This window comes from Streptomyces sp. NPDC047081, from assembly GCF_040643775.1.
Classification (GTDB): domain Bacteria; phylum Actinomycetota; class Actinomycetes; order Streptomycetales; family Streptomycetaceae; genus Streptomyces.
The window spans coordinates 54,890-168,903 of record NZ_JBEYUY010000010.1 but is presented as its reverse complement, the minus strand read 5'-3'; the positions used below and the strand labels follow the sequence as shown (position 1 = coordinate 168,903).

Below are 114,014 nucleotides of genomic sequence, written 5' to 3'. Positions count from 1 at the left end.
CACCCCGTCCAGATAGCGCCCGGTGAGCAGCCCCTGCGCCAGCGCCGTGAAGCCGATGACCCCGAAACCCTCCTCCTGGGCGGCGTCCAGCAGGCCCTCCGTCTCGATCCAGCGGTTGACCATGCTGTACGACGGCTGGTGGATCAGCAGCGGGGTCCCCAGGTCGCGCAGGATCGCGGCGGCCTGCCGTGAGCGCTCGGCGTCGTACGAGGAGATCCCCACGTAGAGGGCCTTGCCCTGGCGCACCGCCGTGTCCAGCGCGCTCATCGTCTCCTCCAGCGGAGTGCTCGCGTCGAGCCGGTGGGAGTAGAAGATGTCCACGTAGTCCAGGCCCATGCGCTTCAGGGACTGGTCGAGGGAGGCGAGCACGTACTTGCGGGAGCCGCCGCCCTGGCCGTAGGGGCCGGGCCACATGTCCCAGCCGGCCTTGGTGGAGATCACCAGCTCGTCGCGGTACGGCGCGAGGTCCCGCCGCATCAGCCGGCCGAAGTTGATCTCGGCGGAGCCGTACGGCGGGCCGTAGTTGTTCGCCAGGTCGTGGTGGGTGATCCCGAGGTCGAAGGCGCGCAGGGCGATCTCGCGCTGCGTCTCGAAGGGCCGGTCGTCCCCGAAGTTGTGCCAGTAGCCGAGGGACAGAAGGGGGAGGTCGAGGCCCGAACGGCCGGTCCGCCGGTAGCGCATGGTGCCGTCGTAGCGGCCGGGATCAGCGAGGTGGCTCATGGTTTCACTGTGGCCGCGCACGATTCTGAAGTCCAACAACTCCTTCTCATCAAATTCAGCGTTTCCGCTTCTGAATTAGGGTGCGGGGTGTGCCCACCTTGCTGATCGTGCATCACACACCTTCGCCGAACTGCCAGGCCATGCTGGAGGCCGTGGTCTCCGGCGCGACCGACCCGGAGATCCAGGGTGTCGAGGTCGTACGGCGCCCCGCGCTCGCCGCCACCGCCTCCGACGTCCTGGCCGCCGACGCGTGCCTGCTCGGCACCCCGGCCAACATCGGCTACATGTCCGGCGCCCTCAAGCACTTCTTCGACCAGATCTACTACCCGTGCCTGGACGCGACCCAGGGCAGGCCCTTCGGCTACTACGTGCACGGCGGCAGCGACGTCACCGGCGCGGTGCGCGGCATCGAGGCGATCACCACCGGCCTCGGCTGGCGGCTCGCGGCGAAGCCGGTGACGGTCACGGGCGAGCCGTCCAGGGCGGATGCCGAGGCCTGCTGGGAACTGGGGGCCACGCTCGCCGCCGGGCTGCTCGACTGACCCTCACCCGGGTCCATCGAACTCCCTTGTCCCAGGGGCCACTTGAGCCTCCGAAGCCCCTCTGCGCGACAGTGGCTCTTGGGGAACTGGTGCGCTAATTTGAGGTGCAGCTCACAGGTGATGGGCACCCGTGGGGAGCGCGGGAGGTTCTCGTTGACCCCGGCACAACTGCGGGCCTTCTCTGCGACCGTGCGCCTCGGTTCGGTGAAGGCGGCCGCGGCCGATCTCTCCGTGACGGAGGCGGCCGTGTCGATCCACATCGCCCATCTGCGCAGGGAACTCGGCGACAAGCTGTTCACGCGGACCGCGCACGGGCTGGCCTTCACCCCGGGCGGGCTGCGGCTCGCGAGCCGGGCGACCGAGATGCTGGGACTGCAGGACCGCACCATTCTGGAGGTACGGGGCGCCGGTTCCGGCCGGCGGCTGCTGCGCGTCGCCGCGTCGAGCCTGTTCGCCGAGCACGCGGCACCCGGCCTCATCGAGCTGTTCGCCGGGCGCGCGGACGACCTGGACGTCGAGCTCAGCGTGCACGACACACAGAACTTCGCCTCGCTGCTCGTCAACCGCGCGGTCGACGTGGCCATCGGACCCCGGCCCGCGACGCTCGAGGAATCCATGACCTGCACCCACTTCCTCAACTACCAGGTGATCGCCGCCGTCGGCCCCGACCACCCCCTCGCGGCCGGCGGTGCGGGCCCCGCCGAACTGCGCGAACAGACCTGGCTCCTCGGCCCCTCCGCGGCCGGACGCACCGGCCTCGTACCCGCGGTGCTGCGCCGGCTGAGCGTCCCCGAGCACAACCAGCGCATCTTCCAGAGCCACGCCGCCGCCCTGGAGGAGGCCAAGCGCGGCAAGGGCATCGCGCTGGCCGTGGCGTTCGCCGTGGCGAAGGACCTCGCCGACGGGGACCTGTGCCGGCTCCAGGGCCCGAACCTCCCCGCCCGCGGCTCGTGGAGCCTGCTCGCCCTCGCCGACCGCGAGGCACCCGCGGCCGCCGCCGAACTGCGCCGCTTCGTCACCACACCCCGCGCGACCCAGGCCATGCTCCGTGGCACGGGAGTGACCGCGGGCCGCTTCCGGCCTGCCATCCACGTGACCCTGTGGAGCTAGAGCAGGGCCGCTGGGGAGACGCAGGTCACATTGGTGCGTGTCACAACTCGTCGTGCCGTCCCGTCAGAGAGGTGTAGCCAACGACGACGACACTGGAGCACATCATGGAAGCGCGTCTGAACCTCTTCGAGAACGCGGTCGCCACCAAGGTCTTCCGGCACATCAACTCGGCGGGCAAGGCCGTCTCCGACTCGACACTGCCGCACGCCACGCAGGAGCTGGTGAAGCTCCGCGCCAGCCAGATCAACGGCTGTGGGATGTGCACCGACATGCACACCAAGGACGCCCTGGCCGCGGGCGAGGACGTGCAGCGCCTCCTGCTGGTCTCGGCCTGGCGGGAGGCCACGGTCTTCACCGAGGCCGAGCGCGCCGCGCTGGCGCTGACCGAGGAGGGCACCCGGATCGCGGACGCGGCGGGCGGGGTCCCGGACGACGTCTGGGAGAACGCCGCCAAGCACTACGACGAGGAGCAGCTCGCCGCCCTCGTGACCACCATCGCCCTGATCAACATGTACAACCGGTTCAACGTCATCGTCCAGCAGCCCGCCGGCGACTACCAGCCGGGCATGTTCGGATGACGCGGGGCACCTGACGACGGCGACGGCCCGGGGCGGCCCCGGGCCGTTCCGCCGCGCCGGGCGAGCCGAGCGACCTCGCCCGGCACCCGCAGCAGCGCTCCGAAGCTGTCCGCGGGCAGCAGCAGATCGACGTACGGCAGCGCGGCGGCCATCGTCGTCGTGCGGGGCGCAAAACCGGGCGTCCCGGCCCGCGGGTTGAGCCAGATCACCGTGTGCGCCCGGCGTCGCAGCCGGGCCATCGCGGCTGCGAGCCGCTCCGGCGGATCCCCGTCCCAGCCGTCCGAACCGATCAGCACGACCGCGCCCCGCAGGGTTCCGCCGTGGTGCGAGGCGAGCAGCGCCGACAGGCAGTGCGCGATACGCGTACCGCCGAACCGGTCGGTGACCCGCTCCGTCGCCTCTTCCAGCGCCGTCCGCGCGTCCCGGTGCGCGAGAGCCGTGGTGAGCCGGGTCGGCGAAGTCGCGAAGGCGAAGACCTCGGCGTGCGTGGCGAGCGCGAGCGCCCGCATCAGATGCAGATACGCGACCGCCTGCGCCTGCATCGACCGGCTCACGTCGCACAGCACCACCACCCGGCGCGGGCGGTCCACGGGCCCCGAGCGGACCAGTTGGACCGGATCCCAGCCCGTGCGCCGGGCCCGGGCCGCCGTCTCCCGGAGCGTCACCCGGCGCCCGCCCCGCCCCACCGCATACCGGCGCGAGCGCCGCGCGGGCCACTCCCGCAGTGCCCGCTCCAGCCACCTGCCCAGCAACTCCGCCTCCCGGGCGTCGAGTTGCTCGAACGGCGTGTCCAGCGCCCCGGCGAGATCACTCGGCAGCCGCTCCGGCACGGACAGGGCGAGGTCGTCGTGCCGGTCGGCCGTCGCGACCACGGGCGGCAGAGTCACCCAGGGCAGACCGCCCCCGTCGCGGGACTCGCTGTCGTACGGCGGCGCGGGCGCGCCGGAACCGCCCCCGCGCACAGCCGAACGTCCGCTGTCCCGCCGCGCGTTGGGATCGACGGACAACAGCGCCTCGCCGAACACGGCCTCGAAGACCTCGTCGAACCGCGCCAGGTCCCGGTGACGCCGTACGAGCGTGACGCGCGCCGCCCAGTACAGCGCCGTGCGCGACGAGGGCGGCATCGCGACCAGCGCCCGTACGAAGTCCTCCGTGGCGGTGAACCCCACGGCCACGCCCCGCTCCCTGAGCCGGACGGCGAACGCGACGGCGAAGGCGGCCCGGTCGACGGCCGGGAGCAGCGGCCCGGCCCGGCTCACAGCGTCAGCAGCAGGACTACGGCGGCCACCACCACGACGACCACGACCAGCGCCGGGACCAGCCGCCGGTACACGGACCCGCCGGCCAGCCGCACCAGGTCCAGCGGCTCGCCAGCCGGCGCCTCCTCGGGCTCCGCGACAGGCGCCTCCTCCTCGGCCGGGGCCGTGTCGGGACCCAGCAGCCGGGTCTCCACGTTCTCGACGAACTGCGTGAACAGCTTCTCCGAGATCTCCTTGATCATGCCGCTGCCGAACTGGGCCAGCTTCCCGCTGATGTTGAGATCGGTGCTCACCGTCACGACCGTGCCCACGCCCTCGGGGCGCAGCCGCGCGTGGATGGTCGCCGAGGCGTTCCCGCCGCCGCGCGTGTCCTTCCCGGCCGCGTTGATGACGGCGATGTGGGCGGCCTCGTCCTTCTTCACGAACCGTGCCGTCCCGGCGAACTGGCTGACCACCGGGCCCACTTTGACCTTCACCCGGCCCTTGTAGACCTCGTCCTCCACGCCGGTGAGCTCGGCCCCGGGCATGCAGGGGGCGAGCGCCTCCAGATCGGTGAGCGCCTGCCAGGCGCGCTCCACGGGTACGTCGACACCGAACTCCTGGTCGATCTTCATGGTCTCCTCGCCTGTCCGGGAAAGCCGAGCTCTTCGAGGGCGTCGGTGATGGTGGTCCGGTCGTCGGGGCTCTTGGCGACCGCGCTGAGCGTGCCGAGGACGTCGGCGCGGGCCAGCCGGGCCACCCGCAGCGCGGCCAGCGCCGAGACCCAGTCGATCGCCTCCGCCATTCCGGGCGCCTTGTCCAGGTCCAACTCCCGTACCCGGCCGATGAATTCGGTCGCGGAGGCGATGAGCGGCTCGTTCGCGGCCGGTACCGAACGGCGCAGGATGCGCGCCGCGTGCTCGGGGGAGGGGAAGTCGATCCAGTGATAGAGGCAGCGGCGGCGCAGGGCGTCGTGGAGTTCGCGGCTGCGGTTCGAGGTGAGCACGACGACCGGTGGCCGCACGGCGGCGAACGTGCCCAACTCGGGCACGGTGATGGACCGTTCGCCCAGGAACTCGAAGAGCAGCGCCTCGAACTCGTCGTCGGCCCGGTCGATCTCGTCGATCAGCAGCACGGGCGGCAGCGGGCCCGGGTGGCGCACCGCCCGCAGCAGCGGCCGGTCGTGCAGGAACTCCTCGGTGAACACATCGGCGTCGGCGAGCTGCCCGCCCCGCGCCTCCGCCAGCCGGATCGCGAGCAGCTGACGCTGGTAGTTCCACTCGTACAGGGCCTCGCCGGGCGCGAGTCCCTCGTAGCACTGCAGGCGGATCAGCGGGGTGTCCAGCACCTGGGCGAGCGCCTTGGCCAGGCTCGTCTTGCCGACGCCCGGCTCGCCCTCCACCAGGAGCGGCCGGTCGAGGACAGTGGCGAGAAAGAGGGCGGTCGCGGTCCCCTCGTCCACCAAGTGGCCGACGAGGTCGAGGCGTTGGCGTACGTCGTCGGCGTCCGTGAACAGCTCGCTCACGCGCTAGACCGCCGACTCCGCCGCCCGGCGGTCCCGGCAGCCGGTGCCGCAGAACCACAACTCGCCCTCGGCGGTGACCAGATGAGGGGTGTCGGGCAGCACGGTCACGGTCATGCCGCACACCGGGTCGACGGCCTGTGCCGGCCGCTCGGACGACGGCACCGGCCTCGCGCGTACGGCCTCCACCACCTCCGCCAGGATCGACAGCGCGATCTCGGGTGCCGTCCGGGCGCCGATGTCGAGGCCCGCCGGCGTGTGGACGCGGGCGCGTTCCCCCTCGTCCAGGCCGAGTTCGTCGAGGAGGGCGGAGCCGCGGCGGCGGCTGGCGACCAGGGCGATGTGCGGGACACCCGCGTCGAGCGCGGCGCGCAGGGCCTCGGCGTCGCCGTGTCCCTGCCCGGCCACGACCACCGCCGCCGTGTGTTCGTCGGGCCGGGAGCGGGTGGTGGCGTAGCCGAGCACCTCGGCGAGGGCGAGGAAAGCCGCGGCGATGGGCGTGTCGCCGACGACCTCGACCAGGGGTGGCGGCAGGACGGGTTCCAGGAAGATCTCCAACGCGCCGCCGGACAGACAGGGGTTGACCACGACCTGCGCGCCCGGCGTCTCCGGGAACCCCTCCTCGCCCGCCGGTAGCACCCGCAGCAGCAGCGGCGCGCCACCGCTGAGGGCGCCCAGCGCCGCCGTACGCACCGAGCCCTCCGCGCACTGCCCGCCGACGAAGCCGTCGATCGTGCCGTCGCCGTGCACGATCGCCTCGTCGCCCGGGTGCGCCGAGGCCGGTGCCTGCGCGCGCACCACCCGTGCGTGCACGAACGGCACGCGCCGCTCGGCGAGTTCGAGCGCCCGCGCGCTCACCGTGCCCGACATCGCGACCACCTTCAGATCGGCGGGGTGGGCCGGCCCTGCATGGCCTCCCACACCCGTGACGGAGTGAGCGGCATGTCGGCGTGCCGGACGCCGAAGGGCTTCAGGGCATCCACGACGGCGTTGACGATCGCGGGCGGCGAGCCGACCGTCGCGGACTCACCGACACCCTTGGCGCCGATGGGATGGTGCGGGGACGGCGTGACCGTGAACCCCGTCTCCCAGTCGGGGACTTCCAGGGCGGTGGGGATGAGGTAGTCCATCAGCGAGCCGCTGAGGCAGTTGCCGTCCTCGTCGAAGGCGATCATCTCCATCAGCGCCATGCCGACGCCGTCGGTGAGCCCGCCGTGTACCTGCCCCTCGATGATCATCGGGTTGATACGGGTGCCGCAGTCGTCGACCGCGACGAAGCGGCGGACGGTCACCTTCGCGGTGCCCGGGTCGATGTCGACCACGCAGACGTAGGCGCCGTGCGGATAGGTGAGGTTCTCCGGGTTGTAGCAGATCTGCGCCTCCAGACCGCCCTCCATGCCGTCGGGCAGGTCGCCCGCGCCGTGTGCGCGCATCGCGATGTCCTGGATGGTGACCGCGGCCTTGGGGTCGCCCGCGACCCGGAAGGAGCCCTTCTCCCACTCCAGGTCGGCGACCGACACCTCCAGCATCGAGGAGGCGATCAGCCGGGCCTTGTCGCGCACCTTGCGGGCGACCAGCGCCGCCGCCGCGCCCGAGACGGGCGTCGACCGGCTGCCGTAGGTGCCCAGCCCGAAGGGCGTCTGGTCGGTGTCGCCGTGCACCACGTCGATGTCCTGCGGCGGGATGCCGAGTTCCTCGGCCACGATCTGCGCGAACGTCGTCTCGTGCCCCTGCCCCTGCGTCTGGACCGACAGGCGTACGACCGCCTTGCCGGTCGGATGCACGCGCAGTTCGCAGCCGTCGGCCATGCCGAGCCCGAGGATGTCCATGTCCTTGCGGGGGCCCGCGCCGACCGCCTCCGTGAAGAACGACACCCCGATGCCCATGAGTTCACCGCGGGCCCGCTTCTCGGCCTGTTCGGCGCGGAGTCCGTCGTAGCCGGCGATCTCCTTGGCGAGTTCCATGGTGGGCGCGTAGTTCCCGGAGTCGTACACCCAGCCGGTCTTCGTCCTGTACGGGAACTGCTCGGGCCGGATGAAGTTCTTCGTGCGCAGCTCGACCGGGTCCATGCCGAGCTCGTACGCGAGACAGTCCACGATCCGCTCGACCAGGTAGACCGCCTCGGTGATGCGGAACGAGCAGGCGTACGCGACCCCGCCCGGCGCCTTGTTGGTGTAGACGGCCGTCATCTTGCAGTGGGCGGCCTCGATGTCGTAACTGCCGGTGAACACCCCGAAGAAGCCCGCCGGGTACTTCACCGGCGCCGCCGTGCCGTTGAACGCGCCGTGGTCGGCCAGGACATGGGTGCGGATGCCGAGGATCCTGCCCTCGCGGGTGGCCGCGATCTCGCCGCGCATGATGTAGTCGCGGGCGAAGCCGGTGCTGATCAGGTTCTCCGCGCGGTCCTCCATCCACTTCACCGGCTTGCCCGTGAGCAGCGAGCCGACGATCGCGCACACGTAACCCGGGTAGATCGGCACCTTGTTGCCGAAGCCGCCGCCGATGTCGGGGGAGACGACCCGGATCTTGTGCTCGGGCAGGCCCGCGACGATCGCGTACAGGGTGCGGTGGGCGTGCGGGGCCTGGGTGGTGGACCACAGGGTGAGCCTGCCGTCGACGGCGTCGTAGTCGGCGACCGCGCCGCAGGTCTCCATGGGCGCCGGGTGCACCCGCGGGTAGACGATGTCCTCCCGGACCACCACGTCGGCCCGGTCGAAGACGGCCTCGGTCTCGGCCGCGTCCCCGGTCTCCCAGTCGAAGCAGTGGTTGTCCTCCTTGCCCTCCAGGTCGTCCCGGATGACGGGCGCGTCGGGGGCGAGCGCGGTGCGTACGTCGATCACCGGGTCGAGCGGCTCGTACTCGACGTCGATCAACTCCAGGGCGTCGCGCGCCGAGTAGCGGTCCTCGGCGACGACGAAGGCGACCTCCTGGCCCTGGAAGCGGACCTTGTCGGTGGCCAGCACGGCCTGCACGTCGTTGGAGAGGGTCGGCATCCAGGCCAGGCCCTTCTCGGCGAGCATCGCGCCGGTCACCACCAGACGGACCTTCGGATGCGCCTCGGCCAGGCTGGTGTCGACGGACAGCAGTCGCGCGTGGGCGAGCGGCGAGCGCAGGATCGCCAGGTGGAGCATGCCGGGCAGCTGGAGGTCGTCGACATAGCGGCCCTTGCCGCGGACGAAGCGCGGGTCCTCCTTGCGGAGCATCCGGCCGTGGCCGCAGGGCTTCTGGTCGTTGTCGACGAAGGCGGTGAGGTGGCCGTTGGGGGCGGTGGTGGTCATGACGCGCTCGCCTCCGCGGCCGTGGTGCGGGTTCCGGCCTCTTCCGCAGCCGCCCAGCGGACCGAGCGGACGATGGTGGCGTAGCCGGTGCAGCGGCAGATCTGGCCGGAGATCGCCTCGCGGATCTCCTGGTCGGACGGGTCCGGATTGCGGTCGAGCAGAGCCCGCGCGGTCATCATCATGCCGGGCGTGCAGAAGCCGCACTGCAGGCCGTGACACTCCACGAACCCCCGCTGGACCGCGTCGAGTTGGCCGTCCTGCTCCAGGCCCTCGACCGTGCGGACCTCGTGGCCGCCCGCCATCGCGGCCAGCACCGTGCAGGACTTGACGGGTTCGCCGTCCAGCCACACCACGCACGTACCGCAGTTGCTCGTGTCGCACCCCCAGTGGGTGCCCGTCAGCCGGAGGTGGTCGCGCAGGAAGTGGACGAGGAGCAGCCTGCCCTCGATCTCCCCGGTGACCTCTTCGCCGTTGACGGTCATGGTGACCTGCACGCTCACGCCTCCTGTCCGCCGGCCCGGGCGACCGCCCGGCGCAGCACCCGCACCGTCAGCTCGCGCGCCAGATGGCGCTTGTACTCCGCGCTGCCCCGCCGGTCGGTCACCGGCGAACAGGCCTCCGCCGCCAGGTCCCCGGCCTGTGCGTACAGCTCTTCGCCGGGCGGCCGCCCGCGCAGCACGTCGGCGATGCCCGGGATCCCGGCGGTGTTGGGGCCGACCGCGGCGAGGCCGACCCGCGCGTCCGTGACGAGCCCGCCGTCGAGCCAGACCGCGGCGCCCGCCGAGACCACGGCCCAGTCGCCGGCCCGCCGCTCGACCTTCTCGTAGGCGCTGGAGCCGCCCGGACGGATCGGGAAGCGGACCTCCGTGAGGATCTCCGCGTCACCGACGGCCGTCTCGTACGGGCCCTGGTGGAACTCCTCCATCGGTACGACCCGTTCGTCGCCGACACCCCGGATCACGCAGGAGGCGCCCAGCGTCGTACAGACGGCGGACAGGTCCTCCGACGGGTCCGCCTGGCAGAGCGAGCCGCCGAGCGTGCCCCGGTTGCGGACGACGGGGTCGGCGATGACCCGTTCCGCGTCCCGGAAGATCGGGAAGGCGGCGGCGAGTTCGTCGGACTCCAGCAGCTCGCGGTGCCGGGTCATGGCACCGATGCGGATCAGCCCGGGCTCGACGCGGATGTAACCCAGCTCGGCGTGCAGCTCGTTGATGTCGACGAGGTACTCGAAGTTGGCCAGCCTCAGCTTCATCATCGGGATCAGACTGTGCCCGCCGGCCACCAGCCGCGCCGTGTCACCGAGCCGGTCGAGCAGCGCGACCGCCTCGTCCACACTGTGCACCCGCTGGTACTCGAACGGAGCGGGAACCTGCATCGCCACAACCCCCTGTCCCGCCCGGTTGCCCACCGGGCGCCGCGTCCGGGCCCATTGGGCGCTCGGAGCCCAGGGGTGTCAACGGGTGGTTAAACGTTCACTTAGGTCGCCGTGCGGTCGGCGGGGGCGTATCGGCCCCCAACCCCTGTGCGCTGCATTTGAGACAGCCTTTCCGTGGAACAGGTACGGACTATTGCCGGGCGTGCTGCTTTTCGCAGGCTGTGTGATGTCCGTGGCGCGCAGTCGCGTGTACGAATGAGCCAGCCCGGTAAATTCATCCGTCCGTCCGGTTGATAGTTCAACCGGTGCGCTGCAATACTCCGGCATCCGGTGCCGCCTCACCCTCCGGCCGGCCCGCAGGAATCCGGAAAGCAGCGATTCCAGATTCACGAACCCCCCACAATGTCCGCATGGCGATCGACTCCGGCACGCTCCCTACGCGTGTTCGATCTGTTTTTTGGACTGACCGGACGATTCACCCCCGCGGCATCAGGATGCAAAGAAGGTGCGCCCGCGTGAATGTCGAGCAGGCAAGGCAGCGCGAGATATCCGAAAACCCCGAATTCCGGCTGCTGCGTCGCGCCCAGCGCAGAACAGGAGTGCGGATGACGGCCCTCTCCGTCGGTGGGTTCCTGGTGTACGTCCTGCTGTCGAGTTTCACGCCCGCTCTCATGAACACGTCGCTGGCCGGCCACCTCACCCTCGGACTCGCGCTCGGGCTCGGCCAGTTCGTGGTGATGGCCCTGGTCGCGCGACGGCACCTCGTGCACATGCGCACCCATGTCGATCCCATCGCCCGGGGCTTCCGCACCCAGGCGCACAAGCAGCAGCCCGACCCCGGGGACCAGGACACCTGGCGGGCCGCCCCGTTCCGGAGCGGGGGGCAGCGCACATGGCGATGACCGCCGCCGTCGTCACCGACCGGTTCAGTCTGCAGCTGACGTTCCTGCTCTTCACCGCCGTGGTCGTGGTGACCCTGTTCAGCGCGTTGCTGATCGCCCCGCAGCGCGACGAGATCAGCGAGTTCTACCTCGGCAACCGCACCATGACACCCCTGCGCAACGGGCTCGCGATGTGCGGCGACTACCTGTCCGCCGCCACCCTGCTCGGCAGCACCGGCCTGGTCGCCCTCACCGGCTACGACGGCCTCCTCTACCTCGGCGGCACCGCGGTCGCCTGGATGATGGTCCTGCTGCTGATCGCCGAACCCCTGCGCAACGCGGGCAAGTTCACCCTCGGCGACACCATCGCCCTGCGCATGCCGCGCCGCCAGCGCCCGGTCCGGCTCGCCCTGGCCCTGTGCACCCTCGCCGTCACGACCCTCTACCTCGTCGCCCAACTGGTCGGCAGCGTCGCCCTGTTGACTCAGTTCACCGGCGAACCCAGCGCCGCTACCCGCACCCTGTGCGTGGTCGTGATCGGCTCCATCGTCATCGTGTACGCCGCGCTCGGCGGCATGCCCGGAGCCACGTTCATCCAGATCGTCAAGGCCGTCATGCTCATCGCCGGGGTGGGTGTGACCGCGGTGATGGTGCTGCACCACTACCACTGGAACGTCAACGCCCTGCTGACCGCGGCCGCCGACAACAGCGGCATCGGGACCCGTTTCCTGGAACCCGGGCTGCGTTACGGCGGCAGCACCACCAGCAAACTGGACTTCTTCAGCCTGGAACTCGCCATCGTGCTCGGCCTCGCCGCGCTCCCGCACGTCATGATGCGGCTGCTCGCCCCGCGCTCCCGGCACGTCCTGCGCACCTCGCTCATCTGGGCGATGGGCCTGGTCGGTCTCGTCTGCCTGGCCGCCGGGATCCTCGGCCTCGGCGCCACGGCCGTCGTGGGCCGGGACACCATCTCCCGCATGGACCACAAGGGCGACGCCGCCGTGCTGCTCCTCGCGCACGCCCTCGGCGGCGGCATCCTCACCGCCCTGCTGTCCTGCCTGGCCTTCGTCACGCTGCTCGCGGTGGCCGCCGGACTCACCCTCGCCGCGGCCTCCTCCCTCGCGCACGACCTCTACGGCGAGGTCATCCGCAAGGGCAGGGCCAAGGAGACCGAGGAACTCCTCGTCGCCCGGCTCGCCGCCGCCGTCATGGGCGTCCTCGGCATCCTCCTCGCCCTCGTGTCCTGGGGCGCCAACACCGCGACGCTCGCCTTCCTCGCCTTCGCGATCGCCGCGTCCGCGATTCTGCCGACCCTCGTCTACACCCTGTTCTGGCGCCGCTTCACCGCGAACGGCGCGCTGCTCAGCCTGTGCGGAGGCCTGGTCTGCTCGGTCCTCCTGGTCGTCTTCTCACCCGTCGTCTCCTCCACCCCCGCCTCGCTCTACCCGGACTCCGACTTCGCCTGGTTCCCCCTGCAGAACCCCGGCATCGTCTCCATCCCGGCGGGCTTCCTCCTCGGCTGGCTGGGCACGGTCCTGAGCCGACCGGAACCACCGGAGGAGTACGCCGAGTTCGAGGTGCGGGCGCTGGTGGGGGTCGAGTAGGCGGGGCAGGCCTGCGACCGCCGACCATCGGCCGCGTCACCGCGCCGGGAGGGGCCCGACGTTGTGGGGCGAGCGCCGGGCCTAGTGAGGCGGGGCGGCCCTGCGAGGCGAGCATGAAGCCGGGCGAGGAGCGCGGAGGACGGGCGTCGCGAGGCGGGGCGCCCCGCCGGACGCCCTGCGGCGACTGCAAGCCCGCCCGTCGTGAGGCGAGCGCCCGGCCGGACGCCACGCGGTGACCGCAAGCCCGCGCATCGTGAGGCAGACGCCCGGCCGGATGCCACCGCGGTGACCGCAAGCCCGCGCGTCTTGAGGCGAGCGCAAGGCCCGAAGCCGTCAGGCGATCGCAAGTCCACGTGGCGGCGGTGCGCGGCATGGGCGTACCGGAGGTATCGCCGTGAAGGGTCCGCAAAGCCCCGTCCCCATACCCGATCCGCCGTGTTCGTCCGCTCGACGCCCGCTCTTCGCGCTCGGGGCCCAGGCTCGGGTGCCATGGCATCGACACCCGACGGACGGACACCCACCGGCGGACTCGTATCGGCATCGGCGGGGCAGTCGTCGGCGGCGGCCAAGGTCGTGCAGTTCGTCCCCCTGGGTGCGGTCGCCGTGCTGCTTCTGGACGCGGTCACCGACTTCTTCCCCGACGACCCGATCACGGGCGTCCTCACTCCGACGCGGCTGGTGCTGCTGCTCGGCCTGACCGCCATGGCCGTACCGGCGCCGGGCCGTCCACGCGCCCGGCTGCGGGACTTCCGTACCCGCCTCGACATACCCGTCGGCCTGCTGCTCGCCGCATCGGTTCTGGCCACCTACGGCGGCGGCCACCCCACCGCCCCGCTGCGCGGCCTGCTCACCGTGATCGCCTGCTACTACCTCGTCGTCGGCCTGCGCCGCACCCAGTCAGAGTCCTGGCGGGCCGTCGGCCTCCTCGCCCTGGCCGGGGTGGCCGCCGCCGGCACCAGCGCCTTCTCCCAGTTCACCAACGACACCCCGACCGGCTTCTGCCGCACCGGTTTGCTCACCGACATCGCCTGCGACGCGGGCGGCGACGACGTGCTCATCCGGGCCACCGGCACCTTCGCCAACCCCAACCTGCTGGCCGCCTTCCTCGTACTGCTCCTGCCGTTCACGCTGCTCGCCGCCGTCGCGGTCGACGAGCGCACGGCCCGTACGGCGATCGTCGTCCTGGGCGTCATCGGGTACGGGGCCATGCTCACCACCTTCTCGCGGGCCGGGTACGTCGCCGCGGCCGCCGGCCTCCTCGTGCTCGGCGCCGCCTACTGGTTCGTGCCCCGCATCGCCGACCGGACCGGGCGCCGTCTGGTCGCCGGGGTCGGCCTGGGCGGTCTGCTCGCCGCGGCCGCCGCGATCTGGCTCGCCTCCCGCGCCGGGAACTCCCTCGGCGTACGCGGCCAGGCCTGGCGCGCCGCCCTCGACATCGCCCCGCACAACCCCCTCGGCGTGGGTCTCGGCCGGTCGGGCGCCGTCATCACCGCCACCGCACCGGGCGACCGGGTCTTCGTCCACGCCCACAACCTCTGGCTCAACTGGCTCGTGGAGACCGGCCCGCTCGGTCTGCTCGCCATCGGCGCGGTGACCGTGATCGCCTGGACCTCCGCTGCCCGCGCCGCCCGCGCCAAGTCCGTCGTCGGCACGGTCGGCCTCGCGGCCCTGACCGGCTTCTTCCTGATGAGCATGCTCGACCACCCGGCCAACCTCGACCGCATCGACGTCCTGTTCTGGTGCGTGGTGGCGGTGGTCATGGCGGAGGCGCCCAGGAGTTGGCGACGGGGTGCCGAACTCCCTGCCGGCACCGTCCCCGCCCCGCAGAAGCGGCGCAGGCACGCCCCCGCCGCACCCGAGCCGGCCGGCCTGACCAACCGCTTCACCCTGCCGCCGAACCTGCCCGACAGGCCCTAGCCGCAAGGGCACCGAGCGGACCATGAACACATGTCCCCTAAGCTCCTCGCCATGAACGACGGGGAGACCGGCAGACGGGTCGTCGACGACCGCTTCGAGCTGGAGTCCAGGCTGGGCGGCGGCGGTATGGGCACGGTGTGGCGGGCCCGCGACCTGCTGCTGCACCGCAGTGTGGCGGTCAAGGAGGTCCGGCCCGCCGACCCGGACCTCGCCGAGTACGACCCGGAGAGCGCGCGGATGCTGCGCGAACGGGTGCTGCGCGAGGCCCGCGCCCTCGCCAGGGTGCAGCACCCCAACGTCGTGACGATCCATCACATCGTCGACGGCGGCGCGGGCACCTACCCGTGGATCGTCATGGAGCTGGTCGAGGGCGGCTCCCTCGCCGACCGGCTGGCCCGCGGCCCCATGAAACCCGCCGAGGCCGCCCGCGTAGGACGGGGCGTCCTCGACGCCCTGCGCGCGGCCCACGCCATGGGCGTCCAGCACCGCGACGTGAAACCCGCCAACGTCCTGCTGCGCCCCGACGGCCGCCCCGTGCTCACCGACTTCGGCATCGCCGCCATCCGCGAGTCCACCGCCCTGACCGCCACCGGTTCCATCATCGGCACGCCCGACTACATGGCCCCGGAACGCGTCACGGGCGGCGAGGGCGGCCCCGCGGCCGACCTGTGGTCGCTCGCGATGATGCTGTACGTCGCCGTCGAGGGCCACCATCCGCTCCAGCGCGGCACGACGCTGGCCACGCTGGCCGCCGTACTCCACGAGGACGTACCGCCGCCGAAGCAGGCCGGGCCGCTGACGCCCGTACTGGAACGAGTCCTGGTGCGCGACCCCGCGGCGCGGCCGGACGCACGGACCGTCGACGCGCTGCTGGCCGCGGCGGCGGAGGCGGTGGAGGACTCCGGTACGACGTCCTACCCCTTGGCGCCCCCGCGACCGCAGCCGCCGGCGCCACCCGCTCCCGACACGGTGGTGCCGCGGCCGGGGCGGCGGCGCGGGGCGGTGCTCGCGTCGGTGGTCGTGGGCGCCGTAATCGCAGGCGGGGCGACCTGGCTGGCGGTGTCGGGCGACGACGGGAACAAGGATTCGGGGGCTCCGGGGCCCAGCAGCCGGACCACGCAGGAGACCGGCTCCGCATCGGCGGATGCATCGACGGATGCGTCGACGACCGAGCCCTCGGGGTCACCGGTGCCCAGCGCGTCCTCGAAGCTCGCCACCGGCATGCTCACACCCAAGGGCATCCGGTCCGCGCTGAAGGCCATCGAGGACAAGACGGGCCGTAGCACCTTCGGCGATCTGAAGGTGTACCCCGGGTACGTGTCGGTCGACGCGATGGTCCCCGGCAGCAAGACGCGCTACGACAGTTACACCTACCGCACCTGGCAGGGCGTGGAGAAGGGGCCGCTGGGCGGCACCCTGATGGGCGGCAACGAGCCGGTGAGCCTCAAGGACTTCGACTGGGACAAAATACCCGCGCTGCTCGCCTTCGCCGAGAAGAAGCTGAAGGTCGAGAAGCCCGCGGACCCGTACTTGTGGCTGCAGCCGCCCAACACCACCTTCGACACACCCGTCGCCATCCGGATCTACCTCACCAACAACTACGGCGAGACCGGCTATCTGGACGCCACCCCCAAGGGCAGGGTGACCAAGGTCGTGCCGGCCGGCGCGTGACACGTTCCGCCGGATGCAGCAGCACCGGAGGCTGTGGCTCCGGGTGAGGGAAAGGCTGGGCCTGCACCTCAGCCCAGCCTCCCGGGAGACCCCATGCCCCACCGCTCCGCCCCCGCCCGTTCCCGCCTGGTCGCCGCCTGTCTCGCCGCGGTCTGCACCGCCGCCCTCGGCCCGGCCGCCACCAGCGCGGCCGCCACCCACGACGACGATCTCCAGCGCCAGGCCCAGCAGTTGGTGGACACTCCCGGCGGACCGCCCGGCGTCATCGCCGTGCTGAGACGGGACGGGGAGACCCGTGTCGTCCGTGCGGGCGTCGCGGACCTCACCACCGGCCGGCGCCCGCACATCGACGACCACATGCGCATCGCCAGCACGGCGAAGGCCTTCAGCGGGGCCGTCGCGCTGAGCCTGGTGGACCGGCACGCCCTGCGCCTCGACGACACCCTCGGCGAACGGCTGCCGCGGCTGCCCAAGGCCTGGCACGACGTCTCGCTCGGCCAACTCCTCGACCACACCAGCGGCCTGCCGGACTTCTCCGAGGCCACCGCGTTCCGCGCGGCCCTCGCGGCCGACCCGCGGCACCACTTCGACTCCCGCCGCCTGCTCGACTACGTGGCCGACCAGCCGCTGAGATTCACCCCGGGCAGCCGCTACCAGTACTCCAACTCGGACAACATCGCCGTCGCCCTCATGGCGGAGGCGGCCACCGGCACCCCGTACGAGAAACTGCTGCGCACGCTCGTCTACCGGCCCTTGGGCCTGCACGACACGAGCCTTCCCCAGGGCTACCGGATGCCCGAGCCCTATCTGCACGGCTACGACGTGACCCCGCCCGCGCCCCCGGCGGACGTCAGCGAGGTCTTCGGGGTCTCCGGGGCCTGGGCGTCCGGCGGGATCATCTCCACGCCCGCCGACATGACCCGCTTCATCCGCGGCTACGCGGGCGGCGCGCTCTACGGCAAGGACGTGGTGCACGCGCAGCGGAACTGGATCGACGGCGCCTCCCAGCCCCAGGGCCCCGGGCGCAACTCCGCCGGACTGGCCATCTTCCGCTACGACACCCGGTGCGGGGTCGTCCTGGGGCACACCGGCAACTTCCCCGGCTACACCCAGCTGATCGCCGCCACCCCCGACGGCCGCAGGTCGCTCACCTTCTCCGTCACCACCCAGATCAACGAGGGCCTCAAACCGAAGCTGTTGAAGAAGATGCGTGCCGTCGAGGAGAACTTCGTCTGCGCGCTCCTGCGGAAGCGGTGACCGCACGCGAGTGTGCGTGAGGAGCGCACACTCGCGAACCGGCCCGGCCACGGGGGAGGATGGGCGCGGCAAACGCTTTTGGTCAACCGATGTGGAGGAGCGGGCACATGCAGCACGAGCGAGCGGGTCAGCCTGCCGGACCCGAGGATCTCGTCGACGTCGCCCGGCTGGTCACCGCGTACTACGCGCTGCACCCGGACCCGTCCGACCCGGGCCAGCGGGTGGCCTTCGGTACGTCAGGACACCGCGGGTCGTCCCTGGCGACCGCGTTCAACGAGGACCACATCGCCGCGACCAGCCAGGCGATCTGCGAGTACCGCACCGAACAGGGCACCGACGGCCCGCTCTTCCTCGGCGCCGACACCCACGCCCTGTCCGAGCCGGCCCAGGTCACCGCCCTGGAGGTGTTCGCCGCCAACGGGGTCACCGTGCTCATCGACAGCGCGGACGGCTACACGCCCACCCCCGCGGTCTCGCACGCCATCCTCACCCACAACCGCGGCCGCACCTCCGGCCTCGCCGACGGCGTCGTCGTCACCCCGTCGCACAACCCGCCCGCCGACGGCGGCTTCAAGTACAACCCGCCCAGCGGCGGCCCGGCCGGCTCCGACGCCACCTCCTGGATCCAGGACCGCGCCAACGCCATCATCACGGGCGGCATGAAGGACGTACGGCGCGTCCCGTACGTCCGCGCGCTCGCCGCGGAGACCACCCGCCGGCACGACTTCCTCGGCGCGTACGTCGCCGACCTGCCGAACGTCCTCGACCTGGACGCGATCCGCACCGCGGGCGTCCGGATCGGCGCCGACCCGCTGGGCGGGGCCTCGGTCGCCTACTGGGGCCGGATCGCCGAACAGCACCGGCTCGACCTGACCGTCGTCAACCCCCTCGCCGACCCCACCTGGCGGTTCATGACCCTGGACTGGGACGGCAAGATCCGCATGGACTGCTCCTCGCCGTTCGCGATGGCCTCGCTCATCGAGCGGCGCGACCGCTTCCAGATCTCCACCGGCAACGACGCCGACGCCGACCGGCACGGCATCGTCACCCCGGACGCGGGGCTCATGAACCCCAACCACTACCTCGCGGCCGCCATCGCCTACCTTTACGCCCACCGCAAGGAGTGGCCCGCCGACGCGGGCATCGGCAAGACCCTCGTCTCGTCCGGGATGATCGACCGGGTCGCCGCGGACCTCGGGCGCCGGCTGGTCGAGGTGCCCGTCGGGTTCAAGTGGTTCGTGGACGGGCTGGTCGACGGGTCGATCGGCTTCGGCGGCGAGGAGTCGGCCGGCGCGTCCTTCCTGCGCCGGGACGGGTCGGTGTGGACCACCGACAAGGACGGCATCATCCTGGCGCTGCTCGCCTCCGAGATCACCGCGGTCACCGGGAAGACCCCGTCCGAGCACTACGCCGCCCTCACCGACCGCTTCGGCTCGCCCGCGTACGCGCGCATCGACGCTCCCGCCACTCGCGAGGAGAAGGCCCTGCTCGCCAAGCTCTCGCCCGCCCAGGTCACCGCCGACACCCTGGCCGGGGAGCCGGTCACGGGCGTGCTCACCGAGGCCCCTGGCAACGGCGCGGCCATCGGCGGCATCAAGGTGAGCACCGAGAACGCCTGGTTCGCGGCGCGGCCCTCCGGCACGGAGGACGTGTACAAGATCTACGCCGAGTCGTTCCGGGGCGCCGACCACCTGCGTCAGGTGCAGGAGGAGGCCAAGGACGTGGTCATGGCGGCCCTCGGCGGCTGAACCGGCGGGGCGGGCGTGTGGCCCCGGAGGGCGGCCCCAGGACCTGCGGACTCGGGGACAGCGGCGTGATGTCGCTATCATCCCTTTAAACGCATAATCTGGGGTTTTGCCCTGAAGGGGCCACGGCCCACGGCCCCGCCGGAGTGATCAATGTCCCTGATGCGCCCAACGGAGGACGGCGACGAGCTGCTCGCCCGCCTCGGGTCGCTGACCGCCCAGGCGCGCGAGCTGGCGGAGCTGCAGCGCTCGCGCGTCGAGCTCGCCGTCGCCCTGCAGCGCGGCATGCTGCCCAGGGACCTGCCCGCCGCCCCCGGCCTCCACCTGGCCGTCCGGTACGCGCCCGCCTACCACGGCCTCAACGTGGGCGGCGACTGGTACGACGCCTTCACGATGCCCGACGGCCGGATCGGACTGTCGATCGGCGACGTCCAGGGCCACAACATCGAGGCGGCCGCCTTCATGGGCCAGGTCCGGGTCACCCTCCGCGCGCTCGCCTCTGTCACGAGCGAACCCGGCGAGCTGCTCTCCCGCACCAACGACCTGCTGCTCTCCCTGGGCACCGACCTCTTCGCCACCTGCACCTTCATGCGGCTCGACCCGGCCACCGGGGTCCTGGAGAGCGCCCGCGCCGGGCACACCCCGCACATCTGGGCCACGCAGGACGGCCGGTCCGGCATCGCCGAGGACGAGGGCGGACCGCCGCTCGGCATCCAGCAGGGCATGGAGTACGCGGTGACCCGCCACCGGCTCACCACGGGCGGCGTCTTCGTCCTGCTCACGGACGGCGTCGTCGAGGGCCCGTCCCTGAGCGTCGACGAGGGCCTCGACCAGGTGGTACGCCTCGCCGGGATCGCGGCGGTCGCGGGCATGGAGGCGAGCTCGCTGGCGGCGGCCGTGATGAAGGTCGCGGAACGCGTCGGCCACGAGGACGACGCGGCGGTACTGGTGGTGGGTCACGACGGGCCGGCGGCTCGGCGATAGGGCGCGAGGACGGCCAAGGCGGACGCACGCTTCCCCGGGGGTTCGTCGGCCCTCGTCCAGCCCTTCCAGCCGGCCTCTCCCGTAAGCCACCCTCGGCCGCCCCGTCCCGCTCGCCTCGCCGACCGGCCCCCCTCGGTGTCTGATGGCAACTGTGGTGACCACCCAGGATCTGCGCAGGCCGGGCCTCTTCGCCCTGAGGACTCTGGCCGTCGCCGCCTGCTACTTCGCGGCCGGGCGGCTGGGGCTGCTGCGGCAGCTCGTGGTCGAGGGGGCCGTGGTCACACCCATCTGGCCGCCCACCGGCGTCGCGCTGACCTGTCTGCTGCTGTTCGGGCTCAGCTCCTGGCCCGGCATCGCGATCGGCTCCCTGCTCGTCGTCATGTCGATCACCACCCCGCAGCTCGCCGTGCTCGGCACCCTGCTGGGCAACACCCTCGCCCCGCTCGCCGCCTACTTCCTGCTCCGCAAGGTCGGCTTCCGCACCGACCTCGCGCGCCTGCGGGACGGTCTCGGCCTGGTCTTCCTCGGCGCCCTCGCCGCCATGCTGATCAGCGCCACCGCGGGCGCGGGCCTGCTCGTGCTCACCGGCAAGCTCGCCATGAGCGGCTTCTGGCTGGTCTGGTCGGCCTGGTGGGCGGGTGACGCGATGGGCGTCCTGATCGTCACGCCGGTCCTGCTGGCGCTGTCCGCGACGCGCCGGCCGCCGTATCCGCACCGCTGGAAGGAGGCGATCGGCCTGACCGTGGTGGCGTGCGGGCTGATACCCCTGGCCGCGCAAAGCTCCGTCAGCCTGCTGTTCCTCGTCTACCCGCTGCTCATCTGGGCGGCCCTGCGCTTCCAGCTCACCGGCAGCATGCTGTGCGCCCTGTTCGCCTCGGTCATGGCCACCATCGCGGCCACGGACCGCGTCGGCCCCTTCGCGCACCTCACCGGCGTCGAAGTGATGATCAAGCTCCAGGCCTTCAACGGCGCGATGGCCCTGACCGCCCTTCTGCTGTCCGCCGTGATCACGGAACAGCTCAACACCCGGCGCTCGGTGGAACAGGCCTGCCAGGAACTGGTCGAGGTCCTGGAACACCTCACCGCGGGGGAGTACCCGCAGGGCCGGCCGCCCCTGGACGCGGACGACCGCGGCTGACGTTCAGTCCCACAGCGGATAGGTCACCGTCGGCGGGTAGGTGTCCGGGCGAGTGCCGGTGAAGACGAGCGTCATGCGGGTGTAGTGGCGTACCTGCGGGCGCTTCTTCCAGGACCGCGGACGGTCCAGACGCACCTTGACGGCGTACGAGTGGAAGGTGCCCGCCGCGCAGTACGGCTTGCAGTCGTTGACGACGTTCACGCCTTGCGCGGTCGCCGAGTCCGCACCCCACTGCGACCACTTGAGCGAGGTCAGACGGCTGTTGCCGTCGCCGCAGGCGAGCATGAACGCCGACGGGCGCACTTCGGGGTGCCAGAAGCAGTCGACGAGCACCGGCGCCGGGGCTTGTTCCGCCACGGTCCGCGACGACTCCGGCCTCGCCGACGAGGGGGCGCCCGCGGCCGCCGCGAGCGACGCGGCCAGGCAGAGCGTTGCTGCTGTCGTGAGTGCGTGTGCGCGCATGTCCGCTCCCCGGCTGCGGTTTCTCTGCGATCGTCCCTGTACCGACGCTACGACCGGGCGGAGGCGAGCACCACTCGGGCGGAGCAATGCACGCCACCCCGCGGGCCGGTTCAGCCGCGGCTGCTCGTGGGCACCTGCGACGCGGGGGCGTCGGCGCGGCGCAGCTCGGCGAGGAGTTCGTTGCGCCCGTCCAGCAGCTCGGTGAGGATCCGGCGGGCGGCACGCAGGAGCTCGGCGACGTCACCGCCGGCCAGCGCGTAGCTGACGGTCGAGCCCTCCCGGATGGACACCACGATGCCGGCCCGGCGCAGGACCGCCAGCTGCTGCGAGAGGCTGGACGGCTCGATCTCGATGTCGGCGAGGAGGTCCCGTACCGGGACGGGCCCGTGCTGGAGCAGTTCCAGGACCCGGATGCGCACGGGGTGCCCGAGCATGCGGAAGAAGTCCGCCTTGGCCTGGTAGAGGGGGACTTGCATGAGTGCTCTCTCCCTGCCGTTCGGGTGTGGTGCCACGGTGCGGCGGCGCCCGGAGGTGCCGCCGCACGTGCCCTTCGTGAACCGATCCTGGTCGTCCGGGGCCGCGCCCAGGCACGTATTGGGATCATGCTGATGTGGTGACTTGAAGAAGTCTTCACATCGTGGGCGTACGAAGCCCCGGACCTCCGGGCGGCCTAGACCTCGAGCTTCTCCTCGACCCGCTTGAGCTGGTGGCGGGCCATCGCGAGGTTCGAGCGGTCCTTGTCCAGTACGAGGTAGAGGAACAGCCCGTTCCCGTTGCGGCCGGTCACCAGGCGGATCAGGTGGTACTGGTTGGCCAGCGTGATCAGGATGTCCTCGATCCGGCTCTTGAGCCCCAGCGTCTCCATCGTGCGCACCTTGGCCCGCACGACGTCCGTGTTGCCGGCCGAGGCGATCGTCAGATCGAGGTCCTTGCCCCCGCCCAGTGTGCCCAGGGCCATGCCGCTGGTGTAGTCGACGACCGCGGCCCCCAACGATCCCTCGACCCCCGTCATCATCTCCTTCAGCGACACTTCCACACTCGCCATGTGCGCCTCCCCTTGGTAGTCGGCTGTGGCGGACCGGCGGCCGCCGGCCTGTCCGATGCACGGGACCGTAGGCGGGCGGCCGGAGCGGCGGGAGCGTCTCTCTGGGACTGACACATGCTGGACGAAGACCGACGTTCGACGTTCGCTTGAGAGTCCGGAACTGGCCTGACGGGACCGGAAGTTGGCGTCGGTTTCCAGCCGTTGTGTTGTTGCATCCATGACAAGCAGGTGGATCGAGTGACAGTCTGCTGTCCGCGGACTTCACCGTGCATTCACAACTTGCACGATTCCTCCGCCTTTCTCGTTCCCTCTCTTCCCCCACCTCCACGGCCTTCGACCGGGGCCGTTCGCTGCAGAAGGAGAACGACTTGTCGCGGCAACACCCTTCCTCGCACCGCTCCAGATACACCCTTGCCCTCGCCCTCACGGCCATAAGTACCCTGCTGGCGACCGGAGTTCAGACCGGCACCGCCGGTGCGGCACCCGCCGCGCGCGGCCACGGAAAGATCCTCGCCACGCCGAGGTCGGGCGCGGCCCAGGTCCCGCTCACCCCGGCGCGCCGCGCAGCCCTCGTCGAGAACGCCACCGAGAAGGCCGCCGCCACCGCCCGGACCCTCGGTCTGGGCGCCAAGGAGAAGCTGGTCGTCAAGGACGTCGTACAGGACGCCGACGGTACGACCCACACCCGTTACGAGCGGACGTACGCCGGGATGCCGGTCCTCGGCGGCGACCTGGTCGTGCACACCGGGAAGGGCCGGACCACGAGCAGCAGGGCGACCGGCGCCACGCTCACCGTCCCGACCACCAGGCCGAAGGTCACCGCCGTCAGCGCGAAGAGCCGTGCGCTCACCGCCGCCAGGAAGGCCGGCGCGAAAGCCGCGGAGATCGACGGCGCGCCGCGCCGGGTCGTCTGGGCCGCCTCCGGGAAACCCGCCCTGGCGTGGGAGTCGGTGGTCGGTGGCTTCCAGGACGACGGGACACCCAGCGAACTGCACGTGATCACCGACGCCCGCACGGGGAAGGAACTCTTCCGCTACCAAGGCGTCGAAACCGGCACCGGCACCGGGCAGTTCAACGGAACCGTGCCGCTCGGCACCACGCTGTCCGGCTCGACCTACCAGCTCGTCGACGGCGACCGTGCGGGTCACCGTACCTACGACCTCAACCAGGGAACCTCCGGCACCGGCACCCTGTTCACCGATGACAACGATATCTGGGGCGACGGAACCCCGGCCGACCGCCAGACCGCGGGCGTGGACGTCGCGTTCGGCGCGGCGGCGACCTGGGACTACTACAAGGACGTCTTCGGCCGCAACGGCATCCGCAACGACGGGGTCGCCGCCTACAGCCGGGCCCACTACGGCAACAACTACGTCAACGCCTTCTGGTCCGACACCTGCTTCTGCATGACCTACGGCGACGGCTCCGGCAACACCCACCCGCTCACCGCTCTCGACGTCGCCGCGCACGAGATGAGCCACGGCGTCACCAGCGCCACCGCCGGCCTGACCTACTCCGGCGAGTCGGGCGGCCTCAACGAGGCGACCTCGGACATCTTCGCCGCCGCGGTCGAGTTCCACGCCGACCTGCCCGCCGACGTCCCCGACTACCTGGTCGGCGAGAAGATCGACATCAACGGCGACGGCACCCCGCTGCGCTACATGGACAAGCCGTCCAGGGACGGCACCTCCCGCGACTACTGGGACTCCTCGCTCGGCAACATCGACGTCCACTACTCCTCCGGCCCGGCGAACCACTTCTTCTACCTCCTGTCGGAGGGCAGCGGCGCGAAGACCGTCAACGGGGTCGCCTACGACAGCCCCACCCACGACGGCCTCCCGGTCACCGGCATCGGCATCGAGAACGCCCAGCGGATCTGGTACCGGGCCCTGACCACGTACATGACCTCCACCACGAACTACGCCGGCGCGCGCACCGCCACCCTCCAGGCGGCGGCCGACCTGTTCGGCGCCTACAGCCCCACCTACCTGGCCGTCTCCGACGCCTGGGCCGGCATCAACGTGGGCGAGCGCGTCGCGCCGGGCGTCAACATCGCGGCAACGGCCAATCAGACCAGCGGAGTCGGCGACCAGGTCTCCCTCCAGGTCGACGCCTACACGACCAACTCCGGCTCCGCGCTCACCTATTCGGCGACCGGCCTGCCGGACGGCCTGACCATCAGTCCCACGGGCCTCATCAGCGGCACACCGACCATCGCCGGCACGCAGGACGTGACGGTGACGGTCACCGACGACACCGGCTCGACCGCGAGCCGGTCCTTCACCTGGCGGGTGGCGAACCTGTACGCCAACGCCACCCGGGTCGACATCCCCGACAACGGAGCCGCGGTCGAGTCCCCGGTCACGGTCGCCGACCGCACCGGCAACGCCTCCGCCACCACCGAGGTCTATGTCAAGATCGTCCACACCTACCGCGGAGACCTCACCGTCGACCTCGTCGGCCCCAACGGCAAGGTCTACTCCCTGCTCAACCGAAGCGGCGGCTCGGCCGACAACGTCGACCAGACCTTCATCGTCGACGCCTCCGACCAGCCCGCCTCCGGCACCTGGAAACTCCGCGTCCAGGACCGGGCGGCGATCGACGTCGGCTACATCGAGAAGTGGTACCTGATTCCCTGACCCCCGCCCCCTGACGACGACCGCCGCCCGGCCACCTCGCGTGCGCCGGGCGGCGGTGCGTCAGGGTTGCCCGGCCGGGACGGCGGTGAGGATGACCGCATGGACGGAGGAGTCGCCGCGATCGCGGCGGGCGCGGTCGGTGTGCTGGGCGCGGGACTGGGCGGGCTGGCCGCCATCTTCGGCGCGAAGATCGGAGCGGACCGGAACGCGGCGGCCCTCCTGCACCAGATCCGCCATCAGTCGCATGCCGAGCGGGAGCAGTGGGTGCGCGGCCAACGCAGCACGGCGTACGCCGAGTTCCTCACCGCCTGGCACGAATACACCCTGGCCCGGGGGCGGTTCCACAGCGAACTCCCGCCGAGGTACGAGAACTGGAGGCGGGTGCAGGACCTCGGTGGACGCCTGTTCACCACCGTCTTCCGCATCCGGATCGTCGGCCCGCCGAGCGTGGCGGTCGTCGCCGAGGAGGCCCTCGCGGCCGTGACCGCCATGGACCTGCCGGAGGGCGCACGCGTCGAGTTCGACGAGGTCAACGCCCGCTACCGGGAGACCGACGACCCCGCCCTCCAGGAACGGATGGTGCGGATCGCCGAGCGGATCCTCTACCAGGGCTCGTGGGACGGGGCCACGGACGTGGAATCGGCGCGGCAGCGCTTCCTCGATGCCGCGACCGAGGAGCTCGGCGAGCTGACGATCACTCCGGAGGGGTGAGGGTGAACGTCGTCAGGACCGCCGCGTGGTCCGACGGCCAGTCGTTGCCGGCGACGTCGGGCCACGGGCGCGGGACGCCGGTGACGACCGTGCGGGCGTCGGTCACGTCGAGGCCGTGGCCGTTGTGGAGGACGTAGTCGATGCGGTCCTGGGGCTCCGGGCGGCTGTGATCGTCCTCGTGCACCGGGTGGATCGGGGACCACGTGTGGCCGGGGGCGCGCACCGGGTCGGGATGGGCCTCGCGGTAGGAATCGCGCAGGCCGGCCGCCTCGGCGGCCCTGGTCACCGGCCAGTCCACGTCGGGCCAGTCCAGGTGCGAGGGGCAGTTGAAGTCCCCGGTGAGGACCACGGGACGTCCGGCGCCGCCCGACTCGGCGATCCACCGCAGCGCCTCCCGCATCTGCTCCAGCCGTACGCCCTCGTGAGCGATCAGCTCGGCGGGCGGCAGGCCGTCGAAGGCGGCCTCGTACGGCCCGTACGGCGTGTAGTGGAGGTGGGCCGTCCACACGTCCACCTCGCGGAGGCCGTCGACAGTGATGCGCGCGCCCGCCGCCCCGTAGAAGCCGACACCGGGGTCGCCGAGGCCGGCCGTGATCGGGTGGCGGCTGATGATGCCGAGGTTCTCGCCGGCCTCGTGGTGGTACCAGCCCAGTGCCTCGGCGAGTTCCCGGGCCGCCGTGCCGGCCGTCTCCTGCAGGCCCACCACGTCGGCCTCGGTGTCCAGGATCACCTTGAGCTGCTTGGCGCGGTGGTCGTCGACCTTCGTACCGCCGTACCAGAGGTTCCAGCTCAGCACCCGCAGCCGGGGCCGGACCAGGTCCCGCAGCCGGGCCGGTGTCACCTCCTCCAGGCTGGGCACCACCGTCCGCCCGGGGGCCGGGGCGATGGGCGCGAGCGAGGGCACCGCCAGGACGGCGCACCCGGCGGCCTCGGCGGATGTGACGCCCGTGGGGGTGTCCTCCACGGCCACGCAGCGGGCCGGGTCGACACCGAGGGCCCGGCAGGCGGCGAGGTAGGGGTCCGGGTCGGGCTTGGTGGCCGGGGTGTCGTCCGCGGTGACCGACACCCGGAAGCGGTCCGCGCCGAGCACGGCCAGCACGCTGTCGGCGACCGCCCGGGGAGAGGCGGTGACCAGGGCGGTCGGTACGCCGTCGCGGGCGAGGGCGTCGAGGAGGGCGAGCGCGCCGGGGCGCGGCACGATGCCGGTGCGCACGCGCTCGGCGAACTCCCGGTGCAGCCGTGCGGCGAGGTCCCGCGCCCCGGTGAGCCCGCCGAGCCAGCCGGCGGTGTGCTCGACCGGCCGGCCGAGCACCTCCGGCTGATCGGCCTCGGCCAGCGGCCGGCCCAGCTCCGTCGCGACGTCCTGCACCGCCTCCCACCACAGGCGCTCGGTGTCGACGAGCGTGCCGTCCATGTCGAACAGGACTGCCTGGAGCGGGGGTTGGGTCACGGTCTCTGCCTTCGAGTGGGGGATCGGATGGGATACGAGTGTGGGGGTGTCAGGCGGGTCGTTCGGCGACCAGCACCGGCCGCTCGGGCAGCGACACCCGTACGGCGGTCCCGGCGCCCAGTGCGGCCGCCTCGTGGGTGGGCAGGTCGGCCTTCACCTCGGTGCCGTCGGCGAGGCGCACGGTCAGACGGGTGGCCGCGCCGAGGAACGCGGCGGCGATCACCCGCGCGTCGGCCGTGTCGTCCGCGGCGACCCGCACGGCCTCGGGCCGCACGAGCACGTCGACCTCGCCGTCCGCGGGAAGCGTCCCGTCGGCGGGCAGCCGCACACCGAGCACCTCCACCGTGTCACCGGACAGCCGCCCGGGGATCCGGCTCATCGTGCCGACGAACTCGGCGACGAAGGCGGTGGCGGGCCGGCCGTACAACTCGGCGGGTGCGGCGCACTGTTCGAGCCGTCCCGAGCGCATCACGGCGACCCGGTCGGCGACGGACAACGCCTCCTCCTGATCGTGTGTCACGAACAGTGTGGTGATGCCGAGTTCCTGCTGCAGACGGCGGATCTCCTCGCGCAGCGTCAGCCGCACCTTGGCGTCGAGCGCGGACAGCGGCTCGTCCAGGAGCAGGACACGCGGCCGCAGTGCGAGGGCGCGGGCGAGCGCGATGCGCTGCTGCTGGCCGCCGGAGAGCTGGTGCGGGAACCGGTCGCCCTTGTCGGCGAGACCGACCAGCTCCAGCAACTCGGCCGCGCGAGAACGGCGTTCGGCCGTCCCCACCTTGCGCATCCGCAGCCCGAAGGCCACGTTGTCGAGGGCGTTGAGATGCGGGAAGAGGCTGTACGACTGGAAGACCATCCCGGCGTCACGGCGGTGCGCCGGGACCCGGGTCACGTCCTCGCCGTCGACCAACACCTCGCCGGAGTCCGGGTGTTCGAACCCGGCGAGCATGCGCAGCGCGGTCGTCTTGCCGCACCCGGACGGGCCCAGCAGCGCCAGGAACTCACCCGGCCGCACGGTCAGGTCGAGGCCGTCAAGGGCGACGGTCGCCCCGAACTCCCGGCGCAGACCACGGAATTCGACGGTGGCGGCCTTGTCGACGGCCGTCTTCTCAGCGGTGGTGGCGGTCATGGTGGTCATCCCCGGGACGAAGCGGTACGGTCGCGCCCGCCGAGGCCGGCGAGCGCGAGGAGCAGGGCCCATGTGACGAGCAGGCTCAGCACGGACACGGCGACGGACAGCTGGGCCTGCGAACCGCCGACGCTGTAGATCCACACGGCGAACGGCTGGAAGCCGAGCAGCTGGGCCACGGTGAACTCGCCGAGCACCAGGGCGAGGGTGAGGAAGGACGCGTTGAGCAGGGCCCCGCGCAGGTTGGGCAGCACGGCCCGCAGCAGCGCCTGCGGCCAGCCGGCCCCGCAGCTGCGGGCGGCCTCCACGAGGGTGCGTACGTCGATGGCGCGCAGCCCGGAGTCCAGCGCCCGGTACACGAACGGCAGCGCCATCACCACGTAGGCGAGGACCAGCACGAACGGGAAGCTCGGGTTCTGGATCGCCACGAACGTCTCGAACAGCGGGGTGCGGGACAGGTACTCGGGGCCCCACTTGAGGACCGTGGCGATCCCGGCGACGAACGCGATCGGCGGGACGACCAGCGGCAGCGAGCACAGCACCTCCACCACCGGCCGCAGCCGGGGCGCGCCCAGCCGCAGCGCGACCATGGCGGGCACCATCAGCAGCAGGACCAGGGCGATCGTCGCGGCCGCCAGCTCCAGCGAGAGCAGCAGGCTGGAGCCGAAGCCCTCGGTGGAGACGATCTGCGAGTAGGCGTCGAAGGTGACGCCCTGGCCCGGCACGTCGACCGTGAAGACCACCGACGCGGCGAGCGGGACCAGGAAGTACAGGGCGGCGAGGCCGAGGACCACCCACCGCCACGGGTTCAGGCGTCGAGCCATCGCGCGCTCCGTCGTTGCAGGGGCAGGTACACGGCCATGACGAGCCCGGCGACCAGGACCATGTCGAGGCTCAGCGCGAGGGCCACGTTCTCCTGGCCGACGAGCACGTTGCCGGAGATGGCGTCGGCGATCTGCAGGGTGACCAGCGGCACCGAACTGCCCACCATGGCCGCGGCGGTGGCGTACGCGGCGAACGCGCTGCCGAACAGCAGCACGAAACCGCCGAGCAGCGAGGGCAGCAGCACCGGCAGGGCGACGTGTCGCCAGTACTGCAGGCCGGTGGCGCCGTTGTTCTGCGCCGCCTCACGCCACTGCGAGCGCAGCCCCTCCAGGGCCGGCGTGATGGTGAGCACCATCAGCGGGATCAGGAAGTACAGGTAGACGATGACCAGGCCCCAGAAGCTGTAGAGGTCCCAGCCCGCGTCCGTGAGGCCCAGATGCCGGGTCAGTACGCCCGCGTTGCCGAGCGTGGCCACGAACGCGAAGGCCAGCGGGATGCCGCCGAAGTTCGCGAGCACACCGGAGGCGGTGAGCGCGGCCTCGCGCAGCACCCGGAAACGGGAGGTCACGATCACCTGCGCGAGCGGCAGCCCGAGGAGCGTCCCGATGGCGGCGGAGACCGCGGACAGCTTGACGCTGCCCAGCAGCGCGGTCAGGTACGCGCCCTGCAACGAGGTCGTCAGGTTCGCGGTGCCGTACGAACTGGCGCCCGTGGCCTGGTCCTTGACGCTGAACGCGCCGTTCAGCATGGCGATCGCCGGGATCCCGAAGGCGATCGCGGTGAAGGCGAGGAGGGGGACGACGGCGAGAGCGCCGCCGGCGCGGGCCCGCCGCTTCGGGGAAGCGGCGGGCACCACATCGGCCCTCGTGAGGGTGGTCGTCATCCGGAGACGGCCTTCGCCCAGCCCTGCGCGATGACCGTCTTGGCCTTGCTCTGCTGGGCCTCGGTCGGGAAGGACGGCGTACCGGAGACCTGCGGGAGCTTCGCGGCGGCCGTCTTGTCGAGAGTGCCGGCCTTCTCCATCGCGGTCATCAGGGCCGGGCGGGCGTACCCCTTCAGCCACAGGTTCTGGCCCTCGGTGCTGTACAGGTACTCCTGCCACAGCCGGGCGGCCGCCGGGTGCGGGGCGTCCTTGTTGATGGCCTGGGAGTAGTACTGGGCGTACTGGCCGTCGGAGGGGATCGACACCTTCCAGTCCAGGCCCTTGGACTTGAACTCGTCGGCGTACCCGGCGTTGAGGTAGTCCCAGTCGATGCTGATCGGCGTCTCGCCCTTCTCGACGGTCGCCGGAGTCGACTCCACGGGCGTGTAGTTGCCGTTCTTCTTCAGCTTGGCGAAGAAGTCCAGGCCCGGCTGGATGTCGTCGAAGGAGCCACCGCTCGCGAGCGCCGCCGCGTACACACCGCCGAAGGCCGAACCCGACTTGGTCGGGTTGCCGTTGAGCGCGACCTGGCCCTTGTACTGCGGCTTGAGCAGGTCCGCGAAGGTCGTCGGGCAGGTCTTGACGCGCCCCGCGTCGCAGCCGATGGAGATGTAGCCGCCGTAGTCGTTGTACCAGCGGGCCTGCGGGTCCTTCTGACCGGTCGGGATGTCGGCGTACGAGGCCACCTTGTACGGCGCGAGCAGACCCTGCTGGGCGGCGCTGAGCGCGAAGGAGGAGCCGAGGTCCAGGACGTCGGGGGCGCGGTCCTGGCCCTTGCGGGAGGTGACGGCGTTGATCTCGTCCTGGCTGGAGCCGTCCGGGTTCTCCACCGTGATCTTGATGCCGTACTTCTTGGTGAAGCCGTCGATCAGGGCGCCGTAGTTCGCCCAGTCGCGGGGGAGCGCGATGGCGTGCAGCGTGCCCTCCTTCTTGGCGGCCTTCACCAGGGCGTCGAGGCCGCCGAAGTCGGCCGCGGAGGTGGCGGTCGCGGCGTTCTTGCCGTCGGCCGTCGTCGAGGCGTTGTCGGGAGCGGCGCCGCAGGCACTCAGGGCGAGTGCGGCAACGACGGCGAGGGAGCCGGTCAGGACGGCTGTTCTCGACTGGGACACGGTGACTCCAGGAGGGGCGCAGGGGACGCTCGAGGGTGACAACTTGTCTGAACAAGTTGGCCCCAGTAATGCTGCCTGTGGTGACGCGTTCGTAAACAGTGGCGAAATTGTGACCTCCCAATCCCTGCACAGTTCGGGGTAAGCGCAGTCGCCGACCGCTCTCGATTAGGGTGGTCACGCTGTGCACAGCGGCCGACTCGGAGGGAAACGGTGGCGACGCGACACGAGGAGATCGCCGACGAACTGCGGCGGGCGATCGACCGCGAGGAGTACGCGGTCGGCAGCAGGCTGCCCGCCGAGACCGAGCTCGCCGCGCACTACGGCGTCTCGCGCGGCACCGTTCGCCAGGCCGTCGCCGCGCTGACCACGGAGGGGCTCATCGGCTCCCGTCAGGGCGCCCGCCGGGTGGTCCTCGCGAGCCGCCGCAGCCAGAGCTTCGCCGAGCTGCGCAGCTTCGCCCAGTGGGCCCGCGCGATGGGCCGCGAGGCGACCGGGCACGTGGTGGCGCAGGAGTACCTGCCGGCCACCGCGCAGGACGCGGCCCGCCTCCAACTCCGCGAGGGCACCCAGGTGTTGCACGTCCTGCGTGTGCGTGGCCTGGACGGCGAACCGGTCCTGGTCGAGCGCACCGTGTACGCCGACTGGATCTCACCCGCGGTCGAGGTCATCGACCCCGACGCCGCGTCGGTCACCCAGCAGCTCTTCGACAGCACGGGCCTCGTCTTCGCGTACGGCGAGCACGTCATCGACGCGGTCGCGGCGAGCGCCCAGGACGCCGAACTCCTCGGCATCCGCCGCACCAGCCCCCTGCTGCGCGTCCGCCGTGTCACCACGACACGCGAGGGGCGCCCGGTGGAGTGGTCGGACGACCGCTACCGCTCGGACGCCGTGAGCTTCAGCGTGCACAACTCGACGGCCAACAACGCGCTCGCGCGCAAGACGGCGGAGTGAACTGCCGGGCGCCGGGCGCTTGGTAGGCTCCCCGGGCTGATCATGGCCACAACGGGGAGCGCTTTCATGCGGAACATGCCCGCCGCGGTGACCGCCGCTCTGACGTGTCTGCTGGCGGGAGCGGCCCTGTCGGGCTGCGGCGGCGACGGCGGCACCGAGGACCGGTCCGCCGAGGAACTGCTCGACGACGCCAACGACACCATGCGCGCGCTGAAGTCGGTGACGGTCGAGGTCACCAGCACCGCGACGAAGGGCGGCACGGCCACCACCCGGCTGGTGACCGACCTGGACAAGCGGTGCCGGGCCAGGACGAGTTGGTCCGAGGGCGGCACGCTGGAACAGATCCGCATCGGCGACACGGACTACGTCCGCCCGGACCGCGCCTACCTCCAGAAGTGGAACGGCGACACGAGCGTGAAGACAGAGCAGAGGTTCTGGTTCAAGTCGCCGGTCGAGGCGGGCCAGGACGGTGAGAACGGCCTCACCTCCTGCGAGCGCCCCTACGACTCCTTCGGCACGGCGACGAAGGGCGAGCCCACCCACGTCGATGGCAAGGAGGCCATCGCGCTCAAGGTCACCGACGAGGCCGACAAGGGCGGGACGTACACCTTCTACGTGGCGACGCAGGGCAGGCCGTACCTGCTGAAGACGGTCTACGAGGGCGGCGACTTCCACACCACCACGTCCTTCGGCGACTTCGACGAGACGCTGGACGTGCACGCACCGAAGGCGGCCGAGGTGCTGGACGCGGGCGATCTGGACCGCTGAGCTCAGGCGCGGGCGGGCCGCACCCCGGGAGGCAGCGGCGCGCCCCGGCGCCAGGGCCACACCCGCGCCGGCGGGGACACGCGGTCGCGCTCGTACGCCACGTGCGTGACGAACGCGTCGATCACCTGCGCCGCGCCCCGGTGCGGAGGCAGCGCCATCAGCACCGCGTCGTACCCGTCCGGCAACGGCGGCGCCACCACGGCGACTTCGTCCCCGGACCCCAGCCGCAGCACGACTCCGCGGAGTTGGTCCCTGTCCCCGGGCACGGTCCGCAGACGCGCGTGCAGCCGGTCCTGGGAGGGCGCGAACAGGCGTATGTGCGCCAGCAGCACCCCGTGCTTGTACTCCTCCCATCGGTCGAAGCCCAGCGCGCGCATCGGCGGCTCCCGCCACGGCCGCCGCGCGTCCAGGTGCTCCAGCAGGCGGCGCAGGAAGTCCCGGATCGACGGCTCGTCGTGCGGCTGCCAGGACAGGTCCTCGTCCCAGGTCCCGGCGGCGAGGACCGCTTCGATGCCCGCGTACTGCTCCTCCACCGTGAGGTCGTAGAAGGGGCGCTCCAGGACCATGCCGGCGATGTGCTCGACCTCCGCATCGCCCAACTCCCGGCTGAACTGCGTGCAGTACAGGACGGCGACGACCACTCCGAGACGCATTCAGTCTCCTTCGGCGAGGGTGTGCGCCACCGTGGCGCAGGCCAGGCGGGTGACGACGCGCAGCTCGTCCACGGGTGTGCCGGCTCGGCTCAGGACGGCGAGGGACTGGTTGACGGCGACGACGTAGAGGGCCAGTTCGTCGAGTACGTCGGGGGCGGCGCCGGCCAGCGCCCCGCGCACCCGGCGCCGTTGGGCCTCGACCAGGGCGCGCACATGGGCGCCGTTCTCCGCCCTCAGCGCCGGTGACTGGGCGGCGGACTGGGCGATGAGGCAGCCGTCCGGGACCGACGGGTCGGCGATCCGGGCCAGCGTCGCGCCGAAGAAGGCCTCCACGGCACGTACGGGGTCACCGGCGTGCGCCGCGAGGGCCGCCTCGTGCCGGGCCGCGTAGATCGAGGCATAGCGGTCCAGGCACCGGCGGAACAGCGCGTCCTTGTTGCCGAAGGCGCCGTACAGCGAACCCCGTCCGAGGCCGGTGGCGGAGCCCAGCGCGTCGAGCGAGGCGCCCTCGTACCCGTGCTGCCAGAACACCCGCATGGCCTGGTCCAGGGCCGTCCCGACGTCGAACTGCTTCCGGCCGGACATGCCGCTCACCCTCCCGCTCCTGGATCGATCGGTCCAAGTATGCGCCCACCATCTTTGACCGATCGATCCAGGATGGCTAGCGTGATGCCCGCCCGTCGCGGCCGACGAAACGAGGATGAGGATGATGGTGACCAACGCCGCAAACGGCCCGTCCGTCCCCGAGGGCCGGGGGTCCGTCGCGCAGGCGCCACGTCTCCCGGAGGGGTTCGGCCGGACCTTCACCAGTCGTTACGTCGACATCGGCGACGTCCCTCTGCACGCCGTCACCGGCGGAGACGGCCCCGCCCTGCTGCTCCACGCCGGCTGGCCCCAGACCTGGTACGCCTGGCGGCTGCTCATGCCCGCGCTCGCCCGGGACTTCCGCGTCGTCGCGCTCGACGCACGCGGCGTCGGGGAGTCCGGCAAGCCGGCCGACGGCTACGACACCGGCACGCTCGCGAGCGACGCGGTGGCGCTCATGGCGGCGCTCGGGCACGAGCGGTTCTCGATGGTCGGGCACGACGTGGGCATGTGGGTCGGCTACGCCCTCGCCGCCGACCACCCGGCCCGCATCGACCGCCTCGCGGTCGCCGAGGCGGCCATCCCCGGTCTGTCCCCGTCGCCGCCGCTCCTCAGCAGCCGCGAGACCAACGACCGCCTCTGGCACTTCGCCTTCAACCGGCTCTCCGGTCTCAACGAAGAACTCGTCCGCGGCCGTGAAGACCTCTTCTTCGGCCACCAGTTCGCCACCAAGGCGGCGAAGCCGCTGCCGGATCACGCGGTACGGCACTACGTCGACACCCTCGCCGAGGACCCGGCCGCGCTGCGCTCGAGCTTCGCGTTCTACCGCGCGCTCGACACCACCGTCGCGCAGAACGAGCGGCGTCGGGCCCGGCGGCTGGAGCTGCCCGTTCTGGCGATCGGGGGAGGGGAGAACCTGGGCGAGGGCGTCGGCGCGACGATGCGGCTCGCCGCGGACGACGTCGAGACGGTGGTCATTCCCGGCTGCGGGCACTACCCCGCGGAGGAGACGCCCGACGAGATGCTCACCGCGCTCAGGTCATTCCTGATTCCGGGCGGTCTCAACTGCACTCCGGACGGCCTCAATTGAACTCCGGGCGCTGCAGGAGCTCGGTGACGTGTTCGCGCACCACGTCCCAGGCCGCGTCGTGCAGCGTGCCGACGGCGGTGTCGCGCAGGGCGCCGATCGCCTGGTCGGGCCCGGCGTCACAGGGGGTGCTGTCCGCGAGCACCTCGTACCCGTCGCGCACGGCGACGCGCAGCAGACGGTTCCCGTCCCCGAGGTCGTGCACCGCGGCGGCGACGACGAGCGGCGGCGGGCCGCCGGCGTCGCCCTCCAGCTTGCGGTAGCTGCTCGCGACCGGGTCGCTCCAGCGCAGGCTGAGCAACAGGTGGTGCTTGGCGAGGAGTTCGGCGAGGTCGGTCTCGAAGACCCGGTCCCGCTCCAGCACGGTGGCACGCGCGTCCAGCACCAGCGCGGCCGGGAGCAGACAGCGCAGCGTGCTGCCGACGATGTTGCCGCCGACGGTGGCGGTCCGGCGTACCGCACCGGTCCCCACCGAGCCGGCCGCCCGTCGCAGCACCTCGGGCACGCGGTCGTCTATCCGGTGCAGCACCACGGCGGAGCCGAGCGCGCCCGACGCGATGACATTGGCCTCCGGCAGGTTGCGGAGCGACACGGCCTGCTCGGGGAATCCGTCCCGTTGCCAGCCGGCCCACACGAGCGTGGCCCCGCCGATGGGCACCGCTCCCTCGGCCAGGCACTCCTGTGCTTCGGACACGGACTCGGGAAGACGCAACAGCACGGGAGCGGACCTGCTTTCTGTACGACTTGGAGCCGGCTTCCTCGACGACTTGGAACTGAGCTGCACCATGTCCGGCCGACGACCGGTCACATGGCGCATTTTCCCCAGCGTGGTGGAGGCGCACACAGGGCTCACTGCGGCACGGTGCGCGCCCACGGAGCGTGACGAGGGCTCGCGAGCCGACGCGCGCACCACCCGGACGCGGTCCGCCGGGTCGTCGTACCGGCGAAAAGGCATGATTGGGGCATCGTGCGAAGCGGCGGCCGTAGAGTTGAGGAGCCCGGATGACCTACTACGACCTCGGTGGCCACACCCGGCGCGTGACGACCTCGTCCGCCGAGGCGCAGAGCTGGTTCGACCGGGGCCTGAACTGGACGTACGCCTTCAACCACGAGGAGGCCGTCCGCTGCTTCGAGGCGGCCGCCGCGGCGGACCCCGACTGCGCCATGGCCGACTGGGGCATCGCCTACGCGCTGGGCCCCAACTACAACAAGCCCTGGGAGTTCTTCGACGAGCAGGACCTGTCGCGGACCGTCGAGCGCACCCACGCCGCCGTCGAACGCGCCCACGCCAAGGCGGCCGGCGCCACGCCCGTCGAGCAGGCCCTCATCGGCGCACTGCGCGCCCGCTACCCGCAGGAACAGGCCCCCGCCGTCGAGACCTGCGCCGTCTGGAACACCGCCTACGCCGACAGCATGCGGGCCGTCCACCAACTGGCGCCCGACGACCTCGACGTGGCCACCCTCTACGCGGACGCCATGATGAACCTGACCCCTTGGCAGCTGTGGGACATCCGCACCGGCACCCCGGCGCCCGGCTCGCGCACCACCGAGGCCAGGGCCGTGCTGGAGCGGGCGCTCGGCACGGAAGCGGGCGCGGTCCACCCGGGCCTGCTCCACCTGTACATCCACCTGATGGAGATGTCCCCGACCCCCGAGGCCGCCCTGCCCGCCGGCGACCGGCTGCGCGGCCTCGTACCGGACGCGGGACACCTCCAGCACATGCCCTCGCACCTGGAGGTCCTCTGCGGCGACTACCGCCGGGTGATCAGCGACAACACCGACGCGATCGAGGCCGACGAGAAGTACCACGCCCGGGCCGGGGCGATGAACTTCTACACCCTCTACCGGTGTCACAACCTCCACTTCAAGATCTACGGCGCCATGTTCCTCGGCCGCTTCCAGGAGGCGATCGACACGGTGGGCCGGCTCGAAGCGGCCGTGCCCGAGGAACTGCTGCGCGTGCAGAGCCCGCCCATGGCGGACTGGCTGGAGGGCTTCCTCGCCATGCGGGTGCACGCGCTCATCCGCTTCGGCCGCTGGGACGACGTCCTGCGCCTGTCGATGCCCGAGGACCAGCGCCTCTACTGCGTCACCACGGCGATGCTGCACTACGCGCGCGGAGTCGCGCTCTCCGCCACGGGCCGCGTCGACGAGGCCGACACCGAGCGCGAGCTGTTCCGGGCGGCGGTCGAGCGTGTGCCGGAGACGCGGATGCTGTTCAACAACACCTGCGCCGACATCCTGGCGATCGCCGCCGCGATGCTCGACGGCGAGCTGGAGTACCGCAGGGGCCGGCACGAGGAGGCGTTCGCGGCCCTGCGCCGGTCGATCGAGCTGGACGACGGCCTCCCGTACGACGAACCCTGGGGCTGGATGCAGCCCACCCGGCACGCCTACGGAGCGCTTCTCCTCGAACAGGGCCGGGTCGCCGAGGCGGAGGCGGTCTACCGCGCCGACCTCGGGCTCGACGGCACCCTCCCGCGCGCCCAGCAGCACCCGGCCAACGTCTGGGCCCTGCACGGCTTCCACGAATGCCTCGTACGGCTCGGCAAGGAGGGCGAGGCCGGGATCGTGGCCCAGCAGCTGAAGATCGCCACGGCACTGGCGGACGTACCGGTCGAGGCGTCCTGTTTCTGCCGGCTGGAGACCGCCGCGAAGTCCGCGCCCGGGGACGGGTGTTGCTCCGGCGGCGCCTGAGTCAGGGTGTGAGCAGCCGGTCCTGCTCGACCAGGGGCGTACCGTCGTGCCACGGCAGGGGCTTGCCGAAGCGCACCAACTCGCCGTACAGGGCCGGGTCCACGTGGTCGGCGAGGACCAGGTCGAGGACGGGGCCGGCGGCGCGGTCGGGGGACTGGGCGTGGCCGTAGTCGCTGAACCAGGGGCGGGACGTGGCCGTGTCGACCATCCCGGGGCAGACCGAGGCGATCAGGGTGCCCTCGGCGAGGTCCCGCTCCCGGCGCTCGGCGGCGACCGCGCGCACGGCCGCGACCTGGGCGACCTTCGAGGGCACGTTGAGCCAGCGAGGCCAACCCGCCTCCTCGGACGTCCTGTTGTGGACGGCGCTGCGCCAGGACTCGACGGCGTACTCGACCTGCTCCAGGTCCGCCCCGTCGAAGAGGTGGTGCAGCCGGGGGTCGAGATGGCCGAGGGTACCCAGGCTGCTGGCCACCACGAGGAGCCGGCCGCCCGGGCGCAGGACGGGACCGAAGGAGCGCAGGACAGCGTGGGTGGCGGTGTTGGAGACGTCGATGAACTCGTCGGCGCGCGCCGCCTGCGACTCGTCGGGGAGCACGCGGGCGACCGCGTTGGAGATCACCACGTCCACCCCGCCGTGCCGTGCGGTGAGCTCGTCGGCGAGCCGTGCGATGGCGTCCGTGTCGGTGACGTCCAGTACCCGTCCCTCGACCCGGCTGCGTGTTCCGGGCAGTCGGGCCACCTCACGGGCGGCGTCGGCGACCCGCCGCGGGTCGCGGCCGGTGAGCAGGACCAGGTCCTCGGGATCCATCCGGGCCGCGAGCCCCTCGACGAGGGCTCGGCCCAGACCCTGGTTGGCGCCCGTCACGAGGGCGATGCGTGATGAGGTCATGCAGACAACGCTAGGAACGTCCCGTGCCATGAGTCCAACGAGAACCCGGCACAGCTATCATGCGGAATCGTCATGGACTTCACCGACGTGTCCCTCACCGCACTACGGGTCTTCCGCGCGGTCGCCGAGCAGTCCACCTTCACCGCGGCCGCCGCCTCGCTGGGCTACACCCAGTCCGCGGTGTCCCGGCAGATCGCCGCGATCGAACGAGCGGCCGGTACGGAACTGCTGGAGCGGCGGCGGGACGGCGCGCGTCTCACCCCGGCCGGGCACATCGTGCTGCGGCGCGCCAAGTCGGTGCTCGACGAGATCGACGCGGCCGCGCGGGAGTTGTCCGGCCGGCCCGGGCAGGCCGGGACCGTCCGGCTGGGCTGGTTCCCGAGCGCCGGCGCCGTACTGCTGCCCAGGGCGCTGGCCCGGCTGAGGGAGACGGACCCCGCCCTCCGGGTCGTCACCCGGGAGGGCAGCACCCCGGCGCTCGTACGTGCGTTGCGGGCCGGGAGCCTGGACCTCGCGCTGCTGGCGTCGGCGCCGCCGTTCCGGCCGCCGGACGCCGAATCGCCGCCGCTGGCCCTGCGCACGCTCGGCGAACGCGCCCTGTGCCTCGCCCTGCCCGCCGCCCACCCGCTCGCGCGCGGCGAGTTCGTCGACGTGGCCGACCTGCGCGGGCAGCGCTGGATCGCCGGTTCCACGTCCGGTGAGGACCGGCTGATGGGCGTATGGCCCGGCCTCGACGAACGGCCCGAGATCGCCCACACCGCGCGTGACTGGCTCGCGAAACTGCACCTGGTCGCCGCCGGTCTCGGCCTGACCACCGTGCCCGCCACCCTCGCCCCCGCCGCACCGGCGGGCGTACGCATCCTGCCGGTCCGCGGCGGACCCCAGGAACAGCGACGCCTCCTGCTGGCCCGCATGCCCCAGCCGCCGGCCGAACCGGTCGCCCGCGTCGCCGCGGCCCTGCGCGCGGCGGCCCTCGACACCGGCACACCGCCGTGACCGTCCGCGTGCTTGGAATCTCGGGCCGTTGAAAGGCGAGGTAGGGCTGACCGGCTCCGGCATGTCCGCGCAGTCGAGACTCAGCGCCGCCGATCACGCCGCCGGGCAGCAGCCGGCGTAGGCTCCCCGACCGCCGCGCTGTCGGGCAGCCGTCGGTAGATCCGCTGCCGCCGCTCCACCGGCTCGAAGCTGCCGTGGCCGTACGCCACCAGCGTCTCCGCCCGGCCGAGGAAGAGGAACCCCCCGTTCCGCAGGGCGAAGCGGAACCCGTCGAGTACACCGGCCTGGGTCGTCCTGTCGAAGTACATGAGCGTGTTGCGGCAGACCAGCAGGTCGACCCCGGACAGCGGCACGTCGCGCATGATGTCGTGCCGGCCGAACACCACGGAGTACCGCAGACCGGAACGGATCCGGAACTGGTCGCCGTGCGGGACGAGGTAGGTGTCCCGCAGCCGCGAGGGCATCGCGGTCACCGCCCTGTCGGGGTACACCCCGCTCCGGGCGACGTGGAGCGCGTCCGGGTCCACGTCCGTGGCGAAGATCCTGACGCGGGGCAGAACGGGTCCCCGGCCGAGCGCCTCCGCGAACAGGATGGCCAGCGAGTACGCCTCCTCGCCGCGGGCGCAGCCGGCGCTCCACACGCGGACGTCCCTGTTGGGAACGCTCTTTTCCAGCAGTTCCGGAACGATCTCCTGGCGCAGGTAGTCCCAGGCCCGCGGGTCGCGGAAGAAGGAGGTGGTGCCGATCAGCAGCGTGCGCAGGAGCCGGTCGCACTCGCCGGGGCCGGCCGCGAGCCGCTGCCGGTACGCGGTGTAGGAGGTGATGCCGAGCACGGCCATCCGGCGGCCGACACACCGTTGCAGCACGCCGTGCTTGTAACCGGTGAACGTGAAGCCGCGTGCCTGGCGCAGCAGGTCGAGGATTCTGCCCCACTCGTCCGGCAGGCGGTCGGACTCCGTGACGCGCCGCGCATCACCCATGGCTGCACCTCGGCATCTGCTCGGACCCGCCTGGAGGCGACGGTCCAAGCCCACGGGTACCCGAAATCCATGCCTCGCTCACCCCTGGGCCGAGTCGGGACTGCCGGCGTCCGGCTAGGGAGGGCCGGAAGCGACCAGGGCCCACACGGTCTTGCCGTGTCCGCCGCGCTGGTGCACACCCCAGGTGCGGGCGACGGCGTCGACCAGCCGCAGTCCGCGCCCGCTCTCCTCCTCCCAGGAGGGCACGGTCCGCAGCGCCGGCAGCGTCGGGCTCTCGTCGGAGACCTCGATGAAGCAGGAGTCGTCCGCCAGCGCGGTCACCGCGATCTCGAACTCCTGCGACGGCGCGGGCGCGTGCCGCACCACGTTCGCCGCGAGCTCGGAGACGAGCAGCACGACCTCCTCGGTGACCTCGTCGTCGGGTTTGTGCCCCCACGCCGTGAGATGGTGCCGCACGCGCCGCCGGGCACAGGCCACCGAGGTCGGATGGCGGGGCAGTCTGAAGGCGTCGCGTCTCAGCACAGGTGCTCCTTGCCGTCTGCATGGATCGAACACAAATGGAAGCGCACCCTGACGGGGTGTCGGCACTTCGGCCCGCCCGGCACGTGCCATCACGCCAAGCCCGATCCGGCCGGAAGTCGCCGCTGCCGTCTCATCAGGCAGTACGGCATCGAATCGGCACGCGGGCCAGGAGTGGCCGGCGCGGGGATGCCCGCAGGTCGCGGACGATTTCCCGGCCACCGGAGTGCTCGTTCGACGGGACCGCCCACGCTGTCAACCCGCACGTCTGACCAGTCGGACACCTGCCCGCGACCGGCAGAAAGGCCGAACTCCGACGGCGCGCGCCATCGCAACGGAGGGGCGCTTCGGGGGCGTACACGGTGGTACGGGGGAGCAGGCCATGCTGGTGGCGCCGTTCCGGCCGGACCGGGATCATGGACGCCGGGATGCCGCACCGGCAGGCCGTGACGACCATGGAGGGGGAGGCAGGGCGCACCGCCCGTCGCAGCATGGACGTGACCCGTACGACGAGCGAGGCGGAGCCGCACGGCTCCGGCGGAGAGCTGGGCGTGGCTCGGGGCCTGGCCCGGCTCGCGCTGCTGTGCCTTGCCGGGGCCGTCGCCTTCGTGGCGACCGCCGGACAGTGGGCGGTGCTGGTGCTCGGTCTGGTCGGGCTCGGTCTGGCCGGTGCGGGTCTTTGGTGGGCGCTCGCGCACCGGGGCGTGCCGCGCCTCTTCGGTGCCCTGCTGGCCGTGGCCGCGCCGGTGGCCGTTCTCGTGCTGTACGCGGTGTCCGGCCTGTGGGTGGTGGCCATGGCGGCGCTCGCGTCCTGGACCGCAGCGCTCGCCTGCGCCAGAAGCGCCCTGCGCCGCCTGCGCAAGCCGCACGGAATGCACTCCCGCTCGGCCCGGCCGCCGCGCCGGCCCGTGATCATCATGAACCCCCGGTCGGGTGGCGGGAAGGTCGGCCGGCACGACCTGGTGGAGCGGGCCGAGGCCCTCGGCGCCCGCGTGATCCTCCTGGACCTCGACACCAACCCCGACCCCGTTGAGCTGGCCCGGCAGGCGGTGGCCGAAGGAGCGGACCTGCTCGGAGTGGCCGGTGGCGACGGCACACAGGCCCTGGTGGCCGGGGTGGCCGCCGAGCACGGGCTGCCGTTCATGGTCGTGACCGCCGGGACCCGCAACCACTTCGCCATGGACCTGGGCCTCGACCGGGAGAACCCCGCCAGCAGCCTGGACGCGCTCACCGACGGGGTGGAACTCCGCATCGACCTCGGCGACGTCTCCGGGCGGCCGTTCGTCAACACGGTCTCGTTCGGGACGTACGCGGAGATCGTGCAGAGTCCCGACTACCGCGACGCCAAGGCGGCCACCGCCCTTGACCAACTCCCGGACCTCCTCGCGGGCGACGCCGGCACCACCCTCGAAGTCCGCGCGGACGACAAGGAGTTGCACGCACCGCAGGCCCTTCTCGTCAGCAACAACCCGTACGCGCGCGCCGACCCCCTCGCCGGCGGGCGCCGACCGCGGCTCGACGGCGGCAGACTCGGCGTGATCGCCGTCCGCGTCGAGGGCGCTGCGCAGGCCGCCGAAGTGGTCCTGCTCGGCGAACGGGCGGCCGGGATAACGTCCTTGACGTCCCGTCAGGTCGTCGTGGAGGCCGAGGAGGAGCTCATCGCGGTGGCCGTCGACGGCGAGGCGCTCACCCTGCCGCCGCCGGTCGTCTGCACGGTGCGGCCCGGCGCACTCCGGGTGCGGGTGCCCAGACACCGGCCCGGCGCGCCCTACGTCGCCCCCTCCGTCGACTGGCGGCGCGTGGTCCGCCTCGCGCTCGGCCGCACCCCCGTTCCTACCGAGAAGAAGCAGGAGCACAGCGATGCCTGACCGACTGCCGCCCGAACACCCGGCGGAGCGAGGCCTGTTGCGCGACCTCGCCGCCCTCGACCAGGCGCTCTACGAGGCCGTCACGGTCACCAGGACACCCACGCTGGACGACGCCCTGCGCCGGCTGTCCGCGGCGGCCGACCACTCCAAGATCTCCTTCGCGATCGCCGGCCTGCTGGCCCTGCGCCCCGGCCGCTCGCGCCGCGCCGCCGCGCTCGGTGTCGGGGCGGTGGCCGTGGCCTCGGCCACCGCGAACCTCCTCGGCAAGCGCCTGCTGCGCCGACCGCGCCCGCACCGCGCCGAGGACTCGCCGTTCCCGGGACGGCACGTACCCATGCCCGCGTCCGCGTCCTTCCCCTCCGGCCACACCGCCTCGGCGGTAGCCTTCGCCGCGGCCGTGGGGCCCGCCTTCCCGGCCGCCACGGTCCCGCTCGGCCTGCTGGCCTGCGCGGTGGGCTACTCCCGCATCCACACCGGCGTGCACTACCCGGGCGACGTCATCGCCGGCGCGGTCCTGGGCACGGGCGCGGCGGCCGCGGTACTCGCCGCGGCGAGCTGGGACGGCTGACGGGGGTTGTGCCGGGTACAACCTGCGGGCGCCTGAGGAGTCTTAGCTTGGGGCGGCGGGGAACAGGGCGCCGGATCGGTGATGGGGAAGCTGCGGAACAATCTGCCGGCCGGGAGACACGGGCCGAGGGGGGACATGTACTCCGAGCATCAGGTCGCTTACTTCCTGCGGGAGTTGGCGGACCCGGAAGCGGGCCCGGGGCGGCGTGAGGCTGCGGTCAAGGGCCTGGGCAGGATCGGCCGACCCGAGCACAGCGCTCATCTCGTACGGGCCACACGCGACCCCGAACCCGCGGTGCGGGCTGCCGCGGCCCAGGCCCTCGGCCGGATCGGCGACCGGGACGCGGGCGCACAGACGCTCCCGGCACTCATGGCCGACGAGGACCCGATCGTGCGGCGCAGGGCTTCGCGCGCCGCGATCCGGCTGGCCCTGGACGGCGAGGCGGCGACCGAGGCGTTCCGGCAACTGCTGCGCGACCCCGACCACCACCTGCGGATCAACGCACTGGAGGCGCTCAGAACGCTGGGCACTCCGGGCGACATCCCCGCGTTGGTCCGACTCCTCGGCGACCCGGACCCGGCGGTATGGGGCCGCGCCGACGGTCTGGTCCGTAAACACAAGCGCGATCCGGCCGTGGAGGCCGAAGTGGTCCGGGCGGCACGGGAGGGCACAGGCCCCGCCCGCGCCCGTGCCCTGGACATGCTCCCCGCGCGCTGCAACGCACGGCTCCACGACTCGCTGCTCGACGCACTGCGCGACGAGTGCCCGCAGGTGCGGATCGCCGCGGCGCGGCGGCTCGCGCGCACCGGCGAAGACTCGGCCGCCGACGCCTTGGCGACCGCCCTCGCGGACGAGCGGGACCCCGAAGCAGCCGGATGGCTGCTGAACCTGCTCGGCCGGCTCGGCGACCGACGCGTCACCGGCCTCGCCGCGCGCTGGCTCCACCACGCGGAGGCCGGCCCCGCCGCCGCTCACGCCCTCGGCGCCGTCGACACCCCCGAGGCCGCCGCGCGGCTGCGCGCCGTGCTCGACGACCGCACTCTCTCCGGCCCCACCCGGGCGGCCGCCGCCATGGCCGTCGGGGAGTCGGGCGCCCGGCACGCCGTATGGCTGCTGCTTCCTCTCCTCGACGACGCCGACCCCGCGCTCCGAGCAGGTGCGATGGAGGGGCTGAGTGCCCTGGTCCGCGGTGGGTTGCGTCCCTGGGAGCGCCCTGCGGTGGTCAGGTCGCTGGTCACGCATCTCTCGTCCGTCCCGGACAACGTGTGGCGGACCCGCAACGTCCTGGCCCATCTGCCCCAAGCCCTCCCCGCCGTACGAGACCTCGCGGATCGGACACCGTCGACGGAGGTCCGGGCCGCTGCCCTCTCGCTCCTCGACCCGCGCGCCCCCGGAGACAGGAACGCCCGCGAGGACGTGCGCCGCCTCCTCGACGGCCTCGAAGACCCGCACGAGAGCGTCCGCTATCAGGCGGCCCTCGGTCTGAAGCGCTGGGTGAAAGCCTCCGGAACGCCGCCGCCGGAGAGCGCGGGAGTGCGCGAACGCCTGCTCACGTTCACCACGGAGGGGTCACCTCGCCTCCAGCAGGCCGCGGCCGGGCTGCTCGAGGCTCTGGCGGAGGTTGGTCGGTAAATATCCGCTCTCGGCCTCAATTGGGTAAAGCGAGGGCAGGTTCACAGCACCGGCTGGCAGGCTGTTCGACGTCGAGAGGTGGGGAAGGGGCCCTTGGTGGCTCCTGAGCGCAGGGACGCCTTGGAGCACGCCATGGCCGCAACAAAGCCGCAGCGCAGCCACACCGTGCTGGCCTGGCTGCCGGTCGCGGTGATGGCGACCGTGGCCGTGGGCGACGTCCTCACCGGGCCCGGCCTCGGATTCCTGCCGCTGGCCTCGCTGGGGCCCGCCTTCGCCGGACTCGTCGGCGGCTGGCGCCGTACCGCCGTGTTCGGTGCCGCCGCCCTGCTGCTGTGTGTGGCACTCGGCCTGTACGACGGGCTGTTCCAGGAGCGCCGGGGCTTCATGGCGATGGTGTCCGTGGTCGGGGTGACCGGCGCGGGCATCGCGGCCGCCGTGATGCGCGGGCGCCGGGAGGCCGAGCTGGCCAATGTGCGGTCGATCGCGGAGGTCGCGCAGCGGGTGCTGCTGCGGCCGGTGCCGCTGACCGCGGGGCCCCTGCAGGCGGCGGTGTCGTACACCTCGGCCGTCGCGGAGGCCCGCATCGGCGGCGACCTGTACGAGGTGGTCGCCTCGCCGCACGGGGTGCGGGTGATCGTCGGCGATGTGCAGGGCAAGGGCCTCGCCGCCGTCGAGACGGCCGCCGTGGTGCTCGGCGCCTTCCGCGAGGCGGCGCACGAGGAGCCCGACCTGGTGCGGCTGGGCGAGCGGCTGGAGCGCAGCGTGGACCGGGTGCTGGAGGGGGAGAAGTTCGTCACCGCGATCCTCGCCGAGGTGGGCGCCGACCACAAGGTCGTCTTCCTCAACTACGGGCACCCGCCGCCGATGGTCGTGCACGAGGACGGCACCGCCGACTTCCCCCTGCCGCCCGCCTACGCGCTGCCGCTGGGCCTGGGCACATACGGGGACTGCAGCCCGAAGCCCTTCCCCGTCGGCTTCGCCCCGGGCGAGCAACTGCTGCTGTACACCGACGGCGTGAGCGAGGCACGCGACGACCGCGGCACCTTCTACCCGCTCGGCGAGCGCGCGTACCTCCTCAAGGAGGCCGACGCCCAGAGCGCCCTGGACAGCCTGCGCGAGGACGTCGTCCGGCACGCCGCCGGCCCGCCGCACGACGACGCGGCGATGCTCCTGCTCCGCTACCACAGCCACGCCCCGGAGGAGTGCGCGGCCGTCGGATGAGCTGCGGATTCCGACCGCGACAAGGTCTGCTGGTGTTCGCCGGGCCCAATTCCCCTGCCCTGCAACGGAGTTCGTAGAAAGCGCGCTCTGGCGGTACCCGACTCTCTGGGCTACCGTCGGTAACCCCTGGTCGTCACGGTGGCACCGGGCGCATCTCCGGTCCCTCCGTCCTCTTCGGGAGGCAGCCCATGCAGAACGCTTCGGTCCCGGCCGCGATCACCCGGCGCCACGCCCTGACGGCGGCCGGGGGAGTCCTCGCCGCGGCGACCCTCGCCCAGACGGCGCCCGCCTTCGCCACGGAGGCGCAGGACGCGGACGCCATCGTGGTGGGCCACGGACTCGCCGGGCTCGTGGCCACCGCCGAACTGGCGGCCGCGGGACGGAAGGTGCTGCTTCTCGACCAGGAACCCGAGGCGAGCCTGGGCGGGCAGGCGTACTGGTCCTTCGGCGGGCTGTTCTTCGTCGACTCCGACGAACAGCGCCTGATGGGCGTCAAGGACTCCCACGACCTCGCCTGGCAGGACTGGCTCGGCACGGCGGGCTTCGACCGGGGTGTCGACGACCCCTCCGGCCAGGACCACTGGGCCTACAAGTGGGCCGAGGCGTACGTGGACTTCGCGTCCGGCGAGAAGCGTTCCTGGCTCTCCGGGCTCGGCGTGCAGTGGTTCCCGATCGTCGGCTGGGCCGAACGCGGCGGCGGCCTCGCCGACGGCCACGGCAACTCGGTGCCCCGCTTCCACGTCACCTGGGGCACCGGCCCCGCCGTCGTCGAACCCTTCGAGAAGAAGGTCCGTGCGGCGGTCGCGGCCGGGAAGGTCACCTTCAGGTTCCGCCACCGCGTCGACGGCATCGTCACGACGAACGGCACCGTCACCGGCGTACGCGGCGCGATCCTGGAGCCCAGCGACGCGGCCCGCGGCAAGCCCAGCTCCCGTACCGTCGTCGGCGAGTTCGAACTGCGCGCCCCGGTCGTGGTCGTCACCTCGGGCGGCATCGGCGCCAACCACGATCTCGTGCGGCAGAACTGGCCGGCCCGTCTCGGCACCCCGCCGAAGTTCATGGTCACCGGCGTGCCCGCGCACGTGGACGGGCGGATGCTCGCGATCACCGAGCAGGCCGGCGGACGCATCGTCAACCCCGACCGCATGTGGCACTACACCGAGGGCCTCAGGAACTACGACCCGATCTGGCCGAACCACGGCATCCGCATCCTGCCCGGCCCGTCCTCGATGTGGTTCGACGCCACGGGCAAGCGCTTCAGCACGCCCGACATCCCGGGTTACGACACCCTGCACACCCTCGGCTCGATCACCGCCTCCGGCTACGACTACTCCTGGTTCGTGACCACCCAGAAGATCCTCGCCAAGGAGTTCGCGCTCTCCGGCTCGGAACAGAACCCCGACCTCACCAACAAGGACGTCTGGCAGCTCCTCTCGCGGATCTGGCAGACCCCGGAGCCGATCGAGAAGTTCAAGAAGAACGGCGTCGACTTCGTCGTCGCGACCACCCTGTCCGAGCTCGTGCGCGGGATGAACAAGCTCACCGGCGACAACCTGATCGAACTCGACGACCTGCAACGCCAGATCGAGGCGCGCGACCGCGAGATCGACAACCCGTACACCAAGGACGTCCAGGTCATGGGCATCCGCAACGCGCTCACCTACGTCGGCGACTCCCTCAGCCGCACCGCCTCGGCCCACAAGATCATGGACTCCGGCGCCGGACCGCTGATCGCCGTACGCCTCAACGTCCTCACCCGCAAGACCCTCGGCGGCCTCCAGACCGACCTGTCGGGCCGCGTCCTCGACGCCACGGGTACGCCGGTGCCCGGTCTGTACGCGGCCGGTGAGGTCGCCGGCTTCGGCGGAGGCGGGGTGCACGGGTACCGGTCCCTGGAGGGCACCTTCCTGGGCGGCTGCCTCTTCTCCGGGCGTGCGGCGGGCCGCGCCGCCGCGGAGGCGACGGCGACCTGAGCGAGGCCGCCGGTCAGGTCACGTCGGCCACCGAGAAGACCCCCGGCCCGCTGACCCCGTACAGCACCCGGCCCACCAGCAGCGGTGGCGTCCCGCTCGGGGAGAGCTCCTCGAACGAGGTGCCCTCCGTGTCGAAGGACGGCGCCGTACGGCCGATCTCCCTGCCCGTGCGCGGGTCCAGGGCGATGACGCTGGTGTCCGGCAGATTCACGTACAACCGCCCGTCGTGCAGGGACGGTTCGCTGAACACGCGCAGGTCGCGGGAGCTGGTCCACAGTGGTTTGCCGCGCTTGAGGTCGAGGGCGAGCAGCGTCTCGTTGCCGTAGTCGAAGATGTACATGGTGTCGCCGCGCACGAGCGGCGGCGCCTCCGGTTCGACGCTCCAGGGGAAGTCGATACGGCGGGTCTTCCCGCTGGTGAGGTCCTGGATGAAGAAGGCGGCCGAGACGCCGGTGTTGTCCTCCCAGCGCGCGTAGTACGCGGTGCCGTCGTGGACCGTGGCCAGCCACAGATCGCCCTTCGGCGGAGTGACCTGGCCGAGGGTTCTGCCCGAGCGGGCGTCGATCCGCGCGATCCGGCCGGTGCCGCCGCGCAGATCGGCGTACAGCACTCCGGCCGAGCCCTCGTAGAAGGGCTGGGCCGACTTCGAGGCCAGCGTTCGCCGCCACAACTCCTTGCCCGTGCGGGGCTCGTACGCCGCATAGTTCGCGCCGTCGTCCGCCTCCGGGAGCGTGAGCTTGTCCAGGCGTACGAGCAGTACGCCGCCCAGTGCGTCGAACTCCCCGACGGGGCCGTCCAGATGCCACAGCCGCTTGCCGGTCCGGCCGTCGAAGGCGTCCACTCCCTCGTTGCGGTCGGCGCTGTTGACGTACACCACATCGTCGAGCACGACGGGTTTGTTCAGCGAGAAACTGTCGACCTTCTTGTCGCTCATCGGCTTGGTCCAGTCGACCTGCCCGGTCGCGGAGCTCAGCCGCATCAGCGCGACCGTGGGGGAGGAGCAGAACACGCCGAGGGCATCCGGGGTGCAGGACGAGCCCATGCCCATGCTCATCGGGTCGTCCTTGTCGGGCTTGAGCGCGTTGTGCCAGGGCTTCCAGCCCGCCGGTACGGCCGAAGCCCCGGTCGCCCGGACGCCGGCCCGGCCCGGGCTCGCCGCCGGGGCGTCGTCGAGGTTGACCCCGATGACCGTGCCCGCGAGGCCCAGCAGGGCCGCGCCGGCCACCGCGAGCCACACCTTCTTCCCCCGCGGCCTGCTCTTCTCCGCTGCGGGCGGCAGGGTCGTCGCCGTCTCCGTGACCACGGGCGCCGGGCTGTCCGCCGGCTCTTCGTCGGTCACGTCCTCCGGCAGGGCGGCCAGCGTCTCCAGCACCTCGGCCGAGGTCGGCCGCGCGGTCGGCTCCTTCGCGAGGCACAGGGACACCAACGGCCGCAGGGGCTGCGGCAGTCGGCCGAGCTCGGGCTCGCTGTGCACGGTGTTGTACGCGGCGAGATAGGCGTTCTCCGCCTCGAAGGGGCTGCGCCCGGTGGCCGCGTACACGAGAACCGCGCCCAGCGAGAAGACGTCCACGGCAGGACCGACATCGCGGGGGCTGCTGAACTGCTCCGGCGCCATGAACGGCGGCGAGCCCATCACGATGCCGGTCTGGGTACGGACGTCGCTGCTCGCCGCGCGCGAGATGCCGAAGTCGATGACCCGCACCGCCCCGTCCTCGCCGCCCCCCTCAAGGAGCAGCACATTGCCGGGCTTGAGATCCCGGTGGACCACGTCCGCGCGGTGGATCTCCCGCAGTGCCTCGGCGAGTTCGGTGCCGAGGCGGCGCAGGGAGGGCCAGTCCAGCGGGCCCTCCTCGGTCACCCGCTCGGCCAGGGTGTGACCGGGCACGTACGCGGTGGCCATCCACGGCCGCTCCGCGTCCGGGTCGGCGTCGAGGACCGGCGCGGTGAACGCTCCGCTCACCCGCCGGGCCGCCGCGATCTCCTGCCGGAACCTGGACCGGAAGTCGTCGTTCTCCGCGTACTTCGCGTGCACGACCTTCACCGCGACGGCCCGCCCCGACACCGACCGGCCGAGGTAGACGACGCCCATGCCGCCGGTGCCGATGCGCGCTTCGATCCGGTATCCGCCGACGGTCCGCGGATCGTTCTCGCGCAGGGTCACCGTGTCTCCTTCACCGGGTGTGGCCTGGACGGATGCGATCGGCCTTTGTGACATGGACCGTTCACTCTACTGTCCGTCCGGCGACCCGGCGCCGGGTCAGCCCAGGGTGAACCAGGTGCTGCGGGACTTCTGCCACTCCGGGTGGGTTCGACTCCCAGCCGCCCGCGTCGGTCGTCGGCAGGTCCAGCACCTTCACCGGCTGGTGCCCGGCCACCGCGTCCCAGGAGTACGGGGCGTACGGGTCGCTGTTGTCGTCCGCGGCCCACGAACCGGCAAGGATCAGATACTGGTTGAGGGAGTTGCGGCGGAGGTCGCGGATCGACAGCCCGTCGAGGTCCAGCTCGATGGGCGTACCAAAGGTGGCGGCGGTGCCGGAGAACGGTGAGAGCCGAACGCCAACGGTCGGGAGCGGAAGGCCGACGTCCATCCGAACAGCTGCCCAAGGGTGACCATCTTCGGCTGCGGGGAGGGTCAGTCCGCGTGGTCGGGGGCGATGCGGTCGAGCAGACGCAGAAGGGCCTGCCAGGCCAGGTCGTACGCCTCGTCGTCCTGGAGGTCGGATCCGTGGTCCTCGCCGCGAAGTTGGCGGCCGGCGCGCTCGCGGACGTCGGCGGGCGGGAGGATGAGCGGGGCGCCCGCGGCCTGGGCGGTGACCTGGATCTCGCAGGCCTTCTCCAGGTAGTACATGCGCAGGAATGCCTGACCGGGCGTCTCGCCGACGGTGAGCAGCCCGTGGTTGCGCAGGACGAGCGCGCTGTGGTCGCCGAGGTCGGCGACCAGGCGGCGCTGCTCGTCCAGGTTGAGGGCGACGCCCTCGTAGTCGTGGTAGCCGAGGCGGCCGTGGAACTCCAGGGACATCTGATTGACCGGCAGCAGTCCGTCCCGCTGGGCGGCCACGGCACAGCCCGCCCTGGTGTGGGTGTGCAGCACGCAGTGCGCGTCGGAGCGGGCCGCGTGGATCGCGCTGTGGATGACGAACCCCGCCGGGTTGACCGGGTACGGCGTCGGCTCGACCGGGTTGCCCTGCAGGTCGATCTTGACGAGGTTCGAGGCGGTGATCTCCTCGAAGAGGAGACCGTAGGGGTTGATCAGGAAGTGGTGGTCGGGGCCGGGCAGCCGCAGCGAGATGTGCGTGAAGATCAGGTCGGTCATGCGGAAGTGCGCGACGAGCCGGTAGACGGCGGCCAGTTCACGGCGCAGACGCTGCTCTTCGGCGACGGGGTGAGGGGCTGTGGTCGCGGTCGTGACGGTCATGGGCGACGGCTCCTGGGGTCGGGTTCCCGGCAACCGTAGGCGCGTCCGCCGTGCCACCCCAGTGTCGGATCCATCTCATATCCTGGTGACAAAGGGATGAATCATCCCGCCGCACGGGATCCGAGGAACAGCTCATGCCGTCGACCTCGCTGGCACCGGACACGCCCACCGTGTTGCTGAGCACCCTGCTCGCCGACCCCGGCCTCGGGCTGGAACAGATCGCGGGCCCCCGCGAGGACCGACTGGTCGGCCTGATCGGCACCACGGAACTGGAGGACCCTGCGCCCTACCTCCTCGGCGGCGAGTTGCTGCTCATCGCGGGCGTCCGCCTCCCGCGGACGGACCAGGCCGTCGATGCCTACGTGCGCCGTCTCGTCCAGGCGGGCATCGCGGCACTCGGTTTCGGCGTCGCGCCCGTGCACGACGAGGTCCCGCCGGCCCTGAGCTCGGCCTGCGACCGGCACGGGCTGCCCCTGCTTCGTATCCCGCCCGACACCCCCTTCGTCGCCGTCAACCACGCCGCCCACCAGGCGATGGCCGAGGCCCGGCACCGGGAGTTGCGCGAGATCGCCGAGGCCCAGGCCGCTCTGGCCACCGCCGCGGCACGCCCCGACGCGCTCAAGGCGGTACTGCACCGGCTCGCCTCGCATCTGGGCGCGTGGACGGTCCTGTTGGACCCGCACGGGCGGGAGCTCCTCGCCGCCGGGACGCGTCCGGCCGAGCCAGCGGTCGAGCACCTGCACGCGCTCGCCACCGAGACCATGACCCGCGTACGACCGGGCAGGCGCGGTGGGCGGCCGCAAGCGCCGACGGCGGCGGCCGAGCACCACGCCGAGTTCCATCTGACGGTGCACACCCTCCCGGCCGGGACGACCGACGGCCTCTTCGTCCTCGGCATCGCCGCCGCTCGCGCGCCCACGGCAGTGCACCGCTCCGTCACCGGCACCGCCCTCGTCCTGCTCTCCCTGCTCACCACGCCCCGGCACGCCCTGGGCACCGACACGCACTCGGCCGCCGCCCTGGTCCGCCTGATGCTCGGCCACGACCCGGTCGAGGTGGCTCCGCTGCTGGCATCCACGGCACGGACCACGGACACCTGGACCGTCATCCACGGCCGCCTCTCGTCTCCGAATGCCGGAGCTGCGAGCCGCCCCGGCGCCGATCCGGCCCAACTCGCCGCCCTCGGTACCGCGTTGGGCACGCCGTACCTCGACGTCGACGGCCTCCGTCTACGGGGACTGCTGCCGGCCGGCGCCGCACTGCCCGACCTCGTGCCGGTCGCCCGGCTGGGCTGGACCCTCGGCCTCAGCGCACCCGTCGCCGCCGCGGACCTGGCGATCGCCGACCGGCAGGCCGACCGCATGCTGCGCCACGCCATCGCCGCCGGCGCGCCCTGGGCCCGGCACCGCGAGCAGGAACTGAGCCTGCACTCCCTGGTCGGCGTGGATGACGCCGTGGCGCTGGCCCGGGCCCGCTTCGCCCCGCTCGCCGACACCCCCGCACCCGGGCCGGCCGTGCTGCTGGAGACACTGCGCGCCTGGCTCGCCCAGCACGGCAACTGGGACCGCACGGCCGCCGCGCTGGAACTGCACCGCAACACGGTCCGGCGCCGGATCGCGAAGACGGCCGAGCTGCTCGACGCCGACCTCGACGATCTCGACGTACGGATGGAACTCTGGTTCGCCCTGCGGTGGTTGCCGGGGGAACGACCCGGCAGGGGAGAGGGCGTCGATGAGTGAAGCAGTGAGCGGGGCACGGCCGAGGGGGCTGTTCGTCGGCCTGTGCACGGTGGACGTCATCCAGCTCGTGGACCATGTGCCGGGCCCCAACGAGAAACTGACGGCCCGTGAGCAGACCGTCGCCGCGGGTGGCCCGGCGGCCAACGCGGCCGTCGCCTTCGCGCACCTCGGCGGGACGGCCCGGCTGCTGACGGCGATCGGATCGCACCCACTGGGCCTCGCCGCCACAGCGGACCTCGACCGGTTCGGCGTGAACGTCCGTGATCTGGCAGCGGATTCGGCCGAGCCGCCCGCCGTGTCGTCCATCCTGGTCACCGCGTCGAGCGGCGAGCGCGCGGTCGCCTCGACCAACGCGACGGCCCACCGGCTCGCGCCGCCCGACGACCTGGAGACCCAGGTCGCCGCCTGCGACATCGTCGAGTTCGACGGCCACCACAGGGAATTGGCATCGGCGGCAGCCCGGGCCGCACGTGCGACGGGACGAACGACCCTGCTGGATGCGGGCAGTTGGAAGGACGGCGCAGAAGACTTGTTGGCGTCGATCGACGTCGCCGTCTGCTCGGCCGACTTTCACCCGCCCGGCACGAGCACTCCGGCGGAGACGCTGCGGTTCCTGCGCCGGCACGGGGTGGCGTGGGCCGCGGTCAGCCGGGGAGGGGAGCCCATCGTCTGGGAGGGGCCGGACGGGGGCGGCGGCACGGTGGAGGTGCCTTCGGTCCCGGTGGTGGACACGCTGGGCGCGGGTGACTTTCTGCACGGTGCGCTCGCTCATCACCTCGCCGCGCAGGGGAAGTCGACGTCCGACGGCTTCGCGGCGGCGCTGCGGGGAGCGGCCGAGGTGGCGGCGCGGGCGTGTGCCTCGTTCGGAACCCGGGCCTGGATGCGACCCTGACACATCGGATCTCTCCAGCTCCATTGACGCGGCCTGGCCCCATCCCTATGTTGCAACGCGGGATAGCTCCGATGAATCACAGAGCCGCCTGGAGGCAACGTGTCCTGCCCCGCCGCATCCGAACCGTCCAGACGCACCGTCCTCGCCACCGGATCCGCCCTCGGCGGAGCACTTCTGACAGCGGGTCTGGCCACCCCGGCGACGGCGGCCGAGGAGCCTGCCGCCGTAAGTACGTCCGCCGACCCCTGGCGTACCGTCCTCGCCGACGCCGACCTCGTCTGGCAGCGCATGCCGACGGCCTGGTACGAGGGCCCGTTCCTCGGCAACGGCTTCCTGGGCTCCGGCATCTACGCAGAGCCCGGCGCGACCTCGACCGCCGTCCGCTTCAACGTCCAGCACTCCGAAGTGCAGGACCACCGCCCCGAGTTCGGCTCCCTGTTCGGGCTGGCCCGGCTGCCGATCGGATACTTCACACTGGAGCCGGTCGGCGCGATCACCGCCCTCGACTGGCGACTGTCCCTGCACGACGCCGAGTTGACCGGCACGCTCACCACCGAGAAGGGCACCCTCGCCCTGCGTGCCCTGGTCCACAACGACCGCTCGGTCCTCGCCGTCGAGGTCACTCCGAGCGAGGGCGAGCGCGACTTCCGCTGGGTGTTCCACCCGGCCGACGCGATCAGCCCCCGGGCCGGCTTCAAACCACTGCCCGACGGCTACCAGGGCAACCCGCCCGCCGAGGTCACCGACCACGACGGGGTGCACGCCGCCGTACAGCCCCTGCTGTCGGGCGGGCAGCACGTCACCGCATGGCAGGAGCGGTCCAGGAGCCGCACCAGGACGCTCTACGCGCATGTCGCGCACTCGTACCCGCAGACCACGGCCCTGAACCGGGCCCTCAAGGCCATCCGCGCCGCCGCCGCGCTGCCGTACTCCGCCCTCGCGGGCACCCACCGCACCTGGTGGCACGCCTACTACCGCAAGAGCTTCCTCTCGCTCCCCGACGCCCGTATCCAGCGCTTCTACTGGATCCAGCTCTACAAGGCCGCCTCCGCCGCCCGCCGCGACGCCCCCGTGATGGCGACCAGCGGCCCCTGGCTGGAGCCCACGCCATGGCCCAACACCTGGTGGAACCTCAACGCCCAACTGGAGTACTGGCTCATCCACGGCTCCAACCACCTCGAACTCGACGCGATCACCAGGGCGTTGAGCGAGTACCGGGACAACCTCGCCAAGGAGGTCGCCCAGCCCTACCGCGCCGACTCGCTCGGCATCCCGCGCACCACCGACCCCCACCTGGTCAACGGCGCGGCCGGCACCCTCACCGGCTACGGCGTCGGCATCCCCGGCCAGGACCCGCCCACCCCCGAAGTAGGCGACCTGACCTGGGCGTTGCACAACGTCTGGCTCAGCTACCGCCACACCATGGACGAGTCGATCCTCCGGGACGTCCTCTTCCCCCTCCTCCGCAAGGCGATCAACTACTACCTGCACTTCCTGGAGCCCGGCCCGGACGGCAGACTCCACCTGCCCGCCACCTTCTCCCCGGAGTACGGCGGCAACTCCCGCGACTGCAACTACGACCTGATGCTCCTGACCTGGGGCTGCACCACCCTGATCCAGACCGCCGAACTCCTCGGCATCGACGACCCGTTGGCTCCCCGCTGGCGTGAGGTCCTCGCGAAACGGGTGGCGTACCCCACGGACGCGAACGGCTTCATGATCGGCGCGGACATCCCCTTCGCGAAGTCGCACCGCCACTACTCGCACCTGCTCGCCGTCTACCCGCTGTACGAGGTGACCGGCCGCACACCCGACGAACGCGCCCTCATCGAGAAGTCCCTCGCCCACTGGGTCGGCTTCGAAGGCGCCCTCCAGGGCTACACCTTCACCGGAGCCGCCTCCATGTCCGCGCTGCTCGGCAAGGGCGAGGACGCGCTCACCTACCTCGGCCAGCTGATGACCCGTTTCATCCAGCCCAACACCATGTACAAGGAGTCCGGCCCGGTCATCGAGACACCCCTCTCGGCCGCCCAGTCGCTCCACGACATGCTCTGCCAGTCCTGGGGCGGCATCATCCGCGTCTTCCCCGCACTGCCCGCCGCCTGGACCGACGCCGCCGTCCACGACTTCCGCACCCAGGGTGCCTTCCTGCTCAGCGCCCGCCGCGAGGGCGGCACCACCCGCTGGGTACGCCTGCTCAGCGAGGCGGGCGCACCTTGCGTCGTACGGCACGGCATCCCCGGGCCGATCCAGGTACGGGACGGCCACGGCCGCCCCCTGCACTACACGGACGCCGGCGACGGTGCGATCGAAGTCACGCTGCGGAAGGGCGACTCGGCCCTGATCACCGCCAAGGGCGACCGGCCCGACCTCACCGTCGCGCCCGTACGCCCGAACGGGGACGCGCCGCGCTGGGGGTTGCCGGTCGGCTGAGCATGACGTGCGGACGGGCCCGACCGAGGGTCAGATGAGGACATGCAAAGATCCATATCTCCGGGGCGCGGTCGCCCGGGCCTGCGGCTGACCGCGGCCCTGACCGGCCTCCTCGCCGTCCTGTCCGTCCTCTCGGCCACCCCGGCCTCCGCCGGCGAGTCCATACCCGAGCGCGGCAGCGCCTACATGGGCATCGGCGTGATGGCCCACGACGGGGTCGACGGCCGGCCCGACGCCGTGCCCCCGGCGGCAAGGGCCGTCCAGACCGAGGGCGTCGACGTCTCCAGCTACCAGCGCGACGTCGCCTGGTCCACCCTGTGGGGCAGCGGGGTCAGGTGGGCGTACACGAAGGCCACCGAGGGCACGTCCTACACGAATCCGTACTTCGACGGGCAGTACGACGGCGCCTACGACGTCGGCCTGGTCCGCGGCGCCTACCACTTCGCCGCCCCCGACTCCAGCAGCGGCACCGCGCAGGCCGACTACTTCGTCGACCACGGCGGCGCCTGGTCCGCCGACGGCCGTACGCTGCCGGGCGCCCTCGACATCGAGTGGAACCCCTACGGCGACTCCTGCTACGGCCTCTCCCGCAGCGGCATGGTCGGCTGGATCCGGGACTTCCTCAACCGCTACAAGGCGCGCACCGGCCGCGCGGCCGTGATCTACACGTCCACCTCATGGTGGACCAGCTGCACCGGCGGCTACACCGGATTCGGCACGACCAACCCCCTCTGGGTCGCCCGGTACGCCTCCTCGGTCGGGACGCTTCCGGCGGGCTGGTCGTCGTACACCATGTGGCAGTACACCTCGTCCGGCCAGACGGTCGGCGACCACGACCGCTACAACGGCACCGCCGACGGGCTGAAGGACTTCGCGGCCGACTGACGGGCGGCATGCCCCCGCACGTCGTGGGGAGCCCTTGGTTCAGGAGGTCTCGCGGTACGTCGAGCGCCGACATCCCGCCCGGGCCGCCCGGGCCGTGCGGGGTCAGGGGGGTGTGAGGGTGTCGAGCTGTGCGGCGAGGTCGGGGTGGGTGCGGGTCAGGTGGGGGCGGGTGGCGTGGAGGGGGTCGATGAGCTCCGCGGGATCGTCGTGGGCGAGGGCCGCGTGGAGTTGGCTGAGCGGGGTGCGGGCGGCTTCCGGCAGGTCGGTGAGGGCCGTGATCTGGCCGGCGACGCGGCGCAGGTCGGCCGCGTTGCGGCGGGCCCAGGCGACGGTGGTGCGTTCGGCGGCGCGGCGTTCGCGGGTGGCCTGGACGCGTTGTTCACCGGTGGTTCCGGCCGGGCCGGGACGTCCGCGCAGGTAGCGGCGCTCGGCGGCCTGGCGGCTGGCGACCCCGAGGGGGTGGGCGAGGTCGGCCCAGCTGGCTCCCGCGTCCCGGGCTGTCTCGATCAGGCCGGTCTCCCAACCGGCGAGCCGCTCGCGCACCTGCCGGAGCAGCAGGAGGGAGGCCAGGGCCTGGTCCGGGCCGACCTCGTGAGCCCCGGGGGTGCCGGGAACCGCTTGCCGGGCGGCGCGCAGGGCATCGTCTATGGCCTCCAGGGCCGCCGCGGCGGCGAAGAAGGATGCCGGGCTGTTCGCGTCGGCACTGGATGAAGCCGGCTGGTCGGCCGGGGTCATGGGGCACCTCCCTCGGGTTGTCATCCTCCGGACGACATCATGTTTGTCATCCAATGGATGACATGCTACAACAGTTTCAGTGAGGCGCATTGGCAGCAACTGCCCGAACCCTCTGGAGGTGTTTTCCGATGTTGATGCGCACTGACCCCTTCCGTGAGCTCGACCGGCTGGCGCAGCAGCTGGTGGGCCCCGGCACCTGGTCGCGGCCGTCCCCGATGCCCATGGACGCCTACCGCGAGGGTGACCAGTACGTGGTGGCCTTCGACATCCCCGGCGTCACCGCGGACGCGATCGACATCGACGTCGAACGGAACATGCTGACCGTCAAGGCCGAGCGCCGGCCGGTGGCGAAGGCCGACGACGTGCAGATGGAGCTGTCCGAGCGGCCGCTGGGCGTCTTCTCCCGCCAGCTGGTGCTGGCCGACACGCTGGACACCGAGCACATCCAGGCCGACTACGACGCGGGCGTGCTCACCGTGCGCATTCCGATCGCGGAGCGCGCCAAGCCCCGCAAGATCGCCATCGGCGTCGGGTCCGGCCGCAAGGAGATCTCCGGCTGAGCCGGACCGCCGAGGGCTCGAAGGCGGAGGACGGGTACCTGTTCCCCCTCCTGCCCGTCCTCCGCACCCCGAGAGCAAGGAGAAGGGTGCGGCCGAGGCGACCGCGCGACGAGAGACGTTCCTCGACGACATGAAGGAATGCGGCGAATACGGCGCCCTGCGGGGAGCCGATCGCGCGGCCGGCGTCGGCTCGCCCTGCTCCACGAGATCCTGCGCCGGCTCTCCTCCGGCTACGGCCTGCTCTTCGGCCGGCCTCGGCCCACGTGACCACCCACCCACGGTGACCGCACACCGGCACCACGACCCTGGTGACAGAAAGGCAACCACCGCAGTGATGTCCGACCGACCCGCACCGTTCCAGCAGCCCTACGACAGGGCTTACGAGCAGATGCTGGAGAAGGTCCGATACGACGGCGCCTACCCGACCCGTGAGAAGGCCGAGGAAGCCGTCCGCCTGGTCCTCGCGGGACTGGGACGCCAGCTGACCGGCGACGAACGCGTAGAACTGGCCGCTCGCCTGCCCTTCGAGGCCGCACGCATCCTCACCGCCCAGGTCCCCGCCACCCAGCAGCTGACCGGCTGGGCCTTCGTCAAGGACCTCGCCGCCCGCAGCGGCGCCTCGCAGGCCACGACGCGATGGGACACGGGTTCCGTCTTCTCCGCCGTCGCCGCCTGTGCGGGCCCCGACCTGCTGACCCGCATCCTGCGCCAACTCCCCTCCGGCTACGCGCTGTTGTTCGGACGCGCTGAACTCACCCCCGCCGCGTAATCAGCGGCGAGCGTGCGGCGGGGCGGACAGCGACAGCCACTGCCGCGTCCGCCCCGCCGCAGGAACGACGTGATGGATCAGGCCCGCGGGTGCAGCCTGTAGGAGACGAACATGACGGAGCACGACCAGGAGGCGCTTTCGCCGTTCGACGCGGAGACCCCTGGGCCGGAGGAACTTGCTCGCAAGATCGGCCAGTTGCAGCGGGAGATCGGCCAGCTTCGGGAAGCCGTGGTCTCGCACGCGGTGATCGACCAGGCCATCGGCGTCGTCGTATCCCTCGGTGGCCTGCCTCCCGGCCAGGGTTTTGACGTGCTGCGGACGGTCTCCCAGAAGACGAACATCAAACTGCGGGAGGTCGCGGAAGCGATTGTCGGCTGGCCCGCCAGCAAGGAGCTGTCCGACGACATCCGGCAGGCGCTGGAGACCGCGCTGTCTCAGGCGGGCTCCGACTGAACACGCGCACGAGCCGACCATGGGCACCCCATCGCTGTCCCAGCCCTCCACCATCACGCGACTCAACTTCACAGCTGGTACGGGTCGGTGTGGTGTCCGGCCATCGGGCCAGGTCAGCGAGCCGACCGCTCTCAACCGCCAGGCTCCTCCGATCCTCCCAATGGCCGGCGGGGAGCCAGGGAAGGGCAGCCGCCGCCGTCACCGGGGTTGGCCCACCCGGCCGGCTCGGCTCGCCGTCGCGGCAGACGTTCCTGATGTAGTGGTCGATCCACTTGGAACGGTTGCTCCAGTAAGGTGGAGGCGGAAACGGTCAGGCGCTGGCACGACAGGAAGAGCAGCTTCATGAGCAGGGCGCAGACAGCTCGGAAGAAGCGTGCGAACGGAGTGGAATCGCGGCAGCGCATCCTCGACGCCGCGGTGGCCATCGCAGGCGAGCGGGGCTACGAAGGCACCTCCATCGCCGCGGTCAGCGCCAAGTGCGGACTGCCCGCCAGCTCCATCTACTGGCACTTCAAGGACAAGGACGACCTGATCGCCGCCGTCATCGAACGCAGCTTCGAGACCTGGCTGGCGGCCTTCGAGCTGCCCGGCGAGGACTCGGGGACACCTTTGGAGCGGGTCACGGCCATGGCCGGGAACGTGGCCAAGTCACTGGTCGACGCACCCGACTTCCTGCGTCTGGGCCTCATGCTCGCCCTGGAGCGCCGTCCCACCGAGCCTCGGGGCCGGACCGTGTTCCTCCAGGTCCGTGACATCGCGAGCCAGAAGATCAGCGAGGTCGTCCGAACCCTGATCCCAGAGCTGGACGAGGGCGCCGTGCGCGTCATCACCACCTACGTCGTCGCCGGTGCCGACGGCCTGTTCGTCCAGCGGGAGATCAACGGCGACGCGGTCGACCTGAAGGCGATGTTCGAGCTGCACGCCCAGCTCGTCCACGAGGCGGCCACCCGGATGGCGGCCCGTGGATCCCAGCTGGTTCAGCCCGTGGCCGACTGAAGAAGGGACGTCAGGTCCGGGAATCCGGCGTGTTCGCCTTCGTTCAGCTCGGCCCAGACCGTCTTGCCCTGCCTGGCGTGGCGGGTTCCCCAGTGCTCGGCGAGCTGGGCGACGAGCAGGAGACCGCGCCCGCCCTCGTCGAAGGTGCGGGCCCGGCGCAGATGGGGAGTGGTGCTGCCGGCGTCGGACACCTCGCACAGGAGGCCCCGGTCGTGGATGAGCCGCAAGCGGATGGGGGGTCGGCCGTAGCGGATGGCGTTGGTGACCAGTTCGCTGATCACGAGCTCGGCGGTGAAGTCGAGTTCCTCCAGCCCCCACGCGGTCAGTTGCCGCACAGCACTCGAACGCGCTCCCGAGACGGCCGCCGGGTCGGCGTCCACGTCCCACGCCGCGACCTGGCCGTCCCCGAGGGTGCGGGTGCGGGCCAGCAGCAGGGCCACGTCGTCATGGGGCCGGTCGGCGGGCAGCAGGGCTTGGAGCACGGTGTCGCAGGCGGTCTCCAGCGAGGCGGCGGGTTGCGCGAGGGCCTGGCGCAGGAGGGTGACGCCTGCCTCTACGTCGTGATCGCGGGCCTCGATCAGGCCGTCGGTGTACAGGGCGAGCAGGCTGCCTTCGGGCAGGTCGATCTCCGCCGCCTCGAAGGGCAGGCCGCCCAGGCCAAGTGGCGGCCCGGGTGGCAGATCGAGGAGGTCGACGGCGCCGTCGCGGCTCACCACGGCGGGAAGCACGTGGCCGGCCCGGGCCAGGGAGCAGCGACCGGCCACGGGGTCGTACACGGCGTACAGGCATGTGGCGCCGATGTCCCCGACCGTCTCCTCCGCGTCCGGGTCGCCCGAAGCTTCGGCGGACAGGCGGATGACGACGTCGTCCAGGTGCGTCAGGAGCTCGTCGGGTGGCAGGTCGATGTCGGCGAGCGTGCGGACCGCGGTCCGCAGGCGTCCCATCGTGGCGGCGGCGTGGATGCCGTGGCCGACCACGTCGCCGACCACCAGGGCGACCCGGGCCCCGGACAGCGGGATCACGTCGTACCAGTCGCCGCCGACGCCGACCCGGGCGCCGGCGGGCAGGTAGCGGCAGGCGACCTCGACGGCCGACTGCTCCGCCGTACGTCGTGGGAGCAGGCTGCGCTGCAGGGTGAGCGCTGTGGCCTGGGCGTGTGTGTAGTGGCGGGCGTTGTCGACGGCCACCGCCGCCCTCGCCGAGATTTCCTGGGCGAGGAGGAGATCCTCGTCGTTGAAGCGGCCGGGAAGGTCGGCGAGGTAGGGAGTCCGGTGGCGGGAGAACCGGGCGACGCCGAGGGTCGTACCCCGCGCGGTCAGCGGCACCACCATCGTCGACAGGTTGCCGTCCTCGTACCGGGAGGGCTGCCCGGTGGCCAGGGCACGGGCCGCGGGGGATCCCGCCGGGCAGGTGTGGAGTTCCTGCACGTCGGCTGCCTGGTCGGGGACGCCTTCCGCCACCGTCCCCTGGGCCATCCGGCGCAGTACGGGCGGGCCCGGCGCGGATGTGTCGTGGCCATGGACCACGGAGTCGAGCAGGTCGACGGTGACGGAGTCGGCGATGCGGCCGGCGGCGAGGTCCGCCAGCTCCTGGGTGGTGCGAGCGATGTCCAGGGTGGTTCCGATCCGCAGGCCGGCCTCGTTGACCACCGACAGCCGCCACTGAAGTCGACGGTCCCGTTCCTCCTGGAAGGCCAGGACGCCCTGTTCGGAGGCGCGGTCGACGTATCCGGTGGCCATCTCGATCATCCGGCGTGACGTCGCGCTGATCAGCTCGCCGTCGTCGGTCAGCCGCGGTACCTCCGCGAGGAGTCTGTCGAGGACGACCCCCTGGCCGAGCCGGTGCGCCCGTAGCATCGCAGTGACGGGCGTACCGTGCCGGGCCAGCCGACGCGCGCGTTCCACGTCGCCCGGCGGTGGTTCGATGGCGTTCGGCTCGATGCCCAGTTCCAGTCCGGTCAGCACGCCGACGACGTGTTCCGCGATGTTCTCGGAGGTCATCCGGGCGAGGTCCGGGGCGATCCAGAGCTCCGGAACCTCACGCCGAAGGCATCGCGCCACCTCCGCGATCAGCTCGTCCGCCCTCGGTGCGAGCTCACGCGCGACACGGGCCATGAGGCCGTCGGCCGTGACGTCCACACAGTCGACGGTACGCCGTGCGGCAGGCCCGGGTCATCGGCGCGCCTTCGGGCGATGTCAGCCCACGGAGACCGCCACACACGCGTACGCCAGCGCCGCCACGGCCAGAACGACGGCGGGCAGTGCCCGCACAGGCGGGTCGCCGTGCCGCAGGTGGACCACCGCCGCCGCGGCCATCAGCAGCGCCAGCCCGATCGCGGCCGCCACTCCGAGCGGACCCGCGGCCGGTCCGAGCAGCAGCCCGGCGACCCCGGCGACCTCCAGGGCGCCGATGACGCGGTACTGGCCGGGTGTCATGCCGAGGTGAGCCGCCGCCTGGCGCATGATCGGCGCCGCGGCGATCTTCGCGAGGCCCAGGGGCAGGAAGACGACAGCCAGGACGATGGCGAGCGTGATCTGCGCGGCGCTCATGCCGACCGGTTCCGGCGCTCGGCGCCCAACCGGGCGAAGTGGTCGATGAGGCCGGGCTCGTCCACGGCGGCCGGGTTGACGACCTGCTCGACCGGGGCGCCCTGGAGCAGGCGCTTGACCGGGACTTCCAGTTTCTTGCCGGTACGGGTGTGCGGGATGCCCGGCACCTCGATGATCTCGTCGGGTACGTGGCGGGGCGAGGCGCCGGTGCGGATGGCCTCGCGGATGCGGTCGCGCAGGGCGTCGTCCAGGGTCGTACCGGCGGCGGGGACCACGAACAGCGGCATCCAGTAGCCGCCGTCCGGTTCCTCCGCGCCGATGACCAGGGCCTCGGCGATCTCCGGGAGGCGTTCGACGACGTCGTGGATGTCGGCGCTGCCCAGCCGTACGCCGTTGCGGTTCAGCGTGGAGTCGGAGCGGCCGTGCACGATGACCGAGCCGTGGCCCGTGAGGGTGATCCAGTCGCCGTGCCGCCACACGCCCTCGTACACCGAGAAGTAGGCGTCGCGGTAGCGGGTGCCGTCCGGGTCGTTCCAGAAGTACAGCGGCATCGACGGCATGGGCCGGGTGACGACCAGCTCACCGACCTGGTCCACCACCGGCATGCCCTCGGCGTCGTACGCCGCCAGCGCCACGCCCAGATGCGGGGCCGACAACTCCCCGGCCCAGACAGGGGTGTTGGGCGCGCTGCCCGCGAAGCCGGACACGACGTCCGTGCCGCCGCTGATCGAGGCCAGCAGCACGCGGTCGCCGACGTGGTCCCGAACCCAGGGGTAGGCGGAGGCCGGCAGCGCGGAGCCGGTACAGCCGACCACTCGGATCGACGAGAGGTCGTGCGCGGAGGGGTCGATGCCGAACTTGGCCATGCCCAGGAGGTACTGGGGGCTGGTGCCGAAGACGGTCACCCGGTGTCGGGCGGCCAGTTCCCACAGCACGTCGAGCTTGGCGAAGGGGGCCGGGCTGCCGTCGTACGTGCATGTCGTGGCACCCGTCAGCAGGGTGGAGACGACCAGGTTCCACATCATCCAGTGGGTGGTGGTGTACCAGAGGAGGCGGTCGCCGGGGCCGAGGTCGGAGTGCAGGGCGAGGGTCTTGAGGTGTTCCAGCAGGACACCGCCGTGGCCGTGCACGATGCCCTTGGGCAGCCCGGTCGTACCGGAGGAGAACACGACCCACAGGGGATGGTCGAACGGCACGGCGGTGAAGGCGAGTTCCTCGGTGCGGGTGGCCGCGTCCTCCCACGGGATCACCAGGGACGGGTAGTTGCCCTCGGGCCAGGGCAGACCGACATGGTCGACGAGCAGTGTCGCTTTCAACGTCGGCAGGGACCCGGCGAGTTCGAGGACGGCCTCGCGACGGTCGTGGGTGGTGCCGTTGAACAGGTAGCCGTCGGCCGCGATCAGCACGGTGGGTTCCAGCTGGCCGAACCGGTCGGCTGCGGCCTTCGGCGCGTAGTCCTGACCGCACACCGACCACACGGCGCCCAGGCTCGCCGCGGCGAGGAACGCGACGATGGCGTGCGGGGTGTTGGGGAGGTAGCCGACGACCCGGTCGCCCTGGCCCACGCCCAGGTCGCGCAGGGTCGCGGCGACGGACGCGACCAGCAGGCGCAACCGCTCGCCCGTCAGCTGGTAGCCGGAGCCGTTCTCGTCCAGTGCGATGATCGCGGGCCGGTCGTCGGCGAGGTTGCGCAGGGCGTGGTGGGCGTAGTTGAGGGTGGCGCCGGTGAACCAGCGGGCGCCGGGCATCCGTTCCTCGGCCAGCACCTGCTCGTACGGGGTGTCCGCGTCGATGTCGAAGTACTCCCACACCGCCGCCCAGAAGCCCTCCAGGTCGGTGACCGACCACTGGTGCAGGGCGGCGTAGTCGGTGCCGCCCCTGCCGACGTGGCGGGCGAAGTCCATGATGTGGCTGTGGGCGACGGCCTGCGGATCGGGCGTCGTGAAGGGGTACGGCCTGGTCATCGTGCGGCGCTCCTCAGCAGGCTCTGCTCGGCGGTCCGGGGGGAAGGGTGGGGGCTGCGCGTGGTGTGCAGAAGGGACGCCCAGGCCGCGGTGTCCGTGAAATCGCGGCCGTCGGCCGGGACGACGTCCAGGACGACGCGGTCGGGGCGCAGCAGGACGGCGTCCGCCCGGCCGGCGCGCAGCCAGGCGGCCAGGGTGCCGTCGTCGCCGAGGCCGGCCACGGAGACCGTCTGGATGCCGAGGCCCTGCGCGAGCGCGGTCAGCGAAGGCGAGGGGTCGGCCGTGGTCAGGATCGTGAAGGAGTCGCCGAGCAGTTCGTCGAGACGGGTGGGCCGTCCGTCGACGTCCACCCAGGGCTGCGGACACATCGTGCCCGCCAGGCTCCGGCGGATACCGCGCCGCACGAGCGGTCCCGCGGTCAGGGGCGGGCTGAGGTCGCGGCCGGCCCGTTCGGTCAGACCGGGTATGCGGCATGCCGCGGACAGCACCCTGCGGCGGATCGCGGCGGCGCCGTCCTGGCCGCCGGTCATGGCCCAGCCCATGATGACCGCGAGGCGCACCACATGCCGGGCGTGCGGTCTGCGTTCGCTCTCGTAGGTGTCCAACAGCCGTTCGTCCGCGCCCTGTCGCAGGACGCGGGCGAGTTTCCAGGTGAGGTTGTGGGCGTCCCGCAGCCCCGAGCACAGTCCCTGTCCGACGAACGGCGGGGTGAGGTGCGCGGCGTCCCCGAGCAGGAAGACCCGTCCGCTGCGCCAGCGGTCGGCGACGCGGGCCCGGAAGGTGTACTCCGTCTCGCGGACGACCTCGAAGTCCCCGTCGTACGAGGCCGGCAGCCACGGGGCGACCAGCTCGCGGACCGTCTCCTGCCCGTCCCGGAGCCGGAACTCCCACCGGTAGCGGGTGTCGTCGACCCGCATGAAGGTGCCCGGCCGCTCCGGGTCGCAGACCTGGTCGACGCCCTCCCAGCAGCGGACGGGACCGGTCGTCTCGGCGTCGATGACCGTCCAGCGTTCCTCGAAGTGCAGGTCCTCCCAGATGCCGCCGATCGCCTCCCGGGAGAGGCTGTTGGCGCCGTCGCAGCCGAGCACCGCATCGGCCCACAGCTCGTGGTCGCCGGTGTCGTCGCGGTAGGTCACCCGGACCGGGCCCGCGCTGTCCGGGCCGACTCCGGTGACCTCCACACCACCGCGCAGTTCGCACTCCGGGCGCTTCGCCAGGGCGTCGCGCAGCACGCGTTCCAGCTCGGGCTGGTCGAACATGCTGGACTGCGGATAGCCGTGGTGGCCCTGCTGGGAGCGCCGGAACTCGGCCATCACGCGGTGCCGGGCGTCCAGCAGCCGCAGCCCGCCCGCCGGGCGGGAGATCGCGGTGAACTCCTCGCCGACGCCCGCGGCCTGAAGGATCCGATGGATCTCGTCGTCGTTGGCTACGGCGCGCGGGAGGGGATAGATGTGCCGGTGGCGTTCAAGGACAACACTGCGGATCCCGCGCCGGGCCAGGAGGAGGGCGGCGGTCACGCCCACCGGCCCGGCGCCGACGATCACGACGGGCACACGTGCGGCTTCGTCGACGGTCATGTGCGGCTCACCTCGGGTCCTAGTTCGCGTCGGTGACGGGCGTGCGCTGCTCGCCGAGGTCGATGCGGCCGTCCGGCGTCGCGATCGTCGCCGTGATCACGTCCCCGGTGCGCAGGTAGTGCGGGTTCTTCGCCTGGCTCTTGAAGAACGCCTTCCACTTCACGGCGGGCGGCAGCAGCGAGCCGATCTTCTCGACGGCCTTCGGCGGGGCTTTGAGCGCCGTACCACCGGGGGTGCCGGTCAGCAGCAGGTCACCGGCGTCCAGGGTCTGGAAGCGGGCCAGCAGGGTCAGCGCCTGCGCCGGGCGGACGATCATGTCGGCCAGGGTGCGGTCCTGACGCAGCTCGCCGTTGACGCTCAACTTCAGCCGCAGATCGAGGAGATGGGCGAAGTCCTCCGGCTCAAGGAGCGTGAGGTGGGGCCCGGTGGGCGTGAACGTGGGGTACGACTTGCTCTCGTAGAACTGCGTCTTGGTCAGCTGGACGTCACGGGCGCTGACGTCATTGGTGACGACGAGCCCGGCGACGTACGAGGGCAGGTCCCGCTCCTCGACGACGGTGCCGACGGGCAGCGGCGCGCCCATGACGAGCCCGAGCTCGATCTCGTAGTCGAGGAATTTCACGTGCGCGGGGCGGACGATGGTCTCGCCGGGGCCGCTGACCGAGCCGGACGCCTTGCGGAAGAACGCGGGCGGGATGTCGCCGGTGAAGCCCGAATCGCGGGCGTGGCTGCGGTAGTTGACCATCTGGGCGACAACCCGGCACGGCGTGGTGACCGGCGAGAGGGCGACCAGGTCGGCGACGGGCGTACCCGCTTCGTCCGAGAGGGCCGCTTCTCGTACGGCGTCGCGGTCGGCGAGCAGCTCGGCGGTGGTTGCGGCCTTGGTGTCGACGGGGACGGCCCGGTCGCCGCGGACGACCCACCAGCCGTCGGCGGTACGCAGGACATTGGTGCTCATCGCATTGCCTTTGTGAGGGAGTCGGGGGTTCAGGAGTTGGCGGCCTTGAGCAGGCCGAGCAGACGTGCGGGGTCCATCTCGTTGTCGCCGCGCAGGGCCTGGACGACGTCGCGGACCCGCTGCGGGGAGGGGCTCGCCCCCAGGAAGTCGCGGGTGGCGGGCGGCCCCCACTGGGCCAGTCCGCTGGTCGACATCGGCGCCCAGCCGGGTTCGAGGTCACAGGAGAACAGGTCGCCGTCGGCGAAGTGCTCCAGCATGAAGTGGTCGGGGTCGCGCCAGTAGTCGAAGAGCTGGCTGCCCTGGATGTGCCGGCCGATGCCCCAACTGCGCTTGTAACCGCGCTCCTTGAGGTACTCGCCGCCGGTCGCGATCGAGTCCAGGTCGGTGACCTGGTACGCGGAGTGGACGTAGCCGGTGCCGGGTCCCAGGTGCATGGCGAGCGTGTGATGGTCGGCCGGCACGCTGCCGAGGTCGCAGCGGATGAACGCCATCGTGGGCCCGCGGCCCCGCTGCCCGTCCAGGAACAGGAAGTCGGACACGATCATGCCGAGGGTGTCCAGATACCAGTCCAGAGCGCGGGCGAACACCCTTGTCTCCAGCACCACATGGCCCAGCCGCTGGATACGGGACGGTTCCCGCGGCGGGCGCTGGGTGGTGTTCGTACGGCGGTGATCGGTACCGAAGTTGAGCAGCAGCGGCTGCTGCTCCGGCAGTGCGGGCAGCCGCTCGCCGCAGTGCACCACGCGCACCGGGAAGCCCGAAGGGTCAAGCAGGTCGACCACCTTGCCGCCGCCCGGCACGTCCGCGTCCCGAACGTCCCGGCCCGTCGCGCGGGCCAGCCGGTCCAGGTCGGCCCGCTCGGCGGCGCGGAAGGCGGGGCCGATGAAACGCGAGGTGCGCCCGCGCCGGATCACCATGCAGGGCGGGCCGGCGAAGGTGCCGCGCAGCCACAGCTCGCGCTCGGTGCGGGCGGCGACCTGGAAGCCGAAGTCCCGGGCGAAGACCTCGGCCCGGTCCAGGTCGGGCTTCTCGAACTCCAGCCAGGCCAGGTCGGCGACCTTGATGACGGGGTTCCGGGAGCGCCCGGGGTGTTCGCCCCGCAGGGCGCCCTGCTCGCTGTGAAGGTCCTGGTGGGCCGTGATGACGTCGGCCCCGTGGACACGGGTTTCAGACATGGTGCCCTCCGAGCAACATTGCCGTAATGAGGAAATCATCAAGTTTGACAGTCTCGTCGTCAAGGTGTTCGCGAGAGGAAATGATGAATTCATCAGGACTGCGATCGCGATCGCTACGCGGCTAGACTGCGCGCATGCCTACGTCAGCCCCGCCCAGCAACCGGTTCGAGCGGCGCCGCGCCGAGACCCGGAAGGCGCTCATCCGTGCGGCCCGGCAGATACTGGCCGAGACCGGGGACACCAGCGCCAGCATCCAGACGATCGCCGAGCGCGCCGACGTGGGCTTCGGCTCCTTCTACAACCACTTCGACTCCAAGACGGAGCTGTTCGAAGCGGCCGTGGTGGACGCGCTGGAGGAGTTCGGCCAGAACTTCGACGAGCGCCTGGCCGGGATCGACGACCCGGCGGAACTCGTCGCCGCCGGCTTCCGGCTGAGCGCCCGCATGGCCGACTCCCACCCGGAGCTGATGCAGGTCCTGCGCCGTGGTGGTCTCGGCCACATCCATTCCGACAACGGTCTCGCCCGGCGGGCCCTGCGCGACCTCCAGGTCGGAATGGCCTCCGGCCGCTTCACCGCCGTCGACCCCACGGTCGCCCTGTCCGCGCTGGGCGGCACCCTGCTGTCCCTGGTGGAGCTGCGATTCGCCCGTCCCGAGGTGGACGGCGACGAGGCCGCCGTGAACCTCGCCGAGATGGTCCTGCGCATGCTGGGCCTGCCGGCGGACGACGCCCACGAGGTCGCCCGGCGCCCCTTGCCCGACCTCGACTGACCTCAAGCGGACGACGAGTCCGGGCGGAAGGTGACCGAGCGGCCCGTGAAGCGGGCGTCGATCCCCTCCCCGGTGGTCGTGACCGAGCGAAGGTGCAGCCCTTCGGGAACGTTCTGGAGCGGAATGGGCTCGTCCAGGGCCTTGTCGAGCAGTGATTTCAGCGGGGGGAGCAGTTCACCCTGCTCCGCCCGTACGTCCGTGAAGGCGATGCGGTTGCCGCTCGCCGCCGATACGGCCGCGCTCACGGTCACGTCGCCGACGAGCGGCAGACTCGCGGTCGCGTCGACCCGGCCCGACCCGTCGCCCTGCGACACCTGCACGCCGAGCGCGCTCGACACGTCCGCGTACGACAGATGTGCGGTCGCCTGGACGCTGCGGGCATGTGCCTCGTCGGCGCTCCCCGAGGTCCTGAGCCCCTCCATCCCGACCGTCAGCTTCGTCACCGGCAGGGGCCGGGTCGTGCCGTTCGCCGGGATGTCGTGGGCGGTCAGGTCGACGTGGTCCAGACGGCCCTTTGCGAGCTGGGTCAGCACGGGGAAGCCGCTGACGTGCACCGATGGACGATCGGCGGTTCCCATTCCGTCCTGGAAGGCCTTGGCCGTGCGGTTCTCCGCGCGAGCCGCGGCGATCCGGTCGACTGCGACGGCGCCGATCAGCAAGGCCGCCAGGGACGCGGCCACGATGATCAGGCGTCGCCTGGTCCGGGTCGGGGGGCTCGCGTACAGGGAGCCGTCGCCGTAGTAGGGCTCGCCGACGTACTCCTCGTCGGGGTGGGACTGGTACATGGTTCTCCTCTTCGGGTGGTGCTCGGGGAAGTGCGCCTACGCGGCGTCGCCCGCGGGCCGGACGAGCCCGTGGACACATCTCGCGGCGCTGTCGGCGTCCACGCCCATCGCGATCAGGGCTGCGGTCGCGGTGCTGGTGCCGTCGTCGCTCCAGACCCCGCTGTTCACGCAGTCCAGAAGCCCCAGCAGGTGTGCCTCCAGCGCCCGGGTCAGCACGGCCGGCGGCGCGCAGGTCTGGAAGACCCGCTGCCGCCGGCCCCGGGAGATGATCGCCTCCGCCGTCTCGCGTGCGGGGGCGAGGACTTCGGTGACCCGTTCGGGGCCGAGGTCCTGGGGGGCGAGGCGGAGCAGGATGCGGTAGCGGTCGCCGACGGGCCACACGGCGAGGACGAAGCGGGCCAGCTCCGTGACGGCGTCCGCAACGGGTGCCCGCGGGGCCGCGAGCGCCTGCCGCAACGCTTGCGCGGCGTCCTCCGCCAGCCCCTCCATGAGCGCGGCCCGGCCGTTGAAGTGGCCGTAGACCGTACGCCGTACGACGCCTGCCGCCTCGGCGATGTCGCTGAGGCTGCTGTCGGGGTCGCGCCCCAGTTGCTGTCGGGCCGCTTCGAGGATGCGGGCCCGGGTGAGCAGGGTTCGGCTGCGTTCCGGGGTGGCTGTGACGGGTGCGTGGGCCATGTCGGACCTCCGGTCGACGGGGGAGGGCGACTCGATAGTTGCACATCGACGGGCAATAAACTAGTCTGCACATCAGTGGGCAATTAGCTGCCCCTGGCGTCGGGCCTCCTCCTGGCCTCACCGGCGCCACTCCCACCGATCCGCACCCCGAAGCCACCGCTTCACCTCCTGCCGAGGAGCCCGACCATGCCGCTCTTTGCGAAGACACCCGTCGAGAAGATGACCGAGCCCTATCCGCGCCGCTGGTGGGCGCTGCTGGTGCTCTGCCTGAGCCTGCTGATCGTGGTCATGGCGAACACGTCGTTGATCGTGGCCGCCCCCGACATGACCAAGGACCTGGGCCTGAGCAGCAGTGACCTGCAGTGGGTCATCGACGGCTACACCGTCCCCTACGCCGCGCTGATGCTCGTGCTCGGCGCGATAGGCGACAAGTACAGCCGCCGGGGCGCGCTCGTCCTGGGCCTGCTGATCTTCATCGGCGGTTCGGTGATGGGCGGCCTGGTCGACGAGACGAACCTCGTCATCGTCGCCCGCGCGATCATGGGCGTCGGCGCCGCCGTCGTCATGCCCGCCACCCTCTCCCTGCTGGTCGCGATCTTCCCGCGCGCCGAGCGCGCCAAGGCGATCACCGCCTGGTCCGCGACCTCCGGTCTCGCCATCGCCGCCGGTCCGCTGGCCGCCGGATGGCTGCTGGAGGACCACGCCTGGGGCTCGACCTTCCTGATGAACGTCCCCATCGCCGTCCTCGGCGTCGTCGGCGCGCTGCTGCTGGTGCCGCCGTCGAAGGCGGAGGGCATGGGCCGGATCGACTACGTCGGCGGTCTGCTGTCGATCGTGTCGGTCGGCTGCCTGGTCTACGCGACCATCGAGGGCCCGCACTTCGGCTGGGGCGTCGGCCCGATCACCGCGGCCATCGTCGCCGGGGTGGGCCTGCTGGCCTTCGTGGCCTGGGAGTTGAAGCACCCCAACCCCATGCTGAACGTGCGCAAGTTCACCGAGCGGCCCTTCAGCGGCTCGATGATGGCGGTGCTGTTCTTCTTCTTCGGCACCTTCGGCTCGATCTACTACTCCACCCAGTTCCTGCAGTTCGTCCTCGGTTACGACGCCCTGGAAACCGGTATCCGCCTGCTGCCGCTGGCCGGCGCGGTCTTCGTCGGCGCCGCGGTCACCGGCAAGCTCGCCCCGAAGCTGGGCGTGAAGGTGGTGGTCGGCACCGGCATGGTCATCGGCACGGCGGGCGTCTTCCTGCTCACCCGGATCGAGTCGGGCTCGACGTACACCGACTTCCTCACGCCCCTGCTGCTGCTCGGCTTCGCCATCGGCCTGAGCCTGTCCCCGGCCACCGACACCATCATGGGCTCCTTCCCGGAGGACGAGCTGGGCGTCGGCGGCGGCGCCAACGACACCGCGCTGGAACTCGGCTGCGCCCTGGGCATCGCCATCCTCGGCTCGCTGCTCGCCACGTCCTACAAGGACAAGCTGACCGACCTGGTCGGCGGCCACCTCCCGGCCGCGGCCCTGGACACCGCCAAGGACTCCGTCGGCGGGGGCATCGCGGTCGCCGAGCAGGTCGCCAAGAACCCCCAGGGCGGCGCCGAGCAGGCCCAGACCCTGCTGGGAGCGGTGCACGAGTCCTTCGCCCACGCCATCGCCCACACCAGTCTCATCGGCGCCGTCATCATGGCCGCCGGAACCCTGATCGTCATCGCCGTCCTGCCCGGCCGCAAGCACACGGCCAAGCACGGTGCGGAGGAAGCGGCGCAGCCGACCGAGGAGCAGACCGAGACCGTGGACGCCTGAGCCGCGTACACCGGAGGCCGGAACCCCGATTCCGGCTTCCGCCACCCCCAGGACGGGCCGTGCCTTGAGCGGCGCACGGCCCCGGGACGGCGCCGGGAGGGGACACCTGGCGCCGTCCCCCTCTTCTTTTTGTCATCCGCTTCCTTTTGTCATCCGCGCGGGGCGGGCCAGGAGTTGAGGGGCAGCGGCCCACGGTCGATGACGGTGCGGATGCAGAAGGTGCTGCGGGCGTCGCGGACGGGGCCGATGGCCAGGATCTGATCGGTGAGGACTTTCTCGAAGGTGAGCAGGTCGGGGACGGCGAGTTCGACGAGGAAGTCGGCGTCGCCGGAGACCACATGGCAGGCGACCACGTGCTCGATCGCCTTGAGCGCCTCTTCGACCACCTGGGCGGTGGTGCGGGAGTGCTCGACCTTGAGGGAGAGGAAAACCGTCAGCCCGAGGCCGAGCCGCTCGCGGTCCAGGTCGGCCCGGTAGCCGGCCAGCACCCCGTCCTCCTCCAGCGCCTTGGTGCGGCGCAGACAGGACGAGGGGGAGAGGCGTACGGCCTCGGCCAGGTCGACGTTGGGGGTGCGGCCGTGGCGCTGGAGGTGGTCCAGGATCGCCCGGTCGATGCGGTCATACAGGGGGCGTGGCATGAAATGCAGCGTAACGCCGGTATCGACGAATGATCGTGCGCCGGGACGCCGTACAGGCACGCACTACGCCATCGCGTGCCGGGCTCGGCGGCGCATTCTGGTCACGCGCCGCGGGCCGCCGAGCCGGTCCGATGCCGCCTCCGTACCCCCTCCCACGTACATCGGACCGCCTCATGCACCCCTTGCCCTTGGAACCCGACCGCGCCGCGATGGACGAAATGGGCCGGCTCGTCCTGGACCGTGTCGTCGACCGCACCGACAACCTCGCGGCCCGCCCCGCGGCCAGTCCCCTGTCCCCGCGAGCCGAGGCCGAGCTCGTGGAGTCGTTCCTCGCGCCGCCACCCGCCCGGGGCGGTGACCTGAAGGCCCTGCTCGCGCGGCTGGACGAGGCCGCCGACTGTGCTCTGGAGACCGCCGGGCCCGGCCACCTGGCGTACATTCCGGGCAGCGGTCTGTACACGGCCGCGCTCGCCGAGTTCTACAACCGCGCCGTCAACCGCTACGGCGGCCTGGCCTCGGTGGCCCCGGCGCTCGCCGCGCTGGAGGAGAGCGTGATCCGGTGGATGGCCCGCGAGGTCTGCGGCCTGCCGGAGGGCAGCGGGGGCCTGCTGACCAGCGGCGGCTCGATGGCGACCTTCTCCGCGACGGTCGCCGCCCGCCACCAACGGCTCGGCGAGGACCTCGCGGACGGCACCGTCTACACCACTGCCTTCGCCCACCACTCCGTCGCCAAGGCCGCCCGCCTCGCCGGGATCCGCGCGGCGCACATACGGACCGTGCCGCACACCCCGGACCTGCGGATGGATCCCGAGGCCGCCGCCGCGATGATCCGCGCCGACCGGGACGCGGGGCTGCGGCCGTTCCTGCTGGTGGCCACCGCCGGCACCACCGACACCGGCACCGTCGACCCGCTGCCGCAGCTGGCCGACCTTGCCCGCCGCGAGGACGTCTGGTTCCACGTCGACGCGGCCTACGGAGGCTTCTTCCGCCTCACCGCACGCGGCAGGGAACGCCTGGCCGGGATCGAGGAGGCCGACTCGGTCACCCTGGACCCGCACAAAACCCTGTTCATGCCCTTCGGCACCGGTGCCCTGGTCGTCCGCGACCTTGCCGCCCTGCACGCCGCGCACGAGGGCACCGGCAGCTACCTCCAGGACATGGCGGCCACGGGGGTCCCGGACTCGGGTCACCTCGGGCCCGAGCTGACCCATGAGATCCGCGGTGTGCGGGCCTGGCTTCCCCTGCACCTGCACGGGGAGGACGCCTTCCGCGAGGCGCTGGACGAAAAGCTCGACCTGGCCGAACACGTCCACGACACCCTGTCCGGCGTCGCCGAGCTGGAGGTCCCGCAGCGCCCGGACCTGTCCACCGTGATCTTCCGCATCCGCCCCGCCGACGACAGCCCGGCGGCCGCCGAACGAGCCGACGAGGCCAGTCGCCGTCTGCTGGAGCGGATCAACGGCCACCGGCGCGTCGTGCTCTCCAGCACCGTCGTCGACGGCCGTTACACCCTGCGCGTCTGCGTGGTCTCCCACCGCACCCACCACGACCGCGTCACCGAGGCACTGCAGATCATCACCGCCGAGGCCGAGCGCCACGCCACCACGTAGCGAACCCCGGCTCGCAATCACCGAGTTGACCGAGACGTCATCGGATGTCGGGTCGCTGCTCGCCGAAGTGCCGGCTACGTCGCACTAGCCGTCGGTCGTCGCCCCTGGAGTCGTCGCCGTGTCGTCGGCCGGTGTCCCGTCGCCCGACGACGTGTCCTGGGCCTCCTCGGTGACGACGGCCACCGTGCTGCCCGCCTCGACCTCGCTCCCGGCGCCCGGGGTGCTCGACGTGACGACGGCGTCGGAGACTTGGGAGTACCCGGAGGCGACGGTCACCTGGAGGCCGAGTCCGCCCAGCTCGTTCTGGACCTCGGCAAGGGTCTTGCCGACGATGTCCGTCGGGATCTGCACGGTCTGCACCGACTTGGCGAGCTGGACGTCGACCGAGGTGCCGGGCTTGACCTCCTCTCCCGCGGTGGCGCTCTGCTGGACGACGGTCCCGGCCTCGGCGCTGCTCTCCACCTCGGTCGTGTCGCCCAGTTCGAGGTCGTGCTCGGCGAGCAGCTTGCGGGCCTCGCTCAGGGTGCTGCCGGTGAGGTCGGGAACCGTGGCCTTCTCGGCCTCCTTGGCCACCGTGAGGGTGATCTCGGTGCCCTTCTCGACGCTCTCGCCGCCGGTCGGATCCTGCTCCAGGACGGTCCCGGCGTCCTCGGTGGACACCTTGTGCCGGAGCTTCACCTTGAAGCCCTTGTCCTCCAGGATGCGGGACGCGTCGTCCTCGTCCTTGTCCGTGACGTCCGGCACCTCGACCTTCGGCGCACCGGTGGAGACGGTGACCGACACCGCCTCTCCCTTGTCGAGCCGGCCGTCCAGTGGGGTCTGCTCGCAGATGTGCCCCCTGGGCTGGTCCGCGCAGGGCTCCTTCTTGGTGACGGTGAGCGTGAGCCCGACGTTGTCCGCCGTACGGCGGGCCTCCTCCAGGGTCTGGCCGACGAGATCGGGTACGCCCGCCTTGCCGTCGTCGGCCGCACCGCGCCCGAACATGAACCAGCCGAGCACGAGCGCCACGACGACGACCGCGACACCCGTCCCGATCAGCGCGGCACTGCCTCTGCGGCGGCCCCTCTCCGCCGGGTCATCGCTGTCGGGCTCCTCGCCGCCGTCGAACGCCCGGTCCGGGAGGGTCTGCGACCCGAGGTACGCCTCGACGTCGGCGAGCATCTCCTGCGCGGACTGGTAGCGGTACGCGGGGTCCTTCGACAGTGCCCGCAGGACGATCGCGTCGACCTGCGGGCCGACCTCGGGGTTGTAGAGGCTCGGCGGTCGCGGTTCCTCCTGGACGTGCTGATACATCACCGCCATCGGCGATTCACCGGTGAACGGCGTGCGGAAGGTGAGCAGTTCGTACAGGAGACAGCCCACCGAGTACAGGTCGGAGCGGGCGTCAATGGCGTGTCCCATCGCCTGTTCCGGGGAGAGGTACTGGGCGGTGCCGATCACCAGGGAGGTCTGGGTCATGCCGACGTCCCGAATGTCCCGGGCGATGCCGAAGTCCATGACCTTGACCTGGCCGGACCAAGTCACCATGACGTTGGCCGGCTTGATGTCCCGGTGCACGATGCCGTGCTGGTGGGAATGGGCGAGCGCCTCCAGGACGCCGGCCGTCATCTCCAAGGCGCGTTCGACGGTCAGCGGCGGTCCGGAGTACAGGGCCTCGCGCAGAGTCGTGCCGTCGACGTACTCCATCACGAGATACGGCAACTGCGCCCCGTACGAGAAGTGTTCGCCCGTGTCGTAGACCGCGGCGATGGCCGGGTGGTTGAGCGAGGCGGTGGACTGTGCCTCCCGCCGGAACCGCTCCTGGAGTGTCGGATCGTGGGCGAGGTCGGTGCGCGGAGTCTTCACCGCGACGCTGCGGTCGAGCCGGAGATCGTGCGCGAGATGCACCTCGGCCATGCCTCCGGAGCCGAGGAGCAGCCGCAGTTCGTACCTGTCGCCGAGGACCGCCACCGGCGCAGGGTGGGAGAAGGCCAGATCGTCTGGTCCGCCGAAGTTCATGGCCAAGATAATTGCACATTCAGGGGTAAGTAAAGGGCTGAGGGTGGACATGGAAAGACCCCGATGCTTGGCACCGGGGTCACGGCGTACTTCGCGCGGGCAGCCTCAGCTCTCCGCGGCCACCTCGTCCACGACGGCCCGCGCCCGCTTCTCCGGCACCCCGGCCGCGATGAGCGAGGTGATGGCCACCCGGGTGCCGTCGTCCTCCAGTGCGCCGGTGTTGACCTCTTCCAGCAGGGCGACCGTCATCGCCTCCAGACCGGCGCTCAGTACCGACGCGGGCAGCTGGGAGTGGAAGACGCCATCCCGCTGTCCTTGCTCCACAATGGCCGTGGCCCGTACCCGGGCCGGTTTGAGGATCTCCGCGACACGCTCCATGCCCAGGTCGCGCCGGGCCAGTGCCAGGAGCATCCGGTAGCGATCGCCCACGGGCCAGAGCGACAACGAGAAGTGAGCGAGCGCCCGGTCGGCCGGTTGCGTCGCGTCCGCTGCGACCGCAACGGCGGCCTGGAGCGCCTCCGCGGCCTCCTCCGCCAGTGCGTCCAAGAGCGCGGCCCGACCGGGGAAGTGTCCGAACAGTGTGCGCCTTACGACACCGGAGGCGCGGGCGAGCTCCTCAAGGGTGATGTCGGGATTCCGCCCCAGCTCCTGACGGGCGGTGGCCAGGATACGTGCTCGGTTGGACCGTGCGTTGCGTCGCTGGGGCACACGGCCGACGGTCTGGGACACGAAGGGAACCTCGGAGAAGCAGGAACGGAGAACGGACTTCTCCATTCTGGCACGTGGGCGGGGCCCGACCGATCGCGGCCGCATCCGGGATCGGCCGGGCCACGGTCAGGCGGGAAGCTCCTTGATGTCGGCGGGCTCCTGCGGCTCGATGCCGTTGAAGCGGTGCCGGAAGTCACTGGAGGCGGGGTACGCGGCGCGGCGCGAGCGCATGATCGAGCCCAGTGGGCGGTGAGCCTCCAGGGCGTGCCAGGGGCTGAAGGAGAGGACGTCGTCGGCGTAGCGGCGCCGGGCGTCGCTGTAGGCGTCCTGGGCCGGCAGGTGCAGTACCGCCACCGTCGCGTGCGGTGAAAGCTCCTCGGGCCACAGGACCGAGGCGTCCTCCACCGGCATCCGGTCGATGTCCGTGCACAGCTGGGCGCGGAGGTCGTACTCGGCGCCGTTGTCTGCGAAGAAGTCGATGACCAGGTCGCGCAGGGCCGACTCGCCGGCCTTCTTGTCGACGTGGCTGCCGGTGAGGGCCCTGACGTTCGCCGAGCGGGGCGCGGCGGACATCTTCGCGACGTGGTCGCCGTAGCGCAGCGCGGCCATGGAGTGGAAGGTCTCGCCGAGGATGTGGTCGTTGGCGGCGGCCAAGGTCTCGACGGCGGGCGGGAGCGGACGTCCGACCCGGGTCAGGGCCTTGGCGGCCACGCGGGCGGCCGCGCCGGTCAGCTGGAGCTGCTGGTCGCTCTGGCGAGGCTGTTTCTCCAGCAGGCCCTGGAGTTTGGCGTACTCGGCGATGTTGCCGAAGGGCAGGGTGGGGTGGTTGACGAGGAGGAAGTCCTGGGTGGTGAAGCCGTCGTCGAGAGCGCGGGCTCCGGGGGCGCCGATCACCTTCATCGCGAGGCCGCGCTGGACGGGCACCTGGTCGGAGCGCAGGTCGCCGGGGGCGGACGAGAAGCGGACGACCACCGGATAGGTGGCCGGTTCCGCGAAGAGGCCCTGGGCGAGGTGGGCGGGGAGATCGGGCTGGACGCGCAGCTCCCCGGCGAGGACGCCATGGCTCTTGGCGTGGGCGTCGCGCAGGCCGTGCCGGTGTTTGTCGGCGACCTGCTGGTTGGCCTTGCCCATGGCCGCGACGACCTGGCGGACGAGTTCGTCCTCGTTCGGGAAGGGCTGTTCGAGGTCGGGGCTGTAACGGACGTACGAGGTCATGGGGAAGGCCTCCGCGCGAGGTGGGGGTTCAGTTGCTGCTGAGCCAGCGGATGGCGGACAGGCTCGGCATGAAGAAGTACTCGCCGCCGAGCAGGGTGTTGAAGGACTGGATGTTCTGCACCCGGCGGGGCGGGGTGCCCGGCACGGTGAAGTAGGCGCCCTTGTCCTGGAGCGAGATCATCGGGTCCTTCTCCTTGCCCAGGCCCATGAAGTTGCCGGAGCCGACCCATTCGCTCTGGAGGAACTCGACGTTGTCGATGGCGCGGGCGCCGAGGGCGATGAAGTCCAGGCCGCGCGGCCGACCGTCGTCCTTGAGGCGGTCGGGGGGCAGGGGAGTGCCGTAGGAAGTGCCGCGCCGGATGATCCGGCGGATGTTGACGTCGGTGAGGACCGTGAGCTTGGTGTCGCGCGGGTTCATCCGCCGGATGTGGGAGCCCAGCGGGGTGCGCAGTCCGCGTGGGTCGGCGGAGTAGTCGAAGTCGTTGATCCGGTTCGGGTCCTCGCCGATCGCGGGCGTGTCGCGCTCGGGGGACAGCGCGAGGGGCGCGCCGCTGCGCCAGCGGCCGACCAACTTGGCGGCCAGCAGCTCACGTTCGGCCTCGGTGGAGGCGTTGTCGTGCAGCCACTTGTTGAAGGCGGAGACGTGGGAGTGGTACTTGCGGAAGACGACGTACGTACCGTTGCGGCCCAGGACGTCCGGAGCCGGTACGGGCAGCGGCACACCGGTCTCGCTCGGGTAGCCGAGGACGAACTCACCGGCCTTGATGGGCCGTCCGTCGCCGGGCAGGGGTTCGGCGCCACTGCCCTCGACCACCGGCTGGCTGAAGCCGTCCCGGTAGCCGAAGACGTTGAACCCGTCGGCCGCGAAGTCCTGGTGCGACAGCAGCCGTACGCCCGTGACCTCGCCCAACTCCTTTTCGTACGCGGCGACGTCGGCCCGCCAGTCGTCCTCGCTCGCGGCATAGACCGTGACGGCCACGTGCACGCGCGGGGTGCCGAAGGGGAACTCCCAGCGCCCCGGCGCGTTCACGCCGGTGTCCCGCAGCCGCTCGGCGCGGGCCGCCATCCCGGCGCGGAAGTTGGCCGGGAAGGAGGCCAGTGAGGTCTCCGGCAGACCCAGCGCGACCAGTCCCTGGTAGCTGAGGGCGAGGGCCAGCCAGGACGGCCGCGGTTCGTCCCAGCGTGCCGCCGAGGTCACCCGCGGGGCCAGCCGGCGCAGCAGTTCCCTGCCCGCGGCCGGTTCGGTGATCTCCAGGATCGCGTGGGTGCCGAAGTAGGGCTCGGGCCGGGCCCGCAGCAGGGTCGCCTGGATGTCGTCGAGGTCCAGGGTGGGCGGGCGGCGCAGCCGCCGGAACAGCGGGGAAGGCATGGTGCGCCTGCCTTCAGTTGAGGTCCGACAGGAAACGCTGCACGGCGGCCTCCTGCCGCTTGAGCCGGTGGCCCTCCGCGACGGTGAGGTTGGGGTGGGCGACGAACCACGCCTCGGCAGGGATCTGGTACTTGACGATGAAGTCCTTCACGTCCGGCGAGGTGATGCCGGGCCAGCCCTCGACGTTGCTGAACAGGTAGTCCATGAACTCGGGGATCTTGGTGGCGAAGTCGTCGATGTACGGGTCCCACTCGCCGTCGAAGGCGGTCGCGAACAGCAGCTTCGTGTCGTTGTCGAGGAACACGAACCGCATGTTGTGCAGGGTGCCGACCTGCCCGGCGCCCGCCAGGTTCCCGCCGACCAGGCCGAAGAACTTCCGCAGCCGCGCGGCGCCGTTCGGCTTCAGCGGCAGGATCGTCGTCAGCTCGGACACCTCGCCGCTCTTGGCGCCGATCCGGCCGGCGGTGGTGACGGCGTGTTCGGCCATCTCCTCCTTGTCGGCGAGGATCTCGGCGGCCTTGAGCTTGAGGGCGATCTTGGCGTCCGAGAGTGCGGCGTCCACCTTCTCGCGGACGGCCTCGGGGAACTGCTGGAACTTCGCATGCAGGGCGTGTTCGCTCATGGCGCCTCTCCTTGGGGTCACTTTCTGACTGTCTCCGCATAACTGATTACATCATCAGCTCGCTGTTTCCGGCTTGTCAACGCGCCGCTCGCATGACCCACGCCACTATGAGACAGATTGACTCGTAGCATCTCTGTGAGTCACGCTGTCTCACAAATATCTCTCGAAGGAGCTTCAGATGGCGGATCACTTCTCCGGACCGCGCATCCTCTTCGACCCCGCGTCCGACGTCGCCGACGTCTTCGCGTTCCCCAGCCCCGACCGGCCCGGCTGCCTGGTGCTCGTCCTCGACGTGTTCCCGGCCGCCGCCCCCACCGCGCTGTTCTCCGACGCGATCACCTACCGCTTGCGGGTACGGCCGGTCGCCCCGGCGGCCGAACGGGCCGCGTTCACCGTCGGTGAGACCGAGTACGGCCTCGACTTCACGTTTGCCGCACCCGGCCAGATCCCCGGCAGCGACGAACCGATTCAGATAGGCACCTGCGCGACGCCGAGCGGCGAGCAGGTCCTCTTCCAGGTCGGCAACGAGAAGCCCACCGAGGCCGAAGGGCTGAGGATCTTCGCCGGACCGCGACTCGACCCGTTCTTCATCGACCTCGCGGGCGTCCTGGCCGCCGACGCCACACAGAAGCTGGCCTTCCGGCCCGGCGCGGACAACGTCCTTGAGGGGATGAACGTGCTGAGCATCGTCGTCGAGGTCGACCCCGAGGTGGTGTTCGGCCTGGACTGCGGCCCCCTGCTCGGCGTCGTCGGCGAGACCGTGACCTCCGGCGGCCGTCCGGTCCGGCTGGAGCGCATGGGCCGCCCCGAGATCAAGAACGTCGTCCTGGCGAGCAAGAGCTACGACCCCGTCAACAGCGACCTGGAGATCCGCGACCTCTACAACGAGGAGGACGCCTTCGCCGTACGGCCGGACTACGCCGGGGCCTACCGGGCGCGATTCGACGCCAATCTCGCCTTCTTCGACCGCCTCGACGGCGAGCGTGTCTGGCCGCGGGACGAGCGCGGCACCCACCCGCTGACGGAACTCCTCCTGGCCGACTTCCTGGTCGTCGACGTCTCGAAGCCGTTCGCCGAGGACAGCTGCTTCGAGATCGAGACCGCTCTGCTCGCCGGGCGCCCCCACGCGACCTGCGGCGGCCGGGCGCCCAACGACGACATCGTGGACACCCTCTACACCCTCCTGGTCAACGGCGTCGACGGCCCGCGCGTCAGCGACGGCGTCGACCACGCGACCCGGCCGGCCACGCACGAGTTCCCGTACCTCGTGGGCCCCAACCCGAACCCGCCGGACCTCATGGCAGTGATGACCGCGCTGCTCACCCCGCCGGAGCCGGAGGGCGAAGCGGCATGACGGACCTGCCCGTACGCACCTTCGTGCGCACCGACCGGGAACCCGTCACGACCGACGGCACCCTGGCCCTGGTGAACCTGTCGGCCCAGATCGACGGCGTGGCGGCGCCCGTACGCCGGGCGGGCTCCACCGCGCCACTTGCCGTCGCACGACAGGCGGCCCTGGTCGACCTCCTGACACTGCGCGGACACCTCTTGGGCCGCGTCGCCGACTACGAGCAGGCCGCGCAGCTCTCCGAACAGATGGTGTGGAACGCACCCGACGACAGGGCCGCCCTGCTGGCCCGGGCCCGGACCCGGGCGACCCTGCACCGGTTCGCCGAGGCCATGGCCGACCTCGACGCGGCGGGCCGGGCCGGCGCGGCGCAGGCCACCCTCGACGCGGAACGCGCGGCGATCCTCCAGGCGGTCGGTTGCCATGCCGAAGCCCATCTTCTGCTGCGGAGCGCTACCCCTCATCAGTCCGGCTTCACGATGCTGTCGGCGCTGGCCGTTCTCCGGGCGGAGCGGGGCGAGACCACCGAGGCGGAGCACGCGTTCGACGAGGCGCGCGCCGCCCACCGGGGCGTCTCGCCCTTCCCGCTTGCCCAACTGGACTTCCGGCGCGGGGTGATGTGGCTGCGCGAAGGAGATCTGCCCGCCGCTCGGTCCTGGTTCGACACGGCACTGCGCCGGGTTCCGGGCTACGCACCGGCGACCGGCCATCTCGCCGAGGTCGACCTCCTCCTGGGCGACCCCGAGACCTCTGCCGCCCGCCTGCGCCCGCTGGTGGAGACGAGCGACGACCCCGAGTACGCCGCCCACCTCGCCCTCGCCCTGCGAGCGGTCGGCCGCCACCAGGAGGCGCAGCCGTGGCGGGACCGAGCGGCGGCACGCTACGAGGAACTGGTGACGCGTCACCCGGAGGCGTACGCCGATCACGCCGCCGACTTCTGGCTCATGGTCGGAGGCGATGTCGACCGGGGGCTCCAACTCGCCCTCCAGACCCTGGTGATGCGCCAGACGAGCCGTTCATCCGCCCTGGTCCGGCGTGCCCGCGAGGCGAGCGACCGGCCGGTCGGCGACATCTCCAGGCCCCGGCAACCTGCGACTAGCATGTGAGGCAAGCTGTCTCACACGAAAGGTGCCGTATGCCGGAGGAGCGAGCCGATCCACGCCAGGTGCGCAGCCGGGAGGCCATGGTGGCCGCGGCCACCTCGCTGCTCACCGAGGGCGGTCTGGAGGCCGTCACCCACCAGGCGGTGGCCGCCCGCGCCGGGGTCGGCCGGGCCACGGTCTACCGGCACTGGCCCGACCTGCTCGGTGTGCGTCTTGCGGCACTTGAGGCCGGCATGCCGCCCTTGTCACCGGCGCCCGAGGACGTACAAGCAGCGTCCGGTGCCGAGCCGCGCGCTGAGCTGGTCCACTACCTGCGACAGCTCGGCGAGCGGCTCGATGACGCCCAGGCCGGGGCCGTACTAGCCGCGGTGCTGGGCGGGGCGCAGCACGACAACGGGATGCAGCACCTCCGTCAGACCCTCCTGACGCAGATCGTCGACGCCCTCCGCCCCGCCGTCACTTCGGCCGTCGACCGGGGCCGCCTGCGCGACGACGTCACGGCCGAGCAGTTCGCCATGACCACTGTCGGCCCGCTCGTCTACCAGCGTTTCCTCGTGGGTGCCCGGCTCGGTCACGACACGGTGGACGCGGTGGTGGACGCGGCGCTGCGGGCGTGGGCGCCGTAACGATCCGGCCGTGCGTTTCAAGCAGTGGCCCGCGCCGAACCGGCGCGGATGACCGGCACGCTCCGCTCCACGGTGTAGGCGTGGACAGCGGTCAGCACCGTCCCCTGGTCGGCGACGATTCCGCCGACTTGCTCGGACTTGAGCAGATCCTCCATGGCAGGACGGCTGTCGGCTCCCACCACGACGCTCGCGTGATAGCGGCGGAAGGCCGGGTTGTCGTGACAGACGCCGAGAGTGGGATGCACCAACCGCGACCACGGCAAGAAGGTGTACGTCCGCAGGTCCTGTGCGCCGGCCTCCTGGAGCGCCGACCCGATGCGGTCGTGGACGAATCGCCGGAAGGTGCGGCCGCTCAGTCCTCGACGGCGACGCAGCAGCAGAACCGTGCGATGGCCTACTGCGTCGTCGTGCCCGTCGGTCCACCAGCGGCCTCCGCCGGGGCCGGTGACCTGTCCCAGGACCCGTTCGAAGACGTTCTGTTCGTCCAGGTAGACCTCTCGCATGTGCATCGGCATGCCCAGCGCGGCGGCCGTGCTCCCGAAGCGGACCTCGGCCACGCCGTCACAGCGCCAGCCGGGCGGGATCATCGTGCCCACCGTGGGGGACGACGGCCAGTAGCCGTGATCGGTGGGCGAGAAGTGCCGCTGCACGTACTCGGCCATGTTGGGCAGCCGCCCCGCGATCTCCGCGTGCCGCCCGGACCAGTACCCGAGGGCTGACTCCCGGGGCAGGTCCGCGCGCAACCAGACCGGGGACATGAAGGAAGTGGTCTTCTCAGGTCGGCTCATGTCTTCTCCTGTACGGATCCTGGACGGACTGGCGGCGGGCGCCCCGGATGCGGTCGACGATGTACAGCGGCTCGGTGGGCGCGGTGTCCCTGCGCCAGGCGACGTGCTGGTCGGGTCGTACGAGGACCAGGTCCCGTTCGTAGAGGGCGCGGGCGTGCGGATCGCGCACGTCGACGACCTCCAGGGGGACGCCGCGTTCGGCGGCGGCGTCGGTGAGCGCGGTGACGTCGTGGTCGGCGAAGCGCAGCAGGGTGAAGCCAGGGGAGTGGAAGAGGTCGAACAGCGCGGTGCCGTCGGCCAGCAGCACGCTCGGCGGCCGCGCGCCCGGCCAGGTGCTGGGCACGTACTCGTCCATCGTCTGGCGGGGCGCCCGCGCGCCGGGGGCCGTGTCGGGGCAGACGACGGGTGAGGTGTCGTAGCGGTAGCCGAGTTCGATGCCGAGGGCCTCGTTCTCCAGGTTCCCCAGGTCGAGGATCTCGCGGCCGAGGCGCTGCCGGGTGCGGGCGCGGAGCCAGCGCTCGCCGTGCAGTTCGGCCCTGTTGGCGGTCATGACGGCGGCCCGTACGAGGGCGTGCCGGGCGGCGGCCTGCCGGTTGCGCAGCGCAACGGCCCGCCGCTCGTGCTCGTAGGCCTCCAGGAGTCGGGGACCGCCCCAGCCCTGCAGTACGGCGGCGAGCGCCCAGCCCAGGCCGATGGCATCGCCGACGCCGGTGTTCATGCCGTAACCGCCGGTCGGCGTCACCTGGTGGACGGCGTCGCCCGCGAGCCAGACCCGGCCGCGGCCGAAGGAGTCGGCGACGGTCAGGCGCGGTGTCCAGGCGTTGGCGACCAGCACGTCCGCCTCGAAGCGGCAGCCGAGGCGTTCGAAGAGGAACTCACGCGGGTCGATGCGGTCGGCGTCGGCGCCCATGCCCAGCGGGGCGTGGAAGGTGAAGGTGTCGCCGTCGTTCTGCGAGATCAGCGTCCAGCCGTCCGGGGACTGGAGGTGCCAGACGCTGCCGAACCGGCCCAGGACCGCCGGGTCCTTCGTGGTGAAGTGCACCAGGTAGAAGCGGCCGTCCGCCGGTCGTTCGCCCCGTTCCCGGAAGGCGCGGGCGAGGGCCGCAAGCGTGCGGGGCAGGCCGATCTCCTTGACGACCAGCTTGCGCAGGTCGATCTCGTCCAGGCCGATGCCGAGCTGTCGGCGGGTGCGGCTGCCGGCGCCGTCGCAGCCGGCGAGGTAGCGGGCGCGGACCGTGCGGCGGCTCGTGCCGTCGGCGGAGAGCAGGTGGGCGGTGACGCCGTCGGCGTCCTGCTCGAAGTTCTCCAGCCCCCACCCGTACTGCACGGTCACGTGCTTTGCCCGGTCCTGCAGCAGGTCTCGCAGCGACGGTTCGAGGATGACCTGGGAGACCCGCATCCAGGGCTCCAGGGGCCCTGTGCCGTCGTTGCGCTCGCGGTTCTTCTCGCGCATGTCGTCGACGCTGGGGTACTCGAACGACGCCAGTTCCCAGCCGGCCGCGTTCGTCGCCCACGTCACCTTCGTACGGCGGTCGCCGGGGATGGCGACCTTGCGCAGGTCGTCGGCGATGCCGAGGCGGCGGTACAGCTCCATGCTGCGGCCGTTGGTGACGTCCATCTTCGGATGCCGGGTGGTGGAGGGGTTCCGCTCCACCAGCAAGGTCGGCACCCCGTGCTGCTCCAGCTCCAGGGCCAGGGTCAGGCCGACCGGGCCCGCCCCGACCACGAGCACCGCGGTCTGCTCGACCGTCGGCGCCCCGATACCCAGGGATCTCGCGAGTCGTTTCCGATGGGGCGGTTGGGCCATGTCCGCAGCTCCCTGAGTCGTCGACGTTGACGTACGGCGTGATCCGCCCGTCCGGGAGGGGGCAGCGGCGGGACCGGGCAACAGCATTCGACACAGTGTCGAGTAAGTCAACGCCTCGTCGGGAATATGGTTGGTACGCTCCCGCCATGGACTCCGCAATCGAGCCGTCGCCCGCACCGTCGACGAGGGGACGCAGGGCGCGCGGCTTCAGTGGGGACGACCGGGAACGGGCGATCCTCGCCACCGCGGAGCGGCTCCTGGGCGAGCGGCCGCTGTCCGAGATCTCCGTGGACCAGCTGGCCAAGGGCGCGGGCATCTCCCGGCCGACCTTCTACTTCTACTTCACGTCCAAGGAGCAGGTCCTGCTGGCCCTGTTCGACCGAGTCGTCGAACAGGCCCGGTCCAACCGCGGTGACGCACTCCAACGCCTCGCAGAGGACGAGGAGCAGGGTTGGCGCGACGCCATCGGCCCCTTCTGCGCGACCTTCGCCGACCACCGTGCGATCACCTCCGCCGCGGCGGCCGCGCAGTACACCAGCGCCGCCGTCAGGGAACTGTGGTCGCAGGTCATGGAGAGGTTCGTGGTGGAGGTGACGGAGGCGATCGAGTCCGAGCGCCGGCGAGGGGCGGCCCCTGACGGCATCCCGGCCCGCGACCTGGCCACCGTGCTGAACTCCATGGTCGAGCGGTCCCTGTTCAGCACCTTTGCCGACACGGCCCCGGCCGTGCCCGAGGAGCGCCTGCTGGACACGCTCGTCTCGGTCTTCATGGGCGCGATCTACGGGCGGGCCTAGGAGCTAGTGTGCCCGTCATGCACGCCCCCGCCCCCTCTCCGTCCTCACCCGCCACCCCGCGCAGAGCCCGCGAACTCGGCCTGGCCGTCGGCGACTTGCCGACGGGCCCGCACAACGCCCTCACCGATGTGCCCGGCATCCGGGTCGGACACACCACGCTGGTCCGTCCGCCGCGCGTGCACAGCGGGGTGACCGCGATCGTGCCCGCAGGGGTCGGTCCCGGCAGCCCGCTGCCGGCGGGCGTGTTCGCGGGCAACGGCTACGGCAAGCTGCTCGGCACCACCCAGATCGCGGAACTCGGCGCGATCGAGACCCCGGTCCTGCTCACCTCGACCCTGTCCGCCTTCCGCGTCGCGGACGCGCTCGTCGGCTGGATCCTGGAGCGGCCCGAGGGAGCGGGCGTACGGAGTCTGAATCCGGTGGTGGGGGAGTGCAACGACGGGCTGCTGTCGGACATCCGGTCACGTCCGGTGTACGAGGAGCACGTGCGCGCCGCTCTCGACTCCGCGTCGGACGGGCCGGTCGCCGAGGGGGCGGCCGGTGCGGGGACGGGCACGGTCGCCCTCGGGTTCAAGGCCGGCATCGGCACGTCGTCACGGTGTGTGCAGGTCGCGGATCGGGAGACGACCCTCGGGGTCCTGGTGCAGGCGAACTTCGGCGGCACACTGCGGGTCCTCGGGCGTACGGTCACCCCGTCCGACGTCGGTCTTCCCGCGCCGGAGGCCGCTCCCGACGACGGGTCCTGCATGGTCGTCGTCGCCACGGACGCCCCGCTGGACGCCCGCCAGCTGACCCGCCTCGCCCGCCGTGCCGTCTACGCGCTGGGCAGGGTCGGCGCCGCGTACGCGCACGGCAGCGGCGACTATGGCCTCGCCTTCGGCACCCGGCGCCTCGGCACACCGGCCGGACCCGCCGTCGTACCGGACGACTCGCTCGACGCGCTCTTCGTCGCCGTGCTCGACGCCGTGGAGGAAGCCGTCCTCAACTCGCTGCTCACCGCCACGGCCACGACGGGCCCGCGCGGGGACACCCGTCATCCGCTGCCCGCGGAAGCGCTGCTCGCCCTGCTGAAGTGACAGCAGTCCGTCGGGGATGCCCCGCGTCCGTGGGGCATCCCCGGGCGTGTCATCAGACCTTGCCGTCGGACCGCTTGCGGCGGAGGGTGAAGGTCTCGAAGACCGACAGCTCGCCGTGCGGCTTGTTGACGTTGTAGTAGGTCACATGCATACGGGTGGTGTCACCGGCGTGGCGGCCCGGGTCGACCGTGAACGCGGCGAAGCCATAGGGGTGTTCGACGTCCCGGACGCCGGACCAGACCGCCTGCTCCTTGGTGTAGGTCGAGGTGCGCTTGCCGTTGGCGCCGGGCGTCGCCGACACCGAGGTGATCACCTTGGCCGAGCCGTCGGTGAAGAACTTCTGGTTCGTGGTGCCGGAGACGCCACCGCCGCCGAGGACCATGTGCACGGTGCCGAGGCCGGTGTCGATGGAGTCGGTGGCCTGTGAGACCGGGTTCGGGGTAAGGGTCTCGCTGCCGGTCACGACACCGCGGACGGCCAGCGAGCGCTCGTAGTTGTGCTCGTGGCCGCAGACCACCAGGTCCACGCCGTACCGGTCGAACAGCGGGCCGTACTTCTGGCGCAGGCCCAGGTCGGCGCCGTTCGCGTCCGAGGAGCTGATCATCACCTGGTGCATGGCGACGACGATCCAGTCGATGTCGCGGGAGGCCCGCGCCGCCCGCAACTCCTTCTCCAGGAAGGCGAGCTGGCGTCCGCCGGAGTAGCCGCTGATGTAGATGTCGCCGCCGTCCTGGAGGCAGTTGTCGTCGTTCTGCAGCACGATCACCCGGACCGAACCGGCCGTGAACGCGTACCACAGCCCGGCGAGCTCGGCGTCGGTCTCGGTGGACGGCAGGGTGAAGTAGCTCTGGTAGGCGCCGAGTCCGAGCGGTCCGTTGGCCTTCTCGATCTCGTGGTTGCCGGCCGCCGGCATCCACGGGCGGAAGCGCGCCGAACGGCTGTTGTTGGCGAAGAAGTTGTTCCAGGTGCGGACCCGGTCGACGTCGAGGTTGGCGTAGCACAGGTCGCCGTTGAGGAGGTGGAAGAGCGGCGCGACCTGCTCGATGCCGGTGACGATGTCCTTCGTCGCCGGGGTGGAGTTGGCGTCCAGCGCCACCGTGCCGTCGGCCGCCCAGGTCACCTGCGGGGCGGACTGGTCGCCGAAGCTGGTGAAGGTGAACGGCTGCCGGCCGCGCGGCGCCGTACGGAAGGCGCCGCCGTCGGGGGTGGTCCCCTCGTGCCCGGCGAAGTAGAGGTAATCGGTGTTGGGTGCCAGCCGGTTGAGGGCCGCGTGGTGGACGTACACGGTCCGGCTGGAGGTGCCGTCCACGTAGGTCACGGTCCGGGCCTTCGCGCTGGAGCCGAAGCCGTGCTCCAGGGTGCCGTAGTGGACCACGGGTCTGTTCACCGGCTGGTCGGTGATCCACGAGACCGTCATCTGGCTGCTCGGATCGGCCCCGAAGGTCAGATGCAGCCCCTGGACGGGCGGTGCGCCCGCCGAGTCCGGGGTGATGTGGAAGGCCGGTGCGCCGAGCGGCGCGGCCTGCGCCGGACCCGCTGCCAGCACCGGGGTGATGGCCGCCCCGGCTCCCGCGGTGCCGAGCAGGCCGAGCGCGTGACGCCGGCTGACCCCCTTGCCCACCCCTTCGGAAGACCCCTGTGAAGCCTCGTCCGTTGTCCCTGCCTGTGCGGTCATGGTCCCCTCCCTGACGAGCGGTTGAGCTGTCGACGGGGGCACCCTGGCGTTGCGCGGCGGACTCCGGGTGAACAGTGCGTTTCCAGCAGGCCGTTGAGTCACAAGGGGCTGGTCAAGACGGCGTTTCTTGCCGATGCCTTTGCCCGCGGCCGACCGGCCGTTGACACCCCGCCGTCGCCGACGAGCGCGTGTGGGGACTCGGTGTCACGCTGAATTCGTACGAGGTACAGCGATTCGTACGCCGTCCAAAAAGGGCATCGCCGTGATCACCACCGACTTCGCACCCGGTTCACCCTGCTGGCTCGACCTCGGCGCTCCGGACGTCCGGGCCGCCGCGGCCTTCTACGGCACCGTGCTCGGCTGGGACTACGAGTCCATGGGGGCGAGCGAGGACATGGAAGGCGGGATGTTCAAGAAGGACGGCAAGGTCGTCGCCGGACTCGGGAAGCTGACCGAGGAGGGCGCGCGCCCCGCCTGGATGATCTACTACAGCGTCACCGACGCCGACGCCACCACGCGGATCGTGCAGCGGCTGGGCGGCACCGTGCGGGCGGCGCCGCAGGACCTCGGCGAGTGGGGACGGATGGCGCAGTACAGCGACCCCCTGGGCGGCCAGTTCGCCGTCTGGCAGCCGGGCACGACCAAGGGCGCCGAACTGGTGGACCAGCCGGGCTCCCTGTCCTGGACCGAGCTGTACACGACCGACGCCACGGCCGCGAAGGAGTTCTACGGCGGTGTCCTCGGCTGGCAGTTCGGTGACATGGAACTACCGGGCGGCGGGGGGACGTACACCCTGATCACCCCGGCCGGACTGGGCGAGGACCGTATGCAGGGCGGGCTCATGGAGCTCACCGCCAAGGACCTCTCCCTGACCGACGGACGGCCGTACTGGCACCCGGTCTTCGCGGTCGCCGACTGCGACGCCGCCGTCGCCCAGGTCACCGGCAACGGCGGCAGCGTGCAGATGGGGCCGGCGGACGCGGAGGGCGTGGGCAGGCTCGCCGTCTGCCTCGACCCGTGGCACGCGGACTTCGTGGTGCTCACCCCGGCCCAGGGCTGAGACCAGAGCACCCACGCGGATCAGGACCAGCCGAAACGGCGGTCCACCACCGCCGCGAACTCCTCCAGCGTCAGCATCGAGTCGCCGTTCGCGTCGGCCGCGTCGAACAGGGCGGAGGAGTCGTCGGCGTCTCCCAGGGCCCAGAACGGCAGATCCCCCGACGCGGCGAGCGTCGGCCCCTTCGACCGCAGGGCGATGATCACCTCGTCGCGGGTCAGAGTGCCGTTGTGGTCGAGGTCGAGCGCCTCGAACAGCTTGCGGGCCTTGTCACTCATCGTGTCCCCCTAGTCCTCATAAACAAGAACGCCTCGTCCGTCACACCGGTTCCCTAGCGGGCCCGGGCTACCAGGAGCGCGACGTCGTCGTGGTCGTCGGGATGGCGCAGACCGTAGAGCAGCAGATCGCAGGTCTCCTCCAGCGGGCGGTGGGGCTCGTCGAGGAAGCTCAGCAGGAGGTTCAGCCGGTCGTCGATCGGGTGGTGACGGGTCTCCACGAGACCGTCGGTGTACAGGACCAGCAGGTCGCCCGGATCGAGTCGGGCCGTGGTGGTCTCGAAGGCGATGCCACCCACGCCCAGCGGCGCCCCGGGCGGCAGGTCGAGCAGCTCGGCCGCGTGTTCCGGGCCGGCCAGGGCGGGCGGCATGTGACCGGCGTTGGCGATGCGGCACAGCCGCGTACGCGGGTCGTACACCGCGTACAGGCAGGTCACAATGTAGTGCTCCAGATCGCAGGTGATCTTGTCGAGGTGCTGGAGCACGGCGTCCGGCTCGAGGTCGAGGTCCGCGTAGGCGCAGGTGGCGGTGCGCAGCCGGCCCATGGTGGCGGCCGCGTCGATGCCGTTGCCCATGACGTCGCCGACGACCAGCGCGGTCTTCTCGTCGGACAGCGGGATGACGTCGTACCAGTCGCCGCCGACCTCGCTGGTGGCCTGCGCGGGCTGGTAGCGGGAGGCGAGTTCGAGGCCCGCGTGCTCGGGCGGGTGGTCGGGCAGCAGGCTGCGCTGGAGGGTGAGCGCGGTGTTGCGCACGCTCTGGAACCAGCGGGCGTTGTCGATGGCCACCGCCGCGCGGCCCGCCAGTTCGGCGGCGAGTACGACGTCGTCCTCGTCGAACGGCAGCGGATTGCGGGTGCGCTTGAGGTCGAGGGCGCCGAGCACCTCGCCGTGCGCGATCAGCGGCACCGCGAGATACGAGTGCACCCCGGCCCGCGCCAGCAGCGAACCGGCCTCCGCGTCCCGGGCGATGCGCGGCAGATCCTGGTCGCCGACATGCCGTACCAGCACCGGTCTGCCGGTGTGGACGCACAGCGTGACCAGGCGGTCCCCGTCGTAGGCCGCGAGCCCGCCGGGTGGGTCGGCGGCGCGCAGTGCCACGGTGGGATGGGCGGCCTTGAGCGCGAGGGCGCGGAAGAGCTCCGGGCCGTCGTCCGGTCGGCGCGATCTTCGGCAGGCCAGCGCGGAGTCGAGGACGTCCACGGCGACCACGTCGGCGAGCGCGGGCACGGCGATCTCGGCCAGTTCCCGGGCGGTCTCCTCCACCTCCAGCGTGGTGCCGACCCGTACGGAGGCGTCGGCGATGAGGGCGAGCCTGCGCCGGGCCCGGTCCGCCTCGGAGGCCGCGCGGTGGCGTTCGGTGACGTCGACGACCGAGGTGGCCGCGCCCAGGATCCGCCCGCCGGGGTCCTCCAGGCGGTAGAAGGACAGCGACCAGGCGTGCTCGTGCTCGGGGTCGGTCGGCGGGCGGCCCACGTGGTATTGGTCGAGCAGCGGGGTGCCGGTGGTGAGCACCTGGCGCAGCGCGGACTCGATGGTGTCGACGTCCGGCAGTGGCAGGGTCTCCCTGAGGCCCCGGCCCACATGGTCCTCGGCGGGGATGCCGTCGATGCGCTCCAGCGCCGGGTTGACCAGCAGGTAGCGCAGGTCGGGGTCGAGGAGGGCCAGGCCGATGGGGGACTGGTTGATCAGCCTCTCGCACAGGGCCAGATCGGTCTCGACGCGCTGGAGCAGGGTGTGGTCGGCGGCGATGCCCAGCGCGTAGACGCCCCCGAGGTCGTCCTGGAGCCGCATGTTGCGGAATTCCATGATCCGGCTGCTGCCGTCCTTGTGCCGGATCGGGAAGGCGCCCGCCCAGCTCCGCCCCGTCTCCAGCACCTCCGAGAACAGCCTGACCACCGCCTGCAGATGCTCCGGGTGGATGAACAGCCGGGCCGCGTACTTTCCCAGCGCCTCCTGCGCCGTGTACCCGAACAGCTCCTCCGCCTGCGGGGTCCAGAACACGATGCGTCCCTCGGCGTCGACGACCACGGCGGCCACGCTCAGGACGTCCAGCACACCGGTCGGCGGGGGGGACTCGGCACCTGGCGCACCGGCGTCGGGCTGGAAGGATTCGGCTGTCATCCCGGAACCACCTCCACCGTTCCACCGGAGACCGCGACGCTGCACGGCGTCGCCGCACCACCCGGGTTCCGACCAGCGGCCCTTCCATGCTCCCTCCGCGACGCCGGGGGCGGAAGCGCAACGGGCACCACCAGGGCCGTGCGGTTCGGCCGTACAAGCAGGAACATGGTCCTGTACAGCACGGCACCCGGATGGCACCCATGGATCCTGCGCGAGAAGCGTCCGACGGGCCGCGGCCCGCAGCACCGCGCGATCTCCTCGACGCGTCCAGCGACGCGGCGGCGATCGTGTCCACGCAGGGTGTCGTGCTCGCCTGGACCCGCGCAGCCGAGGCCCTCCTCGGCCATCCGGCGTCCGAGGTGGTCGGGGGCCCTGCCGCGCGCCTGGTCGCGATGCCCGGAGACCCGGCGCGGGTGGCCGGCGTGGCGGAGCGCTGCCGGGCCGGGATGGGCTGGAACGGACAGATCTCCGTACGGCACCGGGACGGCCGGTCGGTCGACGTGGACCTGCGGGTCTCCGCGGCCTTCCGGCTCGGCGCGGACGAGTGCTTCCTGATCTCGGCGCGGGAGCAGCGCGCGCAGTGGGCCGTCGGCCAGTCCGTCCTGGACGGCTTCCTCACCCGCTCCCCGGTCGGGATGGCGGTGATGGACCGCGAGCTGCGCTACGTCTGGCTGAACGACACCCTCGAACGGTTCGGCGGCGTGCCCCGCGAGCAGCGGCTGGGGCGCCGGCTGAGCGAGCTGCTGCCCGGGCTGCAGGCGGCCACCATCGAGGGCCTGATGCGCAAGGTGCTGGAGACGCGTGTCCCGGTCACCGACTATGAGTACCTGGGCTGGAGCTGGGCCGACCCGCACCGCCAGCACGCGTACTCCACGTCCTTCTTCCCGCTGGTGGACTCCGACGACTCGGCCACCGGGGTCTGCTACATGGTCCAGGACGTCACCGAGCGCTGGAACGCCCGCCGCCTGCTGACGCTGGTCAACGAGGCCGGTGCCTGCGTCGGCACCACCCTGGACGTCATGCGCACGGCCCAGGAACTCGCCGACTTCGCCGTCCCGCGCTTCGCGGACTTCGTCGTCGTGGACCTCCTGGAACCCGTCCTGAGCACCGAAGGGCACGGCGCCTGGCTGACCGACGCCGGACCCGCGACCGTCGGACCGGTGATGCGCCGCGCCGGCATGAGCTCGGTGCGCGAAGGCTGCCCGGAGGCCGTGGCACGCGTCGGGGACCGAGCCGGCTTCCTGCCTCCCTCGCACGACGTGAACCTGCTCATCGACGGCGAGCCGATCCTCATCCCCGTCCTCGACCCCGCCGACGAGCGCTGGGTCACCGAACAGCCCGAACGGGCCGAGCGGATCCGGGAGTTCGGACTGCACTCCCTCATCTCCGTGCCCATGCGTGCCCGCAACACCGTCCTGGGCCTGACCACGTTCCTCCGGTCCCTCAACCCCGTCTCCTTCCAGCCGGACGACGTGCTGCTGGCCCGGGAGCTGGTCGCGCGGGCGGCGCTCTGCGTCGACAACGCCCGCCGCTACACCCGCGAGCACACCGCCGCGATCACCCTCCAGCGCAGCCTGCTGCCCCAGGCCCTGACCGGCGGCACCGCACTGGAGGTCGCCTCCGCCTACCTGCCCGCCGACCCGACGGACGGCGTCGGCGGCGACTGGTTCGACGTGATCCCGCTCTCCGGGGCCCGGGTCGGGCTCGTCGTCGGCGACGTGGTCGGCCACGGCATCACCGCCGCGGCGGCCATGGGCCGGCTGCGCACCGCCGTACAGACCCTCGCCGACATGGAGCTGCCGCCCGACGAGCTCCTCGCCCACCTCGACGACCTGGTGCTGCGGCTGAGCGCCGAGAAGACCGACGAGGAGGCCGCCGACCGGGGTGCCTCCGCCTTCCTGGGCGCGACCTGCCTCTACGCCGTCTACGACCCGGTCACCGGCCGCTGCACGATGGCCCGGGCCGGCCACCCCCCGCCCGTCGTGATCACCCCCGACGGACAGATCTCCTTCCCCGAGCCCCCGGCCGGTCCACCGCTTGGCCTCGGCGCCATGGCCTTCGAGGCCGGCGAGATCGAACTCGCCGAGAACAGCGTCCTCGGCCTCTACACCGACGGCCTCATCGAGGGCGCCGACGGCGACATGGAAAGGGGCATGACCCGGCTCGGCGCCATCCTGGCCCGCTCCGACACCGACCTCTCCGCGCTGTGCACCTCCGCCGTACGGCAACTGGTCCCCGTACCGCAGCCCGACGACATCGCCCTCCTGCTGGCCCGCACCCACATCCTGGGCGCGGACCAGGTCGTCTCGTGGGACGTGCCGGTGGACCCGTCCGCCGTCGCCGACCTCCGCGCCCGCGCCACCCGCCAGGTCGAGGCCTGGGGCCTGGCCGACCTGGCCATGACCACGGAACTCGTCGTCAGCGAACTGGTCACCAACGCGATCCGCTACGCCGAGCCGCCCATCCGCCTGCGCCTCCTCCGCGACGCCAGCCTGACCTGCGAGGTCGCCGACGCCAGCAGTACGGCACCCCGGCTGCGGCACGCCCGCAGCACCGACGAGGGAGGCCGCGGCCTCTTCCTGGTGGCCCAGCTGACGGACCGATGGGGAGCCAGGTACACGGCCGACGGGAAGATCATCTGGGCGGAGCAGGCGATCCCGTGACCGGTACCGCCGGCACGCAAGAGGGTGGTCGGGTCTGCCGATCGCAGACCCGACCTTCGTGCACCGGCTACCTGCGGCGCCCCGCCGGATCCTGTGCGACGCCGCTCCGGTCCTCCCCGTCGGAGACCTGGTCCGACACGGTGTCCCGGGCCGCCGTTTCCTCAGCCCGGTCGCCGTGCCCCGGCCACCAGGCCGCGTGGCCGATCAGCGCCGTGAGGCTCGGTGTGAAGAACATCGCCATCACGAACGCGGCGACGGCGATGCCGAAGGAGACCGCGAAGCCCATCTCCGTGAGCAGTGAGTTGCCCGCCAGCATCATCGTGGCGAAGGTCGCCGCCAGGATGAAGCCCGCCGCGGCCACGGTCGGCCCGGCGTGCCGCAGCGCCATCCCGGCTGCCTCGCGCGGCTCGCGGCCCTCGCGGGCCTCCTCGCGCAGCCGGGCGATCATGAGGATGTTGTAGTCCGTGCCGATGGCGACCACGAACAGGTACATGATCACCGGCAGCATGAACATCAGCCCCGGCTTGCCCTGCCCCTCCTGGAAGATCCACACCGTGGCGCCGAGGGTCGCGCCGAAGCCCAGACCCACCGAGGCGATGAGGTACCAGGGGGCGACCACACTGCGCAGCAGCAGCCCCAGGATCAGCATGATCAGTACGGCGGCGACGGGGAACACCGTCCGGTAGTCGTGGTTGACCGCCGCGTCGATGTCCTTGTAGATCGACGACATTCCGCCGACCACTGCCTCGGTGCCGTCAGGGGCGTCGGAGTGGGCGACGTCCCGCACCCGGCCCACGGCGTCGATCGCCTTGTCCGTCGACGCCTCGTACTTGAGCGTGACGGTGAAGTCCGCGGTGGTGCCCGCCTTGTTCACCTGGGACATACGGGCGCTCGCGACCCCGTCCACAGCGCCGAGCTTCCGCGCGTACGCGTCGAAGCCGGCCCGGTCCAGCGGCTTGCCGTCGGTGCTGGACAGGTAGACGTCGGTGGGAGCGGCGGCGCCCGCCGAGTACGCCTTCTGCATCTCGTCCTGGACGACCATCGACTCCTTGGTCTTGGGCATGGAGCCCGACGCCAGGTCGAAGGTGGCCTTGTAGCCGAGGATGCCGAGCGACAGCGCGACCAGGACGAGACCGGACAGCGCGGCGGTGAGCGCCGGGCGGCGCTGCACGCCACGGCCCAGGGCGGCGAACCGGGCGTTCTCGGGCTCCCGCTGCCAGGTCTTCGAGGGCCAGAAGACCTTCGGGCCGATGAGCGAGACGACCGCCGGGATCAGGGTCAGGCCCGCGATCAGGGTGACGGTCACCGCGATGGCCAGGGCCGGGCCCATCTGCTTGAGGAAGCCGAGCGTGGACAGCGCCAGCGCGAGGAAGGCGATGATGACCGCCCCGGCGGCGGAGGCGATGGCCTCACCGACCCGGCCGACCGCGTTGACCATGGCCTCCTTGGGCTCGTCACCGGCCCGCAGCCGTTCTCGGTAACGGAACATCAGGAACAGGAAGTAGTCCGTGCCCACGCCGAAGAGCACCACGATCAGGATCGACGAGATCGAGCTGTTGGCCTGCAGGCCGAACAGCTTGGTCGCGTACGCGATCAGCCCGTTGGCGATGGCCGAGACCACGCCGATCAGGATCAGCGGCAGTACGGCCAGGATCGGCGCCCGGAAGATGATCAGCAGCGTGACCAGGATGATCACGAAGGTGCCGATACCGATCAGCGCCTGACCCCGCTTGGAGGAGTCCTGCTGGTCCAGCGCCTGGGCTGCCGAGCCGCCGAGCTTCACGTCCAGATCCGTGCCCTTGGCGAGCTGCTTGACGTCGTCGCGCAGGATCTTGGCCGCGTCGGCCTGCTTGGGCTGGCCGGCGTTCTTGCTGTCCATCTGGACCAGGGTCATGGTGTACCTGCCGTCCTTGGACGGCTGGCCGGGGACGACCTTCTGCACCTGGTCGATGTGCTTGGCGGACAGCTCGGAGGTGATCCGTGCTACGTCCTTCTTGTCGGCGGCGGTCAGCTTGCCGCCGTCGGTGCGCTGGTAGAGCGCGATCGCGGACGGAGTGAAGGCGCTGGGGAACGCCTTCTCCTGGAGGTCCGCGGCTTTGATGGACTCGTAACTCTTCGGAAGGAAGCTGCTCTCGTCACTGTTCGAGGGCAGACTCGGAGCCGTGGCGACGATCGCCACCGCGGCGATGAGCCAGGCCACGATCGTCCAGACGGGATGTCGGACGACCGTGCTGCCAATACGTCGGAACATGCGGGGTGTCCTCCTGGGTAGGAAGATCACCGCAGCCCGGGGAGCGGTTCCCTGGCACCGGCGACCTCGACCGGCACACACCGTCGGGCCGGTCGAATGGTTGTCTTCGGCTCCTATCGTAGTGATCAGAGAAGGCGGGCCCGCCGGGTTTTTCCGTTGCCGGCGGGCCCGTTGAGCCGAGTGCTACGGGTAGGTGCTCAGGTTGGCCACGTTCGTACCGGAGTTGGAGGGGCCTCCGGTGTTGTTGACGACGTGGCTGATCGTGCCGGTACCGCCGAGGGAGACCGTGACCATGCTGGTGAAGCGGACGCCCGCGTTGTTCGGCGCCTCGATGGCGCGTGCGGCGACGACACCGGGGTTGACGTTGAAGTAGCAGTAGCTGCCGAGGCCGTACGCCTGATGGCTGGTGACCGAGTCGGCGACCTTGTAGGCGGCGTAGCCCTGGGTGGAGCCGTTCATCCAGGCGGCCTGGTTCGGCGGGTCGTAGGGCATCTCGTTCTGGAAGAAGTAGGTGCGGCCACCGTTGCCGTTCCAGACGGTCTGGTACTTCTGGAAGTGCTCCACGAACAGGCCGTACATGGTGACGTTGTCGCCGTTCACGATCAGGCCCGTGTCCGCGGTGTTGCTGCTCCAGCCGACGCCGCTGCCGTGGTCGGCGCGCCAGATCCACATGTGGTCGCCGATGACGTTGTCGCTGTTGACGATGAGGCTGGTGGTCGCCTTGCCGACGCCCGCGCCGCCGACGCGGAAGTAGACGTCGTGCAGGGAGGTCGGGTCGGCCGTGTGGGAGGCGGTGGAGCCGGCCGGCCCGACCTCCAGCAGGGAGGGCGAGTTGGCCGTGCCCGCGTCGAACAGCAGGCCCGCTATCTTCACGCCGTCGACGTCGGCGACCTTCATCGTGGTGACGCCGTTGTCCGGCACGAAGGTGGCGAGTCCCAGACCGAGTACGACCGTGTCGGCGCGGTTGATCTGCAGGGTCTGGTCGAGGTGGTAGACGCCCGGGGTGACCAGGAGGTTCTTGCCCGCGGCGAGCGCGGAGTTGATCTGGGCGGCGGTGGCGCCCGGTTTCACGACGTAGAAGGAGTCCAGCGACAGCGAGCTGCCCGAGGCGCCGTTCGCCCAGCTGGTGCCGGAGGAGTTGGAGCGCAGCGACGGCACGAACACCTGGTAGGCGCCCGCTGCGTCGACGTACAGGAAAGGCTTCTCGCGGGAGACCGGGCTCTGCGCGACCGTGGTGTACGGCGGGCTGGGGAAGCTGGTGGTGGGGACGCCCGTGCTGCCGGTGAAGACCATGTTCCAGTTGGAGCCGGTCCAGCTGCCCAGCTGGGAGTTGCGGGTCAACCACTGTTGCTGCGAGCCGGAGTTGACCTGGCCGTCGACCTTGCTGTCGGCGAGCAGGCCTCCGCTGGACCAACCGCCGTCGTCCAGTGCGAGGTTGCCGCGCAGATGCATACGGCGGTACGGCGCCGCCTGCGAGACCGCCCAACGGTCGCTGCCGGAGGCCGGGTTGACGGAGAGGTTCTCCGCGCCGCGCCAGAAGTTCTGGGTGGCGTTGCCCTGGAACCAGTCCGCCTCGGCGTGCACCGCGCCATTGATCGTCACCGCGTCGGGGGACAGGCCGAGCCCCAACACCTGTGTGTAGAAGCCGACGTTGACGTCCGCGCTGTAGGCGCCCGGCTTGAACAGTACGGCGTAGCGCTGGGAGCCGAACTGGTTCGTCTCCTGCTGCTGGAAGATCGAGTTCAGCCTGCTCTGGATCGTCGAGGAGGACATCGACGGGTCGAAGACGACGACGTTCGGGCCGAGATCGGGGTCCGCGGCCGACTGGCTCACGGGGACCACCTGGAAGCGCTGGGCGGCGGTCCCGTTGCAGGTGTACTGCACGAACTGCACGCTGTCGGCGGTCGAGGCGCCGGGATCGTCCAGGCACTTGCCGCTGTTGCGGTTGACGAAGTGGTAGGCGCCGCCGCCGTCGTCCACCGGCAGCCACTGCTGGTTGGCGCCGCCGCCGTAACTCCACAGGTGGACCTGGGCGTTGTCGGCGGTGGAGACGTCGGCGACGTCCACGACCTGGTTCGTGTCGCCCGCGTTGTTGATGCGGACGTAGCCGTCGCCGGTGGCGGTGAGGCTCCAGCGCTGGGCGTTCGTGCCGTTGCACGAGTACTGCTGTACGACGGTGCCGTTGGCGGTGCCGGCCGCCTTGGCGTCGAGGCACCGGCCGCTCGCCGCGTTCATGACGGTGGCGAAGCCGGTGGGCAGGGCGGTGGTCGCGGCCTGCGCGGGAGAGCCGGCGAGCAGGCCCGCGGAGAGGGTCAGGGCGGTGACCGCGAGGACGGCGGACGCGGAGAGGGGCCCGGGTCTGGCCATGGGTGGGGTGGCCTTTCGTGGGGGTGGCGTTGCCCGGTGAAACTAAAGGTACGGACCACTTCCGTCAAGGTGTGAAGTAAGAGTTGAGGGAAGGGGGTTGAAAGTCCTCGGAAGAAAATCCGGGAAGCGGTGTCGAGAACCCGTGGCCCGCTCCGTCCCCGGGGTGAACGCGGCCACAATGGGTCGCACCAGTACCGAGGAGCATCACGATGGCCAAGTACCTGCTGCTGAAGCACTACCGAGGCGCCCCGGCCGCGGTGAACGACGTGCCGATGGACCAGTGGACTCCGCAGGAGATCTCGGCGCACGTGCAGTACATGAACGACTTCGCGGCCCGGCTGGAGAAGACCGGCGAGTTCGTCGACAGCCAGGCGCTCGCCCCGGAGGGCACGTTCGTGCGGTACGACGGCGAGGGGCGGCCGCCGGTCACCGACGGTCCGTTCGCCGAGACCAAGGACGTCATCGCCGGCTGGATGATCATCGACGTGGACAGCTACGAGCGCGCCGTCGAGCTGGCCGGCGAGCTGTCGGCCGCCCCCGGCGCGGGCGGAAAGCCGATCCACGAGTGGCTCGAACTGCGCCCGTTCCTGGGCGCGTCCCCCACCATCCCGGAGTGCACCTTCAAGTGACCCCGATCGACGAGGCCCTGCTCAGAAGCCTCACGCCGAGCGTGCTCGGCGTCCTCGTCCGCCGCGGAGCCGACTTCGCGGCGGCCGAGGACGCCGTACAGGACGCGCTGGTCGAGGCGGTCCGCGTCTGGCCGGACGAGCCGCCGCGGGACGCCAAGGGCTGGCTGGTCACGGTGGCCTGGCGCAAGTTCCTCGACGCGACCCGCGCGGACACCGCGCGCCGCCGGCGGGAGGACCGCGTCGACGAGGAGCCGCCGCCCGGTCCGACGCCCGGCACGGACGACACGCTCCAGCTCTACTTCCTGTGCGCGCACCCCTCCCTGACCCCGTCGTCCGCGGTCGCGCTCACCCTGCGCGCGGTCGGCGGGCTGACCACCCGCCAGATCGCCCAGGCCTACCTGGTGCCCGAGGCGACCATGGCGCAGCGCATCAGCCGGGCCAAGCGCACCGTCTCCGGCGTGCGCTTCGACCGGCCCGGCGATGTCGGCACCGTGCTGCGCGTCCTCTACCTCGTCTTCAACGAGGGCTACTCCGGCGACGTCGACCTCTCCGCCGAGGCCATCCGGCTCACCCGGCAGCTCGCGGCGGCGATCGACCACCCCGAGGTGGCGGGGCTGCTGGCGCTCATGCTGCTCCACCACGCCCGGCGGGCCGCCCGGACCGCGCCCGACGGCAGTCTGGTGCCGCTCGCCGAGCAGGACCGGAGCCGGTGGGACACGCAGGCCATCGCCGAGGGCGTGGAGATCCTGCAGGCGGCCCTCGCCCGCGACCGCCTCGGCGAGTTCCAGGCGCAGGCCGCCATCGCGGCGCTTCACGCGGACGCGCCGACCGCCGAGGAGACCGACTGGGTGCAGATCGTCGAGTGGTACGACGAGCTCGCCCGCCTGACCGGCAGTCCCGTCGTCCGCCTCAACCGCGCGGTCGCCGTCGGAGAGGCCGACGGACCGCGCGCGGGGCTCGCGGCGCTCGCCGCGCTGGACGACTCGCTGCCCCGGCACGCCGCCGTTGCCGCCTACCTCCACGAACGCGACGGCGACCTGACGACCGCGGCCCGCCTGTACGCCGAGGCGGCCCACAAGGCACCCAACATCGCCGAACGCGACTACCTGACCCGCCAGGCGGCCCGGCTCAACACGCGGCGGGATCGCTAGCCGGCCCTGCCCGCGTGGCGCTCACCTTCCCGACGGACACGTCCACGTCACGGCGGAGCCGGACCGGTCTGCTCAGTCGACGGCCGCCAGAGCCGCCCGGTCCCGCGCCGCCCGCACGGCCGCCGACAGCGACGCCACGTCGTACGCGCCGAAGTGCCGTCGTCCGTTGACGAAGAACGTCGGTGTGCCCGAGACGCTGCTCAGGTCCGCCGACTCCACGTCCTCCGCGACCCGCTGGGCCCCGGCCCGGGCCCGCAGGTCCCGGCGGAAGGCGTCGAGGTCGAGGCCGATCTGCTCGGCGTACCGCAGGAGGTCCTTGAGCCGCAGGTCCCCCTGGTGACTGATCAGGACGTCGTGCATCTCCCAGTACCGGCCCCGCAGCGCCGCCGCCTCCGCGGCCTCGGCGGCGAGCTGTGCGTTGGGGTGGACGTCCGGCAGGGGCAGATGGCGCCAGACGTAGCGCAGGTCGTCGCCGAAGTCGGCGAGCAGTTCGCGCACCACCGGCTCGGCGAGTCCGCAGTACGGGCACTCGTAGTCCCCGTACTCGACCAGCGTGACCGGCGCGGCGAGCGGGCCGCGGACATGGTCGCGCTCGGTGTCGACGGGTTCGCTGAGGTCGACGATGGTGTGGCCCTCGCCGAGCAGCGCCCGCGTGCGCGCCTGCGCCGGGAGCAGGGCGATGACCCGCGTCACCGCCCAGGTGATCAGGAAGGAGGCCAGGACCGCCGCGAGAATGCCGATCTTCGCCTGCTCCAGCTGCGCTCCGTCGAAGGCGAGCGTGGCGATCAGCAGGGACACCGTGAAGCCGACCCCGGCCAGGCTGCCGCCCGCCGTGACGGCACCCCAGCCGATCGGCGGCCGCAGCCGGCCCCGGCTGAGGCGGATGGCGACCCAGGTGGAGCCCAGGATCCCGACCGGCTTGCCGACGACGTACCCGAACAGGATGCCCAGCGTGATCGGCGAGGTGAAGGCCGCCGACAGCCCGTCCGCGTCGATGGTGAGGCCCGCGTTGGCCAGCGCGAAAAGCGGCACGATGACATAGCTCGTCCAGGGGTGGATCATCCGCTGGAGCCGCTCGTTGGGGGAGAGGGCGGAGGCCAGACCGCGGCGCAGGTCGCGTTCGAGTTCGGGCGTGGGCTGCTCCCGGAAGCCGCGGAACAGCCGGCTGACACGCTCCAGGGCGTGCCGCTCGGCCGGATGCGCGTAGGTGAGCAGGCCCATGGCCAGACCACTGACCACCGGGTCCACGCCGGACCGCAGCAGCGCACCCCACAGGGCGACGCCGAGTACCGCGTGGAGGGCCGAGATGCGCACTCCGGCGGAGCGCAGCAGGAGGAGTACGGCGAAGATGCCGAGCGCCGTGAGCAGGGCGGGCAGATACACCGCGCCGCTGTAGGCGAAGGCGATGACGGCCAGGGCCAGCAGGTCGTCGGTGACGGCCACGCTCAGCAGGAAGACCCGCAGACCGCCCGGCAGCCGCGAACCGAACACGGCGAGCATGCCGAGGGCGAAGGCCGTGTCGGTGGACATGGCCGCGCCCCAGCCGTGCAGCGAGTCGTGGCCGGCGGTGATCCCGAGATAGACGGCCACGGGAACGACCATGCCGCTGACCCCGGCAATCACCGACAGCGCGAGACGCCGGCGCTCGCGCAGCTCACCCATGTCGAACTCGCGCCGCGCCTCCAGCCCCACGATGAAGAAGAACAGCGCCATCAGCCCGCTGTTGACCCACTCGCGCAGTTCGAGCGAAACGCCGACCGAGCCGATGCGGAACGACATCACGGTCCGCCACCACGACTCGTACGTGTCGGCCGAGACGTTGGCCCAGACGAGCGCGGCGACCACGGCGACCAGCAGGACCGCGGCGCTGGCGGTCTCGGTCTGCAGGAAGGCCCGCAGCGGACTGCGCGCCTGCTTGCCGCACTCGGTCCGTCCGGACATGGACCCGTCGGTGGCGGCCTCTGCCATCCCCGGTGACTCGTCGTGCACGCGCGTCCCATCAGTCGACGTTCCGGCCGGTCGGGAATCCGTGGCTCGATACCGTCGTGCGTACGTCAGTGTAATGAGCGGCGAGCAGTTCACCGTCAACCCCGTCACCGCACTCGGCGACAGCCACGGGGGCCCGGCGTCCGTCGCCGGGCCCCACACCACCGGAGACGACGATCGTCCCTGGTCGGCCGGCCCTCGCTTCCCGTGGGAGGGTCAGGGCAGTACCACGATCTTGCGGCCCTTGCCCGCCGCGAACTGATCCAACGCCTCTGGATACTGCGCGAGCGGCATCCGGTGGCTGATGAAGAGCTGCGGGTCCAGTACCCCCGCGGCGAAGAGTTCCGCCGCCCGCTCGTAGCTGTGCAGCACCGCCATGGAGCCCGTGATCGTGATCTCCTGGTTGTAGATACGGTACGGCGAGATCGTGGCCGTCGTGGCGTAGTCGGAGACGCCGAACTGCAGGAAGGTGCCGGCCTTGGCGACCCGCTCCAGGCCGTCCTGGATGGCGGCGGCGTTGCCGGTCGCGTCGATGACCACGTCCCAGCCGGCCGGCCGCTCCAACTCGTCGGCGGAGCGGGCCGCTTGGGTGCAGCCCAGTTTCTCGGCCGTCACCAGCCGTTCCGGGTTGACGTCGACGACGTCCACCGAGGCGGCGCCGGTGCGCTTGGCCAGCTCCAGCATCATCAGGCCCATCGTGCCGCTGCCGTAGATCAGCACATGGGAGCCGAGCCTGCTGCTGAGCACGTCGTAGCCGCGCACGGCGCAGGACAGCGGTTCGATGAGGGCCGCGTCCTGGGTGTCCACATGGTCGGGCAGCCGTACGCAGTTGCCGACCGGCGCGGCCACGAACTCGGCGGCGGCGCCGGGGTGGGTGACGCCGATGGCGGCGTAGCGCTCGCACAGGTTGTTGCGGCCGCGCCGGCAGTAGCGGCACTCGTTGCAGTACATGTTCGGGTCGACCGCGACCCTGGCGCCCACCGTCAGCTCGGTCACCTCGCCGCCGACCGCGACGACCTCCCCGGCGAACTCGTGCCCGGGGACGATGGGCAGTTGGGGAGCGAACTCGCCCTGGAGGATGTGCAGGTCGGTCCCGCACAGCCCGACCGCGGCCACGTCGATCACGACCTCCCGGGGGCCGGGGGCCGGATCGGCGACGGTCTGCAGCTCCACCCGGCCGGGTGCGGTGATGACGGCGGCCCTCACTTGACTGCTCCCAGGGACAGGCCCCGAACCAGTTTGTCCTGGGCGGCGAATCCGGCGACGAGGACCGGCAGGGACACGAGCGTGGCGGCGGCGCAGAGCCGGGCGAGGAAGAGGCCCTCGCTGGTGATGAAGCCGACCAGGAAGACCGGCGCGGTGGAGGCGTTGGTCGCCGTGAGGTTGACCGCGAACATGAACTCGTTCCAGCTGAAGATGAAGCAGATCAGCGAGGTGGCCGCGAGTCCCGGCATGGCGACCGGTGCGACGATCCGCCACAGCACGGTGAGCAGGTTCGCGCCGTCGACCTCGGCGGCCTCCAGGATCTCCTTGGGCACCTCGGCGAGGAACGAGCGCATCATCCACACCGCGATCGGCAGGTTCATCGCCGTGTAGAGGACGATCAGCGTCCACACGTTGTCCAGCATCCCGGCGTCCTTGACGATCAGGTACACCGGCAGCAGGGCCGCGATGGCCGGCAGGAACTTGGTGGACAGGAAGAAGAACATCGCGTCCGTCCACTTCTCGACCGGCTTGATGGACAGCGCGTAGGCCGCCGGGACCGCGAGGGCGAGCACGAGGACCGTCGAAATGATGCTCGCCATGGCCGAGTTGAGCAGGTACGGGGTGATGTCCCGGCTGAAGAGCAGCTTGTACTGGTCGAAGGTGAGGGACGCGAAGGGGGTCGGCGGGTTGGTGGCCGCGTCCGCCTCCTGGTGGAAGGAGGTGAGCACCATCCAGGCCACCGGCGCGAAGAACGCCAGCGTGGCCAGCCAGGCGACGAACGTCCAGAACGGCGTCAGACGCGCGGTCATCGGGACACCTCCTCGCGGAACAGTGACGCGATGGTGCGCAGCGCGAAGGTCGCGATCACGATCGAGCCGAGCACGACGACCACGCCGGCGGCGGCCGCCTGGCCGTACTCGTACTTGCGGAACATGGTCAGATAGATCTCGTACGGCAGGTTCGTCGTCTGCGAGCCCGGGCCGCCCTGGGTGATGGAGTAGACCGCGTCGAAGGTCTGCACGACGTAGATCGTGCCGAGCAGGACGCCCAGTTCGATGTACTGGCGCAGGTGCGGCAGCGTGATGTGGCGGAAGGTCTGCAGGGCACTGGCCCCGTCCACCCGGGCCGCCTCCAGGACGTCACCGGGCTGGGCCTGCAGTCCGGCCAGCAGGATCAGCATCATGAACGGCGTCCACTGCCACACCAGCGATACGACGACGGCGGGCATGGGGTACGACGAAACCCAGTCGACGGTGGGGCCGTTGGCGGCGCCGAAGAGGCGGTAGACGGCGTTGAGGGTGCCGTTGAGCAGGCCGTAGTCGGGGTTGTAGATGGCGTGCTTCCACAGCAGCGCGGCGGCGACCGGCATGACCAGGAACGGTGCGATGAGCAGCGTCCGTGCCAGGCCACGGCCGGCGAACCGGCGGTCGAGCAGCAGGGCCAGGCCCAGGCCGAGGACCACGCTGACGAGCACCACCGAGGCGGTGAGCACGATGGTGTTGAGCACCGCCGTGCGCAGCCGCTCGTCGGTGAAGACGCACTTGAAGTTGGACAGGCCCACGAAGTGGCGCTCGCCGGGCTTGAGGATGTTCCACTGGAGGGTGGAGATCACGAGCGTTGCCACGAAGGGCAGTTGGGTGACGACGATGGTGAAGATCAGTGCCGGCAGCAGCGGGATGCGCCGCCTCCACTTGCTGATGCCGGTGGACGTGTGCGGACGCCTGGGCGGCGCCGCGGCCTTGGGGGGAACGGTGAGCGTGGTCATGGATGGTTCCTCTGCCGATGACGGCCGGGGTCGGGAAGAGCCGTCCGGCCGGCGCGGAGGCCGGCCGGACGGCGACGGTCACTGGTAGTTCTTGGCGACGTCCTCGGCGAGCTTCTGGCCGTCGTCGAGCGCCTTGTCCACGCTGGTCTTGCCGGCGATGGCGGCGGAGATCTCCTGGGTGACCTTGGTGCCCAGGTCCTGGAACTCGGGGATGGCCACGTACTGCACGCCCACGGTCGGCCGCGGCTGGACGCCCGGGTTCGACGGGTCGGCCCCCTCGATGGACTTCAGGGTGATGTCGGCGAAGGACGAGGCCGCCTTCTGGTACTGCGGAATCTGGTACGTGCTGGCCCGCTTGCCGGCCGGGACCCGGGCCCAGCCGAGCTTCTTGCCGACGAGCTGCTCGTACTTCTTGCTGGAGGCCCACAGCATGAACTTCGAGGCGGCGTCCGCGTTCTTCGTGGTCTTGGGCATCGCCCAGGCCCAACTCCACAGCCAGCCACTGCTCTTGGTCTCCACGGTCGGCGCGTAGGCATAGCCCACATGACCGGCGATCTTGCTGGAGCTCGGGTCCTCCAGCGATCCCGCGGCGCTGGTGGCGTCGTACCACATCGCGACCTTCTTCTGGCTCATCGCGTTCAGGCACTCCGTGAAGCCGGACTGGGCCGCGCCCGCCTCTCCGTGCTTCTTGACCAGGTCGACGTAGAAGTTCGTCGCCTTCTTGAAGGCAGCGCTGTTGACCTCGGCCTTCCAGTCCTTGGTGAACCAGGTGCCGCCGAAGGTGTTGACGACGGTCGTCAGCGGCGCCCCGAGCTCGCCCCAGCCAGCGAGTCCGCGCAGGCAGATGCCGCGCATGCCGGGCTCCGCGCCGTCGACCTTGGCGGCGATGTCGGCGATCTGCTGCCAGGTCGGGTGCTCGGGCACCGTGATGCCCTTCGCCGTCATGACGTCCTTGTTGTACATGAGGAAGGACGACTCGCTGTAGAACGGCAGGGCGTACAGCTTGCCGTCGGAGCCGGACAGCGACGTGACGACCGGCTTGAGCAGGTCGGACTCGTCGAAGGAGGTGTCCTTGGCCGCATAGGAGCTCAGTTCGTGCAGCCAGCCGTTCTTCTGCCAGATCGGGATCTCGTACGCGCCGACGGTGGCGACGTCGTACTGGCCGGCCTGGGTGGCGACGTCCTGGGTGACCTTGTCGCGCAGCTCGTTCTCGGGAAGGATCGTGAAGTTCACCTTGATGCCGGTGTCCTTGGTGAACGTGCTCTTCGTGAGCTTCTGTATGTCCTCCATCTGCGGGTTGCCGACCATGAGGACGTTGATGCTCTTGCCGCCGCCACCGGAGCTCGACGAACCGCCCGCCCCGCTACAGGCGACCAGCAGTGAGCCCGCGGCCGCGGCCGTCAGGGCGACGTGGATCATTCGTCGTGTGTGCATGACTGACTCCAGGGGTGTTCGAGGGCATGGGGAACCAGGCCCCCGGGTTTGCGGGGTGGGGAGAGGGAGGTGAACTGCGCTCAGACCCGGATGACTTCGGGCCCCAGCAGCGAGTAGCGGTGTGCTTCGGCGGCGGGCAGCCCGGTGTCGGTGATGATCGCCTCGAACTCCGGGACGTCGGCGAAGCGGCAGAAGCTCACGGCACCGAACTTCGTGTGGACGCCGGAGAAGATCCGGCGCCTGGCGGCCCTGAGAACCTGGGCCTTGACCTCGCTGACAGCGGGGTCGGGGGTGGTGAGTCCGCGTTCACGGGAGATGCCGTTCGCGCCGACGTACGCCAGGTCGATGACGAAGCCGGACAGCATACGGGTCGCCCAGTGGTCGACGGTGGCCAGTGTCCCGCCGCGCACCCGCCCGCCGAGCAGCAGCACGGTGATGTTCTCGGCGGAAGCCAGGACGCCGGCGGTGGTCAGCGAGGAGGTGACCACGGTCAGCGGCCGGTCGCGGGGGAGGGCGGCGGCGATGAGCTGCGGGGTGTAGCCCTCGTCGATGAAGACGGTCTCGGCGTCCCCCACCAGCTCGGCGGCGGCAGCCGCGATGCGGGTCTTCTCGGGGACGTGTGTGACGGTACGGACGGCGAGCGTGGTCTCGAAACCCGCGCTCTCCACGGGATGCGCCCCGCCATGGGTGCGGCGGACCAGCCCGTGCCGTTCCAGCAGGTTCAGATCGCGTCGCACGGTCTCCTTGGAGACCCCGAGGTCGTCGGCGAGAAGCCCGACGTCCACGGATCCATGACGGCGTGCCGTCTCCAGAATTCCGCGTCTTCGTTCATCGGCGTCCACGGCGACACCTCCGTTTCACGGCTCTGCGCGTGATGCCCGCGCCGGCTGATTTCCCGGAGCCCGGCCCGTTCGGGCTTCGGTGGCCAAATTTCTACAAGGGAAACGCCACTACTAGCCAGGCTCGCCGTGGAGCGGTTCGTGACCGAATGTGCCCGTTTTTGTGGGAGCGGACGCCCAGGATGAGGCCGTAGCGGGGCTGGTGGCACGCGGAACCGCTGCCCGTACCGTGACCGATGAGTGCCCCTTTGCTGCCCGCGACGTGCGGTTGGCATCAGTGCACGTCACGAACGTTGCCTGATGCCAACCACCGATTCACGTCACGCCGAGCGGGACCGCAGCATCCGGCTGATCGCGTCCGAGCGTTCCAGGAGCGTCTTGCGGACCACCGGTGCCGCCTCCTCGGACGCCTGCCGAGCCTTCTCGATGTACGCCTCGTCGATGGCGTGCGGCGGGAAGAGCTGGCGTGTGAAGCCCATCGCCGGGATCATCCCGCCCTGGTGCAGTCCGGGGATCGAGTCCAGGTAGCGGTGGGCGTACGGGGCCAGCAGGGCGTCCTGCCCCGGCCGCCAGAAGGCCTCCGCCACCTCCCGGATCGAGCTGACCGGGACCTTGCGGTCGACCGCCAGCAGCTGCCAGACCTCCGCCTTCGCGGCGGCGTCGGGCAGCGCGGCGCGGACGGTGAGCGCGCGGACCCAGGCGTCGGGGTCCGGGTCGCGTTCGAGCAGCCGCTCGGTCTCGGACGCCACGTCCCCGCCGAGCTCCGCCTCCCGGACCAGGGCGCGCCACAGCAGGTCCACGTCGTCGCCGGCCTGTTCCCGCAGCCAGGCCAGGTCGTCCGCGTCCGTTGCGGTGCGGGCCAGCCCGCGCAGCGCGACCTGCCGGCGTCCGGGATCCGCCGCGAGGCTCCGGCACGTCGCCGCCACGGCCTGCGTCAACTCGGCGCGTACGGCGGGCGGCGCCCACAGGTCGGCGATGTTCGCGGCGAGCGTGAGGTAGGGCTCGATCACGGCGTCGGAGGTCTCGGCCGCCAGCACCGCGGTGATGCACCGGCCGGCCTCGGCCGCTGTGGCCTCGCCGGTCGTGAGCATGTCCCACACGGTGCCGACGGCCAGGCCCCGCGAGATCGCCGTGGGCAGGTGGGCCGCAGTACGGAACAGGAGGTCCCGGGTGGCGGGGTCCGGGCGGGTCGTGGCGAAGGTCAGGTCCTCGTCGTTGATCAGCAGGATGCCCGCGGCGGGCGGGAGTCCGGTGACCTCGGTGCGCGGCTGCGTCACCTCGACCCGTACCAGCGCGGTACGTTCGTACGCCTCGCCCTTCCTGGCGTACGCGCCCACCGCGAGCACCTGCGGACGGGCGCTGTCGGCTGCGACCAGCGTGACCGACTCGCCGTCGCGCTCCAGCGAGAAGCGGTCCGTGCCCGCCGTCTCCAGCCAGGCCTTGCGCCAGCCGGCCAGATCGCGCCCGCCGGCCTCGGAGAGGGCGTCGATCAGGTCCTGGAGCGTGGTGTTGCCCCAGGCGTGACGGGCGAAGTAGGCCGCCATACCGGCGCGGAAGCGCTCCTCGCCGACGTACGTCATCAGCTGCTGCAGGACGGAGGCGCCCTTGGGGTAGGTGATGCTGTCGAAGATCGACGCGGCCTGGGCGACGTCGTGGATGGGCTGGTGGATCGGGTGCGAGGCGGGGCCCTGGTCGGACAGGTACGCGCGGAGTTTGCCGTCCGCGAGATGACCGGCCCACGCGTCGGTGTACCGGGTGGCGCGCTCGGCGGCCCAGTGGCACGCGAACTCGGCGAACGCCTCGTTCAGCCACAGGTCGTCCCACCAGCGCATGGTGACGATGTTGCCGAACCACATGTGCGCCATCTCGTGCAGCAGCACCTTGGCCAGCAGCTGGCTCTCCGCGGGCGTCGGCACGGCCCGCCGCAGGAAGGAGTCGGACCAGGTCACACAGCCGTAGTTCTCCATCGCGCCACCGAACTCGGGCACGAACACCTGGTCGTACTTCCGCTGCGGGAACGGCATCGCGAAGACCTCGGCGTAGAACGCGAGACCCTGGCCGGTGAGGGTGAACATCTCGTCGGCGTCGCGTTCGAGGACCTCGGCGAGCGAGCGGCGGGAGTAGAGACCGAGATCGTGCCCGTCGACCTCACGGCGGATCTCGTGGAAGGGGCCCGCGTTGACGACGGTGTTGTACGAGGACAGCGGCGGCGTGTCCGGGAAGGCCCAGCGGCGCGCCGTACCCAGGTCCTCGACGCGCGGGTCGCCGGAGTTGCTCGTGACGGTCCAGGCGGCCGGGGCCGTGACGGTGAAGGCGTGCGGGGCCTTGAGGTCGGGTTGGTCGAAGCAGGCCCAGACGAAGCGGGCCTCGTCCGGTTCGAAGGACATCCACAGGTAGACCTCGCCGTCCGCGGGGTCGACCGCCCGGTGCACGCCCTCGCCGGTGGCCGTGTCGGCCTGGACGCTCTCCACGCGCAGCACGTTCTGTCCGGCGAGCGCGGGCAGCGCGATCCGGCCGTCGGCGGC

General features: G+C 71.5%; 96 protein-coding genes and 1 pseudogene (2 of these 97 running past the window's edge). 43 read left to right on the top strand and 54 right to left on the bottom strand.

Translation table 11 applies throughout. The features are described from left to right. A protein-coding gene (mgrA, locus tag ABZ848_RS20960) for an L-glyceraldehyde 3-phosphate reductase (protein WP_360833839.1) crosses the window boundary here: on the bottom strand, window positions 1-720 show its 5' portion. Its footprint begins 324 nt before the window's first position; 720 of the gene's 1,044 nt are visible here — the first part of the coding sequence; its start codon is at window positions 718-720; its stop codon lies beyond the left edge, outside the window. Between the two features lie 89 nt (window positions 721-809). Here mgrA and ABZ848_RS20955 point away from each other — a divergent pair, with 89 nt between their 5' ends. The 3 genes from ABZ848_RS20955 to ABZ848_RS20945 all read left to right on the top strand — a co-directional run bounded on the left by ABZ848_RS20955 (window position 810) and on the right by ABZ848_RS20945 (window position 2,950). Further along, window positions 810-1,262 (top strand): NAD(P)H-dependent oxidoreductase, encoded by a 453-nt coding sequence (locus tag ABZ848_RS20955; protein ID WP_360833837.1) that lies wholly within the window; start codon window positions 810-812, stop codon window positions 1,260-1,262. A 153-nt stretch (window positions 1,263-1,415) separates the two neighbouring features. Further along, the gene (locus tag ABZ848_RS20950) at window positions 1,416-2,372 is read left to right on the top strand and encodes a LysR family transcriptional regulator (protein WP_360833835.1); all 957 of its coding nucleotides are present in this window, start codon (window positions 1,416-1,418) and stop codon (window positions 2,370-2,372) included. Between the two features lie 104 nt (window positions 2,373-2,476). Continuing rightward, complete coding sequence (locus tag ABZ848_RS20945; RefSeq protein ID WP_360833833.1) at window positions 2,477-2,950, top strand: carboxymuconolactone decarboxylase family protein; 474 nt, start codon at window positions 2,477-2,479, stop codon at window positions 2,948-2,950. Here the strand turns inward: ABZ848_RS20945 and ABZ848_RS20940 are convergent. From ABZ848_RS20940 to ABZ848_RS20910, 7 genes are read right to left on the bottom strand one after another with little or no spacing between them, the layout of a single operon-like run. Next, window positions 2,926-4,209, bottom strand: a complete 1,284-nt coding sequence (locus ABZ848_RS20940) for a VWA domain-containing protein (RefSeq protein ID WP_360833831.1) — start codon at window positions 4,207-4,209, stop codon at window positions 2,926-2,928. The genes ABZ848_RS20945 and ABZ848_RS20940 overlap by 25 nt on opposite strands. After that, complete coding sequence (locus tag ABZ848_RS20935) at window positions 4,206-4,823, bottom strand: SRPBCC family protein (RefSeq protein WP_360833829.1); 618 nt, start codon at window positions 4,821-4,823, stop codon at window positions 4,206-4,208. The genes ABZ848_RS20940 and ABZ848_RS20935 overlap by 4 nt, the downstream gene beginning before the upstream one ends. Then, window positions 4,820-5,713: a MoxR family ATPase gene (locus tag ABZ848_RS20930; protein ID WP_360833827.1), complete on the bottom strand. Its 894-nt coding sequence runs from the start codon at window positions 5,711-5,713 to the stop codon at window positions 4,820-4,822. Before ABZ848_RS20930 ends, ABZ848_RS20935 begins: the two co-directional genes overlap by 4 nt. A 3-nt stretch (window positions 5,714-5,716) precedes the next feature. Beyond that, entirely contained in the window at window positions 5,717-6,580 is an 864-nt protein-coding gene (locus ABZ848_RS20925) for an XdhC family protein (RefSeq protein WP_360833825.1), read from the bottom strand. Window positions 6,581-6,591: 11 nt separating this feature from the next. Next, entirely contained in the window at window positions 6,592-8,988 is a 2,397-nt protein-coding gene (locus ABZ848_RS20920; RefSeq protein WP_360833823.1) for an aerobic carbon-monoxide dehydrogenase large subunit, read from the bottom strand. Then, on the bottom strand, window positions 8,985-9,482 hold the full coding sequence (locus tag ABZ848_RS20915; protein WP_360834138.1) for a (2Fe-2S)-binding protein: 498 nt from the start codon (window positions 9,480-9,482) through the stop codon (window positions 8,985-8,987). Before ABZ848_RS20915 ends, ABZ848_RS20920 begins: the two co-directional genes overlap by 4 nt. Window positions 9,483-9,484: 2 nt before the next feature. Continuing rightward, complete coding sequence (locus ABZ848_RS20910) at window positions 9,485-10,363, bottom strand: xanthine dehydrogenase family protein subunit M (RefSeq protein WP_360833821.1); 879 nt, start codon at window positions 10,361-10,363, stop codon at window positions 9,485-9,487. Window positions 10,364-10,878: 515 nt separating this feature from the next. Between ABZ848_RS20910 and ABZ848_RS20905 the strand changes: the two genes are divergently transcribed. The 8 genes from ABZ848_RS20905 to ABZ848_RS20870 all read left to right on the top strand — a co-directional run bounded on the left by ABZ848_RS20905 (window position 10,879) and on the right by ABZ848_RS20870 (window position 21,560). Then, window positions 10,879-11,265 carry a DUF485 domain-containing protein gene (locus ABZ848_RS20905; protein ID WP_360833819.1) on the top strand — a complete coding sequence of 129 codons (387 nt, stop codon included), beginning with the start codon at window positions 10,879-10,881 and terminating at the stop codon, window positions 11,263-11,265. Continuing rightward, window positions 11,256-12,848, top strand: a complete 1,593-nt coding sequence (locus ABZ848_RS20900) for a cation acetate symporter (protein WP_360833817.1) — start codon at window positions 11,256-11,258, stop codon at window positions 12,846-12,848. Before ABZ848_RS20905 ends, ABZ848_RS20900 begins: the two co-directional genes overlap by 10 nt. Before the next feature lie 489 nt (window positions 12,849-13,337). Next, the gene (locus tag ABZ848_RS20895; RefSeq protein ID WP_360833815.1) at window positions 13,338-14,765 is read left to right on the top strand and encodes an O-antigen ligase family protein; all 1,428 of its coding nucleotides are present in this window, start codon (window positions 13,338-13,340) and stop codon (window positions 14,763-14,765) included. A gap of 51 nt (window positions 14,766-14,816) precedes the next feature. Then, a complete protein-coding gene (locus tag ABZ848_RS20890) occupies window positions 14,817-16,436 on the top strand; it encodes a serine/threonine-protein kinase (protein ID WP_360834136.1) in 1,620 nt (539 codons plus the stop codon). Between the two features lie 93 nt (window positions 16,437-16,529). Beyond that, complete coding sequence (locus tag ABZ848_RS20885; RefSeq protein ID WP_360833813.1) at window positions 16,530-17,693, top strand: serine hydrolase domain-containing protein; 1,164 nt, start codon at window positions 16,530-16,532, stop codon at window positions 17,691-17,693. Between the two features lie 107 nt (window positions 17,694-17,800). After that, window positions 17,801-19,441: a phosphoglucomutase (alpha-D-glucose-1,6-bisphosphate-dependent) gene (gene pgm / locus ABZ848_RS20880; RefSeq protein ID WP_360833811.1), complete on the top strand. Its 1,641-nt coding sequence runs from the start codon at window positions 17,801-17,803 to the stop codon at window positions 19,439-19,441. A gap of 150 nt (window positions 19,442-19,591) precedes the next feature. After that, window positions 19,592-20,422: a PP2C family protein-serine/threonine phosphatase gene (locus ABZ848_RS20875; RefSeq protein WP_360833809.1), complete on the top strand. Its 831-nt coding sequence runs from the start codon at window positions 19,592-19,594 to the stop codon at window positions 20,420-20,422. 142 nt (window positions 20,423-20,564) lie between these two features. Further along, a complete protein-coding gene (locus tag ABZ848_RS20870; RefSeq protein ID WP_360833807.1) occupies window positions 20,565-21,560 on the top strand; it encodes an MASE1 domain-containing protein in 996 nt (331 codons plus the stop codon). 3 nt (window positions 21,561-21,563) lie between these two features. Here ABZ848_RS20870 and ABZ848_RS20865 read toward each other — a convergent pair whose 3' ends face one another. From ABZ848_RS20865 to ABZ848_RS20855, 3 genes are all read right to left on the bottom strand, one after another. After that, window positions 21,564-22,022 carry a hypothetical protein gene (locus ABZ848_RS20865; protein ID WP_360833805.1) on the bottom strand — a complete coding sequence of 153 codons (459 nt, stop codon included), beginning with the start codon at window positions 22,020-22,022 and terminating at the stop codon, window positions 21,564-21,566. A gap of 110 nt (window positions 22,023-22,132) precedes the next feature. After that, complete coding sequence (locus tag ABZ848_RS20860) at window positions 22,133-22,498, bottom strand: metalloregulator ArsR/SmtB family transcription factor (protein ID WP_360833803.1); 366 nt, start codon at window positions 22,496-22,498, stop codon at window positions 22,133-22,135. A gap of 194 nt (window positions 22,499-22,692) precedes the next feature. After that, window positions 22,693-23,067, bottom strand: a complete 375-nt coding sequence (locus tag ABZ848_RS20855; RefSeq protein ID WP_360833801.1) for a hypothetical protein — start codon at window positions 23,065-23,067, stop codon at window positions 22,693-22,695. A 368-nt stretch (window positions 23,068-23,435) separates the two neighbouring features. Here ABZ848_RS20855 and ABZ848_RS20850 point away from each other — a divergent pair, with 368 nt between their 5' ends. Together ABZ848_RS20850 and ABZ848_RS20845 are read left to right on the top strand one after the other, a co-directional pair. Then, complete coding sequence (locus ABZ848_RS20850) at window positions 23,436-25,706, top strand: M4 family metallopeptidase (protein ID WP_360833799.1); 2,271 nt, start codon at window positions 23,436-23,438, stop codon at window positions 25,704-25,706. Window positions 25,707-25,805: 99 nt separating this feature from the next. After that, window positions 25,806-26,417 (top strand): hypothetical protein, encoded by a 612-nt coding sequence (locus ABZ848_RS20845; protein WP_360833797.1) that lies wholly within the window; start codon window positions 25,806-25,808, stop codon window positions 26,415-26,417. On the opposite strand, the gene ABZ848_RS20840 is transcribed toward ABZ848_RS20845, so the two are convergent. The 5 genes from ABZ848_RS20840 to ABZ848_RS20820 are packed head-to-tail and all read right to left on the bottom strand — an operon-like array spanning window position 26,401 to window position 31,849. Continuing rightward, a complete protein-coding gene (locus tag ABZ848_RS20840; protein ID WP_360833795.1) occupies window positions 26,401-27,867 on the bottom strand; it encodes an HAD-IA family hydrolase in 1,467 nt (488 codons plus the stop codon). The genes ABZ848_RS20845 and ABZ848_RS20840 overlap by 17 nt on opposite strands. Before the next feature lie 49 nt (window positions 27,868-27,916). Then, the gene (locus tag ABZ848_RS20835) at window positions 27,917-28,993 is read right to left on the bottom strand and encodes an ABC transporter ATP-binding protein (protein WP_360833793.1); all 1,077 of its coding nucleotides are present in this window, start codon (window positions 28,991-28,993) and stop codon (window positions 27,917-27,919) included. Between the two features lie 5 nt (window positions 28,994-28,998). Then, a complete protein-coding gene (locus tag ABZ848_RS20830; RefSeq protein WP_242767227.1) occupies window positions 28,999-29,817 on the bottom strand; it encodes an ABC transporter permease subunit in 819 nt (272 codons plus the stop codon). After that, entirely contained in the window at window positions 29,802-30,701 is a 900-nt protein-coding gene (locus ABZ848_RS20825) for an ABC transporter permease subunit (protein ID WP_360833790.1), read from the bottom strand. Before ABZ848_RS20825 ends, ABZ848_RS20830 begins: the two co-directional genes overlap by 16 nt. Beyond that, on the bottom strand, window positions 30,698-31,849 hold the full coding sequence (locus ABZ848_RS20820) for an extracellular solute-binding protein (RefSeq protein WP_360833788.1): 1,152 nt from the start codon (window positions 31,847-31,849) through the stop codon (window positions 30,698-30,700). The genes ABZ848_RS20825 and ABZ848_RS20820 overlap by 4 nt, the downstream gene beginning before the upstream one ends. A gap of 210 nt (window positions 31,850-32,059) precedes the next feature. On the opposite strand from ABZ848_RS20820, the gene ABZ848_RS20815 reads away from it, so the two are divergent. Both ABZ848_RS20815 and ABZ848_RS20810 read left to right on the top strand, forming a co-directional pair. After that, the gene (locus ABZ848_RS20815) at window positions 32,060-32,800 is read left to right on the top strand and encodes a GntR family transcriptional regulator (RefSeq protein ID WP_360833786.1); all 741 of its coding nucleotides are present in this window, start codon (window positions 32,060-32,062) and stop codon (window positions 32,798-32,800) included. A 66-nt stretch (window positions 32,801-32,866) separates the two neighbouring features. Beyond that, window positions 32,867-33,568, top strand: a complete 702-nt coding sequence (locus ABZ848_RS20810; RefSeq protein ID WP_360833784.1) for a hypothetical protein — start codon at window positions 32,867-32,869, stop codon at window positions 33,566-33,568. A 2-nt stretch (window positions 33,569-33,570) separates the two neighbouring features. On the opposite strand, the gene ABZ848_RS20805 is transcribed toward ABZ848_RS20810, so the two are convergent. Together ABZ848_RS20805 and ABZ848_RS20800 are read right to left on the bottom strand one after the other, a co-directional pair. Beyond that, a complete protein-coding gene (locus ABZ848_RS20805) occupies window positions 33,571-34,221 on the bottom strand; it encodes a hypothetical protein (protein WP_360833782.1) in 651 nt (216 codons plus the stop codon). Beyond that, complete coding sequence (locus ABZ848_RS20800; RefSeq protein WP_360834134.1) at window positions 34,222-34,806, bottom strand: TetR/AcrR family transcriptional regulator; 585 nt, start codon at window positions 34,804-34,806, stop codon at window positions 34,222-34,224. 124 nt (window positions 34,807-34,930) lie between these two features. Between ABZ848_RS20800 and ABZ848_RS20795 the strand changes: the two genes are divergently transcribed. Continuing rightward, complete coding sequence (locus ABZ848_RS20795) at window positions 34,931-35,896, top strand: alpha/beta hydrolase (protein ID WP_360834132.1); 966 nt, start codon at window positions 34,931-34,933, stop codon at window positions 35,894-35,896. Here ABZ848_RS20795 and ABZ848_RS20790 read toward each other — a convergent pair. Beyond that, complete coding sequence (locus ABZ848_RS20790) at window positions 35,889-36,611, bottom strand: FAD binding domain-containing protein (protein ID WP_360833780.1); 723 nt, start codon at window positions 36,609-36,611, stop codon at window positions 35,889-35,891. The two genes, ABZ848_RS20795 and ABZ848_RS20790, sit on opposite strands and share 8 nt — an antisense overlap. Window positions 36,612-36,895: 284 nt before the next feature. On the opposite strand from ABZ848_RS20790, the gene ABZ848_RS20785 reads away from it, so the two are divergent. Next, complete coding sequence (locus ABZ848_RS20785; RefSeq protein WP_360833778.1) at window positions 36,896-38,590, top strand: hypothetical protein; 1,695 nt, start codon at window positions 36,896-36,898, stop codon at window positions 38,588-38,590. Between the two features lies 1 nt (window position 38,591). On the opposite strand, the gene ABZ848_RS20780 is transcribed toward ABZ848_RS20785, so the two are convergent. Continuing rightward, window positions 38,592-39,479 carry an SDR family NAD(P)-dependent oxidoreductase gene (locus ABZ848_RS20780; protein WP_360833776.1) on the bottom strand — a complete coding sequence of 296 codons (888 nt, stop codon included), beginning with the start codon at window positions 39,477-39,479 and terminating at the stop codon, window positions 38,592-38,594. Between the two features lie 72 nt (window positions 39,480-39,551). Between ABZ848_RS20780 and ABZ848_RS20775 the strand changes: the two genes are divergently transcribed. Beyond that, complete coding sequence (locus tag ABZ848_RS20775) at window positions 39,552-40,475, top strand: LysR family transcriptional regulator (protein WP_360833774.1); 924 nt, start codon at window positions 39,552-39,554, stop codon at window positions 40,473-40,475. An 80-nt stretch (window positions 40,476-40,555) separates the two neighbouring features. Here the strand turns inward: ABZ848_RS20775 and ABZ848_RS20770 are convergent, their stop codons facing one another. Both ABZ848_RS20770 and ABZ848_RS20765 read right to left on the bottom strand, forming a co-directional pair. After that, the gene (locus tag ABZ848_RS20770; protein WP_360833772.1) at window positions 40,556-41,455 is read right to left on the bottom strand and encodes a protein-glutamate O-methyltransferase CheR; all 900 of its coding nucleotides are present in this window, start codon (window positions 41,453-41,455) and stop codon (window positions 40,556-40,558) included. 114 nt (window positions 41,456-41,569) lie between these two features. Then, window positions 41,570-41,977, bottom strand: coding sequence for an ATP-binding protein (locus ABZ848_RS20765; protein ID WP_360833770.1), 408 nt, complete (start codon window positions 41,975-41,977; stop codon window positions 41,570-41,572). 488 nt (window positions 41,978-42,465) lie between these two features. Between ABZ848_RS20765 and ABZ848_RS20760 the strand changes: the two genes are divergently transcribed. From ABZ848_RS20760 to ABZ848_RS20740, 5 genes are all read left to right on the top strand, one after another. Beyond that, window positions 42,466-43,842 carry a diacylglycerol kinase family protein gene (locus ABZ848_RS20760; protein ID WP_360834130.1) on the top strand — a complete coding sequence of 459 codons (1,377 nt, stop codon included), beginning with the start codon at window positions 42,466-42,468 and terminating at the stop codon, window positions 43,840-43,842. After that, window positions 43,835-44,410, top strand: coding sequence for a phosphatase PAP2 family protein (locus ABZ848_RS20755; RefSeq protein WP_360833768.1), 576 nt, complete (start codon window positions 43,835-43,837; stop codon window positions 44,408-44,410). Before ABZ848_RS20760 ends, ABZ848_RS20755 begins: the two co-directional genes overlap by 8 nt. A gap of 135 nt (window positions 44,411-44,545) precedes the next feature. Continuing rightward, window positions 44,546-46,042: a HEAT repeat domain-containing protein gene (locus ABZ848_RS20750; RefSeq protein ID WP_360833766.1), complete on the top strand. Its 1,497-nt coding sequence runs from the start codon at window positions 44,546-44,548 to the stop codon at window positions 46,040-46,042. A 132-nt stretch (window positions 46,043-46,174) separates the two neighbouring features. Then, on the top strand, window positions 46,175-47,263 hold the full coding sequence (locus ABZ848_RS20745) for a PP2C family protein-serine/threonine phosphatase (protein ID WP_360833764.1): 1,089 nt from the start codon (window positions 46,175-46,177) through the stop codon (window positions 47,261-47,263). A gap of 188 nt (window positions 47,264-47,451) precedes the next feature. Beyond that, the gene (locus ABZ848_RS20740; RefSeq protein WP_360833762.1) at window positions 47,452-49,236 is read left to right on the top strand and encodes an FAD-binding dehydrogenase; all 1,785 of its coding nucleotides are present in this window, start codon (window positions 47,452-47,454) and stop codon (window positions 49,234-49,236) included. A 13-nt stretch (window positions 49,237-49,249) separates the two neighbouring features. On the opposite strand, the gene ABZ848_RS20735 is transcribed toward ABZ848_RS20740, so the two are convergent. The 3 genes and pseudogenes from ABZ848_RS20735 to ABZ848_RS20725 form a co-directional block, all read right to left on the bottom strand. Then, the gene (locus tag ABZ848_RS20735; protein ID WP_360833760.1) at window positions 49,250-51,397 is read right to left on the bottom strand and encodes a serine/threonine-protein kinase; all 2,148 of its coding nucleotides are present in this window, start codon (window positions 51,395-51,397) and stop codon (window positions 49,250-49,252) included. 96 nt (window positions 51,398-51,493) lie between these two features. Then, window positions 51,494-51,767: pseudogene (locus ABZ848_RS20730) on the bottom strand (hypothetical protein); the annotation flags it as partial. 101 nt (window positions 51,768-51,868) lie between these two features. Then, a complete protein-coding gene (locus ABZ848_RS20725) occupies window positions 51,869-52,651 on the bottom strand; it encodes a class II aldolase/adducin family protein (protein WP_360833758.1) in 783 nt (260 codons plus the stop codon). Window positions 52,652-52,785: 134 nt separating this feature from the next. Between ABZ848_RS20725 and ABZ848_RS20720 the strand changes: the two genes are divergently transcribed. From ABZ848_RS20720 to ABZ848_RS20705, 4 genes are all read left to right on the top strand, one after another. After that, complete coding sequence (locus ABZ848_RS20720; RefSeq protein ID WP_360833756.1) at window positions 52,786-54,390, top strand: PucR family transcriptional regulator; 1,605 nt, start codon at window positions 52,786-52,788, stop codon at window positions 54,388-54,390. After that, window positions 54,383-55,282: a PfkB family carbohydrate kinase gene (locus tag ABZ848_RS20715; protein WP_360833754.1), complete on the top strand. Its 900-nt coding sequence runs from the start codon at window positions 54,383-54,385 to the stop codon at window positions 55,280-55,282. Before ABZ848_RS20720 ends, ABZ848_RS20715 begins: the two co-directional genes overlap by 8 nt. A gap of 99 nt (window positions 55,283-55,381) precedes the next feature. Further along, window positions 55,382-57,715 carry a glycoside hydrolase family 95-like protein gene (locus tag ABZ848_RS20710; RefSeq protein ID WP_360833752.1) on the top strand — a complete coding sequence of 778 codons (2,334 nt, stop codon included), beginning with the start codon at window positions 55,382-55,384 and terminating at the stop codon, window positions 57,713-57,715. A 42-nt stretch (window positions 57,716-57,757) separates the two neighbouring features. Continuing rightward, window positions 57,758-58,600: a lysozyme gene (locus ABZ848_RS20705; protein WP_360833750.1), complete on the top strand. Its 843-nt coding sequence runs from the start codon at window positions 57,758-57,760 to the stop codon at window positions 58,598-58,600. Window positions 58,601-58,702: 102 nt separating this feature from the next. On the opposite strand, the gene ABZ848_RS20700 is transcribed toward ABZ848_RS20705, so the two are convergent. Then, entirely contained in the window at window positions 58,703-59,335 is a 633-nt protein-coding gene (locus ABZ848_RS20700) for a type III effector protein (protein ID WP_360833748.1), read from the bottom strand. A 128-nt stretch (window positions 59,336-59,463) separates the two neighbouring features. Here ABZ848_RS20700 and ABZ848_RS20695 point away from each other — a divergent pair, with 128 nt between their 5' ends. The 4 genes from ABZ848_RS20695 (at window position 59,464) to ABZ848_RS20680 (ending at window position 62,113) form a co-directional block, all read left to right on the top strand. Beyond that, complete coding sequence (locus ABZ848_RS20695; RefSeq protein WP_360833746.1) at window positions 59,464-59,895, top strand: Hsp20/alpha crystallin family protein; 432 nt, start codon at window positions 59,464-59,466, stop codon at window positions 59,893-59,895. Window positions 59,896-60,226: 331 nt separating this feature from the next. Further along, a complete protein-coding gene (locus ABZ848_RS20690; RefSeq protein WP_360833744.1) occupies window positions 60,227-60,664 on the top strand; it encodes a DUF2267 domain-containing protein in 438 nt (145 codons plus the stop codon). A 111-nt stretch (window positions 60,665-60,775) separates the two neighbouring features. After that, on the top strand, window positions 60,776-61,117 hold the full coding sequence (locus tag ABZ848_RS20685) for an ANTAR domain-containing protein (RefSeq protein ID WP_360833742.1): 342 nt from the start codon (window positions 60,776-60,778) through the stop codon (window positions 61,115-61,117). Window positions 61,118-61,459: 342 nt separating this feature from the next. Then, entirely contained in the window at window positions 61,460-62,113 is a 654-nt protein-coding gene (locus ABZ848_RS20680) for a TetR/AcrR family transcriptional regulator (protein WP_360833740.1), read from the top strand. On the opposite strand, the gene ABZ848_RS20675 is transcribed toward ABZ848_RS20680, so the two are convergent. From ABZ848_RS20675 to ABZ848_RS20650, 6 genes are all read right to left on the bottom strand, one after another. After that, complete coding sequence (locus ABZ848_RS20675; protein WP_360834128.1) at window positions 62,095-64,227, bottom strand: SpoIIE family protein phosphatase; 2,133 nt, start codon at window positions 64,225-64,227, stop codon at window positions 62,095-62,097. The genes ABZ848_RS20680 and ABZ848_RS20675 overlap by 19 nt on opposite strands. 81 nt (window positions 64,228-64,308) lie before the next feature. After that, complete coding sequence (locus ABZ848_RS20670) at window positions 64,309-64,662, bottom strand: DoxX family protein (RefSeq protein ID WP_360833738.1); 354 nt, start codon at window positions 64,660-64,662, stop codon at window positions 64,309-64,311. Continuing rightward, entirely contained in the window at window positions 64,659-66,626 is a 1,968-nt protein-coding gene (locus ABZ848_RS20665) for an acetoacetate--CoA ligase (RefSeq protein ID WP_360833736.1), read from the bottom strand. The genes ABZ848_RS20670 and ABZ848_RS20665 overlap by 4 nt, the downstream gene beginning before the upstream one ends. Beyond that, window positions 66,623-68,203 (bottom strand): bifunctional 3-(3-hydroxy-phenyl)propionate/3-hydroxycinnamic acid hydroxylase, encoded by a 1,581-nt coding sequence (locus ABZ848_RS20660; RefSeq protein ID WP_360833734.1) that lies wholly within the window; start codon window positions 68,201-68,203, stop codon window positions 66,623-66,625. The genes ABZ848_RS20665 and ABZ848_RS20660 overlap by 4 nt, the downstream gene beginning before the upstream one ends. 19 nt (window positions 68,204-68,222) lie before the next feature. Further along, window positions 68,223-69,161 carry a fumarylacetoacetate hydrolase family protein gene (locus ABZ848_RS20655; RefSeq protein ID WP_360833732.1) on the bottom strand — a complete coding sequence of 313 codons (939 nt, stop codon included), beginning with the start codon at window positions 69,159-69,161 and terminating at the stop codon, window positions 68,223-68,225. A gap of 29 nt (window positions 69,162-69,190) precedes the next feature. Continuing rightward, window positions 69,191-70,336, bottom strand: a complete 1,146-nt coding sequence (locus ABZ848_RS20650; RefSeq protein ID WP_360833730.1) for a VOC family protein — start codon at window positions 70,334-70,336, stop codon at window positions 69,191-69,193. Window positions 70,337-70,470: 134 nt separating this feature from the next. On the opposite strand from ABZ848_RS20650, the gene ABZ848_RS20645 reads away from it, so the two are divergent. Then, on the top strand, window positions 70,471-71,106 hold the full coding sequence (locus ABZ848_RS20645; RefSeq protein ID WP_360833728.1) for a TetR/AcrR family transcriptional regulator: 636 nt from the start codon (window positions 70,471-70,473) through the stop codon (window positions 71,104-71,106). 2 nt (window positions 71,107-71,108) lie between these two features. Here the strand turns inward: ABZ848_RS20645 and ABZ848_RS20640 are convergent, their stop codons facing one another. Together ABZ848_RS20640 and ABZ848_RS20635 are read right to left on the bottom strand one after the other, a co-directional pair. Then, window positions 71,109-71,891 carry a DUF2993 domain-containing protein gene (locus ABZ848_RS20640; protein ID WP_360833726.1) on the bottom strand — a complete coding sequence of 261 codons (783 nt, stop codon included), beginning with the start codon at window positions 71,889-71,891 and terminating at the stop codon, window positions 71,109-71,111. 36 nt (window positions 71,892-71,927) lie between these two features. After that, entirely contained in the window at window positions 71,928-72,566 is a 639-nt protein-coding gene (locus tag ABZ848_RS20635) for a TetR/AcrR family transcriptional regulator (protein ID WP_360833724.1), read from the bottom strand. Window positions 72,567-72,752: 186 nt separating this feature from the next. Between ABZ848_RS20635 and ABZ848_RS20630 the strand changes: the two genes are divergently transcribed. Next, the gene (locus ABZ848_RS20630; RefSeq protein ID WP_360833722.1) at window positions 72,753-74,366 is read left to right on the top strand and encodes an MFS transporter; all 1,614 of its coding nucleotides are present in this window, start codon (window positions 72,753-72,755) and stop codon (window positions 74,364-74,366) included. 149 nt (window positions 74,367-74,515) lie between these two features. Here the strand turns inward: ABZ848_RS20630 and ABZ848_RS20625 are convergent, their stop codons facing one another. Then, window positions 74,516-75,004 carry an Lrp/AsnC family transcriptional regulator gene (locus ABZ848_RS20625; RefSeq protein ID WP_360833720.1) on the bottom strand — a complete coding sequence of 163 codons (489 nt, stop codon included), beginning with the start codon at window positions 75,002-75,004 and terminating at the stop codon, window positions 74,516-74,518. A 188-nt stretch (window positions 75,005-75,192) separates the two neighbouring features. Between ABZ848_RS20625 and ABZ848_RS20620 the strand changes: the two genes are divergently transcribed. Continuing rightward, the gene (locus tag ABZ848_RS20620; RefSeq protein WP_360833718.1) at window positions 75,193-76,614 is read left to right on the top strand and encodes an aminotransferase class V-fold PLP-dependent enzyme; all 1,422 of its coding nucleotides are present in this window, start codon (window positions 75,193-75,195) and stop codon (window positions 76,612-76,614) included. A gap of 84 nt (window positions 76,615-76,698) precedes the next feature. Here the strand turns inward: ABZ848_RS20620 and ABZ848_RS20615 are convergent, their stop codons facing one another. The 5 genes from ABZ848_RS20615 to ABZ848_RS20595 form a co-directional block, all read right to left on the bottom strand. After that, entirely contained in the window at window positions 76,699-78,612 is a 1,914-nt protein-coding gene (locus ABZ848_RS20615; protein ID WP_360833716.1) for a PASTA domain-containing protein, read from the bottom strand. A gap of 105 nt (window positions 78,613-78,717) precedes the next feature. Further along, window positions 78,718-79,341, bottom strand: coding sequence for a TetR family transcriptional regulator (locus tag ABZ848_RS20610; RefSeq protein ID WP_360833714.1), 624 nt, complete (start codon window positions 79,339-79,341; stop codon window positions 78,718-78,720). A 105-nt stretch (window positions 79,342-79,446) separates the two neighbouring features. Beyond that, window positions 79,447-80,535: a catalase family protein gene (locus tag ABZ848_RS20605; protein WP_360833712.1), complete on the bottom strand. Its 1,089-nt coding sequence runs from the start codon at window positions 80,533-80,535 to the stop codon at window positions 79,447-79,449. Between the two features lie 28 nt (window positions 80,536-80,563). Continuing rightward, window positions 80,564-81,904, bottom strand: coding sequence for a peroxidase (locus ABZ848_RS20600; protein ID WP_360833710.1), 1,341 nt, complete (start codon window positions 81,902-81,904; stop codon window positions 80,564-80,566). A 13-nt stretch (window positions 81,905-81,917) separates the two neighbouring features. Next, a complete protein-coding gene (locus ABZ848_RS20595; RefSeq protein ID WP_360833708.1) occupies window positions 81,918-82,526 on the bottom strand; it encodes a hypothetical protein in 609 nt (202 codons plus the stop codon). Window positions 82,527-82,704: 178 nt separating this feature from the next. Between ABZ848_RS20595 and ABZ848_RS20590 the strand changes: the two genes are divergently transcribed. Genes ABZ848_RS20590 through ABZ848_RS20580 form a run of 3 tightly spaced genes read left to right on the top strand, consistent with a single transcriptional unit; the run spans window position 82,705 to window position 85,603 of the window. Next, a complete protein-coding gene (locus tag ABZ848_RS20590) occupies window positions 82,705-83,880 on the top strand; it encodes a DUF4331 family protein (RefSeq protein WP_360833706.1) in 1,176 nt (391 codons plus the stop codon). Then, window positions 83,877-84,980 carry a tetratricopeptide repeat protein gene (locus tag ABZ848_RS20585; RefSeq protein WP_360833704.1) on the top strand — a complete coding sequence of 368 codons (1,104 nt, stop codon included), beginning with the start codon at window positions 83,877-83,879 and terminating at the stop codon, window positions 84,978-84,980. Before ABZ848_RS20590 ends, ABZ848_RS20585 begins: the two co-directional genes overlap by 4 nt. Before the next feature lie 29 nt (window positions 84,981-85,009). Next, window positions 85,010-85,603 (top strand): TetR/AcrR family transcriptional regulator, encoded by a 594-nt coding sequence (locus tag ABZ848_RS20580; RefSeq protein ID WP_360833702.1) that lies wholly within the window; start codon window positions 85,010-85,012, stop codon window positions 85,601-85,603. 17 nt (window positions 85,604-85,620) lie between these two features. On the opposite strand, the gene ABZ848_RS20575 is transcribed toward ABZ848_RS20580, so the two are convergent. After that, window positions 85,621-86,391, bottom strand: a complete 771-nt coding sequence (locus tag ABZ848_RS20575; protein WP_360833700.1) for a hypothetical protein — start codon at window positions 86,389-86,391, stop codon at window positions 85,621-85,623. Further along, window positions 86,378-88,198 carry an FAD-dependent monooxygenase gene (locus ABZ848_RS20570; protein ID WP_360833698.1) on the bottom strand — a complete coding sequence of 607 codons (1,821 nt, stop codon included), beginning with the start codon at window positions 88,196-88,198 and terminating at the stop codon, window positions 86,378-86,380. The genes ABZ848_RS20575 and ABZ848_RS20570 overlap by 14 nt, the downstream gene beginning before the upstream one ends. 146 nt (window positions 88,199-88,344) lie before the next feature. Here ABZ848_RS20570 and ABZ848_RS20565 point away from each other — a divergent pair, with 146 nt between their 5' ends. Both ABZ848_RS20565 and ABZ848_RS20560 read left to right on the top strand, forming a co-directional pair. Beyond that, the gene (locus tag ABZ848_RS20565) at window positions 88,345-88,992 is read left to right on the top strand and encodes a TetR/AcrR family transcriptional regulator (RefSeq protein ID WP_360833696.1); all 648 of its coding nucleotides are present in this window, start codon (window positions 88,345-88,347) and stop codon (window positions 88,990-88,992) included. Between the two features lie 17 nt (window positions 88,993-89,009). Beyond that, window positions 89,010-90,068 (top strand): P1 family peptidase, encoded by a 1,059-nt coding sequence (locus ABZ848_RS20560; protein WP_360833694.1) that lies wholly within the window; start codon window positions 89,010-89,012, stop codon window positions 90,066-90,068. 52 nt (window positions 90,069-90,120) lie between these two features. Here ABZ848_RS20560 and ABZ848_RS20555 read toward each other — a convergent pair whose 3' ends face one another. Then, complete coding sequence (locus tag ABZ848_RS20555) at window positions 90,121-91,743, bottom strand: metallophosphoesterase family protein (RefSeq protein WP_360833692.1); 1,623 nt, start codon at window positions 91,741-91,743, stop codon at window positions 90,121-90,123. Between the two features lie 262 nt (window positions 91,744-92,005). Here ABZ848_RS20555 and ABZ848_RS20550 point away from each other — a divergent pair, with 262 nt between their 5' ends. After that, window positions 92,006-92,803, top strand: coding sequence for a VOC family protein (locus tag ABZ848_RS20550; protein WP_360833690.1), 798 nt, complete (start codon window positions 92,006-92,008; stop codon window positions 92,801-92,803). 20 nt (window positions 92,804-92,823) lie between these two features. On the opposite strand, the gene ABZ848_RS20545 is transcribed toward ABZ848_RS20550, so the two are convergent. Next, window positions 92,824-93,078: an EF-hand domain-containing protein gene (locus tag ABZ848_RS20545; RefSeq protein WP_360833688.1), complete on the bottom strand. Its 255-nt coding sequence runs from the start codon at window positions 93,076-93,078 to the stop codon at window positions 92,824-92,826. A 53-nt stretch (window positions 93,079-93,131) separates the two neighbouring features. Continuing rightward, window positions 93,132-95,198: a SpoIIE family protein phosphatase gene (locus tag ABZ848_RS20540; RefSeq protein ID WP_360833686.1), complete on the bottom strand. Its 2,067-nt coding sequence runs from the start codon at window positions 95,196-95,198 to the stop codon at window positions 93,132-93,134. A 200-nt stretch (window positions 95,199-95,398) separates the two neighbouring features. On the opposite strand from ABZ848_RS20540, the gene ABZ848_RS20535 reads away from it, so the two are divergent. Next, on the top strand, window positions 95,399-97,861 hold the full coding sequence (locus ABZ848_RS20535) for a SpoIIE family protein phosphatase (protein ID WP_360833684.1): 2,463 nt from the start codon (window positions 95,399-95,401) through the stop codon (window positions 97,859-97,861). 67 nt (window positions 97,862-97,928) lie between these two features. On the opposite strand, the gene ABZ848_RS20530 is transcribed toward ABZ848_RS20535, so the two are convergent. Beyond that, complete coding sequence (locus ABZ848_RS20530) at window positions 97,929-100,112, bottom strand: MMPL family transporter (RefSeq protein WP_360833682.1); 2,184 nt, start codon at window positions 100,110-100,112, stop codon at window positions 97,929-97,931. A 183-nt stretch (window positions 100,113-100,295) separates the two neighbouring features. Continuing rightward, a complete protein-coding gene (locus ABZ848_RS20525) occupies window positions 100,296-102,479 on the bottom strand; it encodes an RICIN domain-containing protein (protein ID WP_360833680.1) in 2,184 nt (727 codons plus the stop codon). Window positions 102,480-102,688: 209 nt separating this feature from the next. Here ABZ848_RS20525 and ABZ848_RS20520 point away from each other — a divergent pair, with 209 nt between their 5' ends. Both ABZ848_RS20520 and ABZ848_RS20515 read left to right on the top strand, forming a co-directional pair. After that, window positions 102,689-103,108, top strand: a complete 420-nt coding sequence (locus ABZ848_RS20520) for a YciI family protein (RefSeq protein WP_360833678.1) — start codon at window positions 102,689-102,691, stop codon at window positions 103,106-103,108. 5 nt (window positions 103,109-103,113) lie between these two features. Further along, on the top strand, window positions 103,114-104,259 hold the full coding sequence (locus ABZ848_RS20515) for a DUF6596 domain-containing protein (RefSeq protein WP_360834126.1): 1,146 nt from the start codon (window positions 103,114-103,116) through the stop codon (window positions 104,257-104,259). Between the two features lie 72 nt (window positions 104,260-104,331). Here the strand turns inward: ABZ848_RS20515 and nhaA are convergent, their stop codons facing one another. The 7 genes from nhaA to pepN form a co-directional block, all read right to left on the bottom strand. Continuing rightward, on the bottom strand, window positions 104,332-106,200 hold the full coding sequence (nhaA, locus tag ABZ848_RS20510; RefSeq protein ID WP_360833676.1) for a Na+/H+ antiporter NhaA: 1,869 nt from the start codon (window positions 106,198-106,200) through the stop codon (window positions 104,332-104,334). 261 nt (window positions 106,201-106,461) lie between these two features. After that, the gene (locus ABZ848_RS20505; protein ID WP_360833674.1) at window positions 106,462-107,451 is read right to left on the bottom strand and encodes a zinc-dependent alcohol dehydrogenase family protein; all 990 of its coding nucleotides are present in this window, start codon (window positions 107,449-107,451) and stop codon (window positions 106,462-106,464) included. Beyond that, on the bottom strand, window positions 107,448-108,260 hold the full coding sequence (locus tag ABZ848_RS20500; protein ID WP_360833672.1) for a carbohydrate ABC transporter permease: 813 nt from the start codon (window positions 108,258-108,260) through the stop codon (window positions 107,448-107,450). The genes ABZ848_RS20505 and ABZ848_RS20500 overlap by 4 nt, the downstream gene beginning before the upstream one ends. Further along, window positions 108,257-109,216: a sugar ABC transporter permease gene (locus ABZ848_RS20495; RefSeq protein ID WP_360833670.1), complete on the bottom strand. Its 960-nt coding sequence runs from the start codon at window positions 109,214-109,216 to the stop codon at window positions 108,257-108,259. Before ABZ848_RS20495 ends, ABZ848_RS20500 begins: the two co-directional genes overlap by 4 nt. Window positions 109,217-109,294: 78 nt before the next feature. Beyond that, on the bottom strand, window positions 109,295-110,650 hold the full coding sequence (locus tag ABZ848_RS20490; protein ID WP_360833668.1) for a sugar ABC transporter substrate-binding protein: 1,356 nt from the start codon (window positions 110,648-110,650) through the stop codon (window positions 109,295-109,297). Between the two features lie 80 nt (window positions 110,651-110,730). Then, window positions 110,731-111,492, bottom strand: a complete 762-nt coding sequence (locus tag ABZ848_RS20485; RefSeq protein WP_360833666.1) for a DeoR/GlpR family DNA-binding transcription regulator — start codon at window positions 111,490-111,492, stop codon at window positions 110,731-110,733. Window positions 111,493-111,809: 317 nt separating this feature from the next. Beyond that, a protein-coding gene (gene pepN, locus ABZ848_RS20480) for an aminopeptidase N (RefSeq protein ID WP_360833664.1) crosses the window boundary here: on the bottom strand, window positions 111,810-114,014 show its 3' portion. It continues 225 nt past the right edge of the window; only the last 2,205 of its 2,430 coding nucleotides appear in the window; its start codon lies off the right edge, out of view; it ends in the stop codon at window positions 111,810-111,812.

What these genes read in the sequence shown, in the direction of transcription:
- ABZ848_RS20945 (WP_360833833.1), top strand. Translation starts at nt 2,477, where the DNA reads ATGGAAGCGCGTCTGAACCTCTTCGAGAACGCGGTCGCCACCAAGGTC.
- ABZ848_RS20935 (WP_360833829.1), bottom strand. Translation starts at nt 4,823, where the DNA reads ATGAAGATCGACCAGGAGTTCGGTGTCGACGTACCCGTGGAGCGCGCC.
- ABZ848_RS20925 (WP_360833825.1), bottom strand. Translation starts at nt 6,580, where the DNA reads ATGTCGGGCACGGTGAGCGCGCGGGCGCTCGAACTCGCCGAGCGGCGC.
- ABZ848_RS20920 (WP_360833823.1), bottom strand. Translation starts at nt 8,988, where the DNA reads ATGACCACCACCGCCCCCAACGGCCACCTCACCGCCTTCGTCGACAAC.
- ABZ848_RS20910 (WP_360833821.1), bottom strand. Translation starts at nt 10,363, where the DNA reads ATGCAGGTTCCCGCTCCGTTCGAGTACCAGCGGGTGCACAGTGTGGAC.
- ABZ848_RS20900 (WP_360833817.1), top strand. Translation starts at nt 11,256, where the DNA reads ATGGCGATGACCGCCGCCGTCGTCACCGACCGGTTCAGTCTGCAGCTG.
- ABZ848_RS20895 (WP_360833815.1), top strand. Translation starts at nt 13,338, where the DNA reads ATGGCATCGACACCCGACGGACGGACACCCACCGGCGGACTCGTATCG.
- ABZ848_RS20890 (WP_360834136.1), top strand. Translation starts at nt 14,817, where the DNA reads ATGAACGACGGGGAGACCGGCAGACGGGTCGTCGACGACCGCTTCGAG.
- ABZ848_RS20885 (WP_360833813.1), top strand. Translation starts at nt 16,530, where the DNA reads ATGCCCCACCGCTCCGCCCCCGCCCGTTCCCGCCTGGTCGCCGCCTGT.
- pgm (WP_360833811.1), top strand. Translation starts at nt 17,801, where the DNA reads ATGCAGCACGAGCGAGCGGGTCAGCCTGCCGGACCCGAGGATCTCGTC.
- ABZ848_RS20875 (WP_360833809.1), top strand. Translation starts at nt 19,592, where the DNA reads ATGTCCCTGATGCGCCCAACGGAGGACGGCGACGAGCTGCTCGCCCGC.
- ABZ848_RS20870 (WP_360833807.1), top strand. Translation starts at nt 20,565, where the DNA reads ATGGCAACTGTGGTGACCACCCAGGATCTGCGCAGGCCGGGCCTCTTC.
- ABZ848_RS20865 (WP_360833805.1), bottom strand. Translation starts at nt 22,022, where the DNA reads ATGCGCGCACACGCACTCACGACAGCAGCAACGCTCTGCCTGGCCGCG.
- ABZ848_RS20860 (WP_360833803.1), bottom strand. Translation starts at nt 22,498, where the DNA reads ATGCAAGTCCCCCTCTACCAGGCCAAGGCGGACTTCTTCCGCATGCTC.
- ABZ848_RS20855 (WP_360833801.1), bottom strand. Translation starts at nt 23,067, where the DNA reads ATGGCGAGTGTGGAAGTGTCGCTGAAGGAGATGATGACGGGGGTCGAG.
- ABZ848_RS20845 (WP_360833797.1), top strand. Translation starts at nt 25,806, where the DNA reads ATGGACGGAGGAGTCGCCGCGATCGCGGCGGGCGCGGTCGGTGTGCTG.
- ABZ848_RS20835 (WP_360833793.1), bottom strand. Translation starts at nt 28,993, where the DNA reads ATGACCGCCACCACCGCTGAGAAGACGGCCGTCGACAAGGCCGCCACC.
- ABZ848_RS20830 (WP_242767227.1), bottom strand. Translation starts at nt 29,817, where the DNA reads ATGGCTCGACGCCTGAACCCGTGGCGGTGGGTGGTCCTCGGCCTCGCC.
- ABZ848_RS20825 (WP_360833790.1), bottom strand. Translation starts at nt 30,701, where the DNA reads ATGACGACCACCCTCACGAGGGCCGATGTGGTGCCCGCCGCTTCCCCG.
- ABZ848_RS20810 (WP_360833784.1), top strand. Translation starts at nt 32,867, where the DNA reads ATGCGGAACATGCCCGCCGCGGTGACCGCCGCTCTGACGTGTCTGCTG.
- ABZ848_RS20805 (WP_360833782.1), bottom strand. Translation starts at nt 34,221, where the DNA reads ATGCGTCTCGGAGTGGTCGTCGCCGTCCTGTACTGCACGCAGTTCAGC.
- ABZ848_RS20800 (WP_360834134.1), bottom strand. Translation starts at nt 34,806, where the DNA reads ATGTCCGGCCGGAAGCAGTTCGACGTCGGGACGGCCCTGGACCAGGCC.
- ABZ848_RS20795 (WP_360834132.1), top strand. Translation starts at nt 34,931, where the DNA reads ATGGTGACCAACGCCGCAAACGGCCCGTCCGTCCCCGAGGGCCGGGGG.
- ABZ848_RS20785 (WP_360833778.1), top strand. Translation starts at nt 36,896, where the DNA reads ATGACCTACTACGACCTCGGTGGCCACACCCGGCGCGTGACGACCTCG.
- ABZ848_RS20780 (WP_360833776.1), bottom strand. Translation starts at nt 39,479, where the DNA reads ATGACCTCATCACGCATCGCCCTCGTGACGGGCGCCAACCAGGGTCTG.
- ABZ848_RS20775 (WP_360833774.1), top strand. Translation starts at nt 39,552, where the DNA reads ATGGACTTCACCGACGTGTCCCTCACCGCACTACGGGTCTTCCGCGCG.
- ABZ848_RS20770 (WP_360833772.1), bottom strand. Translation starts at nt 41,455, where the DNA reads ATGGGTGATGCGCGGCGCGTCACGGAGTCCGACCGCCTGCCGGACGAG.
- ABZ848_RS20760 (WP_360834130.1), top strand. Translation starts at nt 42,466, where the DNA reads ATGGACGTGACCCGTACGACGAGCGAGGCGGAGCCGCACGGCTCCGGC.
- ABZ848_RS20755 (WP_360833768.1), top strand. Translation starts at nt 43,835, where the DNA reads ATGCCTGACCGACTGCCGCCCGAACACCCGGCGGAGCGAGGCCTGTTG.
- ABZ848_RS20750 (WP_360833766.1), top strand. Translation starts at nt 44,546, where the DNA reads ATGTACTCCGAGCATCAGGTCGCTTACTTCCTGCGGGAGTTGGCGGAC.
- ABZ848_RS20745 (WP_360833764.1), top strand. Translation starts at nt 46,175, where the DNA reads ATGGCCGCAACAAAGCCGCAGCGCAGCCACACCGTGCTGGCCTGGCTG.
- ABZ848_RS20740 (WP_360833762.1), top strand. Translation starts at nt 47,452, where the DNA reads ATGCAGAACGCTTCGGTCCCGGCCGCGATCACCCGGCGCCACGCCCTG.
- ABZ848_RS20725 (WP_360833758.1), bottom strand. Translation starts at nt 52,651, where the DNA reads ATGACCGTCACGACCGCGACCACAGCCCCTCACCCCGTCGCCGAAGAG.
- ABZ848_RS20720 (WP_360833756.1), top strand. Translation starts at nt 52,786, where the DNA reads ATGCCGTCGACCTCGCTGGCACCGGACACGCCCACCGTGTTGCTGAGC.
- ABZ848_RS20715 (WP_360833754.1), top strand. Translation starts at nt 54,383, where the DNA reads ATGAGTGAAGCAGTGAGCGGGGCACGGCCGAGGGGGCTGTTCGTCGGC.
- ABZ848_RS20705 (WP_360833750.1), top strand. Translation starts at nt 57,758, where the DNA reads ATGCAAAGATCCATATCTCCGGGGCGCGGTCGCCCGGGCCTGCGGCTG.
- ABZ848_RS20700 (WP_360833748.1), bottom strand. Translation starts at nt 59,335, where the DNA reads ATGACCCCGGCCGACCAGCCGGCTTCATCCAGTGCCGACGCGAACAGC.
- ABZ848_RS20695 (WP_360833746.1), top strand. Translation starts at nt 59,464, where the DNA reads ATGTTGATGCGCACTGACCCCTTCCGTGAGCTCGACCGGCTGGCGCAG.
- ABZ848_RS20685 (WP_360833742.1), top strand. Translation starts at nt 60,776, where the DNA reads ATGACGGAGCACGACCAGGAGGCGCTTTCGCCGTTCGACGCGGAGACC.
- ABZ848_RS20680 (WP_360833740.1), top strand. Translation starts at nt 61,460, where the DNA reads ATGAGCAGGGCGCAGACAGCTCGGAAGAAGCGTGCGAACGGAGTGGAA.
- ABZ848_RS20675 (WP_360834128.1), bottom strand. Translation starts at nt 64,227, where the DNA reads ATGGCCCGTGTCGCGCGTGAGCTCGCACCGAGGGCGGACGAGCTGATC.
- ABZ848_RS20670 (WP_360833738.1), bottom strand. Translation starts at nt 64,662, where the DNA reads ATGAGCGCCGCGCAGATCACGCTCGCCATCGTCCTGGCTGTCGTCTTC.
- ABZ848_RS20665 (WP_360833736.1), bottom strand. Translation starts at nt 66,626, where the DNA reads ATGACCAGGCCGTACCCCTTCACGACGCCCGATCCGCAGGCCGTCGCC.
- ABZ848_RS20660 (WP_360833734.1), bottom strand. Translation starts at nt 68,203, where the DNA reads ATGACCGTCGACGAAGCCGCACGTGTGCCCGTCGTGATCGTCGGCGCC.
- ABZ848_RS20655 (WP_360833732.1), bottom strand. Translation starts at nt 69,161, where the DNA reads ATGAGCACCAATGTCCTGCGTACCGCCGACGGCTGGTGGGTCGTCCGC.
- ABZ848_RS20650 (WP_360833730.1), bottom strand. Translation starts at nt 70,336, where the DNA reads ATGTCTGAAACCCGTGTCCACGGGGCCGACGTCATCACGGCCCACCAG.
- ABZ848_RS20645 (WP_360833728.1), top strand. Translation starts at nt 70,471, where the DNA reads ATGCCTACGTCAGCCCCGCCCAGCAACCGGTTCGAGCGGCGCCGCGCC.
- ABZ848_RS20640 (WP_360833726.1), bottom strand. Translation starts at nt 71,891, where the DNA reads ATGTACCAGTCCCACCCCGACGAGGAGTACGTCGGCGAGCCCTACTAC.
- ABZ848_RS20635 (WP_360833724.1), bottom strand. Translation starts at nt 72,566, where the DNA reads ATGGCCCACGCACCCGTCACAGCCACCCCGGAACGCAGCCGAACCCTG.
- ABZ848_RS20630 (WP_360833722.1), top strand. Translation starts at nt 72,753, where the DNA reads ATGCCGCTCTTTGCGAAGACACCCGTCGAGAAGATGACCGAGCCCTAT.
- ABZ848_RS20625 (WP_360833720.1), bottom strand. Translation starts at nt 75,004, where the DNA reads ATGCCACGCCCCCTGTATGACCGCATCGACCGGGCGATCCTGGACCAC.
- ABZ848_RS20615 (WP_360833716.1), bottom strand. Translation starts at nt 78,612, where the DNA reads ATGAACTTCGGCGGACCAGACGATCTGGCCTTCTCCCACCCTGCGCCG.
- ABZ848_RS20605 (WP_360833712.1), bottom strand. Translation starts at nt 80,535, where the DNA reads ATGACCTCGTACGTCCGTTACAGCCCCGACCTCGAACAGCCCTTCCCG.
- ABZ848_RS20600 (WP_360833710.1), bottom strand. Translation starts at nt 81,904, where the DNA reads ATGCCTTCCCCGCTGTTCCGGCGGCTGCGCCGCCCGCCCACCCTGGAC.
- ABZ848_RS20595 (WP_360833708.1), bottom strand. Translation starts at nt 82,526, where the DNA reads ATGAGCGAACACGCCCTGCATGCGAAGTTCCAGCAGTTCCCCGAGGCC.
- ABZ848_RS20590 (WP_360833706.1), top strand. Translation starts at nt 82,705, where the DNA reads ATGGCGGATCACTTCTCCGGACCGCGCATCCTCTTCGACCCCGCGTCC.
- ABZ848_RS20585 (WP_360833704.1), top strand. Translation starts at nt 83,877, where the DNA reads ATGACGGACCTGCCCGTACGCACCTTCGTGCGCACCGACCGGGAACCC.
- ABZ848_RS20580 (WP_360833702.1), top strand. Translation starts at nt 85,010, where the DNA reads ATGCCGGAGGAGCGAGCCGATCCACGCCAGGTGCGCAGCCGGGAGGCC.
- ABZ848_RS20575 (WP_360833700.1), bottom strand. Translation starts at nt 86,391, where the DNA reads ATGAGCCGACCTGAGAAGACCACTTCCTTCATGTCCCCGGTCTGGTTG.
- ABZ848_RS20570 (WP_360833698.1), bottom strand. Translation starts at nt 88,198, where the DNA reads ATGGCCCAACCGCCCCATCGGAAACGACTCGCGAGATCCCTGGGTATC.
- ABZ848_RS20565 (WP_360833696.1), top strand. Translation starts at nt 88,345, where the DNA reads ATGGACTCCGCAATCGAGCCGTCGCCCGCACCGTCGACGAGGGGACGC.
- ABZ848_RS20560 (WP_360833694.1), top strand. Translation starts at nt 89,010, where the DNA reads ATGCACGCCCCCGCCCCCTCTCCGTCCTCACCCGCCACCCCGCGCAGA.
- ABZ848_RS20555 (WP_360833692.1), bottom strand. Translation starts at nt 91,743, where the DNA reads ATGACCGCACAGGCAGGGACAACGGACGAGGCTTCACAGGGGTCTTCC.
- ABZ848_RS20545 (WP_360833688.1), bottom strand. Translation starts at nt 93,078, where the DNA reads ATGAGTGACAAGGCCCGCAAGCTGTTCGAGGCGCTCGACCTCGACCAC.
- ABZ848_RS20540 (WP_360833686.1), bottom strand. Translation starts at nt 95,198, where the DNA reads ATGACAGCCGAATCCTTCCAGCCCGACGCCGGTGCGCCAGGTGCCGAG.
- ABZ848_RS20535 (WP_360833684.1), top strand. Translation starts at nt 95,399, where the DNA reads ATGGATCCTGCGCGAGAAGCGTCCGACGGGCCGCGGCCCGCAGCACCG.
- ABZ848_RS20530 (WP_360833682.1), bottom strand. Translation starts at nt 100,112, where the DNA reads ATGTTCCGACGTATTGGCAGCACGGTCGTCCGACATCCCGTCTGGACG.
- ABZ848_RS20525 (WP_360833680.1), bottom strand. Translation starts at nt 102,479, where the DNA reads ATGGCCAGACCCGGGCCCCTCTCCGCGTCCGCCGTCCTCGCGGTCACC.
- ABZ848_RS20520 (WP_360833678.1), top strand. Translation starts at nt 102,689, where the DNA reads ATGGCCAAGTACCTGCTGCTGAAGCACTACCGAGGCGCCCCGGCCGCG.
- nhaA (WP_360833676.1), bottom strand. Translation starts at nt 106,200, where the DNA reads ATGTCCGGACGGACCGAGTGCGGCAAGCAGGCGCGCAGTCCGCTGCGG.
- ABZ848_RS20500 (WP_360833672.1), bottom strand. Translation starts at nt 108,260, where the DNA reads ATGACCGCGCGTCTGACGCCGTTCTGGACGTTCGTCGCCTGGCTGGCC.
- ABZ848_RS20495 (WP_360833670.1), bottom strand. Translation starts at nt 109,216, where the DNA reads ATGACCACGCTCACCGTTCCCCCCAAGGCCGCGGCGCCGCCCAGGCGT.
- ABZ848_RS20490 (WP_360833668.1), bottom strand. Translation starts at nt 110,650, where the DNA reads ATGCACACACGACGAATGATCCACGTCGCCCTGACGGCCGCGGCCGCG.